Source organism: Sphingobacterium sp. MAE (assembly GCF_056711605.1).
Genome location: NZ_CM160044.1, coordinates 115,344 through 230,686, shown reverse-complemented (window position 1 = coordinate 230,686; position 115,343 = coordinate 115,344). Strand labels below are relative to the sequence as shown.

Here is a 115,343-nt window from a genome sequence, read left to right as displayed (position 1 = left end):
CAACAAGGCAAACTTTGGGTGCTCTTTATATTTTTCCCATATTTCCTTTTGCAACCTCGGCAATTCCTCTCTACATGGTGGGCACCAGGTAGCAAAAAAGTTAAGCAGGACAATCTTACCCTTTAGATCTGCACTAGAAACCAGTTCACCATTTTTATTAGGAACGGCAAATTCGGGCGCAGGTTCATGAAGGGCAACTTTCCATCCGCTTTCAGCTGTTTGTGCTTGTGATACACAAAACAAAAAAACACATACCAATCCTAAAATATACTTCATTACGTTTTCTTGTTTTACAAATGATCGACCCAATCCATAAATTGAGCTAACCATGCTACTGAACTTGTTTTATTAATCATTCCAAAACCGTGCCCGCCCTCTTCGTATGTTAATAGCTCATTCTTAACGTGGGCTTGATCTAATGCTGCCATCATGACGTAACTATTTTCTATAGGCACTGCTTTATCATCTTTTGCATGCACAAAAAATACAGGACAAAGTTTAGCTGTCACGTTATGTTCTGCAGAAAATTCGGCTTTCTTTTCTAAAGAAGGATTTTCTCCAAGCAGATTCGTTCGGGAACCTTTATGGGTAATGCTATCCTGCATGGAAATAACCGGATAGATTAGACCTGCAAAGTCAGGAGCTAAAGATAAATTTGTGGGATTGGCAATGAAAGCCTGATCTGATTTAGTGAGTAAAGTCGATGCTAAGTGTCCTCCTGCCGAAAATCCGATAACTCCAACTTTGGTCAATGAAGGGAAATCGTTTCGGATCCACTGCATCGCACGTTGCGCATCTTGAATAGGTCCAATACTTTTGTCGACCATAATATTGGGAGAAGGAAGTCTATATTTAAGTACAAATGCTGTAAACCCCGATTTTATCAATTCCTTGGCCACATCATGACCTTCATGATCCATCGCAATATGTGAATATCCTCCACCAGGTATAATCAAGATTCCCGTGTGCTTATCTACAGCTTGGGAAGGTTTGTACACAAATATTTCGGGGATATTTCGGTTAAACTTTGCCGTATCGGTACGAATAGCATTTGGAATCGCATCCTTGTACAAGGCAAACCTCTCTTGAGCAGAGGCTTGAAAAGCGATTGAAAAGAGTAAGATCATTAACGTAAATTTCATGTATTACAAATTGGTAACGATTATTAAATCCAGATCTTTTGCTGTCATTTCAAATTTAGAAGCAATGTCCTTATTGGTTAATATGCCTTGATAAAGGTATGTCGCACTCCTAATCCCGGCGCTTTTCCAGATGACATTTTTCAATCCACCTTGCTCTGCAATATCGAGTAATATTGGTGTAAAGATATTAGTCAGGGCATAGGTTGCAGATCGAGCTACCCTCGAAGCGATATTGGGTACACAATAGTGAATGACATCATATTTTCTGAATGTTGGTTCATCATGGGAAGTAATATTTGATGTTTCAAAACAGCCACCTTGATCAATACTAACATCGATGACAACGGCATTTGGTTTCATTTCAGATACTGTTTCTTCCGATATGACACAAGGAGTACGCCCCGTCTTTGAACGTAATGCACCGATAACAACATCGCAAGTTCTGACAGCCTTATTTAAAATAGCAGGTTGTATTATAGAGGTGTATACGGGACTTCCTAAATTATTCTGTAATCGCCTTAGCTTATAAATAGAATTGTCAAAAACTTTCACCTGAGCTCCCAAAGCGATCGCAGTACGGGCTGCATATTCGCCTACAGTACCAGCACCTATGATGACCATTTCTGTGGGCGGTACTCCAGTGATACCTCCTAACATCAATCCTTTTCCACCAAAACTATTACTTAAGTACTCCGAAGCGATTAATGTTGATGTAGCCCCTACGATTTCGCCCATAGCTCTAACGACAGCTAAACAACCTCCTTCATCACGTAAATACTCGAACGATAAAGCCGTAATTTTTTTTTGGATAAGTGCTCGAAGAACAGGCAGTTCCAATAGCGAAGGTTGTAGTGAGGACATCAAAATTTGATTGGGCTTCATCATCCCTACTTCTTTTAGGGTGGGAGCAGATATTTTGACGATACAGTCTGCTTGATACACTTCCTGTGCAGAAGATACAATTCGAGCTCCTTGTTCACTATAATGATGATCCAAAAAATTAGACCCCAATCCTGCACCTGTCTCCATGACAACCTCATGACCATTTTCTACCAAAAGACCGACAGATAATGGTGTTAAGCAAATCCTTCTTTCTTGAAATGCAATTTCCTTGGGCACACCAATAAACAATCTTTTTTCCCGTGAAGCCGTCGCCGATAAAGTCTCTTGAGGCTGTATCATTGCCTGACTTGCCAATTTACTTAACTCACTCATTTATTTTATGCATTACTTTTTAAATTTACTATTTTTATTTAAGCTAAGCAAAAGAAATTAAGTGGTTATGTAGTTAGTACATTAGAAAAAAAACTACATTTGTGAAACTAAAACACTAAAACAAACCTATGTTTAACAAACTTAATATTGTTCCTCGATGGATCATTTTTGTATTAGATATTTTCACGGCCATATTTGCTTTTACACTAGCAAACATTATCTATTACAGTTTTGACTTTGCGTTTATCAATACATCTGAATTTGCCATTAGGCTTATTTATGTAATAAGTGTGACGGCATCTTCGTTTTATTTATTCAAGATGCACACGGGTATCATCCGATATACAAGTGCAGTAGACTCCATTCGAATTTTAACGGCGATTGTTTTTGCAGTGTTTGTCTTTTTAGTGATTAAAACCGTGTTATTGGCCACTGGAGATCATCATACCATATCAGCCTCACTCGTTATTTTATATGCATTATTCTGTTTCTTGCTACTCACAACCTACCGAACGTTCATTAAAATATTTTTTGTCTATACCAAAAATATCAGAAGTGACAGACGTAACACGTTGATATATGGAGCTGGGGATTTGGGAATTGCCGTCAAAAGGACTTTAGATCATGATATCCGTTCGAAAAATGCAATTGTGGGTTATTTAGACGACAATGAGCAGAAAATTGGAAAAGTCATTGATGGTATCAAAATTTTTGATCCAAAGAAATTGGGTCAAGTCATCATCAATTTGAATATTGAAGAAGTGATTATCGCTTCTCACAACATACCTTTGGAATCAAAAACTGATGTTATTGATGTTTGTTTGGAAAAAAAGGTCGCTATATTGACCTTACCTTCTGTTAAAAAAATAATGAACGGGGAATTAAATCCAAACCAAATTCAAAAAATAAAAATTGAAGACTTATTGGAGCGCGCTCCCATTAAAATAAGCAATAGTAATATTTTAAGCCAATTAAAGGGCAAGCGCGTATTAGTAACGGGAGCTGCCGGATCTATCGGGAGTGAGATCGCAAGACAATTGGGCAAATTTGAACCACAGATGATCATCCTTTGTGATCAAGCTGAATCGCCACTTCACAATTTACAACTGGATTTGCAGGATGAATTTCCGCTCCAAGTGTATCATTCTTTTATTGGTGACGTTCGGAGTCTAGACCGTATGAAACTGATGTTTGAGACATTCAAACCACATTATGTCTATCACGCAGCAGCGTACAAGCATGTTCCCATGATGGAAAATCATCCTTTGGAAGCAGTGCATACCAATGTTGTCGGCACTAAAAATATTGCCAACCTTGCTGTGGAGTATAATGCGGATAAGTTTGTGTTTGTTTCCACGGATAAAGCGGTCAATCCAACTAATATCATGGGTGCGACAAAAAGAATTGCCGAAATCTACGTGCAGTCTTTCAATCATTTCTTACAAAACAATGGGCATCTAAATGCAAAGACTAAATTCATTACGACACGATTTGGCAACGTCCTAGGTTCTAACGGATCTGTGATCCCACGTTTTAGAGACCAGATCGAAAAGGGGGGGCCTGTAACGGTCACCCACCCCGAGATCACACGTTATTTTATGACCATACCCGAAGCTTGTCAATTGGTGCTTGAAGCGGGATCAATGGGCGAAGGGGGAGAAATATTCGTGTTTGATATGGGCAAATCTGTTAAAATCATCGAATTGGCCAATAAAATGATCAAGCTTTCTGGCTTTATTCCAAACGAGGATATTGAAATAAAGTTTACAGGACTGCGACCTGGGGAAAAACTGTATGAGGAACTACTCAACGATCTGGAAAATACGATGCCAACGCACCATAAAAAGATCATGATCGCAAAAGTGAGAGAAAATGATTTTCAACAGATAAATAATCATATTGAAGTTTTAATAGCTGGCATTAAGCATCAAAATAGACATGATGTCGTATTAGAGATGAAAAGAATTGTACCTGAGTTTAAAAGCCAAAACTCAATCTACGAACAAATAGATAAAGAAATTGAGGCTGAGCAAAATCCGATAAATCGAGTTTAACGTTTATTATCATTACAAAAGCTTGGATATTTACAGTAAAATTGTATTTTTGCAATCTATATTTTTTCATTGAATCATAATGTCTAAAAATCAAAACCAAAATAACGCTGGACAAGCGAATAAACCTTCACAAGGTTCATCTTTTCAGGACAATCAAAAAAGCATCACTTTTATTGTAGGTGGTATTTTTGTGTTAATTATATTGTATTTTGGATATCAAAAACTTTATTTACAACCAAGAGCTGAAAAAGCAGCGAATGAAATATTTAAAGCGGAAGAATATGCAACAATAGATTCATTACAAAATCGTGCTATTGAAGGTGATGGTTCTTTCTTAGGATTTAAAGAAATTGCTGATGAATATTCAAATACAAAATCAGCCAATATTGCTAATGCCTATTTAGGTGGATTATATTTACGTCAAGGTAAATACAATGAAGCTATTGAAGCATTGGAAAACTATTCTTCAACAGGTAGTACCATTCTAGATCCTTTGGTTATTGGATTAAAAGGTGATGTTTATTCAGAATTGAAAGATTATAAAAAAGCAGCTGGTTTTTATAAAGAAGCGGCTGACAAATCTTCAAACTCTTATACTACTCCATTATTTTTGAAAAAATTAGGATTAGTTTACGAGGCACAGAATGAATATAAACAAGCTGAAGAAACTTATAAGAAGATAAAATCAGACTTTCCTGAAAGTCAAGAAGCTGCTATGATAGACGGACCTATCGGTCGTGTACAGGCGCATTTATAGTATTTATGATGTTGCATCATATAGAAGGTCGCTCAAAAAGCGACCTTTTTTTTGTGCTGTATAACCCGGATAAAACCATCACTTTACAATGTCTGTCATCCATCGATGTCGAGGAGCTAAATCATCCGTGTGGCTGATAAACGATATTGATTTGAAAGAATAAATTTACTCTTAGATGAACGCTATTGTATTGTGTATCTAAGCAAATTTATCTAAGTTTGTTTCAATATGGCAAGTAGCATTAAAAATTTATCAGACTTCTCACACATAAAAGTCGCAAATGCAAATCCTTTTAAATTTGGGATTGTAGTAGCACAATGGAATGCTGAGATCACTGGGGCTCTTTTAAATGGTGCAATTTCTGGATTGGAAAAGCATGGAGCACAAGAAGAAAATATTAAAATCATCGAAGTTCCGGGCAGCTTCGAATTAATAACCGGCGCTGATATTTTATTACGTGATGATTCCCTTGATGCAATCATCTGTTTGGGATGTGTAATCCAAGGAGAGACTCGTCATTTTGATTTCATCTGTGACGCCGTAGCCAACGGAATCAGCAATGTGGCATTGAAGTACAATAAACCTGTTATTTTTGGTGTATTGACCACTGACAATCAACAACAAGCATTAGATAGGGCTGGTGGCCAACACGGAAACAAAGGTGAAGAGGCTGCGATTACAGCAATTCAAATGGCACAAATTAGTGCACAAAACTAATTTTACTTTTTTACCAAAAAAAGTATCAGTCATTGACTTTGTAGGTGCTTATGCTAAAATATGTGAAGGCTTGGCACACACATGCAAACAAGAATAAGATAATATTGTTATCTCTATAGTATTTGATCGACTTAGGTATCCTGTAAGAGATGTCTAAGTCGATTTTATCTTTTATAAAGATTCATATCATGAAAACTACAGTAAAAATTATTTTCTTTTACCTCATTGTGCAAGTTAATTTTGCCATAGCGGTAGCACAAGAGACGAGTGTCCCTGCGAAGCTTTGGTCTTCAATAGGCGGAAACGATATCTGGCAGGAAACAAAATTTTTATTATTTTCTTGTAACGGAAATGACAACGCCAATCTATTAAATAATGAGGCCGAACGTTCCTTATTGTGGAATCGGGAAACTGGTGAATGTCGATTTGAAGGGCAATCTAAAAAAAATGAAAAACTAGTCTACTTATTCAATTTCAAAACTAAGAAATCACTAAAATTTTTTGTTAATGCGGTTGATGTAAGCACCCAAGAGTCGGCATTGCAAGAGGACATCAGGCAACAGATCAATGGAGACTTACAACTACTCTTGCTGCCCACAATAGCAGAACTAAAAGGAATAAACTTTTCGAATACCACTGCGAAGCTTTTAAATAGTGAAAAGCTCTTGAGTACCTCTGTGACCTACAACGGAAATTTTTATAATAGCCCAATCAGAGGGAACCTCATGATTCATGAAAATAACGGCGAAATAAAAGTATTCGAAAATAGTATCAATTCAATAAGCTATCAAATTGATCAGTATAAAGATACGGGATCAGGTTTGAGACTACCGACTTCATTTGTTGCGATCAACAATAAAAAAGAAAAGCTGTACATTTACAACCGTTTCTACATTTGAACAGGTAGAAGCTTCAAAATTTACTGATTTATAATATGATTAACTGGATTCCTCTTAATAGTTTAGACCAACTACAAGAAATATTGAATAGCGATCAAGTATCTGCCATTTTCAAACACAGCACTACTTGTGGTATCAGCGGCATGGCCAAGAAAAACTTTGAGCGCTTTGCGAACCTGACGGATAAGTCTTATGATGTTTATTACTTAGATCTGCTGTCGTTCCGCGAAATTTCTAATCAGATCGCTTCCATCTGGAACGTGGAGCATCAATCACCACAACTCTTGATCATAAAAGGCAAAACTTGTATTTTCAATGCTTCACATGGCGATATTGATTTTGACGATGTCGTAAATCATATAAAATAGAAAAAGCTACTTCGGTAGCTTCTTTTATTTTATATTTTTTTATATAGATTAGTTTTTACCTTCATCTTCCCACCAGTCTTCTTTTAAATCATCGATCTCACGACGATCTCTTTTAGTCGGTCTACCCGTACCTCGATCTCTTTTAAGAATGGGAGCATGGAAAGCCGATTTGTAGGCTGAGGTTTCCTCTTCAGGAGTTAAATCTTCATAAAATTGTACCGCTGTTTTAGCATCTACCCTTCTTTCCAGAAGCCCTAAAACTTTGACTACCTTACGTTCAATACCTTTCTGGACCTGATAGATTTCTCCAACTTTCACCACATACGAAGCCTTTATATTCTGCCCGTTCAATTTTACCCGACCCGCTTTACAAGCTTCAGTTGCCAAACTACGTGTTTTGAAAAGACGTATTGACCACAAATATTTATCGATTCGAAGTTTTTCAGTTTCTGTTGCCATTTGTACAAAAATAGTCATAAAGACTTAAAATCTGCTTATTATGCATTATAAATTGAACAAATTTTAACATATTTGTCTTCAATAAAAAGAACTGATAATTTTGAATTATAAAAGATGGTTGATCAATTAAAAAAACTTATTGAAGATGCCTGGGAGGATAGACTACTTCTAGAATATAAAGAATATGCAGAGGCTATTCGTACAGTAATCTTAAAACTTGACGCTGGTGAATTGAGGGTTGCTGAACCTATTGGTACGAGATGGCATGTCAATGATTGGATTAAAAAAGCTGTTATTTTATATTTCCCTATTCGTGAAATGAGTGAATCAACTGCTGGTCCTTTTGTTTACTACGATAAAATGAAATTAAAAACGAACTACAAAGAAATTGGTGTTCGTGTTGTTCCTGGTGCTTCTGCTCGCTTAGGGGCTTATTTAGCAAAAGGTGTTATCTTAATGCCTTCGTATGTCAATATTGGTGCTTATGTAGGAGAAGGTACCATGGTGGATACATGGGCTACTGTTGGTTCTTGTGCACAAATTGGTAAAAACGTTCACTTAAGTGGTGGTGTTGGTATCGGTGGCGTATTGGAACCTGTACAAGCAGCTCCAGTAATCATCGAAGACAATGTATTTGTTGGTTCTAGAGCTATCGTTGTGGAAGGTATCCGCGTTGAAACTGAAGCAGTATTAGGTGCGAATGTTGTCTTAACAGCATCAACTAAAATCATTGATGTATCTGGTCCTGAACCTGTCGAATACAAAGGTTATGTGCCTGCTCGTTCTGTTGTGATCCCTGGTTCATACACGAAAAAATTTCCGGCTGGAGAGTACCAAGTTCCTTGCGCACTAATCATCGGTAAACGTAAAGAATCTACAGACAAGAAAACATCGTTAAACGATGCGCTACGTGATCATAATGTAGCGGTATAGTATTTTATATAATTAAAAAAATGAGTGAATTTGTAGATAGAAATGATATTAACCAGGCTCTAGAAGTACTCAAGAGTGGCGGTTTGATTTTATACCCAACAGATACGATCTGGGGTATAGGTTGTGACGCAACAAATCCTGAGGCTGTAGAAAAAGTTTTTCAGTTAAAAGGTCGGGGAAAAGAAAAGAGCCTTATTGTTTTACTACATAATGAAAATCAATTGGCAAGTTACGTGACTGAAATTCCAGAAGTAGCTTACCAATTGATTGAATATACCGAGAAGCCGCTTACGATCGTTTATTCCGCAGCTAAAAACTTAGCGCCTAATGTTATTGCAGAAGATGGTTCAATCGGAATTCGCATTGTAAACCATGATTTTTGTCAACAGCTCTTACAGCGCTTTAGAAAACCATTGGTCTCTACATCTGCTAATATCAGCGGACAATCTTCCCCGACATGCTTTGACGACATCGCTGAAGAAATAAAAGAGCAAGTAGACTATGTGGTCAAATATGGTCAACATGTCAAAAGTGATGGTAAGTCTTCAAGCGTAATGAAGTTGGATCCTAGCGGAAAGTTTGAATTTATCCGAAAATAAGGTGAACATGAAAAAATTAATATTATTCGTAGCGTTAGCATTTGGCTTTTCATGGAATAGTCAAGCGCAACAAAAAGAAATTACACCTGCGAAGGTTGGTGTACAATATGGCAAAAAGGTTGATAACTCTAATGCAATTACAGTTGACAAATTGGAAAAATCGTTGGAGACATCTGCCAAATTTACGGGTAAAGTCACTGGCAAAGTTGTTGAAGTTTGCAAAAAAAAGGGCTGTTATTTGACCCTTGAGAGAACAGGAGACAAAGAGCCTGTTATGGTTCGCTTTACCGACTATAGCTATTTTGTACCCACTGACCTCATCGGAAAAAATGTAGTTTTAGATGGCTACGCAAAAGTCAAAGAAGCGACAAATGAAATCACTTTTGTTGCAGACGGCGTATTGGTCGTAAAATAAACGTACTATAAAAACACTGAACAGGCTAATTCCGTTGGAAATAGCCTGTTTTTATTTGTAGCATTTATTAAATAAGCTTGATACCTTTGTAGACGATGAAAATGATCCATACTACAGCCGCTCAATCGATCAACTTAAAAGGTCAAATAATGACATTTGATCGTCCCATCATCATGGGAATATTAAATGTGACGCCAGACTCTTTTTTTGATGGGGGACAAAATAATACGATAGAACAAATACTTATCCAGACTAGAAAGTTACTTGAAGAGGGCGCTGACATCATCGACATTGGGGCTTATTCTTCAAGACCTGGAGCAGCATTGATCAGTTCTCAAGAAGAGCTGGACCGAGCACTACCCGCTATCGCTGCCATAGTAAGTACATTTCCAGATGCCATACTTTCTATAGATACTTTCCGAGCAGATGTGGCCGAGGCCTGTATACATGCTGGTGTACATCTCATAAACGATGTATCTGGAGGCACTATAGATCCTCTTATGTTCGAAACCGTAGCGAAATTGCAGGTCCCATATATTTTGATGCATATGCGCGGCATTCCTGAAAATATGCAACAATTAACCGCATATCAGGATATCGTCACTGATGTTGCTACCTATTTTGGACAAAAAATTGCAGCTTTACGAAAACTCGGGGTGAAAGACATCATCCTTGACCCTGGCTATGGTTTCGCAAAAACAATAGAACAAAATTATGAACTGCTACATCGCGTCGATGAGCTCCATTATTTTGGCCTTCCTTTACTTGGGGGAATCTCCCGAAAATCTATGATCTATAAAAAATTGGGAATAACTCCACAAGAGGCCCTAAATGGGACAACAGCCCTCCATACTTTACTCCTGAGCAAAGGCGTACAGCTGTTGCGTGTGCATGATGTTAAAGAGGCTAAACAGATCGTAGATCTGTTATGTAGTTAACCTTTTTTATACATGAAAGGCTTGAATAATCAAGCCTTTTATTATTTATACAATTTAATATCAATATATTACAACACTTCCATCAGCTTTTCAAAGGCCATTCCCCGGGATGCTTTCAACAGGATAGTTGCACCCGAGATGGGATGGATGGATAGGCTCGATTTCACATCATCGGTCGTTTCAAAAAACTCAGAATCGCCATCTTTGTGTTCATAAAATGCTTTGCCGACGAAAATCAAGCGTGCTCCTACAATTGTTTTGGCAAGATCTACCACTTTTTGATGTTCAAAAGAAGATTCATCTCCAAGCTCAAACATATCACCCAAGATAATGACTTTCTGCTCAGCTTCGATGATCCCCATATTAGTCAATGCGGCCTCCATACTCGTTGCATTCGCATTATAATAATCACAGATCACGGTATTGCGGTCTGTCTTTGTTATCTGAGACCGATTATTAGTAGGTGTATATTCTGAAATGGCTTCGTTGATAAGCCCAAGAGGAACATCAAAATAATGTCCCAGTGCGATCGCTGCTAAGAAATTTTCTGTATTGTAAGAACCCGTTAATTGGGTATCTGCTTGAAAGACTTGTTCCGATTGTTGAAGATGCCATTCGATTTGCAATAATGGATTTGCCTTGATCAAACGGCCAATGATGGCATTAGACTCGGAAAAACCATAGGTTACCACCTTATTGATATGTCGTTGTGCTGCCATTTCTTTCAAAAAAGGATTATCCCCCTGCAGAAACAATGTTCCCTGATTATCTTGTAGCCAATCATACAGTTCTCCTTTTGCTTTCTTCACCCCCTCAAAAGAACCAAATCCTTCCAAGTGCGCTTTACCTACATTGGAGATCAGCCCATGAGTAGGTGCTGCAATCTGGCATAAAAAATCAATTTCACCAATATGATTTGCTCCCATTTCGATGATAGCGATTTCGATTGTCTGATCAATCGCTAACAAGGTCAAGGGAACGCCTATATGGTTATTCAAATTTCCTTTGGTCGCATAGGTCTTATAGGTTTTGGATAGCACGGCATTCAACAACTCTTTAGTCGTGGTCTTACCATTGGTACCTGTGACACCAATAAAAGGAATCTCAAATTGTTGGCGATGATAATGTGCCAAAGCTTGTAAGGTTTTCAAAACATCATCAACGAGTATAAATCGATCATCTTTTTTGTATTGGACCTCATCAATGATCACGTATCGAGCACCAGAAACCAGCGCATGTTCTGCAAATTCATTTCCATTAAAATTGGCTCCTTTTAAAGCAAAAAAGAGTGAATCAGGTAAGATATGACGTGTATCAGTTGATACCGCAGGATATTGTTTGAATATGTTGTACAGTGCTTGCAGTTCCATTCTAAAAACTTTTATGTGATTGCATTTATAAGAGCAATCATAAAACAAACTTAGATAAATTTGCTTTTATACCCAATTATAATCTTACTAAAGATAGCGAGTACCTATACCCCATCCGGAAGAGCGCCATAACAGATTATAGGTTTTTATGGAGAAAGGTGATGATTTTATCGATCATGGGCTGAAACCAAGGATTAAAAAACCAAAAGGTATGCGGAGAGTCTTCAAATGCACAAACCTCTGTATAGATCCCTAAATCATGCATCTTACGTATCATATCATCTCTCCCTGCGTGAAAACGGGGTATGGAGCTATTCAAAAATAATGTCTTTGCCGTGGAGATATTGACTTGATACAAAGGTGAGGCTTTTTCCCATTGTGCAGGCTCCTGATCATATGTTCCTCCTAGCCAAAATGAAGCCATCTCCCCTTCTTCAGATTCTGGATGATTAAAAGCTACAATCCCGTCAATATTGACAACGGCCTGAACATATGCTTTTTTATTTGCATCACTATTTGTACCCAATAAACTTGCTAACTGACCTCCCGAAGAGGTACCGATTACCGCAATTCGAGCCGTATCGATCGGCAATTGCTTCTGATTTTTGGCCCATAAGACCGCATCTATTAAATCTGTATATGCTGCGGGAAATTTAGCTTCTAACGAAAGCCTATATTCCACACTCAGAACTACAAATTGATGTGCTAAGGCATTTGCCATCGTTGCCATCATCTCTTTATTGCCAGAACGCCATCCCCCTCCATGTACTAAAATGAGACAAGGATAACGGGTGTCAAAATTTTGAGGGAGGTAGGCATCTAAGGATAATATCCTATCATCTGTTTTTTTATATGGGATTTGACGGATGGTCAAAACTGTACTGTCTACTTTTTCTGCCAAAGTAATATAAGGTCTTTTCTTACTTTCTTTAGCAAAGGTACCTTGTAAAGTAAAAGAGCTGTCAACTTTCAAGATCTCCTGTGCATGGAGCAAGAAACACAAACTATTAAGAATAAGAAGTAAAATACGAACCTTCATGATTTTGAATTTTTTATTGCTTATCCGTTTCAACGGTAAAAAAGCTGATTAAAGACATCATTCTATGGATCAATTCAATTGCTATTTTCTGTTGGTTTCCAATCTGTAAATATCGATGAAAGACTGGGTTGCTTATAGTTATTATTTAGGATTTGCTTAGACCAAGGAACACGTTTGGACAACTGTTTAAACCCCTCTCCTCTGCAGTTAATTTCTAAAAAAACCGCTGTTTTATATTTATCCGGAAACATGGTATCTCCATTCCATGGATCCCAACCTTCAGCGACTATATGTGAGCCCAAGTTGCAGGCATAAAACATAGCTTTAGCATTAGAGCGCCATGGTCTACCCAAATAAACCTGATTTACCTGCTCATTTTTTGCGCGCAGATCACAATTTAAAAATACAAATCCATAAGGGTGACCATATGAGTTTGAAGGTGCCGTAATATAAGAGTTCTTTAAACTTTCAATCGTACATTTAGAAAAAACAGCTGTTGCTGCTCCAAATATAAAATCTGTACTTCCTGAAATAAAACATTGGTCGATAAAATTTCTTGATCCTGCTCGCGCCAAATAAAAAGTATCTTGCCACCCCAGGATCTTACAATTACGAACGATCGTACGATCAGCATCAATATGCAGTGCCACAGCTTGCCCCTTTTCTCCAGCAGTATTCTGTATCGTCAGATTTTCAATGACACAGTCATTGCCTGCTACAAGAACCGTGTAAGAGGTATAAGTATTAAAAGGAGTTAGAAACTCATTTTGTACATTTCTTTTACCTGAATAATCGTCATTTGTAATGATGGTCGAATCTCTATCTTCCCCTACTATATGTATAAAATGTTTCCATGAGGGTATATTCAGCTTTTCATGATAAATCCCTTTGTGTACGAATATCGTAACTGGAGACTCGTAAAAATCCCGCACCGCATGGACCGCTTCTTGAATTGTTGGATATCCCTCTCCGTGCTGCCCTACGATGAGCATTTTCTTCTGTTGGGCACAACAAAAGATTACTAAAAAAAAGCAAAAGATACTGATAAGAAGTCTTTTCATATTTATCCAACATCACATAAAAAAAGTAAGCCTATACCTATGGCAAAGGAAGCACTGGTTACAACAAGTTTACTGCTAATCGGACGCAATCACAAATCCTGATTATGCAATCGTTCCCGAAAACGTTTGCATATTTTATGATAGGTGAAATCTCTTGATTCGTCTTTTTATTCCTTATTTTAGAGCTATACCAATACCAGTAACCCGATCTCATGATGTCAAAACGTATCATTTTTATTTTACTGATTATATTGCAATTGATACCTGTGTCCTATGCTCAAGAATATGATTACATCGTATCCAAAGAAGGGAATGGCGATTTTAGTACAGTGCAAGAAGCAATAAATGCCACACCTGACTTTAGAAAAAAAGCTACCCGCATATTAATAAAAAAGGGCATCTATAAAGAAAAAATCATTATTGCGGGCTCGAAGCAACTTATTCAACTGATTGGCGAACCAAACCAACAAGTTGCCCTTACCTATGATGATTTCGCTCAGAAGAAAAACAGCTTTGGCGAAGAGATCGGTACTTCAGGCTCATCAAGCATATTGATCTACGGTGATGGTTTCTATGCTCAAAATATCACCTTTGAAAACTCTTCTGGCCCCGTAGGTCAAGCGGTAGCCGCATGGATAGCTGCCGATAAAGCTATTTTTCAAAATTGCATTTTCTTGGGTTTCCAAGATACGCTGTATACTTATGGCAAGGGTGCTCGACAGTTGTATGTAAACTGTCATATCGAAGGCACAGTCGACTTTATCTTTGGCTCGTCTACGGTATGGTTTGAAAAATGTATTTTAAAATGCAAGAATAGTGGTTATATCACAGCAGCATCAACACCGATAGACGTCAAAAACGGATATCTTTTCAATCAATGTCTGATCATCGGTGACCGATCTACAGGAAAATTTTATTTAGGAAGGCCGTGGCGCCCCCATGCTAAAGTTATTTTTCAACACACGACATTGCCAGACTTTATTGATGAAGGCGGGTGGGACAACTGGCGCAATATTGAAAATGAAAAAACAGCATACTTTGCCGAATATGGAAATAAAGGATCGGGTAGCCAAGTGGAGAAACGCGTGCACTGGAGTCACCAGTTAACAGATTCCGAAGCGGCAAAATATCAGATCAATACTTATTTTGATGACTGGGATCCCAGCGATATCATCAAAAACCCATGATTTACCGGTAACGATTGCATAGATTTCACTTCGATTTCATCGACAAAGATCGTACACTTGTGTTACATACAACCCAATTATAAACTTTAAGACTTCCTAATTATGAGGACTTCCCGTAATTATTTCAGTAGCATCAAAAAAGGTATCCTAGCAGTTATAGTACTGTCTGGTTCTTCTGTCTTTGCTCAAGCACCTCAACCTCCGGTTGTTCAAACAGTATCATTCCGCTCCGACACGATCAATATCGTCAATCACGGGGCAAAAGGAGATGGCCATTTTTTAAATACAACTGCTATTAATAAGGCGATTGAACAGAGTAGTCTTCAAGGTGGTGGTGTTGTGCTAATTCCATCAGGACTTTGGCTGACAGGTCCTATTATCTTAAAAAGTAATGTCAATCTTCATTTAAAAAGAGATGCAATCCTATTCTTTACGGATGATTTTGATCAATATAAATTGATAGCAGCAAATTGGGAAGGACAACCTGCTTGGCGCAATCAGAGTCCAATCTCCGGAACTGATCTAACTAATATTGCGATTACGGGTTCGGGCGTTATCGATGGCAATGGTGATGCATGGAGAATGGTCAAGAAAAGTAAACTCACAGATTCGCAATGGAAAAATCTTGTTAATTCGGGCGGCGTTGTAGACAAATCAAATCAGATCTGGTATCCTTCTGAAAAATCATTGGCCGGATCTAAAGATAAAAAAGCGGGTGTCATGACTGCTGGGACATCTTCCTCCGATTATGAACATATAAAAGATTTTCTACGTCCCAATCTATTGGTGTTGACCAATTGCAAAAAAGTGCTCCTAGAGGGTGTCACCATACAAAATTCTCCAGCATGGAATCTGCACCCCTTGTTGTGCGAAGACTTGACATTGCGCCGTCTATTGGTCCGCAATCCATGGTATGGACAGAATGGAGATGGTGTTGATATTGAGTCATGTAAAAATGTACTGATCGAAGATTGCACTTTTGATGTAGGCGATGATGGTATCTGTATCAAATCGGGACGTGACAAATCGGGAAGGGAACGAGGAAAACCTACGGAAAATGTATTAATCCGCAACAATGTGGTTTACCATGCCCACGGTGGATTTGTGATCGGCAGTGAGATGAGTGGCGGTGCCAAAAACATCTGGGTTCAAGACTGCAGTTTTATTGGAACGGATATCGGCTTAAGATTTAAAACAAAAAGAGGAAGAGGGGGTACCGTTGAAAATATTTTTATCGAGAACATCAATATGATCGATATACCTGGAGAGGCTATTCTATTTGACATGTACTATGAAGCCATTGATCCTGTTCCTATGGCTGGAGAGAAGCGAGAAAAAGTTAAAGCTGAAAAAATCCCTGTCACTGAGGAAACTCCTCAATTCAAAAATTTTCATATTAAAAATGTATTTGTCAACGGGGCTGAAAAAGGAATATTTTTCAGAGGTCTACCTGAAATGAATATCCAAGATATAACCATCGAAAAGGTAACGATACAGGCAAAAAAGGGTATTGATATCATCGAAGCGTGTAACATAAAACTCAAGGATATCACCATTTTTTCAAAAGAAACTGCACCGGTACTACATATTGAAAATGCACAAAATATTGTTTTTGAAAACTTAAAATATCAGGATGATGCTACCCTGCTGTTTGATCTGTACGGAGAAAATTCAAAAAATATCCAAGTCATCAAAACAGATGTAAACAAGGCTAAAACAATAAGCAAGATAGCATCTGGATTATCAAAATCTGTACTGAAAATCAAAAAATAACCTGTGATGAAACAAATAGTTGCTCTTATATTACTTGTCTGTAGTCTATATACACATGGCTTTGGTCAGATACCTTTATCTGAAAAAATGACGCAAACTGCCATTGATAAACTATTTAAGGATAGTGTTTTTGTGAATAACACCAAAGGACCAAAATGGACTTACGATATGGGCGTGGTGCTTGAAGGGGTTGCTGAAACATGGAAAAATACGGGAAATAGCTCGTACTTTAGTTATATCGAATCTTGGATGGATAAGTTTGTCGGACAAGATGGGACCATAAAAAATTATTCGGCGAAAGACTTTAATATTGATCATATCAAAAATGGACGTACACTGCTCTTACTTTACAAAGTCACAAAAAAAGAAAAATACTTAAAAGCTTGCCATGCTCTTTACAAACAGCTATTAAATCACCCTAGAACTCAAGAAGGTGGCTATTGGCATAAAAAAATCTATCCCAATCAAATGTGGTTGGATGGACTGTACATGGCTCAACCTTTCCGAGCAGAATATGCTGCGCTCATGAATCTGACAGATGAGTACAACGATATCGCCAATCAGTTCTTTTGGATGGAAAAGAATGCCAAAGATCAGAAGACGGGACTACTCTATCATGGCTGGGATGAGTCTCGGGCAGAAAAATGGGCAAACGCCAAGACGGGGCAATCTCCTAATTTTTGGGCAAGAGGGATGGGTTGGTATGTGATGGGATTAGTAGATGTACTTGATTATTTCCCTCTTGAAAATGCCAATCGGCAGCCTTTGATTGATCTTTTGAATAGGACGCTAAAGACTATCGTAAAATATCAAGATCCAAAAACAGGTGTCTGGTTTGATGTGATGGATCGCGGAGATATCAAGGAAAATTATGTTGAAGCATCGGCTTCAAGCATGTTTGTATATGCTTTAGCAAAAAGTATCCGATTGGGATATGTGTCTAAAGGATATGCTAAAAATACTCAAAAAGCATATGAAGGACTTCTCAAAGAATTTATATCAACTTCAACAAATGGACAGATCAATCTCAATCATGTGGTTGAAGTATCGGGATTAGGTGGAAAGAAAAAATATAGAGATGGAAGTTTTGAGTATTATATGAGTGAACCTGTTGTAAGCAACGACCCGAAGGGCGTAGGTCCATTTATACTCGCTGCCTCGGAAATGGAAATCTTTCAAGAACAGCCTAAAGGAAAGCAATTGACCGTTACATTGGATAATTATTTCAATAACGAATATAAAGCTGATCCAACAGGAAAATTAAAACCTTATCATTATTTATGGGATGGCGAAGACAACAATGGTTTTTCGTTTTGGGGGAGAATTTTCAACAGAAAGCATATCCAGACCAACACACTCAAAACAGCTCCTAACTTGAGCAATCTTAGCCGATCCAATATCTATATTATCGTTGATCCTGATACCGAAAAGGAAACCGAACAACCCCACATGATGACTGAGCAATCTGCTTCTGAGATCGCTAATTGGGTGAAAAAAGGAGGCGTACTTGTATTACTACTCAACGACGTTGGCAATTGCGAAATAAAAGAATTCAATACGTTAGCCACAAAATTTGGAATTACTTTTAACGAGGACAGTAAGAATCGGGTGAAAAATAATAATTATGAAGAGGGTGCTGTATATGTGCCAAAAGGAACGGGTATTTTTCATGATGTAAACAAAATATATGTCAAGGAAATTTCTACTTTATCTCTAAAATATCCTGCAAAAGAGCTTGTCAAGCATCATGATGACATCATTATGGCCACAGCTTCATTTGGGAAAGGAACTGTTTTCGCTATCGGAGATCCCTGGTTATATAACGAGTATGTGGATGGTCGAAAATTGCCTAAAGATTTTCAAAACTTTCAAGCAGCAGAAGAATTAACAACCTGGTTGATCTCAAAAATTAAAAACTAATGGCTATGCGGTACTCATTTTTAACAACAGTGATGTTATGGCTATTTTCCAACCTGCTGTGTTTTGCTCAGCCCAATGAGATCAAAGATCCTATGGCTGAAAAGATGCTGATTTATCAATTAAAAAATGGGGGGTGGCCTAAGCAACTAAAAGATAAAAGTGTGGTTAACTATGACTTGGAGATCAGCAAATCGCTTTTAACGAGGATAAAAAGCACGACTATCGAGTCTGCAACCATAGACAATAAAGCAACCACGAGGGAGATAACGACTTTAATCAAAGCCTACAAAAAAACAAAAAACATAACGTATTTACAGGCGGCAGAAAGAGGTATTGATTACCTATTAGAGGCACAATATAGCCATGGTGGTTTTCCTCAATACTATCCCAACACTTCTCTCTATAGAAGCCAAATCACCTTCAATGATGATGCGATGATCAATGCATTGCAGATACTACATGATATCGCGACGGCCAACAATGACTTTGAACTGGTTGATAGATCCTATATCCCAAAGGCACAGTCTGCAGTAGAAAGAGGCATTGCCATCATCCTACAACTACAAGTAAAACAAGACAGCCTGCTGACGATATGGTCTGCTCAATATGACCCCGAGTCTCTTTTACCCGCTCAGGCCAGAAGTTTTGAACCAGCAGCATTGAGTACCAGTGAATCTGTTGGTATAGTTCGATTTTTAATGGCACAAAAAAATCCATCTCCAGATATTATAACAGCAATCCATGCTGCTATTAAGTGGTTTGAACAACATCAGATTGCAGGTTATCGATTTGACCATGAGATTGACCCTAAAACAAAAAGATCCATACGTCATTTGATCGCAGATACATCTTCAACTGTTTGGGCAAGATTTTATGATCTTGAGTCAAATAAACCCATTTACGGTGATCGAGGCAATTTGATCACATCCAATTTTGAAGATTTATCAGAAGAAAGAAAAAATGGCTATGCATGGTTTGGAAACTGGCCGGAGAAGCTTCTCCAAAAAGATTATCCTAAATGGCTCAAAAGAAATAATGTAGTGAATCCAAATTAATTATTAAACACGGAATAAAAAATGATTTTAAATCGCCAAAATCTACCAGAAATTACCAATACCGAAGTGCTGAAACCAGTGGATTCAGTTTTTGATCTTCCAGAGAAAATTATACAATTTGGTACTGGTGTATTACTGAGAGGCCTTCCTGATTTCTATATCGACAAGGCAAATCGAGAAGGGGTTTTTAATGGCCGCATTGTTATTGTAAAATCGACAGATCAAGGAGATACTGTTGCTTTTGAGCAACAGGGCAATCTCTATACCACCTGTGTCCGCGGAATAGAAAATAAGGAAACGGTCAACCAGCAGATTGTCAACGCTTCTATCAGTCGTGTTTTGACTGCTACAAAAGACTGGGATCAAATCATAGAAGCAGCGATCAACCCTGCTATTAAAATCATCATATCCAATACAACAGAAGCTGGCATCACATCGAGCAGTGAAGATATTTCTGTTGGAGTACCGTCTTCATTCCCAGGGAAATTATTGGCGATATTATTTGCAAGATTTCAAGAGTGCAAAGGTGATCCCAATGCAGGATTCATTATTCTACCTACCGAATTAATCAGTAATAATGCAGATCAACTGAAAGAATACGTGCTTCAATTAGCTGCTATCAATCATATGAATCAGCTTTTTATCCGATGGATAAAAACAACAAATTCGTTCTGCAACACACTTGTTGACCGCATTGTTCCTGGAAAGCTGGCATCTGAAGATTATAAAGAGACAACATCAAAATTAGGATACGACGACGAACTCATGATCATGGTGGAACCTTTTAGCTTATGGGCAATTGAGTCTTCTGATCCTCAAGTTATCGAAAAGCTTTCCTTTGCACAAGTCAATAAAGGAGTGGCGATCGTTCCTGATATTCAAAAATTTAAAGAACTTAAATTGCGCTTATTAAATGGAACACATACCCTATCCTGTGCAATCGCGCTGTTAATGGGCTTTGATACCGTTAAAAAAGCAATGGAGAATGATGATTTTCTAGGGTATGTGTCCGATTTAATGGAAACAGAGATCGGTCCTTCAATTTTGGACGAGACCATTACAAATGAAGATGTACAGGTTTTTTCAAAATCCGTGATTGACAGATTCCGCAATCCATTTTTGGACCACCAGTGGAAAGCCATTTCATTAAATTATACCTCCAAAATTAAATTAAGGATACTGGGTCTATTGAACAAATGGTATCAATTGCATCGTCATGCACCTGATCATATCGCCTTAGGTTTTGCGGCATATGTAATCCTCATGGATACCAAAGAAATCAATGGCGCTTTTCAGACACAACATATCGCCTCCAATTTTAATATTCAGGATGAATATGCGTCGGCATTATACCAGCAATGGGCGAAAGGATCTCATCAGATCAGCGATATCTTAAAGTCGACTGCAGTATGGGAACAAGATCTATCGGCTTTTCCAGGATTTTATAACGCTGTAGCAAACTACATTCAACAAATCAGCAGTATAGGAATAGAGGCGGTCTTAAAAAAACAGGAGCAATTAAAGTATGAAAACTAAGTTTTTACAGATCCACCCATTAGATAATGTGCTGGTCGCACTGCAAGATCTGAAAAAGGGAGAGGTCATCTCATTTAAAGGTAGTGATATCACCCTTACCGCTGATATTCCGGCAAAACATAAATTCTTTATGGATGATATGCATGCCGGTGATGATATTTTGATGTATGGAGTATTGGTCGGTAAATCTCAATATGCGATCGCCAAAGGAAGTCGTATGGATACAGACAATACAAAACACGCAGTAGATACCTATTGTTTTCGTCCTTATGATTATCAGTGGACAGCTCCTCATATCGATTCTTTTAAAGGCAAAACATTTAATGGTTATGTACGATCAGATGGACGTGTGGGTACGGCAAATCATTGGTTATTCATTCCTCTCGTGTTTTGTGAGAATAGAAATCTCGATATTATTAAGGAAGCCTTATACAATGAACTGGGTTATAATGTTTCTGAAAAATATAAGTCATTTACAAAGGCACTAGTACATGCGCACAAAAACGGAAGGCCATTACAGCAGGTCAATATGGATGAATTCGTCCATTTTTCTCCAACCTCTGAACGTGTTTTTAAGAATATTGATGGTATTAAATTTTTAAATCACCAAGGAGGCTGCGGTGGCACTCGTCAAGATGCGGCAATATTAAGTAAGCTATTGGGCGCTTATGCAGATCATCCGAATGTATGCGGTATCACCATTCTGAGTTTAGGATGTCAAAATCTTCAAATAAATGATTTTTTAACCGATCTAAAGGATCGAAATCCAGACTTCGATAAACCTATTTTTATTTTCGAACAGCAGCAGTCCAAGAGTGAAGAAATCCTGATCAAAGAAGCTATCACCGCTACATTTGAAGGTCTAGTCCAAGCCAATGAGATAGAAAGGCAGCCCGCTCCATTAAGCAAATTGGTTTTGGGAGTCAAATGCGGCGGAAGCGATGGATTCAGTGGAATTTCAGCCAATCCTGCTGTGGGATACACTTCAGATTTATTAGTGGCTTTGGGTGGAACTGTTCTTTTGGCGGAGTTTCCAGAATTGTGCGGAGCCGAACAAAGTTTGATTGATCGTACTATAGACGAGCATGCCGCTAAAAAATTCATCTCCCTGATGCAAGCTTATAGCGCTTCTGCAGAACAGGCTGGATCGGGTTTTCATATGAATCCATCACCGGGTAATATTAAAGATGGCCTGATCACCGATGCCATAAAAAGTAATGGAGCGGCAAAGAAAGGGGGCAACTCTCCTATTGTAGATGTGCTGGACTATACCGAATCTTATTCAAAACCTGGGCTTAATTTGGTCTGTACACCGGGCAATGATGTGGAAGCCACAACGGGAAAAACAGCATCAGGCGCAACATTGATCTTATTTACCACGGGTCTTGGTACTCCGACAGGCAATCCCATCTGCCCTGTCATCAAAGTAGCAACCAACACAAAACTTGCAACGCAAATGGCAGATATCATCGATATCAATACAGGACCGATTATCGATGGTGAAAAGACCATTGAAGAAATGGGTGAAGATATACTGCATTATTGTATCCAAGCGGCGAGCGGTGCGATTATACCCAAAGCCGTCTTACTCAATCAAGATGATTTTATTCCTTGGAAACGAGGAGTGAGTTTATAAATCCATATAATTCCATTTGATATGAAATCTTTTTTAGACGAAAACTTCTTATTAACGACAAAAACAGCGCAAGATCTATATCACGGTTTTGCGAAACATCAACCCATTATTGATTATCATAATCACCTTATACCGCAGCAGATCGTCGAAAATAGATCTTTTGATAATATCTCTCAGCTCTGGTTATATGGCGATCATTATAAATGGAGAGCTATGCGTACCAATGGTGTAGATGAAAGGTATATCACTGGAGATGCTACGGATGAGGAAAAATTTATCAAATGGGCAGAGACAGTTCCGTATACTTTGAGAAATCCACTTTATCATTGGACACATCTCGAATTGAAACGATATTTTGGTATTGAAGAAATACTTTCTGGTAAAAATGCAAAAGCTATTTACGACCGTATCTCCGAACAACTGCAATCACCAGAATTTAATGTCCGTGGTCTGCTCAAAAAGATGAACGTGGAAGTGGTATGCACAACAGATGATCCGATCGATAGCTTAAATGATCATCAACAATTTGCTTCTGAAAAAGAAACATTTAAGATGCTACCCACATTTAGACCGGATAAGGCTATGAATTGCGACCGTGTGGATGAGCTTAATTCATACATAGATCAATTGGAAAAGTGTACAGATATGGATATCAGTTCATTCCAAGATTACTGTAAGGCCATTCGGTCACGTCATGATTTTTTCGCCTCCAATGGCTGTTGCCTATCAGATCATGGCATCAACCAGATCTATGCCGAAGATTATACCGAACAGGAGATCATCCAAATATTTGCCAAAATCAGAAATAAACAGGATCTCAGTCTGCAAGAAAATTTAAAATTCAAATCTGCCATGCTCATCTACTTTGCAGAACTGGATCATGAAAAGAACTGGGTACAACAGTATCACCTTGGCGCATTACGCAACAACAATAGTCGTATGCTCACTATACTGGGTCCAGATACGGGATGGGACTCTATCGGCGATTTCAGTCAAGCGACGGCTCTTTCAAAGTTTATGAATAAGTTGGATCGTACAGACCAACTTGCCAAAACGATTGTTTATAACCTCAACCCTGCAGATAATGAATTGATCGCCTCGATGATCGGAAATTTTAATGACGGTTCGATTGCAGGAAAAATACAATTTGGTTCTGCCTGGTGGTTTTTAGATCAAAAGGATGGTATGACCAAACAATTGAACGCTTTGTCCAACATGGGACTTCTTAGCAGGATGGTCGGTATGCTGACAGACTCAAGAAGCTTTCTTTCATTCCCAAGGCATGAATATTTTAGACGTATACTTTGTAATCTATTTGGAGACGATGTTGAAAATGGGGAATTGCCAGATGATCAGGAATGGATCGGCAAGATCATTGAGGATATTTGCTACAACAATGCCAAAGCATACTTTAGGTTTTAAATATTGCGGACAAAAAGAGCTGCTCCATATTCAGATGATCTCTGAAAACGTTTGCGTAAATATAAGCAGTTCTTTTTGTTCAGTTTTATTATAAGCCTTAACTTTAGAGTATAGAATCATTTATCAACCTAAGTTACCAGGATGGACTTGTCCGTAGCTATTGATATACTCTTATTGAAAGGAATACGAACAAACTTACATTTCTTTATATCAACCATGTAAAGAAAAAGTACCTAAAAATATGAACAATAATAAACCAACAAAGTATCGCTGGAGCGTTTGTGCCCTCCTATTTTTTGCCACTACTATCAATTATTTAGATCGTCAGGTGCTCTCCCTAACTTGGAAAGACTTCATCAGTCCAGAGTTTCATTGGACTAATAATGATTACGGAACAATAACAGCACTATTCTCCATTTTTTATGCGGTGAGTATGCTTTTTGCTGGTCGTTTTGTCGATTGGATGGACACAAAAAAAGGATTTCTTTGGGCAATAGGTATCTGGTCTATCGGTGCTATCCTACATGCTTTTTGTGGTATCGCAACAGCGGGGCAACTGACAGGCAATTGGTTTTTAAATTTTGAGGAGTCCAAAGAAGTAATAGGTACGATCAATGATGTGGGCTTGGTGATCAGCACGAGTGTCACCTTATTTATTTTTGCTCGTTTTGTATTGGCCATTGGCGAAGCTGGTAATTTTCCCGCAGCGATCAAGGCAACAGCAGAATATTTTCCAAAAAAAGACCGTGCATTGGCAACCAGTATTTTCAATGCAGGTGCTACCATTGGAGCATTAGTAGCCCCCATTACTATTCCTACAATAGCGAAGTACTACGGTTGGGAAATGTCCTTTATTATTATTGGTGCCTTGGGATTTGTCTGGATGGGATTTTGGATATTTATGTATAAGAAACCTGAAGAACACCCTCAGGTCAATGAAAGTGAATTAACTTATATCCTACAAGATTCGGCACATCATACAGAAGAACAAAAGCTAAATGAAAAGACAAAAGTCTCTTTTATAGATTGTTTTAAGCATAAACAAACATGGGCTTTTGCTTTTGGAAAATTTATGACTGATGGTGTTTGGTGGTTTTTCCTATTTTGGATGCCGGCTTATCTGAGTGCTGTATATGACATTAAATCGTCCGATACCGAAGGACAGTTGGCCATTTTTGTTCTATACATGATTACCCTATTTTCCATCTACGGTGGATACCTACCTACTCTTTTTGTCGAAAAGAAAGGTATGAATCCGTATGAAGGCAGAATGCGCGCGATGTTGATCTTTGCTTTTATTCCCTTGATTGTTTTATTTGCACAACCTCTAGGTTATGTGTCTTACTGGGTTCCTGTAGTTTTTATCGGTATTGCGGGTGCAGCTCATCAATCTTGGTCTGCCAATATCTTCTCAACTGTTGGTGACATGTTTCCAAAGAAAGCAATTGCTACAGTAACAGGTATCGGTGGTTTAGCCGGAGGACTTGGTGCATTTATTATCAACAAAATATCTGGTGTTCTATTTGATTATGCCAAAGAAACTCAAATGAAATTTATGGGATTCCATGGCGAGGCAGCAGGCTATTTCATCATTTTTTCATTTTGTGCTGTTGCATATTTAATTGCATGGATAGTCATGAAAGCTTTGGTTCCTAAAATGAAAATCGTAGATTTATAATTATAATATATTCAACAACCTAATCCATAATTAAACTAAACTCTAAATGAACTTAGAATTAGAAAGTATTTTCTACGAGGAGAGTAACATTCCTCCTGAATTTACGCTCGAACAACAAGTCGATCAACGCGAGTTCCTTTCTGATGGGAAAATGATTCCTTGGGAAGGACAAATCAATGAAGTTTTTTCACCTATATGTGTCAAGACCAAGGACGGTCTTCAACGAAAGCGTATCGGTAGTTTTCCAGTATGTACTGAAAAAGAATCTATGGCAGCGCTAGATGCTGCTGTCCAAGCTTTTGATAATGGTCGCGGTGAATGGCCAACAATGAGTGTGGCTGATCGCATCATCTGTGTCGAAAATTTCACCAAAAAAATGATCGAGAAAAAAGACATTGTTGTCAAATTGATCATGTGGGAAATCGGAAAATCATATACAGATTCCATCAAAGAATTTGATCGTACCGTAGAATACATCTATGCCACGATCGATGCTTTAAAAGATATTGACAGACAGTCTTCAAGATTTGAAATCGAACAAGGTATTATTGCTCAGATCAGACGCTCACCGCTCGGTGTAGTACTTTGTATGGGCCCCTTTAACTATCCTTTGAACGAGACCTTTACTACGCTTATACCGGCATTGATAATGGGCAATACCTTGTTATTTAAACCACCTAAGCATGGTACATTATTGCACTACCCTTTGTTAGAGGCATTCAGAACTAGTTTTCCAAAAGGTGTAGTCAATACCATCTACGGTAGAGGAAACAACATTGTACCGAGCTTGATGCAGTCTGGAAAAATTAACGTATTAACATTAATTGGTTCTAGTAAAGTCGCAGATGAATTAAAAAAACTGCACCCTAAAGTAAATCGCCTACGTGCCATTTTAGGATTGGATGCCAAAAATGCGGCGATTATCACAAAAGATGCTGATCTTAACTTAGCTGTATCGGAAACGGTATTGGGGTCACTTTCTTTCAATGGTCAACGCTGTACAGCCATAAAAATAGTGTACGTACACCGTAGTATTGCACAAGAATTCTTAAAACGCTTAACAGCAGAAGTGGAGAAATTGAAGTTTGGTATGCCTTGGGAAAAAGGGGTGTCGCTAACACCATTACCTGAATTAAACAAACCGGCATACTTAACCGAATGTATCCAAGATGCCATTGCCAATGGAGCGAAGGTCATCAATCCAAATGGTGGACAAGTAGAAGAATCATTTGTGTATCCGGCGATCATGTATCCGGTAAATGCCAATATGAAGCTTTATAGAGAAGAGCAGTTTGGTCCAGTGATTCCTGTTGTACCTTTTGATGACTTAGAAGAACCGATTGAATATTTAATTGAATCTTCGCATGGTCAGCAAGTTAGTATTTTCAGTAATAATGCTGCTGTGATCTCTTCTTTAATTGATCCATTGGTCAATCAGGTAAGCCGTGTAAATATTAATTGTCAATGCCAGAGAGGTCCTGATAATTTTCCATTTACTGGTCGTAAAGACAGTGCCGAAGGTACGTTATCGGTCGTGGATGCATTGCGTGCATTCTCTATCCGTTCTCTCGTTGCGGCCAAATTTACAGATGACAATAAAAAGATGCTTAATGATATTGTGAGCTCCAACAGTTCCAATTTCTTAAGTACCAAATACATTTTCTAAAATAAAAAGGGGCTTTGCCCCTTTTTATTTTATCTTTTGCGCTAATTTTATCGACTGCTCTTTGATCCCTTGTACGACCAATTGGGCAATTACAAGCGCTCCGCGCTCATTCAGGTGTGTATCATCAATCTTTCCGTTAGGATAATTGGGATGAGGAGGAGGTACATGTAAAAACAAGTTTTTAGAAGACTCTTCTCCATACTCCATCAATAATGTACGCGTTTTTTTTTCCATATCAATCATAGGAACTCCTAATGTACGCGCAACACTCCTTACCCGATCTGGATATTGCCCATGCGTATCGACCAACTGACCATCCTCAAATTTCCTTCTTACTATAGAAGTCAATAAAATGGGATGCGCTTTCTTTGCTCGTACTTCGGCCACATATTGCATCAGATTCTGTTCATATTCCTGCAAACTTGTACCCACTGTGGGCCGGTCCACTTTTTCATCATTATGACCAAATTGGATCAAAACATAATCTCCTGCTCGCAAATCATTCAGCACCTCCGACCAGCTAGTATGTCCTACTGAATCATTGGGCTTACGGAATGATTTTGTGCTCCTACCGTTAATGGCTAAATTAATGACTTCTACATCTGCGTTAAAAAACTGCTTAAAAGGTGTTCCCCATCCTGTTTCAGGAAAGACATTTGCTTTTTTATCCGCGGCGGTTGAATCACCTATGATATACACCCTCGTTTTATCAAGAGAAAACGAAGATGCGAGCGCTGTTAAAATCAATAACAAAAATATCTTGTTCATATCATATTTTATGATGGTGACTAAAAATAGCCTGCCCATTTATACTAGACAGGCTATAAACTAAACAACCAAAACTATTTAATCCATCTCATATCACCAATACCATTCTCTTTTAGCGTGCTATTCGAAATTGTAAAGTCTCCCTTTGAAACATCTTTAAATCCTGGGTTCAGGGTTGTTCCCGATGGGTCAATCTTTATACTGGCAGATGATGTTGCTGTAAAATTTACGGCATTAAAATAATTATTGTTCGCTACTGTTTTTAATGTCGTGGCTGCTTGATTCGCCAGCAAGCCGTCCGTATTTGCAACAATATTCTTCGTAAATGAAATTTCATTTTTTGTTGCTCGCACATAGAATAACCTTTTCGTATTCAAATTAACCACATTATAAAATGTATTGTTTGAAACTTTCAGGATAACATTTTCACTTGGAAAATTGGTAGAGCCATCTGCATCCATACGAAACAAATCTCTTGCAGCAACACAGTTGTAAACGGTATTGTTAACGAATGTCAAACCTTTGACCAAACCTTTTCTGATATCAATAAAATCACCGCCAGTCCCTTCGATATTGTGGAAAATGCCCTGTTCAAATTGCACCGCATTAATCAGTGATTTGTCAGCAACATTCAGTAAGCTATTTTTATAATTTCGGATCACAACATCTTGTACATGAAGATCTCCATATGTTCCATTGTCAAACTGTTTGTAAATAAATGTAGAAGCCACTTCTTTTTTACCGTCCAGAATCAGATCTTTTATGGAAAGTGCTGCCCCATCGCTCACTATAAATCCGGCATTAATCAAAACGGGCTTATTGACCGATTCAATTCCTTTGATACTGATTACTTTACTAATGAGCAGGTCTGTACTCAACAGATATTCTCCAGATTTTAAGGCAAATGTTTCACCACCAACGGCATTTTTAATTGCTGATTCCAATTCAACGGCGGTCGTAATTAAAATCGCACCCCCCAAATCAATTGCCGTTGTAAAGCTTAATGTCCCACGTACTTTTGATTCATTCATCAAAGTGGCAACATAATTGGTTTCACCAATTAGGCCACTTACTGTTGCCTGTCCTTTAGCGATTTCGTCAGCTGTCACTTGATGAATGATATTTCCTGGTGAAAGTACTATCGTTGTAGCCTTCTCTCCTGCAGTCCATTCCAAAAAGGCTGCATTTGCTTCAATTTTGGATACATCGACAGCCTTAAAGATTTGTTCAGTGCTCGTTTTAAACGTAGCCGAACTCCACTTTGAATCCTTGATATCTGCTCCAACTGCCTTCACCCGTACAGCATAATCGGTATCCCCAGAAAGTCCTGTAATGGTATAGGGTACCTGATCAAAAAGGATATCAGAAACCACACGTTCTGGCTCTCCAGAAAAACTTTCATCTTTGGAAGCATACACTTCTACGGTATAGGAGGTTGCTTTTGATACCGCTTTCCAAGTCAGTCTCACTCCTGTCTGGTTGACAACACGTGTTTCTAATGATGTGGGCGAAAATACACGGTCTACATCTAAGGTGGTTATTTCGGCAAATAGGTCATCCTTGCAGCCACTCGTTCCCAATGAAATAATAAGGATAAAAGGATATATGAAGTTGTTAAACTTGATCATAATTTATTGTTTTCATTTAAATAATTACTGAAAATTAAACCCATTATTATTCAGCTTGCCATTACTTCCGTCCAGAAACACTTGCCAAATGGGCCAAAACTGCTGTTGATCTGGATCTCTTAAAAACAAACCATCCCAATACTTCACAGCATCAGAGGCTGCATTCAATGTCCAGGCTTTGCTAGATTCATATGTGCTTCCGACTGCATCTGTATCTCCTTTTTTTTAGCCCATAGATTTCTACTGTCTCTTGATCCGCTGCGGTTCTAAAATAAATTTTGGACAATAAGCCTTCATATTTTCCAGTTCGCGCTTCCAACTGCTGTAATTTAATTTTGGATGCATTCAGCTTCTCACTCAATAAATTCCACCGAATAAGATCCGATTTACGCAGCATTTCACCCACAAACTCCAAGGCTCGTTCGTCGACTATAGCATTAAAAAATAAGGTTTTGCTTTGTGTAATTTGGTTCATGTACTGATCCACTTTTGCGGTGTTATTGGCAAAAGCACGAGCCCTTACTTGTTTAAAATATGGAGCTGCTGCTTGTGGACCGTCCAATTCATTAATCGCCTCGGCCGCAATCAATAAAACATCGGCGTAGCGCATATACATCCAGTTCAAACCGTCATCATTGGTAGAAGTCACCACGCGACTCATCCATTCATAGCGATATTTACCAAAGTACCATTTGTTTAGACTGGTCGGTACTTGCTTGCCCCCGGTCCATTCATACGGAACACAAGAAACATCTCTGCGCAAATCACCCTCCTCATAATCATAATACATCGTTGGATTAGGTCCATTAGTACCACCTTTGTTTTGTCCAGTGTATTTATCCACTGTCGTATGTTTGACTCCCAGATCAAAGATCACACGACCTCTACCCTCGCTAAATGGAATCTCCCACATCGACTCCAGCCCGGCAGCTCCAGACTCGCGGCATAATGTTTTGAATACCTCCTCAAAACCCAACAACCGTTGTGTACCGCTATTGATAATATCCAGACACTCTTGTTTAGCAATTGCATAGGTTCTCGCTACAGCTAAATCTGGATCATTGCTTCTTCTAATCGTTCCATCAGAACGTTGAGAAAATCCGCCAGCTGCCAAAGCTAGACGAGCACGAAGCCCTTTTGCAAAAGCTTTATTTACGCGTTCCACAGAAGAAGTTGTAGAGGTTGCATTAGCCCAAGGCAATAAAGTAGCGGCCTCTTCGAGATCTTGTAACAACTGTTTGTAAATCACATCGCGATCACTTTTCTCGATATAGGTGGTTTCACTTGTTAAAGGTTCGAAGCGAGCAGGGACATCTCCCCATCCTTTTAATAAATCGTTGTACAGTACTGCACGCAATGTCAATACCTCTCCTAAGATTTGAGCTAATTCAGGATTATTCGCGACATTTCCATACGTACGTAGACCACGAATCGCCATATTTGCACGCTCTATCCCCTCATAAAATTTTGCCCAAGCGTTATTATCCGTGTTCATCTGCCCATTATTCACATTGGTATTATAATTGGATAGTCGCGATTTATCATCAGCAATTGTTCTTAACGCATTGTTTACTTCTGTATCTGTATTGACACCATAGAACACCAGATACCGACCCCTATAGGAGTTTGTCTCACCAAAAGACTGTATAATCCCAGCTATAGCACCAGAGGCTAAACTTGGAGTAGAAAAAATAATCGATTCATCTAATGAAGATTTGGTAGGGGCATCCAACACCTTACTACAAGAAGCGGATAAACTCGCAGCAACAAGTAAGATTGAAATTTTACTATATATTCTTTTCATCTTCTTAAAAATTTAAATTAATACCAGCAACAAATAGCCGACTCTTAGGGTAAGCTGAATAATCAACTCCAGGTGTAAGGTTTGTTTTTCTACGCGTAGACACTTCGGGATCAAAACCACTATAATTGGTCCACGTAAATAGATTATATCCCGTTACATAGAGACGTAAATTTTTGACGCTCGCTTTTTTCAACCACTGATTAGGCAATGTATAGCCTACTGATAGCGTACTAAAGCGCAAGAAGGAACCATCTTCAACTGCCCAATCACTGAATACAAAGCTTTTCATATGTGGAGACCACATTGTAGTATTGCGGTTCATCTCTTCCAATTGATTGGGATCGTTTGATAGAGTTCCATCTGGCAATAAATTGGTCCAACGCTGTCCCTCAGCCATGGTCGAGATCATATTACGTGACGAATATTTACTTGTTGAGGTGTATTCGATCTTATTGGCATTGTAAATATCATTGCCGTAACTCCAGTTGAATAAGGCTGAGATATCAAAGTTATATATACGACTATAGATCGAAAAACCTCCTGTATGACTTGGATTGGCATCTCCTATAATCGTTCGATCTGTCGCATCAACACGATTTCCTTCTCCTGCAATATTTTTCAATTTTATCATACCTGGTCTCAGTGCTCCTACCACGACCGTAGCATCGGCAACACCATCTTTTAAGATCCATTTCTTTGTCGTTGCATCGTATCCCGAAAAATCTGATACTTCGTAGCGTCCATCATTTAAGTAACCATACATCTTACCTACCGACAGTCCTTGCTGAACGATATACTCGGGATCGATCTCACTAGATGCCCATTGAGTTTGGGCATAAAAACTTTCCATCAGACCTAAAGAATTAACTTTGTTTCTGTTGAAACTGATATTTGCAGAGAGATTTAAATCTATATTCTTTTTCTGTATGGCCTTCCATGCCAACGACAATTCCAACCCTTTATTTTGGGTTTCTCCCATATTGCGATATTGCCCATCATATCCCGATCCCGGAATTGAAAATAAGATGAGTAAATCTTTAGTATGATTTAAATAGGCATCTATGGTACCGGTGACCGCTCCACCAAATAAGGAGTAATCTAGACCCAGATTGCGCGTTACTGTGGTTTCCCATTTTAAGTCCGAATTGGCCATGATCTTTGATGCAGCCCAATAGCTTTCAAAACCATTGACCCAATTAGTAGGTTGTACGACAAATGTTTGTGTCATCTGACCAGAAGGAATATTATTGTTTCCTGCAGTACCGTAACTAGCTCTTAGCTTCAAATCGTCTAGCCAACGCTTGGAATTATCCATAAAGGGCTCTGCAGAAATGCGCCAGGCTCCAGAGGCTGACGGAAAATACCCCCATCTGTTGTTTTTAGAAAATTTGGATGAACCATCCGCTCTAAATGTGGCACTTAGCAGATATTTACCCTTAAAATCATAATTTGATCGACCGAAAAATGACAGGAGCTTATCATCAGGGAATAGGTAGTTTTCAATGGCATTTGCATCACCTTGTGCGGATAATTTTCGAGCATCGTCAAAACCGAATGTCTTGGCGAAACCATGTACCGTTGTCGTATGTGACTCCGATATACTTTTGAGATACTCCTGCCCTAATAAAAGATTTAAATTATGATGGGTACCCATCATATCTTTAAAGTCATAGGTCAATGTATTGGCATTTCGAAGCGATTGTTTATTTAATTTAGTAAAAACAATCGCGGGAAAACCTTGATTTTCCGCAGCGGGAATATTGGCGACATAATAAGTTGTTTTTCCATAGAAGCGTTCATCGGCATTCCGAAAATCATCATAACCAATTTCTGATTTTATTCTCAAGTTATCAACCAATTCCCAAGCAACACTTCCATTGAGGTTATAGGTCCTCCTCTTTTGTAATTGATCATTATCGGAAAGGGCTTCCAATGGGTTATATAGGTTAAATTCATCATCAGTCTCATCCGTATTGGTTAACCCCTGAATGGCAAAAGGAGGATAGAGCATCGCATATTTCAAGCGTGAATCTGCTGAAGATATTTCTTTCTGTTCATTAGTCCCTCCGCCTTCAATCTTGGTATCTGAAAAGCGCATGCCCAAATCAACAGTAACTCTTTTATGCGGTTTATGGTTTAATTTAAAATTTAGATTTTGGCGCTGATAACCGGACATCTCCATGATGGCTTTATCCTTGATAAAAGTGTGACTCAGTGTATACTTGGTATTATCACTGCCTCCACTTAGACTGATATTTTGATTGAAAACATTCCCCGTTCTACCAAATACCAGATCCTGCCAATCATTTGCTTTGACTTGATCATACAGATCAATATCTTGGTAATTGCCAAAGTACTTGGTGTAGCCCCCTAGGTCGTTATTCAGTAGTGCATTTTCATATTGCCATTTGACATAATCGGCAGGAGTAAGTACATCCAGTGTATTAGCTATATTTCTAAAACCACCGTACGCAGCATAGCTGACCGCTGTTTTACCGGACTTGGCTCCTTTGGTGGTGACTAGGATCACGCCATTCGCTCCTCTGGAACCATAGATTGCCGCAGAAGAAGCATCTTTTAAAACATCGATTGTTTCAATATCTGAAGGAGCAATATCAGCAATAGAAGCAACCGGAAATCCATCGACAATGTAAAGCGGAGCGTTGTCTCCTGTTATGGATCCTCCCCCACGAATCCGCACCTTCATCTCCGCATCAGGAGAGCCTTCTGTAGATGATATCTGGATCCCAGCCATCCTTCCAGCAATAGCTTCTAATGCGGAGGCAACAGGAGCTTTTTGAATTACATCAGCAGATACGGATGATATAGCCCCCGTCAAGTCTTTCCTTTTAACAGAACCATATCCAATATTCACGGACACTTCTTCCAATGCATTGGAAAGGCTCTCCATATCCAAATTGATGATGGAGCTTCCTGTAGGGACGACGACCGTAATGCTCTTGTATCCTACATAGGTCAACACAAGCTCTGTATCTTTGGTGGGAACTGACAGGATGAATTTTCCAGATTTATCTGTAATGGCTCCATTCACTGACCCTTTTACACTAACGCTAACGCCAATCAAAGGACTTTCATCTTTCGCGTCTTTAACGATACCGGATACTTGTCTACTTTGTGCAAATGCATCATTTGCAAAAAAGGCTGTACACAAAAGGGTAGAAAACAACACTCTACTCATAATGTTTATATTAAGTTTAAAAATTGCTTATCAAAAAGTAATCAAGAAGAAATTGCTCTTAAAAGGCTAAAGAAATCTCTTACAATTGGTTTAATTTATGTAACAAGTTTACTAACTAAATACCATTTCAAGGACTATTTTCCACCAAAATCTATGCAATCGTTGCCGGTATCGTTTGCAATTTTGAGTAGACTAAAATTTGATATTATCAAAAAAAAACCATAACATTATATTTAGCCCAAAAATTATGAGATTCAAACCGTCGACTATTAAAGATATTGCGCTTGCACTTAATTTATCTACCTCCACGGTATCAAGAGCTATGCGTGATAGTTATGAAATCAGTGCTGAAACGAAAAAATTAGTTTTAGATTATGCTAAAAAAATCAACTATACGGCCAATCCTATCGCGAGAAGCTTAAAGGAGAGAAGAAGCTATTCGATTGGAATCATCGTCAGTGAGATCGCTAATAATTTTTATTCGCAGGTGATCAATGGGGTGGAATCTGTGGCCCATAACAAAAACTACCAAGTGGTGATTTCACAAACACATGAGTCTGCTGAAAGAGAAAAAATGAATGTAGAATACCTGTCTTCGCGATCTGTTGATGGTTTATTGATTTCTTTATCTTCTGAAACCAATGATATTGAATACCTCAAAACCCTGCATAAGCAAGGCTATCCGATTGTTTTCTTTGACAGAATACCCGAAGATTTTGATACATTCAAGGTGACTTCAAATAATTTTAAAGGGGCTTTTGATGCAACAGAACATTTAATTTTAAATGGACACAGCAAAATAGCACACTTGACTAATAGTAAATCTTTATCCATCACAAAAGAAAGACTGGCGGGATACCAAGCAGCGCTAAAAAAGCACCATATCCGCTATGATGAAAATCTAGTGAAGTTTTCGGAGTACGGTGGTATGCATATGCAAGAAATTGATGAAGCTATTGATGCTCTATTTGAACAAAAATTTGATGCTATATTTATTTCTGGAGATAAATTGTCAACTGGTTATTTGATGTATTCAAAAAAGAAATATCCAAAATTGATAAGCAAAATAGCAATTGCTGGATTTACAAACTCCAATGTGGTCAGTATTTTCTCTCCCTCGCTAACGGTTGTCCGGCAGCCTGCATTTGAAATGGGAAAAGTAGCAACGGATCTCCTTATTCAGATGATAGAAGCAAAAAGACCTATTACCGAATATGAAACTATTACATTAGAAACAGAGCTCATCGACGAAAAAGACTTGAAAATTTAAATTGGACTTGTATCAAAACAGAGATTCAATTTTTAATCTCCTTAATCTGATAACAAGAAAAGCTTAATAAAAAACCGCAAGTACTTTCGTACTTACGGCCTACATATTAAATAAACATTAAAACTATTTACATTTGTGAAGCAAGATGCTTTTATAAAGCTCGTTGCTTTTCTTCATTATCGGTATTCTTTTTCTTTGCCGCATTTTTCAAATTCCCAAATTTGTAAGAATAGGTCAAACGAGCCACTCGACGATCTTGATTTTGTCGGATCTTCGTATTAAAAGATGAAAAATTGGTTGATAGATTTTGATTGCTTGTATTGAAGATATCTGATACAGCGAGCTTAAGCGAGCTTCTTTTATCTTTAAAGTTTTTAGTAAGACCGATCTGTGCATCCCAACGGCTCTCCAATTTATAAATATTGTATGTGAAAGGAGAGAAATAACGTAGGTTCATTTCTGCAGATAATGAAGGTGACAGCTTAAATGTGCTCATCGAATTGACCTGAAATAGAAAACTCGTACTATTTACTATATCTCCTGCGATGGCTCCATCAAAATTCATATATACTGCGGTGATATTATTATAAGAAGACCAGAATTTTGTCACCTGTACCGGCATGCTTAAATTTAAAAAAGCCGAATTGTTTTTCCCTAGATTTTCACGTGTCACCCAAGTCGTTTTTTTAACAGAATCTTGTCCCATACTTTCCACGATTGCATCTGTCTGCGCATTGTAGCCTAAGGAAATCGTGTATTTTTTATAAAGCGTATAGTTCAAATTTAACTCATTTGCATATTGCGGATTCAAATAAGGGTTACCACGTTCTGAAGTATACTTATCAATAAAATAATCAAAGGGATTGAGCTGGCGGTAATTTGGTCTTGTTACTTTTCTCGAATAACCCAAAGAAAATATATGATTTTCATGGGCATCATAACTCAAATTTGCCGATGGGAATAAATCAAAATAATTTCGTTTTACCTGTTTGCTTTCTGTAAGCGAGTGACCATCTGATAAGGTATACTCTCCACGTAATCCCGCTTTAATTCCCCATTTTCCTATTTGATTGTCATAATCAACATAACCTGCCGCAATTTGCTCTTTATAGATGAAATGATTTGATCTGTTGACAATATTGGTCCACTTGTCATCTAATTGTTCTTCAAACAAGAGGTTATTATCTGACTTCACATTTGAATATTTTACCCCTGTCTCCAGATTGGAAGTTTTACTTAAGGGTTGATTGTAATCCAGTTTTGCAACATAGATATCAATTCCTATTGGCATCTCACTTCTTAAGATCTCTGGATCATGTATCAATTGATTGTTTTTGTCAAACAATCTATTATCATAATCAGCCTTTTTGCTATTTTTAAATTGGCTCCAATCCAAATCCAAGATCAATTTTTTACCCGTTGAATCAATCTTAAACTCGTTATTGAAATTGAATGAATAACGGTTAAAGCCTTCTTTAAACTGGGTCATGGAAATCAATGTAGAATCGATTGTGGTCAATGGTCCTATCAAAGATTTGCTATCATTGTCATTGAGCTCGACATTATTACTTCCATTAAATTGCAAAGACATTACATTACGATCCGAGGTTTTCTGTTCAACTCCAAATTTGTAGGTATGTGTCCTATCTTTGATATGCAGATTTGATTGTTGATCAAATAATGTTTCCATTCCATTGTTGGAAATGATGCGCTCTATATTAAGTCGATTGATATATTTATCGTCACTGTAAGAGTAAGATCCAAAGTAAGTCGTATTATTCTTTTTGTAGTTGAGTGACAAAGCTGAATTACCTCTAAATTTTTCACCTAATCCAGCAGTTGCAGAAAAGTTTCCATTAAAACCTTCCATTCGATTTTTCTTCATCACAATATTGATCGTTCCGACAGCTCCCTCCGCGTCATCTTTGGCAGTACGTGATTTAATAACTTCAACAGACTTAATCTGGTTTCCATCTGTACTTTTTAGTAGGGTCGTCAGCTGCTCTCCCGTCATATACGTTTGGCGGCCATCGATGGTAACTTTTACTCCAGATTGTCCCATGAGCTGTAAGTTATTGTCATTATCCAAACTAACACCAGGTGCGCGCTGCACAATATCTAAACCATTATTTCCTGCGGCCAATGGTGAATTTTCAACATTTAAGATTAGCTTTCCTTGTTTATTTTCTACAAGAGGTTTCTTTCCTTCTACGGTTACTTCAGACAAGGTATTGCTGCTCGGTATAATCTGCAGATCGGGTATTTGCTGTGCTGTTTTATTAAAATTAATAATAGCGGAGCGTTTCACTTCATAACCAATCATTCTAGCTTCTACATAATATGATCCCGCTGCAACATTTTCGAAAGAATATTGTCCGTCCTCTTTGGTAAAGGCTGTTTTTAAAATTATATGATTAGTACTGTGGATCAAATAAGCAGTAACAGCACTCATTTGTTCATTTTTTTCATTCACCACCTTACCTGTTATGCCCACCGCTGCCCATAGCAGTTGTGCACTGATGGCAAATAAGATTGTTAGTAATAGTTTAGTTTTCATTGAGTATAGGTTGTTCTATCCGAAATAGAAATGTTGACTAGTTAGTATAGGTTTTGTATAGAATGTTACAATAAGATTGATTTATTTAAAAAAAAGGGGCTTAACAGGCTTAAAGCCCCTTTTTTGTTAGATTTAATGGTGCCTTTCATGAAAAGGGCTTTCGGAATGAAGGTCTTTGATGTTCTTCTATGAACAGCGTTATTTTTTCTTCCCTTTTGTTTCTACGACAACAGTGCCCGGTGAAATGCTGATGATCGTATCGCGTCTTTCGATTACTGTATCTACTACTCCGTTTTCCTCTGTATCGTATTCTGTTTCAGCAATTTCTGGAAGAGCGCATTTCAAACCTAAATTTGTCATCACCCATTCTGTTTCTTTGATATCCTCATTGCTGTAACGATCCAAGCATTCGTAATACGAGATATCAGCATAGTTATGGCTCAAATCTCTATTTAATAATACTTTTGCTCCAACTGGAAGGTAAATCGTAACATTGACCTTTTGATCTCTATATAATTCATTTTCAGCTAATCTAAAATGACTATCGAAAATAATGCTCGTACTATCCTGAACGGCTTTGTAATTAATGGCAGATGCTCTTTTCGTTGCTAAATTATAATTAGCCCCCTTAGCAGAATATTCGTATTTGATATATGGCATCTGAGCAGAGTCGATCCGCTCAAAACGAATTCGGATATCGTCCTGTAAATATTCAGATAAATTCGTTCCCCTTATTTTTAGATTCGTGCGGGCATCGTCACCATTTATTTTGATCACTCGCACATCACGTTCCTGAATGCGGTAAATAGATCTTAATGCTAATGGTTTTTCTTCGACAATCTTACTTTCCTCTTTGAAATCCTTAGCGACCGATCCAGAATAGTAAATGATACCTCCCAAAGAAATCATCCACACTAAAAATAATGAGGTAGTGAGGTAATTATTCATCGGTCTGCGATCAAACAATAGCCGAATGATCAGATAAAATAATCCCGCAAATGGAATCCCGATAGCTAAAAATGCAGCTGTCAGTGCCCAAGGTGCTTGTGTTGGGTCGATCAGGTTTAGGGGTTCAATAATACCTCGATCGGTCACACCTGCGATTCCCAAGCTAAAAAAGATAAGTGCAATAAGCAATGATATTAAGCTTAAACCTATTGAAAAGGCAACAATCAAACCGATTACTTTTGCAAAAATCTTGACAATCTCTCCAAATGCCGTTCCCGCAGATTCAACACCTCTATTGAATGTACTTCCAGCACCCGAAAAATTATCCTTGAGACCACTCAACTCTTCCTCAAAACTTCTTTTAAAATTTTGAATATTGGGTGATTCGCCGCGCATTTCCATACGATCTGCTCTGGTAATTGCAATTGGCATGACGATCCACAAAATGATATAGACCAAAAATCCGGAACCAAACACGACGACGAATAAAACAAACAAAAGCCTAACCCAACGTGCCTCTATGCCAAAGTAATGGCCCAGTCCACTACATACACCACTGATCACTTTATCTTCAGGGTCTCGCATCAGCTTTTTACCAGTTCGAAAGTTAGCATAAGCATTGTTCGTCTGCTGATCGCTATATTGTTGATCTGTGTCATTGATTTCAAAATCACTAACACTTCCCATCTGTGCAATTACGGCATTTACATCGTCCATATTCAGTACCTCTTTGATGCCGGTCTGAATCTTCTCTGTAAACATTTCTGCAATACGATTTTCGATATCCTCCAAAATCTCTTTGCTATCTTCTGAACTTCCGAAATGTTTTTTAATATCAATCATATAATTGCGCAACACATCATATGCGTCCTCTTCTATATGAAAAACGATACTATTTATATTGATAATTATAGTCTTGTTCATGGTATGTATAGGTTATATTGATTTGTCAATTTTATTAATTCGATCTGCTAGGGACGTCTCCACCGCAAAAACCAGTTCTTTCCAAGTGACATCTAAAATGTCAAGAACTTGAAGTCCTTCATTGGTGATTTCATAATACTTACGGGGAGGACCAGAAGTGGACTCTTTCCATATGTAACTCAGCAAACCGTTATTCTTAAGTCTTGTCAATAGCGGATATAATGTTCCCTCTACAACCAAGAGCTGTGCTTTCTTCAGTTCGCTGATGATATCCGATGCATATATTTCCCCTCGGGAAATAATAGAAAGAATACAATATTCAAGTATCCCTTTGCGCATCTGTATTTGTGTATTTTCAGCTATCATAACAATACAAAGATATATGTTTTATTATGTACTATGCAATACATAGTACTATATAAATATCAATATTTTTCTTAAATACCTGTAAATCAGGTTAATAATTTTACTATGTGTTTCATAACATTATTTCACTTTTCTTGTATTTATGATTATTTTAGCACGAAAATTGATTATAAGGAGAGCATGATTAGATTATTATTAGATTATAAATGGGTAATGCTTTGGGCAGTAATAGTAATCTTACTTTGCTGTATGCCGGGACAGAATTTTGAAAAAGTACCGTCTTATCCCGGAATGGACAAACTTGTTCACGCGGGTATGTTCTTCGTTTTCTGCACTTTGATTTACAATGGTGTACTGGTGCAATTCAAAGGCCGCCCCACAAAATGGGTCCCGGTATTGGTGGTTAGTATTTTAGGTCTTCTTTTCGCTTTGTTGACAGAAGCATTGCAACTTTATATATTTACCTACAGATCTGGCGACTGGTGGGATCTTTTTGCAGATAGTGTAGGAATAGGTATGGCGGGATTCGCGTACTTGCTTTTTTATGTACGGAGAAAATAAAATTTAGTACACTAGGATTTGGCAGGAGCCACATCTCAACACTAAGCCCGCGCTAAAGTTAATACCGATAGGATACAGCCTGCCGCAACAAGTTGTTCTGCGGCAGCCGTTAATGTGGCTCCGGTGGTCAAAACATCGTCCACCAATAACACATGTTTCCCTCTTAGACGATCTTGATCGGGACACATAAAGACATTCAAAACATTGTCATATCGCTCCAGTCTGGATTTTTTAGTTTGGCTGATGTTATCTTTTTCACGAATCAATCCATGTTCTAAAATTGGTTTTGACAACCCCATTCCAATACCTTTTGCCAGATAAAAAGATTGATTATACCCCCTTTTGTTTAGCTTGTTTTTGTGTAAGGGAATTGGAATAATAACATCAACATCTGTAAATACATCACTTTTAGCTAATGTTTCACCATACTGCTTACCCAGAAAATAAGCCAATTGGGGTCGATTTGCATATTTTATTTGATACAAAATCCGTTCTACGCGCGACTTTCTTCGCAACAAAAACATAGCAGCAGCATGTTCAAATGGAAATTTACCCCAGAGCTGACGTGCTACCTGATTATTGGAGTCTAGATGGAAATTTGTAATGGGCAAATGAAATAAACAAGATGTGCAGATATATTTTTCTTGACTAACCAAAATATGGCCACAACCAGCGCAGATCTTAGGAAAAAATAGGGCTGAAAAATCTGATAAGTAATGGAGTAACCGGTTCTTCATATCGACTGTACCTATACCAACTTGATAAATTTTGTTTTATTTACGATCAAAATAGTAAATAAAACAAAATTTATCAAAAGAATCTATGTTATAGGATATTAGAAATTGCTTTCCAACTTGCGTTAACTCCTCCCAAACGAAATGCTGAAAAGAAATATAGATCGTCTATGATGATGATTTGATTAAGCTTCTTGAGCTTCTTTATCTTTAATTGCTAACTGTCCACACGCAGCATCGATATCTTTTCCGCGGCTTCTACGAACATTGGTAATAATTCCTTGATTCTTTAAATAATTAGCAAATACTTCAATTTTATCAGCGTCGGCATTTACAAAACTAGCGAGTGAAATTGGGTTGTATTCAATGATATTGACCTTACAAGGTACATTTTTACAAAATCTCGCTAATTCTTTCGCATCTGCCAGATCATCATTGAAATTATCAAAAACAATATATTCGAATGTTATCGGGCTTTTTGTTTTTGCATAAAAATATTTCAGTGCATCTGCTAAAGCCTCTAAGGTATTTTGTTCGTTGATCGGCATAATCTCGTTACGCTTTTTATCATTAGCCGCATGTAAAGAAAGGGCTAAGTTAAAACGTACTTGGTCATCACCGAGCTTCTTGATCATCTTGGCAATACCTGCTGTGGATACTGTAATACGTTTCGCGGCCATATTAAGACCATCGGGAGAAGTGATACGTTCGACCGATTTCATCATATTCGCATAATTCAAAAGCGGCTCTCCCATGCCCATATAGACAATGTTCGTCAATGGTTGTTGGTACTTTTCTTCTGCTTGTCTAGCGATTAAAACAACTTGATCATAGATTTCGTCTGCATTGAGATTACGTTTACGATCCATGTATCCCGTGGCACAAAACTTACAAGTCAAGCTACAGCCTACTTGTGAACTCACACATGCTGTCATACGTTCTGGTGCAGGAATCAAAACTCCCTCAATAACGTTGCCATCATACAGTGCAAAACTGCTTTTGATAGTACGATCAGAACTAATCTGCGATTGTTTGACTGTAACAGCACGAATAACAAAATTTTCTTTCAGCTTTTCTCGCAAAGGTTTGCTGAGGTTGCTCATCAAATCAAAATCCACACAAGATTTTGCCCAAATCCATTCGTAAATTTGTTTTGCACGGAAACCCTGCTCACCCATTTCAGTAAGCTTCTCTTTAATCTGATCTATCGACAGACTACGAATATCAATTATTTTACTTTTATCAGTCACACGACAAAGGTAAGGTTATTTCTATAAAAATCTTATTTTTATAATGTCATAAAAAGCCGAACTATCTGAATCATAAATTATTACTCTTGTCGATGTTGCTGCAATTTAGTTTACGCATCGGTCGTTCATTTCTTTTGTCCTTGAGATAGATACCAAAGAAGATACCTTAACTAAATGAAAAACAAGTTTATAATTCTTTAAAATACAAGATTAGTTTAAAATGCATCCAAACTTTTCCTAGTTTTGAAATGTGAATCGAGCAACATGTATTCCATGATAAACAAAAAACGATCATAACGCTCCAGATGGAAATTAAACATTTAGAACAACAGCATTATAATGATGTTGCACGCATCTATCAACAGGCAATCGATGCAGGAAACATTACTTTAGCTACAAAAATAAGCCCTTGGGAATCGTGGGATTATGACCATTTAAAAAACATGCGATTTGTTGCTCTGGAAGACAACACTGTTATTGGTTGGGTTGCTTTATCTCCTGTTTTACAACGAACGGGCTATCATGGAGTCACTGAACTCAGCATCTACATTGATGAAAATCATCATGGAAAAGGAATCGGTAAGATTTTGATGCAACATATCATCGATAGTTCCGAACAGGCCGGTATATGGACAATCATGTCATTTATTTTTCCAGAAAATGAGAAAAGTATTGCATTGCACAAGAAGTTCGGTTTTAGTGTCTTGGGTACCCAACATAAATCGGCACAACTGAAAGGCGTCTGGATGGACAATTGTATTTTAGAACGTAGATCAACGATCATATTATAGTAAAAACCCCATTTTCTATAAATTGAAAATGGGGTTTTTACGTTATCGTAATATTTATCCGTGGATCGCTTCCTTGGTACCGTATGATTGTATGAGTTTGCCTTCAAAATCCAGCCATTCTTTCCAACGTTTGTCCACATCTACATCGGTAGAAAATTGACGCGCAAAATTCAGAAAGGTAGTATAGTGATTGGCTTCTGAAACCATTAGATCATGATAAAATTTGGCTAACTCTTCATCTTTTATATGTTGAGACAAGACTCGAAAACGTTCGCAACTTCTAGCCTCAATCATAGCAGCAAATAGTAAGCGATCGATAAAGGCCATATTACGGGAACCATCTTTTTTATTGAATTTCATCAACTGGCCTACATAATCATCTTTACGTTCTTTGCCCAGGGTATAACCTCTTGCTTTAATGATATCAATGACCATTTGGAAATGTTGCATTTCCTCAATAGCAATTGCCGTCAATTCGTGCACCAATTCTTCATGTTCCGAATTGTACATAATTAGAGAAATAGCATTTGAAGCAGCCTTCTGTTCACACCAAGCGTGATCGGTCAGAATTTCTTCTAAATTTCCTTCCGCAATATTAGCCCATCTTGGATCCGTTAACAATTTCAATCCTAACATTTTGTCCTCTCTATTTAAAAAAAACAAAGTTAATCATATCTCAGCGATATAAAAATGTTCCTGTAAAGTTTTGCACTCTCCCTATTCTCCTTTTTTAAGTGCTGCTCTTACCTGTGGAGCAATCTTAGTTCCAAATACCTCAATCGCTTTCATCATTTGAAGATGACTTGGTGCCCCTACATCCATATGTGCAGAAAAACGGGTCAGTCCTAGAGACTCCTGAATTTTCAAGATTTTATCTGTGGCATAATCTGCATCACCGATGATCAGATGCCCGTGTGAAGACCGACCAAAGTCATATTGAGTACGTTGATATGGAGGCCATCCGCGATCACCACCGATGCGATTCATCTGTGCAGAGTAAATTGGATAATAAGCATCTGCTACCTGCTGTGAATCGTCTCCAAAAAGAGCGTGCATATGCACACCTACCTGAAAATTATCCATATCATGGCCATTGTCCGCATATGCTTGTTGATACATCTCTACCAAAGGCTTGAAAGCCTCGTATGTACCGCCAATAATAGCAAACATGACAGGCAAACCTAATTTACCAGCACGAATCACAGAGGATGTAGTACCTCCTATGGCAACCCAGATCGGTAATTTTGGTTGCACCGGACGCGGATATATCTGTTGATTCACTAAGGTAGGTCGAAATTTACCTGTCCAATTGATGGTTTCATGACTATTCAATTTAGTCAGTAAATCTAGTTTTTCCTCAAACAAAGCACCATAATCATTCAAATTATAGCCAAATAATGGAAAGGACTCAATGAATGATCCTCTGCCTGCCATAAGCTCAGCACGACCATTGGACAACACATCTACTGTAGCAAAATCTTGGTAGAGCTTTACTGGATCTGCCGAACTTAATACAGAAACAGCACTTCCCAATTTTATATTTTTAGTAACAGATGCAGCAGCGGCTAAGATAATTTCAGGAGCAGAAACAGCATAATCCCGACGGTGATGTTCCCCCATTCCAAAAAAATCAAGCCCGACTTCATCCATCAGTTTTATTTGTTCAATAATTTGATGTAATTTTTCTTGTGAAGATTGTATTTGTCCAGTTTTGGGATCAATATGCAAATCGCCAAACATTCCTATTCCTAATTCCATATTTTTCTATTTTTTTAAGATTAAACAAACATATCAATTATACTTCTTTAAAAATTGACCTACAACAAGAAAATTAGATTTATTTTTTCTTGACTTGACATCTCCCTCCTATATCACACGTTCCATAGCATAGAAAAGACCATCACTTCAACAACACACAGGAATGAGACTAAATTGAGCCGAGGCCATACAACACATCGTAAACCAATGAACTATATTGTGTAGCTGTAGACATGGATGATCTTTTCACAGGGAGTAGCATGAAGCTCAATCAGGTGATTATTAAATCTGCCCCCATAATATCATTATTTCGATGCAAAATATTTCACTGTTGCCTTCACGAGCTCCAGTGCATTTCCATTAAAATGATGATTCCCTTTTAAAAAGATGGCTTGAAGATTTGCCAAACGGATATTTTTAATCGGGAAGTCACTTTCATCTTCACCTAATACGATCGCTGTTTTTATACCAATCATCTTATTGATTTCGGCAACCACATCCATGCTTCGTTTGATATTACTCCGACCGAGTAAATCTGATACGTGAATTTCCAGATCAGTAGAAGTTGACGGTTCAATAAGCGCAACAGCCTGCAATCTTTTTTTCCAATCTGCTGTCAATTTGTTAACAACAAATGGGATCACATCTGCACCAAACGAATATCCAACAAAATATACATGTTGATTTTTTCTTCCATCCAACAATTGCTCAACACTCTTTGTCAGTTGCTTTGCGATCTGATCGGCAGATTTTTTATCCCAGAAAAAGCTTTTAGAATTTACTGCCCCGACAGTATATCCCTCTTTTCCCAAAAGTTCACAATAGCTCGAAGAAAAACTGTTAAAACCTCCGTCTCCGCTTAGAAAAAGTATCACTGGGTTAGTGGGATTATTATTCCAAATTTTGAGCGACGATTCTTTCTGCTGGCCCATTACTGTTATTTTTATCAAAAACAAGAGTATCAATAATCCTAATTTTGTGCGTATCATCTGCATTCTATTCATGATCAGGCCTCATTACTTTAGACAAAGCTTGCGGCAGTTGTAACAAGTCAAAATCATTGCCAAAAATTAAGTACTTGTTTTCCCAGATCGTCGCATACTTCTCTTTAAAATCTCTCAAGCTCTGATAATGTTTAAAAGACCCCACTTTATCCGCAGCAAACTTCATGATCTGCTCTGCTGGATTATCAGGAGATTCAATGCCACTCATGGGTACCATACCCAAATTGATATATTTACTCCCTTTTTTTCGGGCATAGCTGACCAATTCAACAATCATAGCATCCATACATCCGCCTGGTGCTGTTTCCACTTTCCTAATGAGGTCATACGTACATTCCCCTTCGGTAAAATCAGGAATAATATTTAAAAATGAGACGACTTTAGCCTGATCGTCCTGTACGACGATCACATCTTGTTCAGCAATTGCTACAGCATCAAACTGCCCTTGTGAAAAAATCATCTCTTTCTTATCAAATACGGTCAACCACTCATCAGATACTCTTTTTAATTCCGCAATAAACTGATCATCATGAGGCGCTAACACTAAACGAGTTTTATATCCTTTTTTTTCTAAACTATTTAAGGCATTTCGAAGTGATTTGCGGCTTTTACCTTCCAAGGAAAACAGTGATACATCCATCAATGCCTCCTGTCCGATAACTATTTTTCTTTTCCGAAGCATATTAAAATAGGACAGGCTATTTTCATCTACGCGGTAATAAACAGATTTTAATCCCAAGGAAGCACAATACCGTTCAAATTCGGCAATGACATCATCTTTATCATCATAGGCACAGACGGGTTCATCTAAAACAATTGCAAAAGCTTGACTGATCCGATAGGCAACAAAGCCATCGGTTATTTTAGAAAAATAGAGTTGCTTATCTGCCGCAATTTTAAAATAATCCATAGGTGAACCGCCAAACTGCTTGAGTAATCCCTTTGCTCTATCCAAGTCCTGTTGTTCATTATCCTCCTCTTTAATTATTCGAGGACATAAAAACGTATAAATTAACAGCATCCAAGAAAAGAGTCCTAAAAAATGGGTGATATTCAAAAACTCTCGTCCAAATGTGGTTCGTGGGATCAACTCATCATTAAATAACAAAAAGCTTTGCATCGTATAATAAAGCGATTGCTGCCAAGTAAAATCAACACCAAAATGTTTTTTATCAATCACATAAAAACAAACAAAACCAAATAAACAGACACCGGCTAATGCAATGAAAAACGTTGCAAAACCAATTTGCATCCAATTTTTATTAATCTTGATCCGATATTGCTTTCGATTGGAAATCAATAAAATGATAATAAATAACGATACTAGTGCTTCTTCATAATCTAGTGCTTTACCAATATGACCCAACAACGATAAAAATGAAAAGATAAGAGCAATCCAGTAAGCGGACCGATATCCCTTAATGAGGTATGCCGCACTCACCATAAGACCTAATCCTAAAACCAAAACCATCAACTTCGATGCATGCATCGCTTCGATGGGTAAATAATACTTTTCCAGTCGCATGCGCTCAACCAAAGGTGGTGTAGCTACTGAAATCAAATTGATAATACCCAAGAAGAAAATAGCGATGGCTGGTAAAATACGGGCTATAATCTGTCGCCCTCTCCAGATAAAGGAGATAACACCAAAAAGCAAAGGCAACCAAAATTCAAAGGAACGATATATGATCGTAATACTCAAGCCTTGCTCTTTGCTATAACCATACGACGTTAGGATGTACAGCATGGTAAACTCTACGGCACCAAGTCCCCTCAAAAAAGGAGATACCATCATCAATACGACTGTGATGGTATAGGCTACGGCGGCCGCTTCAAAAGATACATGAGTTTGTAATGCGTGCATACTGATAAATGCGTGAGCAATACCACATAACTCAATAGCAATGGAGATCCCAATAGTCATCCACAAATATCCCTTATGAATATGAGCAGAAAACAGCTCATGCATGTTAACAATCAGTTTCGGAAATTTTATTTCCAACCAGCGGTATAGGCCATTTTTAACTCTGATCGACCAAAAGAATATAAAAGAAAAGCCGAGCAAAATACCCAGTACAACTAATGAAATCCAAGCATTATCAAAACTTTTATGATCAAAAATAGTATACAGAATAATGGGTACACCTATGATAAAAACGGTCAGTAAACCCACATAGCCATATATTGCTCCTGCTTGATGAATTTTTGTTGCATTGAGCTGTTTCTTTCTCAATTGTGAGGTGGTATACGCCAAAGAGCTCACACCGCCAGCGGGAAGAAAAACGCTCAAAAGATTTCTTTTTAAAAACAACTCAATGGCATCCCATAGATTCAATTTTAAACCAATTGATCGAAAGCTAAAGATGTACATGACACCTTGTAGTAATATGTACATGATGGTTATCACCAAACCGACCAACAACCAATTGAAGTCTGCTGCTGCCAACTGCGGACCGATAGATGCAATTTCTTTACGTTCGCTTCTGAAAAATACAAAAGCCAACAAGACAATAAAAACAGCCAATAACTCTTTCCAATAGGTCTTAGGAGATAGTTTTTGGATTCCGCTTAGCAATAATTTCTTCATATCTGTACTGACAAAGTTAGCTCCACTAAATATAAAAAGTATTTACTCACATTAAATAAACAAATTGTAATCCTTGTTTTAAAACAAGATACATTTATTTATGGACCGCAAATAATGCCTTGATATAAATGGAAATGAATTGATATATGATCGATCTATCACTCTGCAATCCCAATTTGGTCATACTTATTTTTTTAATCATTCTTGATTCTTAGCATGTACGATTTGATCATCAGACCTACGCGATGAATCCCTAGCACAATTATCTTCATTTGAAAAACAAGCATTTGAAAAAATAATGAATATGGTCTAACGCTTTTTGTGTAAATTTCCGTCGATGGAAAAACAAGAAATACTTTTTATCGGTCTAGTATGGCCAGAACCCAGCTCATCTGCTGCAGGATTTCGCATCATACAATTGCTAAAAAGCTTTCAGAATAATGATAATACAATCACCTTTGCTAGTGCTGCGTCTAAATCACCATACAGCGCAGATTTAAGTGCAATGGGTATCCATGAAGTTGAAATAAAGCTCAATGATGCGAGTTTCAATGAATTTGTTCAAGCGCTCAATCCTAATATTGTTGTTTTCGATCGCTTTATGACCGAGGAGCAATATAGTTGGCGAGTCGCTCAAGTGTCTCCCGATGCTGTACGCATATTGGATACAGAAGATTTACACTTCTTAAGGCACGCTCGCCAAACCAATACCAAGAGTGGAGAGCAATTTGACCAAGCCTTACTCTATTCAGATATTGCCAAACGCGAGATCGCAGCAATCCTACGTTCAGATATATCCATCATTATTTCTGAACTTGAGATGCAGTTATTGACCAATCAATTTGCCATCAACCCATCGATTCTTTATTATTTGCCATTTTTAGAGGAAGAGATTGATGAAGCGTGCGTAGCAAGCTGGAAGACATTTGAAAAGCGCGCAGACTTTATGTTTATCGGCAATTTTATTCATGAACCGAATTGGAACACCGTACAGTATTTAAAAACCAAAATTTGGCCGTTACTGAGCAGGCAGCTACCAAAAGTTAACTTAAATATCTATGGTGCTTATCCGAGTCAAAAAGTATTGCAGCTCCATAATCCCAAGGAAAGATTCTTCGTTCATGGAAGAGCTGACCATGCACAGGATACCCTATCCAATCACCGTGTACTCTTAGCCCCTATTCAATTTGGCGCAGGTGTAAAAGGGAAATTTATAGATGCTATGCAAACGGGTACGCCATCGGTGACTACAAGTATCGGAGCGGAAGCTATGTGTGGTGATTTTCCATGGAATGGTTTTATAGCCAATGAACCTGAGCTATTTGTCGCAAAGTCTATTGAATTATATACCGACAAATCTGCATGGTTAGATGCTCAGCGCCACGGGATAGCAATCATCAACCAGCGCTATGCAAGAGACAAATTTGAAGACGATTTTTTAATGACGATTCGATTTATTAAAGCACAGCTTCAGGCACACCGTCAACAAAATTTTATCGGACAGCTCTTATTACATCATTCAGTATTAAGCACCAAATATCTATCCCTTTGGATTGAAGAAAAAAACAAAAAATAGTCTTATTTTATTTTAGATCTTCCCACCATTTACCATACTGTTTATTCATATTTTTCAGATAGACAATTTCGCCCATTGTAGGCGTTAATACAGGAATCCGTTGCTGCTCTGCATATTGACTGATAAGCTCAAGTGGTTCTTTCCAATCGTGCAACGCTAATGCAAATTTGCCCGAATGCACAGGTAAAAAATGTTTTGCACCTAAATCTTTGACTTCCTTTAAGAGTTCATCGGGCATCGTGTGAATATAATGCCAAGCTTCATTATATTGACCATTTTCCAATATCGCCAAGTCAAACGGTCCGTATTTATCCCCAATTGTTTTAAAATGCCGACCATAACCACTATCTCCGCCCAAAAACAAATTATAGGCAGCCGTCTGCAATACAAAGGAGGTCCATAGCGTGGTATTGCGTTTGAATTTTCTTCCAGAGAAGTGACGTGCTGGCGTAGAAACAATTTTAAATTCATTACCAAGACGAGTCTCCTCATACCAGTCCAGCTCTGTGATTTTGCTTTCGGAATACCCCCATCGCTCAAAATGCGCTCCAACACCAAGCCCACAAATCACCTGTTCAGTCTGAGGTTCCAGTTCAAGAATGGTTTCATAATCCAAGTGATCGTAATGATCATGACTGATGAGCAAGAGATCTATCGGAGGAAAGTCACCTGCCTGATAAGTGTATGACATATGGAAAGGCTTGTTACTACCTGGTACCGGCGAAGCATTATGCGAAAATACTGGATCTACCAAAATAATCTTACCGTCTATCTGCAACAGATAAGACGAGTGGCCAAACCAGATCATCAGATCATCTGCGGGTAAGTTTTTAAGATCCTGCTTCATCACCGGAAGCGGTACCTGAGGACTTCTGATAGCACGATCTTTAAACAAAAAATCATACATCACTCCCACAAAACTCTGCCCTTCTTTTAATGAAGGAGTATTTTCAAGATTTTGAAATTGTCCATCCCTAAAATTAGACGACTTCTTTACACGCTCCAAACGAGCACCACTGATGTGACCGCCAAACAGAGGCAGCGTTAAATAAACATTACCCATTACAATTAGTATAATTACACTAGTAAGAACTATCTTTAAACCTTTACCGATCTTCATTTCAACCAAACTTAGATAAATTTGTATTATTTACGATTATAATTGCTTGATACTTTACAAATTCTTCTTCATTTGGAATTGATGATTATTATCCAATTATTGATCCATTTGCTACTATCCAAAATTATTTCATAACGAATAAAATAACGCAATCTTCGACGGCAGTTTATTCGTTTCTCTCATTCCTATGACAAACCAGCACAGGTGTCTGCTACTGGATGTATTCTGCCTGCAGACAATATTGGATTTACTACAATCAAGAAACCTCACAGCATAGTAGACGGATGACCATACGTTATACTTTAAATTAAATGAGTGGTTTATTTTTTTACAAAAAGCTGACAGTTAAAAAGTGTTAATATGGTGTAAGATATCATTCTTGATACTACTTTTACCGCCAATATGAGAGCGATATATTTACTGGTGCTAATTTTCAATCTTCTCCTTGTACAAGGGGATGGCCAGATATCGACTTCAAGTAACCTACACCGCAATTTAATTACATCAAATTCGTCTGTAAGTGGGTTAAACGCAACAAAAATAAAAGTATCGCATGTTAACAGTATCTTCAGTAAAGCGATCAATGAACGCACTTACGACCTGACAGAAGATGATGTTGAAGATGAAATCGTATTCGAATCCCATTCCATTACAATTTTTAAAAATATTGCCTTACTTAGCTATGCCCTAGCATTAATTTTTATTCTTAAAAATTTAGACAGTCGCATATCGATTTTTAGAAAGCAACCTTTTACCCCTACAGACAAATACATTGCACAGCGCGTGCTTCGCCTGTGAATCCCTACTCACTTCAGTATCTTAGATCAATCCTAAAATAAACCGCATCAGCGTGTTATATTTTTTGTGCTGTATATCTTATTTTTTGATATTGTGCAACTGAAGTGTCTCCCCCATTCTAGAAATATCAACCAACTTATTTAAATATTATTATTAAAATTTCATTCATGAAAAGAATTAGCACAGGCATGTTCGTGTGTTTGTATGTCTTATTGATCCAAACCAGCTGCTCTCCTAAAAAAGAAGAAAAGATCGAGAACATTGAGTACCAAGTGACGACTCCAATATTATTGGATACCACGATTTCCAAAAACTATGTCTCACAGATCCAGTCGATCCGTAACATCGAAATTCGAGGTTTAGAAAAAGGATATTTGCAACAAATCTATGTAGATGAAGGGCAGACCGTACAGGCAGGTCAGCTTCTGTTCAAGATAATGCCCAAGTTCTATGAAGCCGAATATTTAAAAACACAGGCACAGGTAAAAGCCGAAGAAATAGAGCTAGAAAACACAAAGGCATTGTCCGATAAAAATATTGTATCGAAAAACGAATTGGCGCTAGCACAAGCAAAAGTTGATCAAGCTAAAGCTGAGATGTCACTAGCAAAACTACATGTGACAGCTACGGAGATCCGAGCACCTTTTGCTGGTACAATCAATCGCATTCCTTTAAAATTAGGGAGCCTTGTGGATGAAGGACAACTGCTGACCACCTTATCTGACAATAGTCAAGTATATGCCTATTTCAATGTATCCGAATCGGAGTACTTAGACTATCAAACTCATATTCAAAATAGAGCCAACAACGAAGTAAATTTACTTCTTGCCAATAATGAAGTGCTAAAGTACAAAGGAAAGGTTGAAACAATAGAGAGTGAATTTAACAACGAAACAGGAAGTATTGCCTTTAGGGCACGATTTCCAAATCCAGACAAACTACTTAGAAATGGCGAGACTGGCCGTGTTCAAATGCTTGTCCCATTAAAAAAAGCTTTGATCATACCTCAAAAAGCTACTTACGAGATCCAAGATAAAATCTATGTATTTGTCGTAGATAAAAATGGTGTTGTAAAATCTAGAAATATCACCATCGGGAATGAACTGCCAGATCTATACCTCGTCTCTTCAGGATTGGCAGAGACAGATCGGATCCTCATCGATGGCGTTCAAAAAGTCAAAGACGATGATAAAATCAAAGTCGAATTTGTAGCACCACAGGAGGCGATGTCCCATTTGCAAATACACGCTCAATAGTTCCACCTTAAAAAATCAACGATGTTTAATAAATTTATTCATAGACCAGTCCTGTCCATCGTCATCTCCTTGATCATTGTATTTCTTGGTGTATTATCGATGCTCAAACTGCCCATTACGCAGTTTCCTTCCATTTCACCTCCTAAAGTAAATATTACTGCAGAGTACCCTGGGGCAAATGGTGAGTTGATGGTCAAATCAGTACTTATCCCCCTTGAGCGCGCGATCAATGGCGTACCAGGTATGAAGTACATTACATCAGATGCAGGTAATGATGGCGAAGCTTCTATCCAAGTTATTTTCAACTTAGGAACGGACCCCAATCTCGCTGCGGTCAATGTACAAAATAGAGTTTCTTCTGTGATCAATAAATTACCGCCTTTAGTCGTTCGCGAAGGTGTAAAGATCACGCGTGAAGAGTCCAACATGCTCGTCTACGTCAACTTATTCAGTAAAGACCCGAAAGCCGATCAAAACTTTCTCTTCAACTACGGTGATATCAATATCTTATCCGAGCTGAAACGTATTGACGGTGTTGGTGTTGCCGATATTCTAGGTAACAGAGAATATGCCATGCGTATTTGGTTAAAACCAGATCGCATGCTGGCTTACAAAATATCTGCTGATGAAGTGTTAAAAGCTCTTGATGAACAAAGTTTAGAAGCCTCTCCTGGTAAAACGGGCGAAAGTTCGGGCAAAAGATCACAAGCATTTGAATATGTCCTTAAATATCCAGGTCGATTCAATACCAAAGAGGGTTATGAAAACATCATACTGAAATCAAATCCTAGTGGTGAAGTACTGCGCGTAAAAGATGTAGCAGATGTCGAATTTGGAAGCTCCATGTATGATATCTACTCGACCCTTAACGGCAGACCATCTGCGGCCATCGTGATCAAGCAATCGTACGGCAGTAATGCCAGTGATGTCATTAAAAATATCAAAAGCAAATTGGCGGAGATCAAAGCGACCAGCTTTCCTAAAGGAATGGATTATGAGATCAGTTATGACGTGTCTAAGTTTCTGGATGCGTCGATCGAAAAAGTAATCCATACACTGCTCGAGGCCTTTGTACTGGTGGGTATTGTAGTATTTCTATTTTTAGGCGATTGGCGATCTACCCTGATTCCCGCTATGGCAGTGCCCGTATCATTGATCGGTACGTTTGCTTTTATGTCCGTGTTCGGGATTACACTCAACCTCATCACCCTCTTTGCATTAGTGATGGCCATCGGGGTCGTGGTGGATGACGCCATCGTGGTCATCGAAGCGGTCCATGCCAAGATGGAGGAAAAAAATCTTTCACCTTTAAAAGCGACCGAAGAGGCCATGCATGAGATTAGTGGCGCGATCATCGCCATTACACTGGTCATGGCAGCTGTGTTTATCCCAGTAGCATTTATGTCGGGGCCTGTCGGTATCTTTTACAAGCAGTTTTCCATCACTATGGCAACAGCCATTATTCTATCTGGCGTAGTCGCACTGACCCTCACTCCAGCATTATGCGCCATGATCCTGAAAAATGAGCATGGAAAACCGAAGAAAAAAACATTGCTCAATAAGTTCTTGACAAGCTTTAACAACCTCTTTACTACAGGAGCCAATCGCTATCAAAACTTATTGAGTAAAATCGTCAATAAAAGATTGGTCACCTTTGTGCTTTTAGCAGCCTTCTGTTCCGCCATCTTCTTTTTAAACAACAGCCTGCCATCGGGATTTATTCCCAATGAAGATCAAGGGATGTTTTATGCAATCATCCAAACGCCTCCTGGGTCAACACTAGAGCGGACAAATCAAATTGCAGAGAAACTCCAGTCCATCGCCATGAATATCGATGGTGTAAAGTCTGTATCGTCATTAGCCGGTTATGAAATTCTAACTGAAGGTACCGGAGCTAACACTGGAACCTGCTTGATCAACTTAAAAAGTTGGGAAGATCGCAAAAGCTCCGTTCAGGATGTGATGCACGAGTTAGAAGAAAAGTCAAAAGATATTACTGGTGCCACCATTGAATTTTTTGGGCCTCCGGCAGTTCCCGGATACGGTGCAGCTGGGGGATTTGAATTACGTCTTTTAGATAAAGCAGGATCAGGTGATTTCAAAAAAATGGAGACCGTAAGTAAAGATCTCGTCAAAGAGCTGAGCAAACGCCCAGAGCTAGCATCTGTATTTACCTTTTACAGCGCTAGTTTCCCACAATTTATGTTGCATATCGACAACGAAAAAGCCGAACAAAAAGGAGTGACGATTGACAATGCGATGAGTACTTTATCCACATTGGTAGGAAGTAACTACGAAACCAGTTTTATTAAATATGATCGGCAGTATAAAGTCATGGTACAGGCATTACCGCAATATCGTGCGCAACCAGACGATATACTCAAACTTTACGTGAAAAATAATAGGGATGAGATGGTACCATATGCGGCATTTATGACACTGGAAAAAGTATATGGTCTTTCCGAAATCACACGACACAATATGTATAACTCTTCGGAGATAAGTGGCTCCTCGGCTCCAGGATATAGCAGTGGCGAAGCGATTAAAGCGGTTACAGAGGTAGCCAAGGCAACATTGCCTAGAGGGTATGGTATTGAATGGGCAGGTATTTCTAAAGATGAAGTTTCCCGAGGTAATGAAGCCATCTACATCTTTTTGATCTGTTTGACCTTCGTATACATGATATTAGCCGCCCAATATGAAAGCTTTGTATTGCCACTAGCCGTAGTACTTTCGTTGCCTGCAGGTATTTTTGGAGCATTCCTACTGCTCAAAGTATTGGGTCTAGAAAATAATATTTATGCTCAGGTCGCCATGGTTATGCTTATCGGACTGCTCGGGAAGAATGCGGTATTGATTATCGAATTTGCGGTACAAAAACACCATGCCGGTAGCTCTGTACTTGCTGCTGCTATTGAAGGAGCGGGTGTACGATTCCGTCCTATCTTGATGACTTCTTTTGCCTTTATTGCTGGTCTAGTACCATTGGCATTTGCAACCGGGCCAGGTGCTATCGGCAACAGGACCATCGGAAGTGCGGCAGCTGGTGGTATGCTAATCGGTACCGTATTTGGATTACTGATTATACCGGGACTGTATTATATTTTTGGAAAGATAGCATCCAGAAGCAAATTGGCAAGTTACGAAAACGAGAATCCTTTATCAGAAGAAATCGATCATCATGAATAATATCAAGATAAAAAAATGGATTGGAATAGGCTTGATCTGCGTTTCAGTAGCAAGCTGTAAGGTGCCTTCCGTTCCAATCATTAAAGAAAACAAAATCGTGCCTGTCGCATATAATGACAGCACAACGACAGCTTTAAAAGACAGTACGAATATGGTCGTCACGCCCTGGCGTGATTTCTTCTCCGATCATTATCTCAGCAACTTGATCGATACCGCTTTGAAAAACAATCAAGAGCTCATGATCACCTTGCAGGAGATCGAGATTGCGAAAAGTGAAGTCCGTTTTAAACAAGGTCAGTTATTGCCGACAGTAGGAGCCAAAATTGGCGCCGGAGTTGAAAAAGTAGGACGCTATACCAGTCAAGGTGCTGGCGACGCAAGTACAGATATCGTTCCGGGCAAGAAATTTCCAGATCCACTGATGAATTACGAGGCTGCACTGACAGGTAACTGGGAGATCGATATTTTGGGCAAACTCCATGATCAAAAGAAAGCAGCCATAGCCCGCTATCTCTCCACGATGGAAGGCAAGAATTTTGTCTTGACCAATCTGGTTGCCGAGGTTGCTAACAGTTATTACGAACTATTAGCCTTAGATAACCAACTCGATGTGGTGCAAGAAACCATCAAATTGCAACAGAATGCGCTTGAGGTGATCAAAGCACAAAAAGAGGCAGCTCGATCTACGGAATTGGCGGTACAAAAATTCAAAGCTGAAATGCTCAATTCGCAAAGCTTGGCTTATGAGATTAAACAGGATATTCAAGAAACGGAGAATCGGATCAATCTTTTATTGGGTAGATACGCTCAAAAGATTCCACGGGACAAAAATAGCTTTTTGACCATGGTATCACCTGCAGTTCATAGTGGTATCCCTTCACAGTTATTGGCAAATAGAGCGGATATCAGAAAGGCTGAGCTAGATTTAGCTGCTGCAAAATTAGATGTCAAAGTAGCACGTGCCGAATTTTATCCTTCTTTCAACATCTCGGCAACTTTGGGTTTAGAAGCTTTCAAGCCCTCTTACTTTGTAAAGATGCCAGAGTCGATGTTATACTCGCTTGCGGGAGAACTTGCTACACCATTAATTAATAAAAATGGTATAAAAGCTGAATTTAGTAAAGCAAGCGCACTCCAGTTGCAAGCAATGTACAACTATCAGCAAACGATATTGAGTGCATATGCCGAGGTGTCAAACAACCTATCGAAGATAAGCAATCTGCAAAAAAGTTATGATCTCAAATCGCAGCAGGTAGAAGCTTTGACCAAGTCAAATGATATCTCCAATGATCTGTTCAAGTCTGCCCGAGTTGATTACTTTGAGGTACTCATGACACAGCGGGATGCTTTGGAAGCAAAATTAGAACTGATCAAAACAAAAAGAGATCAGTTGAATACCGTAGCCGTTACCTACCGTGACCTCGGAGGTGGTTGGAAGTAAAGGGGCTGAGTGATTAAAATGCGCTTACTGGATGGTAAGCGCATTTATATTATCTTGCCATTAAGCTTACCACTTCACTCCAATCACCAATGCCATGTTTATTTCGAGCGCGAACTCTCATGTAATAGGTAACACCGGCTGTAGTAGGCGAAAAAACATTACCATAACTTGTACTTGTCTGAAAGCTTTCTTGCCATAGCGGTTGTTCAAATCCATCCAACTGACTTGTGATCTCGTATTCATAGATCAACGCGTAGGGTTGTGATTTAAATTTTATTTGTAATTGATTTTGTTGTTTACCATCAATTAAAGCTACCTGCAATAAAACACCAGGAACTTCTGGGGTACGGGGATCACGCTCAAGCACCAGACCAGAACTCAATAAAATAGATCGAGAACCCTCTGCAACTGTATTGACATAAAATGAAAGACTTCGAAGGGTTTTTACTAAGATTTGTTTGCTATCATTTTTTTCCGATCGTTCCAATATACTTCCTCCTCGACTAGCTTTCTGCCACTTGATTTTAAAGTCTTGCATCTGCATCTTGATCTCTTCTAAACTGATCGGCAAATCGGTCAATAAATGGTGTCCCTCCAAGCAGTCTACGACTTTTCCAATCAATGTATTGAACTCGTGATCATTAATTCCTGAATAATCCATAATTACTTTTTTCTTTCTCATACTGGATGCTTTGATGAGCTTAAGCTCGTTGAAATAATATTTATGATGTAGTTTCCGGATACACATCACACAAACATAAATTGATGGCAGATATAAACAGAAATCTGGGACAAAATGGGACAACAAATGGAAATGTGGGACAGTAAATATGAAATGTGGGACACCCGAATGAAAATATCTGCCCGATAAATGTGGATCCAACTATCATTTCTGTTGCCCAAATTTATCTAGAGCAACCTCATTATAGAAGAAATTGAACTACCAAATTCGGTTAAGTAATTACTATTTTTAAAAAAGTGATTACTTTATATACTGAAGTGATTACTTTTTTCTACTGAAGTACTCACTTAAGAAAAGTAGTAAAGCATTAAAAAAAAATCATAATCCATATTATTTATAAAAAGGAACATTTTATTTAATATAGGATATACTGATTATGAATAACAAATTTATAAGTAAAGAAAAGATAACCATATCTGCTCATAAACGACCACAGTACAAATATGTATAATCACAATATGATATTAAGTCAATATTTTTCAGCAATAGTGCGATGCATATTTTTTATTTTTAAGCATCATTAAATGAAAAGCAACTATTTTTTTCTAAAATAGCTGCTACCAAAATCTAGAAGGCAGTCCATGATTCAGCTCCTTTTTATATAAAAAAAACGACAGCCTCAGGATTACAGCTCTTTTCATTTACTCTTAAAATTAAACAAGAGTTTATTGATCTCGTCCATACTAGTCAAAAGTCACAAACAATTTTTCAAACATTAAAAGTAAAAAACAGTTTATATTAAAAACTACCGATAGATTTTAAACAATAGTTGTTATGTGGAAAAAGTACAATATTAATGTGATCTTGTTTGTCTGTATACTAGCCGGTTGCAAAAATGTAAAAAATGATGCAGACACCCTCTATTATGGAGGTCCCATATTAACGATGGAAGACACTATTCCTCAAGTGGAAGCATTAGCAGTAAATGATGGAAAGATACTTTTTGCGGGAACGAAAAAAGAAGCTATGAAATACGTTGGCTCCAATACGAATGAGGTCAATTTGGAAAATAAAACGCTCATGCCTGGTTTTATTGATGTACATAGTCATATCACTTCGCGTGCCGGTATGTCACAAGCGGTAGATCTTTCTCCCAGCCCATATGGCAAGGTAAATCGTATAGCAGACTTACAAACGACATTGCGAGACTATATCAGTAAGCATCAATTGGATGCAACGACTCCTGTGCTGGGTAATGGTTATGATGATGCCATCATGACCGAGCATCGCCATCCTACGCGTGAAGAACTCGACGCTGTCAGCAGTTCCAATCCAATTATCGTTATCCATGCTTCCGGTCACGCGAGTGTGATCAACACGGCGATGTTCAAACTATTACAGATACCGGAAGATGTAAAAGATCCTCAAGGAGGCCATTATGGACGCAATCCAAAAACGAATCGATTAAATGGAAAACTGGAAGAAAATGCAAGTTTTACCGCATTGATGAAACTAACGGCATTACTTCCCAAACCTCCTGAAACAGATAGCCTCTCGCAATCAATGAAAGATTTTTTGGCTGCTCAAGATGAATGGTTTAGCTATGGGCAGACTACGGTTTGCGATGGAAGAACCATGGGGGTAGGACTTACTTTGCTCCGTGAAGCGGCTGCGAAAAAATTAATCAAAGCTGATGTTGTCTATTTCCCCGATTTTGAAGCAAATAAAAAGGAATGGCAATCGTTTTTACCACATTATATGAAATACGAAAACAGGCTCAAATTTGGTGGGTTCAAATTCTCGGATGACGGTTCGCCACAAGGAAAGACAGCTTGGTTGACACAACCCTATCTCGATCCTCCAGAGGGACAAAGCAAAGATTATAAAGGCTTTCCAATATTTACAGATGAAGTGCTCTACGTAGATTTAAAAACAATCTTTTCAAAAAATATCACGGCCCAACTCCATGTCAATGGAGATGCTGCGATTGATCAAGCATTGCGTGTCATCGAAAAATTAAAACAAGAAGGAATCTACAAACCTGAACTTCGAGCAACCCTCATTCATGTGCAAAATAGTAGACCAGACCATATTGCTAAAATTAAAGAAATTGGCGTAATACCATCTTATTTTTCGGCACATACCTATCTATGGGGTGATTGGCACTACAATAGTGTTTTTGGTCCAGAGCGAGCAGCATTTATAAGTCCTGCCAAAGCGGCTAAAGATGCTGGAATAACATTTACCATCCATCACGATGCTCCTGTGACACCGCCAGATTTGATCACCGGTGTATATGCTGCGGTGAATAGAATAACACGTTCGGGGAGGGTACTCGGTCCAGACCAACGCATACCCGTCATTGATGCGCTAAAAGCGATCACCATCAATGCGGCATATCAATACCAAGAGGAAGATACCAAAGGTTCTTTAAAAGTTGGCAAGATCGCTGACTTGGTGATACTCAATAAAGACCCATTAACTATAGATCCAAAAGAACTGAGGTCAATACAGGTACAAGAAACAATCAAGGATGGTAAAACAGTATTTAAAAGATAGCTACCATAACAACTAGCTATAGGATCATAAAGCGAAAGGGGGTGAAATAAAATAAACCCTCTTTTTGTAGCCCTAAGTCTATCATCTTTTATGTATACCCATATGAACCATCATGTTAAATATTCATGTAGAACTATATTTAAATTTCCATCTTAAGACCATCAAAATAAATTTATAGAGAAATAATTGCCAAATAATCATTATATTGAGTTCTTTGTTTTTCTCATAGCGAACAATATATAAACCAATTCATGATGGCGAACTTCAATCTAAACCGCAGAAAATTCATTCAAAGCACGAGCGCAGTTTTAACATTATCTGCATTGCATGCTAACGGACTAGCTTTTGCTCGTCAAAATAAAAACATGCGCGTAGGACTAATTGGCACAGGTTGGTATGGCAAAAGTGATCTTTTTAGGCTCATACAAGTCCATAATATTGATGTAGTTGCTCTGTGTGATGTCGACAGCAGACATCTACAAGAAGCAGGAAGATTGATCAGTGAGCGCCAAATATCACGAAAGGTTCCAAAGCTTTATAATGATTACAAGAAAATGCTTGCAGAAAATCAGTTGGATCTTGTGCTGATCGGCACGCCAGATCACTGGCATGCCAGACAAGCGATTGATGCCATGCGGTCGGGTGCCCACCTCTATCTCCAAAAACCGGTCAGCATCGATGTCCTAGAAGGTGAAGCGATCCTCCGTACAGCAAGAAAATATAACAAAAAGGTGCAGGTAGGTACACAGCGACGAAGCACTGCCCATCTCATTGATGCAAAAAATCGTATTATAGATCAGGGATTACTCGGTAAAATATCACATGTCGAGATGTGCTGCTACTACCATATGAGAAAAAATGGCAATCCACCATTGGAAGCTATTCCAGATTTCCTTGACTATGAGATGTGGACTGGTCCTGCTCCTTTACGTCCATATGACGGTTTGCCGCACGGTGGGTGGTGGCGAACATTCATGGAGTATGGAAATGGTATCACCGGTGATATGGGCATGCACATGTTTGATACTGTCCGCTGGCTATTGCAGCTCAAATGGCCTAAAAAGATCAGTGCAACTGGAGGAATTTACGTTCAGAAAGAAGGAAAATCCAATATCGCGGATACACAGACAGCAATATTTGAATATGATGATCTAGACTGTATATGGCAACATCGAACTTGGGGAACACCTGCAGATCCAGAATATCCGTGGGCATTTATTATCTATGGAGATAAAGGGACGCTAAAAGGAAGTGTCATGAAATATGAATTTATTCCAGTTGGTAAAGGAGAGCGCATTGGTATGGATGTCGTTTTTGAGAAAGAAAAATTTCCAGCAGATCTGAATGAGCCCGGAATCGAACTGCACACCGCTCCTGCTACACGCCAACATATGCTGAATCTTTTATCAGCGATTAAAAATGACCATCTCCCAGTGGCAGATATAGAAGAGGGACATATCTCAACGGCAAGTTGTATTCTCGCCAATCTATCCATGTTATTGAATAGACCATTAGTCTATGATCCTATTAAAAAAATATGTGTGGACGATCCAGAAGCGACCAAATTATTAAGAAGACCTTATCGGGCACCTTGGCAACATCCGTTTTTGGGATAACTAATTAAATCCTTGATAAGGATAAAATATAAGTTCGGCAATTTATATTAATTTTTGCCGAACTTATATTTAAAATTTATGAAATAGATTGAAACAACTGAGAATTTGTTCGGCACAATCCCGCTCACAAGACTATTCCATTAAATAATTCCAACTTCCATGAATATCTTTTATCTCCCAAGATTCTACTTTCGTTTTATAATTATTAAAATTAGTGGTATCCCATTTGGTGATGTGATATCCTCTGCAGAGCTTACAATAGTAAGCTCTCTTGCAAGCATATTTTCCCATCCGATGTTTGATACGCTTACCGTCCGTCTTGTTTCTAATCCGTGATTTGAATTTAAATTGGAGCATTGCCCCCTGTGCTTCGATCATTGATGGAAATCCAACTTTTCCAGTTGCACGGCATTTCCATCTTCTCCCCTTTAATGTTTCCATAATCCGTTAATTTAAAACGTTTATATTTCAGTAAATTATTCCTTTTCAATAGGCACCTGAAGCATGACCCAGCCCTTGATACGTCTAGCAATTTTTGCTGATACCTCAAAATCGACCTTCCCTTCGAAAGGAACTTTTAGTACAATCCGAAGCCTTCCCCCTTTCAAGAGATAGCAAGCGTCAATCATATCAGCAGCTACTGCATGATAGCGGCCTATCTTCTGTACAAATCCATTTGTGTCACGTACCACTTCATTTAAGCTCCGTTGCTCACAGGCAATACGCTCACCCATATCCGTCTTTAGGTAAAGCTGTACGATCGGCGTATTATTATTGTTTTCAAATGCAAATAGACCTAGTTCGGAATACATAATTTTTTGAGTGAAAAATCTGTTGTTGAGTAAAAATTCCTCCTGCTCTGGATCGATTGATTTTACCCGAATAAGATCTATTTCTTCCGTCAGATCCGTTTCCTTTTCAGCCGCCCCCTCTGCCACAGTAATTTCTTCGGCCTCATTTTCAATCGATGACATGCTTTGTAACTGTTCATTAAGAATTGAAATCTTTAGATCCCGATGCAGGACCGTCCGCTCTAATTCAAGAATAGAGCACCTCCTTTTATGTTCGAGAGCAACATAAAAACAGGTTGTATACAAGATATTCAAGAACAGGACACCGCCAAAAATCACCAATAGCGGAAGCCAGAGCCACTCATCCTTCGGTATAGCCACAGGTCTAATCACCCCAAATAAAAATAGTGTAGGCAGTAAACAGCAAGTGAAAAGTTGGGTAGCAAAACGTTTTTGTGGATTCAGTAACCAGTTCTGCTTTCTATCAAGTACGATGATCAATGCCCGGATATAAAAGAAAGCTAGGAATACGATCAATACATAAAACAGATAGCTGACAACGACCGATGTGTTTTCAAGCCATGCATCAGAAGCCCCAAGGTAACCCAGATACCAGCATACACCGCCAAAGGCAAAAGAAGCAATACATAACCAAATAAAATCTGGATAATGCACGTCTACTTCCGTACCCTTGGGATACATGATCAATTGGCTACTTTTCATAATTAACAGTTTTAATCGCACACTGCCCCATAGCTGATTAATTATTAAACAGCTATGATATCAGTGTATTATGAAATTTCTTGTTAGTAAGAATTTTTCGTTATCTAAATTTAGCCAATATTTCGATAAGCAGTATACTTAATTAGGAAAACGTAGCTTTCAGATTCATCATAAAGTGGCAATAAGTATCTTAAATCAAAAAAACAACTCCCTTCGCTGTTGCAATTCCGGTTCTTATTGGGAAAAGAAGACTCTTAATGTAAAAAATATGCTCTTATTGAAATATATATAACATTTAGACATAATAGCTGTGTTTATGGGTAATTTTAATTCACAATAAACAAATGATATAAATCGCTGCTTATGAGAATAATAAACAAAAATTTCAGCTTCTTCAGTCGCAATTATATACTTATCATACTAGCAGTCTTAGTCACATGGTATGGACTTTTTTTAGCATCAACACTCTATTTACAGGTTTACAGTATTGGCATCCTTGTTTTGCTGATTCCTTTTTTGGAGATTCGTAGTCATCAGGTCGTGATGCAGCTTTTCTTTATTTTTTTTATCTGCATGATGATCAGCAGTATTTCAGTTTTTGATCGCCTGCCCTATAAGTTGCTACTGGTTTCACAGCCGTTTTGGATCGCTTTAAAATATGGAATAGCTTTAGCTTTAGGTCTATGCAGCCTTGCATATTTCTTATTTTATAAAAATACAAACCTGATCAAGATCTGCTGTATTCAATTTCCGATCATGATTATTACTTGCACCTGGTATATACGTATGATCCTGATCTTGAATAACTGTCAACATATACCAAATGCAAAATCGGTACATATTCCAGCAGTCGTGATCCAAAAATGCCCAGCCTGTTGTGATATCCATGAACTATGGTTTTCATTTCATCTTGAAGGTAAAGATCACCATGTTTCTATGGATGTCAATCCCAGGTTGCATGAGCGTAGCAAAGAAGGTGATACACTTATACTGCAGTTGCACACAGGCGCATACGGCTGGCCCTGGTACCATAAAGATATCAAAAGGAGGTATAAATGATCGTAAGCCTACAGTCCCTTACATTACAGGTAGAAACCCTCGAACGTCTAGGCTCGAAGGAAATACCATCTCGGTTATATTCCATTTCAGTAGCTTGCTCCGATAATTTTTCTGAGTCCTTGCACGCCTACCGTCAGGCGGGTAGCATTGATACTGCCCGTCAGGCGGTACGCTTATACCACACGCAATTACTTCGTCTGCACCAGAAACTCAATAGCTTCTGTTTGGATAGAAATATAAAAGATCGCAGCGCTTTATCAGCCCTAGAAGAACTGCTCGAGCGGATTGAATTTCTGTTTAAAAACGATATCGATCCCAGTACAGCGCTTCCGAGTCATTATCGGAACAAGATCAGGACATATGTCGATCATCATATCCACAGCATATTTGAAAAATTAGAGAATAAGCAGATCCCTCAGGTATACCTGGACGAAATCCTTTCCGCGATTAACAGTCTTTTTGAAGAAGGTAAGATCCCTTATATCCAATATCGGCACCAAGATTATATCATCCAGTTTGTAGATGCACTCCACCAACTGGCCAAAGACGACCGCAGCAATAAAAACTGGCAATTTCGCTTTTTGGTATTGATGATCAACTTCAATTTTAACCATATGGGATTTTTCAATCGCTGGAAAGAAATGTATAAGGACGATCCATCCTTTATGGATGGCTTGTTGCGCTTTCCCAAACATTTCTCCTGTATTCGGGGCTTTGCTTACAATAACAATAGCACCAGTTTACTCAAACTGATGTGCGAATATGTCCAAACTAAAACCAATGGATCACACCACGCAGCCATTGATCAAGTCGAACAATACCTCCATAGCAACTTCAATGGCAAAGAACTTAAGATCTGGATGCATCTCTGTGTCAAAGCCAAAATCACACAATCACCAGAAAAAAAAGAAGTTGCCAACGAATTTTCTAAACTGGTTAAAACCAGAGAAGGAACATTATTATCTCCCCATAGCCTGACCAAAATGGATAAAAGTGCCGAATATGATGCAGCAGTCAGCGTACAACGAAGATTAAAAGCCATGCTGAAGGAATTGGACGATAGTTTTCCAGATTTGAATAGATAAGTATAAAAAAGTAGGGGTATACCCCCATTACCCCTACACCAACCGGTCAGCTAATCCTTAAAAACAAGTTCCAGCTGTCTGTAGAGCTGATTATATAAATCAGCTTAAAAAGTCCGGTTTCCTACACACTACCCCCCAACCCATTCAAAAGCCCTTTAAAGCGTACATCACCTTATAAAAACAAGCTTTCACTACCCCTACGGTCAGCATTTTTCCATATTATCTTTGTTTTGAAGCGTACGAATAAGCAGAAGCTGACGCTTAAACAGGTCGCCCCGTCACAACGGGGAGTAAAGGACAGTGGCGCCCTGTTTTTAAAAATAAATAGTAAAACGCCTGCTATAAATAGTAATGGGTAGGAAATAAATAGTAAAACAGCATAAATAAATAATTGACGCTATGGACACTAATAAAAACATCAATATAATATATGGGCTACTACGGATAGTGATGCTCCTTTTTTGGATTTATGTCGGTATAGACAAAGTATGGCAGCTCCATGCTTTTAAGATCGCTCTACAGCAACAACCTGTCATTAGTCCTTTAGCTCCAATACTATATTGGTTACTTCCTATAGTAGAAATCAGTTTAGGCTTACTGTTAGCATTTCCATCACAGAAAGTACAGTCTTGGGGCTGGAAAGCTTCAATCCTACTTATTTCAGTCTTTACAGTCTATATCGCGTTAGGTGTATTAAATGTATATGAGCAGAAACCATGCATGTGCAGCAGCTTTTTGAGCAACGTCACTTGGAACACCCATCTCGTGATCAACAGCGTTATCCTAGCCTTATCGATACTTGGATGGGTATTAAATAAATCTTCCATTAAACACACGCACAAGACAGGCTTAAATGGTAAAGCCAGCATTGCGCTACTACTCATCGGCTTTCTTGCCATTGGTTCCTATACCTACAATAGTACAACCCGTATCCGGGCAATAAATCATTGGCATACACCAGACAGCCTATATGATCAAGAGCATAATACCGTCATGAGCTCCTTAAAAGGCTTGATGGCGTCCACATACGATCGGTACTTAGAACCGTACCGACAATTTTTTACCAAAGGTTTGCAGGCCGGTACAATTACTAACCCGTTATTGGTCTGCAATACAGAAAGGAGGATAGCAGTATGCTAACCAAATTTTTAAACAATTATGGCTACATGATATTAGGAGGAGCCATGATTTTCGGTTTTTCAGCATTTAAAAGTGCTGAGGTTTATTCAGGGAAAAAATTAAGCCCTGCAACAGTTTATTTCCATGGTGATGCCACCGATCCTGCTCAAGTAGCAGATGAATCGCGCTGGACAACAACGCCAAATGGTGAAAGTTGTGATAACACAGACGAACTGGCATGTTCCATTGTGGTAGACAACACAGATCTTAGCGGTAACACGTTAAACACCAATAAGATCCAACTGGAGGCACAACCCATAAATTCGGGCTATGTTCCTCAGTTGATGTCGGGTTCAAATCCGACACAATTTCAACCCATTAATAAAAGTGAATAATCTTTTATAGTTGTTGAAAATTTTACGGCCCTCATTAGGGCCGTAATCTTTTATCTTGGATTTTGTGGTATACCTGTCAATCTAACAATATCTGCAGGTAATGGCAGGGCATATCGATCAGAGTTTGGTTCAAGCGTATACACAATACCATTCACCATTCTTTTCAAAATGATATTTCGACCTTCTATATTGAGCCGTTTAATATCAATCCATCTCAGCCCTCTAAACAGCAGCTCCTTTCTTCTTTCTTCCAGTATTAAATTCAACACCTCATCCGCTTTACGAGCAGTAAAAGGAACAAAACTTCCAGATTGATAACGAGTAAGCAAAAGTCCATTTAAATTGTCAAGAGATTTATCAAATCTCCCGGACCTAGCGTAACATTCAGCCCTTATCAAATACATTTCGTCGGTTGCTATACCACCAAAAAGGAAAGAGCTCCCAGAATAATTACCTTTGAAATTGACCACATTTTTGTTGCTCTTAAAGTAGGCATTTTTTCTAAGATCATTGATATGGTAAGAACGGTAAAGACCGGAGTCAATATTTGCATAAGCATTGGTCATGATGGAGCCTTTTAATTCAAAATAAATCCCGGTCTCCTTATTAAAAATTGTAAATGGAAAATTGGCAGTTGAATTCACTTCAGCAGGATTGTTGAAATTCAGCAGCTCTTTTTTTATGGACAAATATTGATCTGCAAATTCAAATGCTTTGTCATATAAGCGCATTGAAAGATATACTCTTGCCAACATTCCTTTTACAGCCAGTTTATTTGGACGAAGTGCATGAATCGATTCCTCGGGAAGTAAACTGAGTGCATTATTAAGGTCAGCTATAATTTGTCTATAGGCCTCCTCCACCGAAGACCTTGTAGAAACCACATTAAAATCAGAAGTTTCTCTCAAAATAATTCCGAGGTCCTGCTGGGAGCTCGATGCATCATAGGCTTTTGCATAGGTCCATACTAAACTTAAATAGGAAGTAGCCCTAAAAAACAATGCTGTCCCTTTTACTTGATCCCAATCTTTTGCATTTGACATGTTCCGGTCTATTTTATTCAACCTTTCTAATACCAAATTAGATGTGTAAACCGAGTTATACATGGATGCCCATTCATTTGGGAAATTATATTGAGAATCTTCCCAGATATATTCCAAGCGCTCGGTCTCAGATAGAGAATTATAATTGACCGTTGGAATGTAGTAATTATCTGAAGCCTTCTCTCCTTTGGCGCATAAATTTAAGTTCATGACGCCGCCATTGTCCAACAGCCCTTGAAGATCTTCCAAACTTTTCGGAACGACTAGCTTATCGTTGGACTGAACATTCAAATATTTTTCACATGATTGTATAGAAAGTGAAAAAACACTGAATAAGAAAAGATATAATTTAATCATTTTCATCTGTATATAATTATTTTAAGCATTGCTCATTATTGGTGTAAATAATGAGCAACACTCCGTTTGAAAAAATTATTATGTTATAGATCAAGTTGAAGACCTAAAGAAAAAACTTTGGGAGGAGAAAGCCGATAGGCAAACTCCGGATCAATATGAAGTTTATTTACACGCCATACGATCCCGAGGTTGGAAAGGTTAACATTAAATTTTGGAAATATATCCCTTTTGCCAAAATTCAATTTTGTCTGCCATGACAGGTTAATATATTCCAGCCTGATGTGATCACCTTTGAGAACATGTATATCTGATTTCGTATAGAAAGAATCTGCATTTGAAGCAAGCGGATAAACCATTTTCGGCATATCGGTATGCTTTTCGTCGCCCACTTTCTTCCAGCGCGACTCAAAATCAATGTAGGCAACTCCATTGCTATATAAGCTAAAATATGAAGTAGCAGGTTTCTGGAAATAATACCCCGTCTTATAACTAAGGTTTACAGAGATAGAAAAATTGTTCCAGGTAAACGTATTGATAAAATTTCCAAACTGCTGAGGTTTGGAAGAACCAACGAAAGCAACAGTTTCATTATCTTCAATATTGCCATTTGCTATAGCAACCATACTTCTGTAATCTGTTGATAACTCTCCGTCCAGATATCCCTGAGCCTCCCCTTGGTCATTGAGCCCGCCCCAGCGATATGCCGCTATGGCATTGAGCGGTTTTCCGACAATTGGCGTAATATTATTACCATTTCCAAAAAAACGTGATAATCCCTGGTTCGTGGTCAAATAATACGCTGTTGTTATGCTCTTATTTACACTAAAATTAAAGGTAGAGATCCAGTTCAGTTTCCCATTGGTGTTAACGGTATGGATTGCCCAGTCAAGACCTTGCCCTTTCATTGCACCAACATTTTTAACAATGGTCTGTTGAAGTCCCCAGGTTGAATAATCATATTCTGTATTACCATAAAGATCATTACCAATTTTACGGTAATAATCTAAGCTCCCGGTAATTCTCCCTTTCAAAAACGCATAGTCTATAGCCACATTTAAGGTGCTCACTTTTTCCCAGCGCAATGCGGGATCATTGAGCGTGCGGATGGTCAATGATGGAAGATTGCTGTATTTTCCAGTATTAATATTTGCGATGGGCTCCGAAGTTTTGGAAACATCAACATTGCCACTATAACCAAAGGTGGTTCTCAGTTTCAAGCGGTCTATCCAGGCCAATTTTATAAAATCTTCTTTCCCAAGATCCCAATATCCACCGATAGCCCATAATGGCGACCATCTGTCGTTGGTCTTAGCACCGAAAATATTTGCACCATCTTGCCGATAACTTATAGAAAGGGCATATTTTTCTTTCCAAATATTGGAGAAATTAGCATAAGTAGAAATAAATCTATTGATCGTTTTTGAAAAATCGGGAGCCCCTAAAACCGTTTGATATAGATTATCAGGATTGGTTCTGTACAGGGATACATGATCCACGGCGACTGAAGTCAAAGGTCGGTCCTTATAACCATATGCTGTAAAGCTTGACCCCTGCAATTCGTTTTCCCGTATTTCAGCACCTAATACGCCAACAAGATGATGCTCTCCCAAGTGCTTGTTCACTCCTATCTGGCTTCTGACCGTGTAGGACTGTCCATGATTCTGGCTGCTTGCCTTTAAGCCCGAACGGGGCACAGGATAACTTGCTGTCAACGTGTTTGGATCAACTTGGGTAAATTGATTAATTATTGATCTAGCTTTATAACTATCAATAGTACTCAGTTCATCCATTGCTGTAGACTGAAGCTGATACTGACCTGAAAACATCAAATTGATGAAAGGCAATAACTGGTATGAGGCGCTGGCCGTAGCATAGAGTTCTGACTGCCTGGAAGTCGTATTCGCAGACCTGTTCTCGGATACAGGAAAGTAAGACCAGTCCAAAAAATTATCACTGTAATTCTGATCTAAATAAAGCTGTCTAAAGTCTCTTTCAAAAGGCATTTCATATCCATCCGAGTCGTAAAATTGCATATAAGGAACAGCCTTACTTCCATAAGTCAAACTTGTATACTCGGGTTTTCCTGATAGATTACGGGTACTGCTATAGTTAATTTTTAGATCCACCCGTAACTTCTCAACAGGCCTAAAACTATTCGATATCAAAACATTTAACTTTTTAGTCTTATCGCTCAGCTGACTGCGGTCTTCCATATATCCCAGACCAATTCCGTAGCTATTTTTTAGACTACCACCCGAAACGCTAAGTGCATACTGTTGCGTAAAGGGATCATCGTAAAAAGCATCTGCATAATTCGTCAGACCATTTTGTTTCAATAAATTATTAATAACGGTGGCAGAATCCTGCTCAGAAATAAGTCCTCGCTTCCTTTTATCAAAAATGTCGACAGCAGGTGTCATCGGAACATAGGGAGCAAAATTCAAAAAAACATCGTAATATCCATTGTCAAACAGCATTTTTTCAATATCAATAAAGTCTTTATTCGATGTCCGGTATAATTTTGATAGATCTGATTTCCCCTTAAACAACAGCGTACTGCTAAATGAGATCTTACTTTTCTGACTGTTCAAATTTCCATTTTTTGTTGTCAGCACAATGACACCGTTCCCTGCTCTTGCACCCCAGATCGCGCTAGCTGCGGCATCTTTTAGTACGGTCACGGTTTCAATCATATTGGGATCGATATTGCCTATATTACCTTCATAAATAAATCCGTCCAATACGATAAGTGGATCAAGATTTCCATTGATGGTACTCAGACCTCTAACGGATATATTCAATTTCTGGTTAAATGGATTTTGGATAGGCTGGTTATCAAACCGAATGGCAGGAACAATATTATTCAGACGTTGCAAAATATTTGTTCCTGTTTGCTGATTTAACATTTTATTGGATATGACATCTGCAGCCCCCGTAACTTCATTGGATTTTAATGTCTGATAACCGGTATTAATTTCAACTTCTTCAAGATATTGATCTGATTTCACTAACAACAGATTGCTGTTACTGTCAAAATACCCGATCGGAACAATTTGATTGTTATATCCGACAGAAGAAACCAATAGCGAATCATTCTTTTGAAGACCAAGGATGGTAAAGTTTCCATTTTCGGTAGACTTAACAACATTAGTATTATTCAGTAACGAACGTACTGTTGCCCCGCGGACAGGACTCATATCCCCACTATCCAGTAGCACCCCCTTCACGTTGACTTTTTCCTTTTGCTGGCTATAGCCAGACATGATGCATGTCCAGCATAGCAACAGTATACATATAGTCCTCATATTAATTGGATTGCTTGAGTGAATAGACATATGGATAACTTCTCTTCTCTTTAGTTAAACTGAATACAATGCCCCTTTCTTTAAAAAAATTTAACTTACGGTCGGTCTCCCAAGAGCTAAAACCTGCTGGTATAGTAAGATCAACCAGTAACCTGCTACGGCCGTCAATCTCTATGGGGAACTCAAATGCGTAGTATAGGCCATTTATGATATTCTCAATCGGAACACGTTGATAAAAAATCTCTCGTTCGACGTCAGATCCGCGCATAATACGCATCTTTTCACGGCTCGCTATCTTTTGAACGGCATCTGTAAATGTGACCCGATAAACATTTATACTGTCCTGCTTAACTGCTACAGCTACTTGGAAGTTCTGCTGAAAATCCTTTTTAAATATCTCAGAAAATTCGTTTTGCAAAACAGAATCACGTGAATAAAACTCATACCAATACTGATTGGCAGTTAACGTTGCATTCCTTAAATTTATCTTAAACTGCTTTCCAAGCCTATCATCAAACACAAACTGATTCCAGCTAAAGCCATCCATTTCAGATTTAAATGCCTGTTTTAAAAGGAAACCAAGATTCTGGTTTCCCATTTTAAGGTATGTCGTCCCATCTCTGTAAATTAAATTGGGATAAACAGGAAGAAAATGATCTCTGAACCCAGAGAAAGAAGATAAATAATGGACACCAGCTGTATCAAACAAGGGTTTTTCTCCACCTCTATTTCCGGCATTTAGATAAGTACCTAAATTACCGATACCCACAGGTTTACCATCATATATCGATTTGATATTTTCATCAGTCAATACTTTTGAATTTACTGTCGCGATAAATTCTCCAGATCTATTTATAATGGAAATACTGGGTAAAGTATTATGCTCAAATAACTTGGTGAACAATGTATCATCCAATAGTGTAGCCAAGCTAGGCGTATAGTTAAAATCATCTTTATATTTCTTAAAACGGTTTTTTATCCTTTCGGGCGTATCCTTGTTTAGCTTACTATTGACCATGAGGATTTCGACCTTACCTTTAAATCGATCCTGTATCAGCTCCATTTTTGGGATACCTTCTATACAGGCACCACACCAGGTCGCCCAAAAATCCAATATGATCAGCTTTCCTTTCAGATCTGAAAACTTCATGGTTTTCTTTTTGCCGTCAAAATAGTTGAGCTCCAATGTTTGGTTCCAAACAGCATCGGGGATCTTGTCACCAGGTTTTAGCGCAATAAGATGAGATAACCCATCAGCCCCGCTGTCCTTGCGGGGCGTCTGAGCTGATAAACTAAACATAAAAAACATCAGGACTAATAGCGAGTAAGTCCTGATACTCTTCAATTCCGTTAAAACACAATCAAGAAGATTGAAAAACATAAGCACCCGTACAGAAAAAGCCCTTCCTGTTTTCATTATCTTACAATGGTTACGTTGAACAATAACATCAATACCACTGGCAAGCGACTGATTTAAGATTGATTTAAAGAGGTTTGGTGCATTATTAATGCAAAACCACCCATACACCTGGCTAAATAAATTAAACCGCTTACAAGCGCTTATTTGAGATAAAGCACTCTTCAGGCATCGATCAAGTATAGATGAAGCATAGATAGTGCGTTGATAGTGCATGGATAGTGTATCAATGGGTACCGTTTTACGCACTATCCATGCTTGACCATTACTTAGCATATGCACTACGCATGCTTGGGAGATACATGAACAACGGTGTTCCCATGCTGGTCTACGCTCCGACTTTAGATCCACAGCCAAGCTACTGGCTTGAGTAGCTCTTTGGTACCTTCTCAGTAGCTTCTCCGTACATTCTCGGTACAGGATTGGTACACTCCCCGTGAATAACCCGTACACTAACGGTACACTCGTAGCCAATTTGAAAACTACTTTTTGCATCAAAATCAACAAAAAAGACACTAATGCTACTTGGATCTGATTCGTACTTTGTTTTAACCTTGTTCGTACCTTGTTTTGAACTTTCCTGTCTCTGCACCGCAGTTGCAAAGTCCCTGCACCGTCCATTTCCCGGGTCAGGGACGGGAAATAGGCGGTGCAGAAGCGGTGTATAGACGGCTGGCGGTAAAACAGCGTCCGAATCTGGTTAAAAGCAGATATGGATCTGGTTGCTGCCAAAAACTGCTTCAAAACATCCATTTGGTGTTTTACTGCATTTCTTCGAGCTTTCTTCGCCCTTTCTTCTAGCCTTGTTCTACCTTCCCCTGAGTCTCCTTCGAGTGGGCTTCGACTCTCCCTGCACGTACGTCGAAGCGGACTCGAAGCCCACTGGGAGCCCACTCGAAGCGACCTAGAAGATGGGGCGAAGTTGGTTAGGAAAAAGTCTGAATACAGTGATCGATTATCTTTTAGCACTCGACCAGTACACTTGCCGTATAATTGGCAAGCATACTTGGTCAGTGCCCGGTAGATGGAGGGTAAATATATTTTGACTTGTGTCAATAAATTTATTGCTTTCATAATTTATTTGTTAATGGTTTTTGGAAACTGCTTAAAAACATCAAATATTTTTTTTCCCATTGCGAGTTCCTGTTGATTATTGGTGCTATTCGCCAATACGGAGTAGTCTATTTCTGCCAGATCCATATTTCTATTATAGACCATATGGTAAGCCATATACATACGTAGCAGTGCGATGATAAACTCATGCATTTGATCGGTATTGAAAAGCAGTTTAGCTTGATCAGGATTGCCATTATAGACGGTCAATAGCTCGAGCATATATTCTCGAAAGCTTTTGATATCATACTTAGTCCAAAAATCCGTGATGTTTTGTACGGGATCATGATTTTCATCGTGCACTTCGTAGAGCGTCATGTCAAAATCAACCAGTTGCGATAAAAATTTCTTCATGCTTTAGCATTTTAAAACTGTAACCTATAAGCATAGCATCCCCTGTCCGATAGAAATCAGATGCTTCAGGGTCTAGTATGACTCAACGGTCACATAGACTAGTTAATAGTTAATAAAAGATTCAGATCGCGTTTGAAAGAAGAAATCACAAGGTTATATATCGGCATCACGCAATCCGTAGTTGTAAGTGCCAAATCATATTTGGCGAAGCCGGCCGAGCTACTCGGGGGCTGTAATAATGTTTTTGGATTGTTGTTTTTGAGAATTCATAACTCGCTTTTTAATTTAAACGAGTCTCTTAAAAAACTATAGCTAGGCCCTATGCTATCGCCGTGCAGGCTTCCGAGGGCCTTAGAACCGATAAACAATAGGGCCCATAACGCTATAGTGTGCATCAAAAATACACAAAATATCATTACGGGCATTGAAGACCTACTGTCTCGTTCTTAGCAAAACTCGGAATTTGCACGAGAGACTCTTGTACTCAACACCTTTAATCAGACACTGATCTGATTATCAATAATCAAAAATAATAAAAATTAATTAATAAAAAGAAACTATTTGCGGATTATTAATTGATTTAGAGTATTCTTTTGTAGTTATGAAAGCCTACAATGCTAAAATAACGTCTGAAAACATTAAGAATCATTTTGAAAAAAGTGGATTAACTATCGAAGTATTTGCAAATATACTAGAAGTGTCAAAAAGATGGCTTGAATACATTTTAGCTGGAGAAAAGAATTATGAATTTGCTCCAAATACAATTCAAAAAGCATGTGACTTTTTTATTGCTGATTTTAGAAAATTTACTACCGAACTACAAATTGTACCAAAAAATTTTCGCGAGTTCTTAAAAATGAAACATTCTAAAAATAGTGAATACAGTAAAATACTATTTGATGCCCCTTCTGTTCCTTTCATTATAGATGAAATTTTGATAAAAGACCATGAATTCATTAGTAGTGCAGGATTAGAGTTGAAATTTGTAAAACAGATAATATGGAGATATTATCCTGAACTAAAACTAACTAATCTATCAAGTGACCTACAAAAATCTGCCTCTATTCATCAAAGTTTGCATCCAACTAAAAAAAAGAAAACAAATATTTATCGGACAAAGGAACAAGTGCAAAAACATTCTTAACTCATTTCTCCAAAAAAAACGAAGATTTTTGCCTTCCACATTTACATAACACATGCTTTAGGTAGCAACTTTCTATAAATACCTTTTTTTAAAAAAACTTTTAATAAAAAAATACATAGTCAATTTCGCGGTATGGCGCAAGCAATCACCGGACGCACTTGACCATTTCTCCACGTGGGGAAATCATACAGGCACCATTCCCTTGCATTTTCCCGAGTATCCATATTAATTTGTTATCTCGGTGAATCACTCAGTCCTTCCTCCTCCCCCTTTCATGAACAACAAAAAATCCTAGACATGTTGCGAAGCCACACAGTCAACAGTGTGCTGTATTTTCCCTAACGTCTGAGACACCTTGAAATGAGTGTAAAACCTTTTTTCCACCTTCAACACCTATACGCCATAGTGCGAAACCACGATCCCATTTCAAAGTAAACATAAAATCGGCATTTAAGATAATTTAATCAGATTATCCACCTATTAAAACTCGCTTAACATGTGGTAGAGCGGAGTATTATCTTTAATGTAACAAACTAAAGTTTTACATTAATGATATCTTCATTAGATAACATACAAATATTTTCTTTATTCCTATTTATCGGATAAAGCTATGGCTATTACAGTTTAAAGATAGATGTATTTATAATTTTTGTAAATACATCTATCTTTAACCAAACTAAAAGATCGGTGGCAAGCCTAACTCTCTCAAAAATGCGTTATGCTTATCTGTGGCCTCTTTTATTCGTTCATCTATTTTGCCTAATTTATCATTCACTTCCTTCAAGTCAATTTGCTTTTCCTCAACCGATGTGCTAACATAACGAGAGATATTGAGGTTATATCCATTTTTCTCTATCTCTTCCATTGGCACACGACGAGCATAGCGTTCTACGTTTTCAGGGCGATTAATATAGGTGTCCACTATAGTCTGTATATCATTAGGCTCACCGTTTTCACCTTCACGCAAGCGATTTTGACGCTTGTCCTTTGCAAAGTGTTCTTTGGCACTTGCGTTAATAAACAGAACATCATCGTATTTCTTACATTTCTTTAAAACAAGAATACATACAGGTATACCCGTCGAAAAAAATAAATTAGGTGGTAAACCAATCACTGTATCGATATGATTATCCTTCAAAAGCTTGGTACGGATACGTTCCTCGGCTCCTCCCCGGAATAAAACCCCATGCGGGAGGATAATAGCCATTGTCCCTTCTTTTGACAGGAAATGAAAACCATGTAGTAGAAACGCAAAATCAGCAGCTGACTTCGGTGCTAGACCATAACTTTTGAAACGGAAGTCATCGCCTAGGGTTTCATTCGGTTCCCAGCGTAAACTAAACGGTGGATTTGCGACTATCGCATCAAACTCCATTTTCTTGGCCGGATTCATCTCGTTCAATAGATCCCACTCGTTCAGTAAAGTATCCCCATGATAAATTTCAAACTCCGTATCCTTTACACCATGCAGAAGCATATTCATACGGGCAAGGTTGTAAGTGGTGATATTCTTTTCCTGTCCGTAAATTTTACCGATACTCCCTTCTTTCTTTGGTCCCTTGATCTTTTCCCGTACATTGAGCAGCAATGAACCTGATCCGCAGGCAAAATCCAACACATTATCTAGTTTTCTCTTCTTTCCCTTTGTAGGATCTTGGCTATCTAAAGCAACTATTTCAGACAGGATGGTAGAAATGGGCTGTGGAGTATAGAATTCTCCGGCCTTCTTGCCCGAGCCTGCGGCAAACTCACCAATCAGATATTCATACGCATCTCCCAACGTATCTGAATCACTAGAGAAATCAGTGATCCCCTCTGCTATTCGAGTAATAATTGTGCACAGACGTTTATTCCGGTCGGTAGCTGTTTTCCCAAGCTTCTCTGAATTCAGATTGATTTCTGAGAACAAACCTTGAAACGTGCTGTCAAACGATTCGTTTTCGATATACCGAAATCCCTTTTCGAGTGTTTGCAATAGGTCTTTATCCTGTGTCCGCGCCAGTTCGTAGATATTTCCCCAAAGGTGGTCTGGCTGAATCACATAATGCACTTTACGGCGCATCTGCTTTTCAAATTCCTCCACATCATTTCCATTCTGATCGTACCAGACAGATAATGGATGTCGAGTGTCATTTTCAACCATTTGTGGATAATCTCGGCCCAATTCCTTCTTTACTGCTGTCTCATAATTATCCGACAGATAACGCAGGAAAAGAAAAGAGAGCATATAATCGCGGAAATCATCCGCGTTCATGGAACCTCTTAATTGATCCGCTATATTCCAAAGGGTCTTACCCAGCTGTTGTTGTTCCTTGTGTGTCATCTTGACTTTGTACTGTTTTTTCAACTAACATTTCCGGTAATTCAAATTGATATTTGTCCAAAAATGCTTTTAATATCTTAATAAAAAGGTCCTTTGTATCGGGTCCCATCTCCTGTGGTTCGTATATAGAATACTTACCATGGCTAAGCAAATTCAGTGCGCGCGAATAGAGTACCTCATCCTCGATACCATGTATACATTTAGAGAAATCATCGTAGCCAAAAAAGGTTCCTGTTTTCTCTAGAATGCTACGGAGCATATTGAAATGATAGGTATTAATCTTTCCGCTTTCCATCACTTGCTTCAATTCGCTCAATATAGCGACATGATGAAAGAACGGAGTATCATCCGTAGCACGAAGGGTATGCCCATCTCTACCATTTTTGAGCAAAAAGTGTCTTTTGTATTTTTGCTGTTTCAGTTCATTGCACATCACATTGAAAAATAAGGCATGATGTGAAGAAATAACTACTTTAACTTTATCCTTCCCTTTTTTAAGTACCTGAGCTAGATCGCTTGCTACGGCAATAGCATTGTTATCGTCCAAAGAGGATATCGGGTCGTCGATATAGATGTATTTTACCCAGTCATAAGCTTCTGCCCCATCGATCGCCAGCTCACAGATCGAAAGAAATAAACACCAGATAAAGATGTTCTCCTCGCCACGCGAAATCTTAATATGCGTCGTCTCTTCCTTATTGAACGTTACCGTCCATTCGTCATAATCGATTTTAAAATCAAATTCGGCATAGCGCTCGAGATAAGCAAAAATTTTCTCTTCTAAGGCTAGATCACGGAGGCCATTAAAAAATTTAGACTTACTATTAATCCTCAGAACTCGTTCTGTGTTATTATCCAAATCGTTGTCCCAGGAAAACAGATCTTCTGTAAAGGCGTTGAAATAAAGCGTGTCCGGTCCTGTACTACCTTTAAGCCTTTTCCCTCGTTCTTTAAACTCCATCGACAGACGTGTCTTCCCTGTACCGTTATAGGCGTACAGCAGCACAAAATGATTGTCATTGAGATCGTCCCGCAATCGTATAGCGATTTTGTCCAGCGTTTTATACTTTGTTATTTTAGGTTTGGTACTCATTGTCTATTCATTAATAGCTGGAAATAGTTTCTGCATCAGTCCTCTTTTATGGAACTTGAGCTGATCGATTTTATCGTATTGTGCAGTAATTAAATTATCCAATAAAGATAGGGTCTCGGCGATTTTGTCCTGTTCTTCCAAAATTGGTGGGAAAATCATCTTTACAGTTGAGAATGTTGTTTTATTGATTATTGGAACTGCATGATTTCCTGCCATTGTAGCTATTTTTTTAGAATTACTATCAAGTAAGGAGTATAAAAAATCACTTGAATACCCCTTATAAGAAATCAATGAATTTATTTGTTGGTTGGTGGCGCACTGAGACTTATTCTGAGCAATTTTTCCAATCGTTGAACCAATACAGACAAATAAAACACTATTTGCTGGGATTTTCCTTGTCTTTGAAAACCCAACGTCACTTAAATTAGTTTTGGTTTCCGTAACATATCTTTTATTACTAATATCCGCTGGTGATACAAATGAATTAGAACCATTATAGTTTATAACATCTTTTGTACTTGGAGTATTGCCTGTAACTATTTCAGCAACTTCCCCTAAAGTTTTCTGTACCCACTCTTCACCATTCTCAAACTCCTTAAATCGACACATTGGCACCTTCTCTCCTTCCTGCGGAAAAAGAACTTGCATCAATCCCTTTTTATGATCTTTAAGTACTTTTAATTTATTGGAATGTGCTGTTATTACTTCATCGAAAGAGGATAAACAATCAGCAATTTTTTTTTGCTCCCCACCATTTTTCGGGAATGAAATTTTAACGTTTGATAGCCTTGTTGCTGAGATTCCTAAAACTTTGGCTCCTTGTGATTCTCTCTGGATTTGCTTCCGGACAGGTTCAGATTTAAACAGATAACCACCGAAACCAACAATAAGTTTTTTATCTTTCGGTCTTGCCAAAATAGTGTGCAAACCAGAAACTAACTTTTCATTATTTAAATTCAAGATTTCAATACTTTTGCCAATATCATCCATATCTTCTGATGCATCGGCAAAAATCATATCCCCTTCCTTACAATAACTATCTTCTTTTAATTTGTTTAGCACAATACTAGTAGCCTTGATATAAGGCACTTCCTCCTTTGCTAAATTAAATAATGTTTCAAATTTAGTATGTATATCTCCGTAATGAATATTTTTAATTATACCATCATCATAGCTTAAATTTTCTCTTGAAAGGGAGTTTGTCGTCTTAAATTCATAAATATCTCCAACAGATTCCTCTCCCCATTCCCCATCATCCTTAAATTCCGGAAAACGTAGTTCGGGTATATTTTTATGGTCGTTATGTTTAGTCATTATCCTCTCTTATTTCAATCAATTTATGATTGCGTATCGCAATAATTTCTGCCAGTTCCTCTTCGGTAGGCAACACCGTTTTGTACTTAGAAGCAAACAGCTGCTTATTTTCTTTTAAAACCGAATATTTGACAATGGTTTCATCTTTCTCAGCACAGAGTATAATACCCATAGTCGGATTGTCGTCCTCGCCTCTTTTCAATGCATCAAACATACGAACGTACATATCCATCTGCCCAATATCGCCATGACTGAGCTTGCTTGTTTTCAAATCAATTACTACAAAGCATTTTAATAGGTAGTTGTAAAAAACCAGATCCACATAAAAATGTGAGGTCTCTGTGCTGATGCGCATCTGACGCTCGACAAAAGAAAATCCTTTTCCAAGTTCAAGCAGAAACTTTTGTAGGTTGCTGATTAATGCTTTTTCTAAAATAGACTCTTTTCCACTCAAATCTTCGGGCACATCCAAAAACTCGGCAATATAGGGGTCTTTTATAAAGTCCGCCGGGTTATATTTCTCCAGATCAGAAAGCGTATGTACATGCTGGGTAGAAAGTAATCTACGGTAGTAACCGCTCTTGATATTCCGTTCCAATACGCGTGAGGTCCAATTTTGCTCTGTGGCCTCCTTGATATAATAGTCCCGTTCGCTGGTATCATCGATCCGCATAATCAAACGGATATTTGTCCAGCTAAGATTCGCTACGCGCTGCGTAACGGATTGATCAAATTCAGGGAACACTTGGTAGAACTGCCTCATGTTCCGCAAATTGGCTTCTGAAAAACCTTTACCAAATGTATCTGACAAATACTTAGAAAGACCCGCCACTATGAAATCCCCATAGCCCGCACGGCTATTGCCTTGCTGTTCTTGCTCCACAATACGCTTACCAATCTGCCAATAGGTTTGTACCATAATGGTATTGACCGCACGATAAGCTTCGCTCCGTGACTGTGTAAGCAAGTTTCTAATTTCGCTATAGAAGTTATGTTCGTTATTCGAAAGTTCCATATTCCGACGTGTTAAGTCTAGCCTTATAATGTCTATTTTTCGTAAGCAACTAATCCTGCAATTTCTCTGCCTTGTGCCTGCTTGCGAAGCAATGGCAACAGATCCTCCATTAATTCCAACTCCCTGACTCGACGCTCTTTCCAACCCAGTTCCAAAGGTTCTAATAAATCTGTCAGTTTCTCGCCATCAAATATCATCCGATCGAGTATATCGTCAACAAAGGTCTTCAGATCAGCTACCTCCAACCCATTCTTTTGGGCGACAACAGCTAGTTCTTTTTCCTTTTTCTCAGTCTTGAATACATCGTATCCTATACGGATCTCCTTTTCGGTCAGCCCCTGATCGGAACTCAAGGTCTTGATAAAGGCAATCATATCTTCTTGCTCTTCCATCAGATTGGTATGTGAACTGAGCAAATCAATAAGTTGCGCCTTAGTCATCTTCTGTCGTGCAGGTTTCTTCTGCGTGTAATCCGCAATCAAACCCATGATATAATCATAGTCAATAATGGCAGACGAAAATAGTACAAATTCAAAATCCAATTGTTGAATTTCCTCCGGTGCATCATCGCCCTCCTTTTCTTGTATTTCCTTGAGCTGCTTAGCTGTCTCGATATAGGAACTTCTAAAGGATCGCAATCTATCTTCAGGAAGAATAGCTTCAATCTTGATACGTTGCTCCTCGTCCAGATCTGTATACTGGTCGAGCTGCGTCTTAAGTCGCTGTATCTCTTTGAAATGTTTAATAAAATTAATACGCGCGGTATCACCTCGAAGATTGTACACTTCTTCGGGTTCTTGGGCCAGATTGCTCTGCGTCATAAAATCGCCTAAAGCAGCAACCGCTTTTTCAAATTTTTCGATGACTATAGGTGCTGGGTCAATCAACCATATTTCTCGGGCTTTACCAGAATCCTCACCTGAGAATAAAGCAATCGATTCATCTACAGCACCTTTTTGACCACGAAAATCCAAGATATTACCATAAGGTTTTGTATCGTTGAGCACACGGTTGGTACGTGAAAACGCCTGTATTAAACCATGATGCTTAAGATTCTTATCAACATAGAGTGTATTGAGAAACTTGGAATCGAAACCTGTAAGCAACATATCAACAACGATCACGATATCGATCTTATTTTCATGCGCATAATCACCATTGCTGTATTTCTGATATTTGATACGTTTCTGCACATCTTGATAGTAGAGATCGAACTCATTAATGGAATGGTTGGTACCGTACTGCTTATTATAATCAGCAATAATTGTCTTTAACGCTTTTTTCTTCTCGTTTGGATTGTGCTGGTTGTCTTCTTTTTCCTGCTCCAGATCTTCCTGTAGTTGCTTGATATCGGCTATATTTTTATTGCTCTTATCCAAAACCTGTACAGGAGGTGAGAAAACACAGGCTATATTTAATAGAATGTAGTCTTTATTTTGAGACAGCTTCTCCTTCTGTATCGCTTTGAATAATTGATAATACTCGATTGCATCATTGATCGAAGCCGTAGCAAATACCGCATTGAACTTCCGTGAATTCGTAGCTGCGTTATGCTTCTCCATTATAGCCTCCGCGATTGCCTGGCGGGTAATCGTCTCACCCGGTTTGGGATTACTATTTCCCTGGCCCTTATAATAATCAATATGAAAACGCAGGACATTCTTGTCGTCTATGGCATGCGTAATGGTATAAGCATGTAAACGTTTTTCGAAGATATCTTCCGTGGTTTTATAAGATCCTTGTTCACCGTCCTTTTTGATATAAGTTGCATTAGTATCGAAAATCGGCGTCCCTGTAAAACCAAAAAGCTGTGCTTTTGGAAAAAATTCCTTAATAGCTTGGTGGTTGTCGCCAAACTGTGAACGGTGGCACTCATCGAAAATAAACGCTATACGTTTGTTGCTTAAAGATTGTAAACGTTCCTTATAATTTTTCTTGTTATTTGGATCTAAGGCTAATCCTAACTTCTGGATCGTGGTTACGATCACTTTATCCGCGTAATCTGTAGATAATAAACGTCTCACCAATGTCTCTGTATTGGTATTTCCCTCAACGCTTCCTTCCTGAAATTTATTAAATTCTTCCCTCGTTTGGCGATCAAGATCTTTTCGGTCGACCACAAAAAGACACTTTTCTATGTCGGGATTATCTTTCATCAAAGTAGAAGTCTTGAAAGAGGTCAGCGTCTTACCGCTACCTGTTGTATGCCAGATATAACCATTGCCCCTATTTTGATGAATACAGTCCATAATCGCTTTGACAGCATAAATCTGATAAGGTCGCATCACCAACAGCTTTTGCTCGCTTTCGACCAATACCATGTATTTACTAATCATTTCGCCAAGGGTGCATTTGGAAAGAAACTTTTCAGCAAAGGTATCGAGGTGTGTTATCTTTTTGTTTTTTTCATCCGCAAGTTGATAAACAGGTAAAAACTGCTCGTCAGCATTAAAACTGAAGTGCTGATTCTTATTGTTTGCAAAGTAATACGTGTTTGTCTTATTGCTAACGATAAAAAGCTGCATAAAACAAAGCAAACTATTGGTATACCCATTGCCTGCATCACTTCTATAATCAACGATCTGTTGCATGGCTTTGCGCGGCGTAATCTCCAATGACTTCAATTCTAACTGCACCAATGGCAATCCATTGATCAATAAAATCACATCATAGCGGTGATTGCTATTTTCAGTATTGATTCGCAACTGACTGATGACCTCATAGTCATTCTTACACCAATCTTTAATATTGATCAAGGTATAATGTAGCGGCGTACCATCTTCCCGTTGTAAATAATTGACTTCACGCAAGCGTTTAGAAGCAACAAAGACATCAGGTGTTACAATTTCGTCCCGTATACGAGAAAACTCTGCATCAGTTAAACTGACGCGGTTAAGCGTCTCGAATTTTTGTCGAAAATTTTTTTCTAAACTGTCCCGATCACGAATGTCAGGGCGCAATGTATATTTTAAGTCTTCCAACTTATTAATAAGACCTTCTTCTATCTGTTTTTCTCTCGTCATTTTCAATTCCTAGTAAGAATCTATGTTGCAAATCAATAAACCAGCTTGTAAAAATCAGTTTATGCAGGTAAATATAGCAAGTTTAAACTACAATAGCCTGCTTGACCAAGCTCATAATATACTCCAAATTTTTGGTATCCCCCACAATAATCTCATAATCACCATTGCCCCAATGTCCTATGGATGACACATCTCTAGCAAGCCCCTTAGGATCGTCTAAAGCTCCTCTTTTTAGGTTAATCCAGATTTTCAAACTGGATTTAAGGATACAGATATCCGTAAAAATCTTACCTTCTTTGGTGAAACCAATCTCCATCTTTTTAGGCCTAACGTCTATGTTACTATCCAAATTAAAAATAGATTGTTTGAACGTATCATAAAGCTCTCTCGTATGGTCTGGTTTTCCTTCCAAATGGGTATCTTCTGTATAAACCTTCACCTCATTGGAAATCTTTTCCAATTCAGAATTCGAGGCAGTCTTAATGGTTTTGATTGTGGGAGCTGATTTGGACTTCTTAACAGGATTCACGACAATAATATCATCCCCGTATTGTTTGACCTCCCATAACTCAATCGGAAGATCTTTAAAGTTTGAAGCTTGTTTTTGAAAGTCTGTGAATGAGGGTGACACAAAGATAACTTTTGACTGTGACCAATCCACCTCCGATCGCTTAAGGTTTTCTTGTTGGGACTCATTATATTCAACAATAAACTCAGCTTTATTTTCCAGCATGAGATTCAGATATGATACACCTTGGTCTACAACCGAGAAGTTACGTTCTCGTTTGTATTCAATTATTACAAAAGAGTTGTTGTCTCGGTCATAAGCTAAGGAGTCAAAACGCTGTGCTTTAATGATAAATTCAGATTTAATCAGCTTCAATCCGGTTATCACCTCAAGATTGTTTTCAAAGAGTCTTTGTAGGTTCTTTTCTAACTTAAACGGCTTTTCTTTTAATTCAGATAGTTTATTCTTTACCTGGGTAAATAATTGCATAGACTAAGATACGAATATTCTAAGCTACATTCAATTTTACGAATACTCAAGTCCAGCCGGATACCAGATATTAATACTTTAAAAGATCTATTTTTTTTAATCCGCAATTTGTTAATTGAACGTTGAATGTGTCGTGATTGCCTCTTCTTCTTCAGTAAGATCTGTTTAAAGACTTTTTTCTATCACCTTTTTTATAGTCTCATAGTCTGCATCAGATTCGATAAAAATTGATGCGGCACGACCGAAGGAAATATCATCAACATACATTAAATCCTTTGAACCGAGTCCCTGTATAGCGGGGTGAGCCTTTGCTCTGGCAATAGCATTTTTAAAAAGCAAATTATAGATAAGATTGGTGAATATTGCGACATATAAAGGTTTGGTCTTTTTTAATTTGGGTTGACCGCCAGCATGACTTCCGCATTAATCTTTCTCCAGTTCCTTTCCCTAATCTTTCTCCGGTTTCTTTCCCTAATCCTTTCCCTAATCTTTCTCCGGTTTCTTTTCTAAATCCTTTCCCTAATCTTTCTCCGGTTTCTTTTCTTAGTCCTTTCCCTAATCTTTCTCCGGTCTCTTTTCTAAATCCTTTCCCTAATCTTTCTCCGGTTTCTTTTCTTAGTCCTTTCCCTAATCTTTCTCCGGTTTCTTTTCTTAGTCCTTTCCCTAATCTTTCTCCGGTTTCTTTTCTTAGTCCTTTCCCTAATCTTTCTCCGGTTTCTTTTCTAAATCCTTTCCCTAATCTTTCTCCGGTTTCATTTCTAAATCCTTTCCCTAATCTTTCTCCAGTTTCATTTCTTAGTCCTTCTCCTAATCTTACTCCGATTTCTTTCCCTAATCTTTCTCTTAGAATGAACTTAATAATTCCCAAGAGGAGTGTTTACGAGTTCCTTTGTTGATAATTTTATTAAATTTTCTAAGCTCCGTTAATAAGTTTTCTATTTTCTTCTTCCTCTGTATCTCTGTCATCCAATCCGGTAACTTATTCCATAGCAACTCATCAATATCTTTTCGGGACATAGTACTATGCTGTGATAAAGCTTTTAAAATAAGGTCAAGATAATACTGATTATCAAAGGCCTTATTTTTTGTATAGCCGGCTTTGTCTCCCGCTTTCTGAGCGACATGCAATGAAATAAAATAATTAGGTTTTCGGCCTTCAATTAGCTTCTTGCGCCTTAATTCCTTCTCATCTTGATTACTTAAGGGCTTTCTCTTCTGCACTTTATCCAATGCCATAATATCTTCTAGGGAGAGAGCTTTATTCTGTGCTAATAAGCGAGCATAGTCCAAATTCAATACTTTACCGGAGATAGTAACCTTAACTTTATTATCTGATAGATCATAGTCTGGCATCGGAAAAAATCGAGCTCGCTGATAATTAAAGATCTTCTTAATCCCTCCTCCCGCAGTTTCAACCATTTTCAAGTTGAACATAGCTGTCGCTAAAAATTTATTCCGATAGAATTCTTCAGGTGCATCTTCAATAACCACCTTCTCTACACTACCCGGGATAAAAGAACCATAGTTTGTAAAAACCAGCTGATCCTCCATTTCGACTATATTAATGCGCGCGCCCTTTGTATAATCTTGATGAGCTATACAGTTATTGATAGCCTCGCGAATGGAAAAGGGTTCATATTTTGAGGTTTCTTCTGGAAAAATAGTCCCCTCTTTCATATAACGATATTTGATATTTCTAATCTTGGCAAATACCTTTTCAACCGAAAGAATTAGAGGTATTCCATAAATCTCATGGTCTATATCGTTATTATCACCATCAACCAACTTCCAACGAATCTTTATTTCAGCAGGACTCAACAGATGATCGGCCTCCTCTTTACCAAGCAAAATTAATGCGGTACGAGTGATCTTTCCTTTTATCGTAAGTTTAGCTTTGTTGAGAAAAGTAATGGTATCCCATGTATCGATCTCTTCTGCTTTATCAGGAAATTTACTTTTAAAATTTTTTCTTGCAACTGCAATGGCTTCTTCGTCCAGATCGTCAATCGAAGCATCCTGAACAATTTTGATACTCCAGTCTCCTTGAGTAGCTTGAGCTCTGATACGTTCTATTTTCTCAAGATTAAGAGGAACAAGTTCTTCTCCATCCCGAGCATAATAATGTCCATCAAAACTTACTGGAATACCACTTGGTGCGGCAGGTATCTGGAACATCAACACACGAAGTCCTTCTTTAATCACCTCATGTATCTCAATAAAGGTAATTCTATTGGTTGTCTTATTTGCTATTTCTCCTTTAAGCTTATCGAGATCACCACGATTAGTACAGTAATTACTCCCAACAATAGTATGCTTCTTATCCTCGACACCAAAAATTAACCATCCATAGGACTTACCACATAGACTAGCTTCATTGCTGATTGCAGAGAAATATTTCCCCAGTTTTGAAAAGTCATAGTTATTCTTCGCTTCCTTAAACTCAACTACCTCATTTTCCGAGGATAACCTTAAAAGTGTTTCGAGTACTTCGGTATTCATTAAAAAATAATTTACAATTGGCACTAACTAATATCTATCCATCGCTTAGTCATTACAAAGCTAAGGAAATACTTCCAATTGTCATTGATTAGCGTTGCAACTCTACTTCAAAAGAAATCTTCGAAATCATGACTTATTCTTCCATCTTCTTCTTCTCTACCTTTCAAATCCTCAAGCTTACTAGCTATAAAATACGGAGATGTTAAAATTATCATATAATTTTACATCAGTTAAGGTTATGATTTATGCATGATCAAATCCTGCTGAATATCAGATGTTAATATTTTAATTTGCAATTCGCGAATTGCAAATTATTATAATCTGAAACTCCTTTCAGCACCTAAGATCTATAGTTTAAGCCCTGGAATACCCTTAAAATCTCACATAAACATCTAAGAAGTAGAACGATATCACCATCAAATAATTTAGCTTCTAAACACCATATTGGTCTTACGAAGTCTTCTTTTTTGATGGGAGCATTCATATAATCAAAAAACAATTCTAAATGGGTCTCCCTCAAAAGATCAATTTTTTGTATCCGTAATTTGGTAATGAACTGTTGAATGTGTCGTGATTGCCTCTTCCGGTAAACTTTCCTAAGAAGCAGAGATATGATTATATAGCATCAAATCTTTCATTAAAAAAGAACAGCTAAAGGAATTACCTTTAGCTGTTCTTTTAATGCGCCGATGAAAAATCTTCTCGTTTGATTAATCTGACCAACAAGTATGATCTACTTACTACCTTTTGCTATATAAAGTAATTTTGGTGCATCCTTAATAAATACATCCAATACTCCGTCTGCAATTTTAACTGGCCCTTCAAAGCGAGTCGCACCTGGTGTTGATGGAATAACCGCCGCCTTTTTAGCAAGTTCTTGAGCTTTATCAAAATAACCCATACTATTGCTTTTACCCAATTCTACCTCCTGCAAACCTGTGACAGCAGCTTCTAAAGCCTCTCCCCATATTGCCATCGCATTTAACCAAGGCCCAGCCTCACGGACAAAACCCTTATCAATGGTTCCTGAACGAATAATATTTGGAGCATTTCTAAATTCTTGAGCATGATTTAGTAGACTTTTAATAGCCTGCGCACGGTCATCTTTATTACCATACGAAAGGGCATCTCTAAACTGATCTAGAATTAACTTTAATGATGGTGCTTGCACTTGCCAAGGGTGAGTTCCAAATGTTGGGGCTAAGTGCTGGGTATCGAAAAACAGCAATAATGCTTGAGTAGTTTTTGGATTATTTCCAGCTAATTGACGAGCAGCAAATGTCCAAGTACGAGAAGCATCGTAATCTTGATCATTCCAGGCAAAAGCAGCCACTCCCGTTATGGCCACTCTACTAGCAGCTTCCTGATTCATTGGATTGGACAAAATGCCAGCAAGCTGTTTTGACAACCCCGCTTCCCTTCTATCGTATGGCGCTAAAAGAAGTCTTCCTTTAGATTCTGCATAGTCATTTACAGGATAATTATCCCAGAGCAATGTTGGTTTTCCAAAAACCTTAGACTACAAGCAAAAAAAGCAAACCGGTATCCAGTTCTACTTTCGACTTCGGGCATACTATATTGGAGGTATAAATATTTATCTTCTATCGTCCGCATGATAATAATTCCACTTATAATACTTTACAAGGTTAAGTATGTTGATCCTATTTTGTCTATATTAAATATGTTCGAATCGATTATCTTTACATAAAAAAACTAATGTTTGCAAAAGATATCTTGATTAAAAAAAGGATCATCAAAAATTTTATCATTGTATCAGTCATTGGCATAGCTCTGGTATCATGTGGAAAACATGATGACGATAAAGAAATTAACGACATTTCTTTTCATACCATATTTGATCAATTCTGGAGTGGCATGTCTTCCAAATATGTGTATTGGTATAAAGATTCTTTGGAATGGAATCGAATTTATTATGAATACTGCAATAAGTTCTCGAAACTGGACCACTCCAATAGCAATGACCGTGTTTTAGCGATTGACTACTTTCAGAAAATTATCTCGCCACTTATTGATGGTCATTTTTATCTGGAGTTCCATGAAAAAGAATTGTCTGGTCTAAGGTTATATCCTAAAAGAGCATATTTGAAAAGAACTAATGCCCATTTACTCAATTATCAGTATTTCTCAGGTAATTATTATTATGCTAAAAATATTGAATCAGATATTGACCAATCAGCTCAGATCTTGATCGGGAGTATTGAGGATAATTTATACTATGTAGGGATCAATAATTTCAATATTGGACGTACCCTGACAAGCAATATCAACTCTACGTTCAAGTTAACATGTAAGAAACTCATTGATGATTTAACAAGTGGTACTGTAAATACAAAAAAGCTAATTTTGGATTTACGCGATAATTCTGGCGGTGATCTAGCAGATTTAAATGTTATTATGCCATTACTGCTTGAGAGATCTCTAGTAATTGGTTCTACGAGAAGTAAAAGCTCCAAGGGGCCCTTTTCTTATACTCCATGGATTAAAACAACAATTAATCCAAGCCCAGTTCGAACGAAATCTGCGCCAGAGCATATAGCCGTATTAGTTAATAAAAATACATCATCACTTGCCGAAATTTTTGCCATTTCACTTTCGGGCTTATCTAATACTAATATTATTGGTGAGAAAACTGCTGGTATCACTGGTATTCAAGGAGATCCTAAGATTTTCTTATCAGGATCTTTTGATATTCCTAATTTTATGACTGTAAATATGACATCATTAGATTATAGATCAGCTGACAATTCTAATTATGAAGGCGTAGGGCTACAACCAAAAACATTAATACGTATTGATACTTCAGACACAGCATCCAATTCTGATCCTTACTTGGAAGCAGCAATAAAATTTTTGCATGAAGTAAAACGCTAAAGACCATATGAAAGTTTTAGATATGGATTTATTCTATTTGGAAGAGTAAAAACATTATTATTGGAATTATAATTGTGTTTTCCTGACATATTATGCATGTAGTTTAGACCCAAACCTAAAATTAACTTTTTATGAACTGATGATGATAAAGATATGTTTCCTATTGCTCCAAATTTATAATTTCTATTTAAAGGTTCTCGGTCTGAATATCTTATCATCGTTAATTTCTCAATATATTCTCCGTTTTCAAAGGAAATATCACTCGAAAACACGTCAGCTGTAGTTCCATATTGAACACTTTTATATAATTTAGAACACCATATCCCTAAACCAAATCCTACTGTTACAGGAGTTATTAACAGTGTTCTATTCAGAAGAATCGGCAAAGTTATATTTCTTGCTTCTTTCTTGTAATTTATACGAGAGTCTGTCTTAGATTGAATCATATTTACATTTTGCCAATGCGAAAGCGCAATTTGTATTTGCCATGAGGAATTTATTTCCAACTCTACATCAATAGATGGTGAAAATCCAATGGAGTTATGTTCAGAGAAATTATTATCTTTTGTCGTAGGATAGGAGATGGGAATCCCATAACTAGTTCCGATTCCGATTCGAAGCTGGCTATAGGATTCTCCAATTAAATAGAATTGAATTAAGATTAAAAATAGTTTTAAAAAGTTACTTACTATCATATTTTGCTACAACAGTCATATTTGCTGTACTACCAAATATTTTCATTTGTGTAGTCTCATTAATATTCTCTTCATAAGATCCATATCTTCCTATCAATGGGTTATTTAGTATCAAAGATTTTTGATGAGTATCACTTTTAATAAAAATCTCATAAATGAAATGTTTATTAATTGGAGCATCTGATGGTACAATAGTAAATTTTCTCGCCGGCAAAACAAAGGTCCTAATTTCTTGCCCCAAACCAATAACCGACTGAGCTTTGGATTCGTATACCATATCCAAAGAATCTAAATTTTTGTCGGTGTTATTCAAAGGACGGTAAATCCGCAAGAACACTTCCAATTCTTTTCCGTTAAAATCTTTTAAAGTCTTATCATCTTTAATATTATTGGCCTGCAATGTAACAAACTCAGCATATCGATCTACGACAATTACTTTTTTTTGTTTTGTCAAATTTTGGATCTCATTGGTATTAGATAGCGTTACATTATAAATGCCGGCATCGAAGTATTGTATTATAGGTGATTTATCACTAGAGCTTGTATTGTTCCCAAAGTTCCAAGTGTAATTAGCTGTAGCACCAGAACTCGTCGATCTATTGACAAATGTTATCCATGTGAAAGTTGGAACACGAATTTCATCATCAAAAGATAAGACGTTATCTACTGATTTAAATCCGAAATCAGTTATGGACTTCTCTAGATTAGCATCTTTCGAACACCCGCTAAGAAGCAGTATAAATACTAAAAATACTTTGGGGTAATTTGTCATAATCATATGTATTTTTATAAACCGTAATTGAAGTTGAATTGTTCGTTCTTCTAGACTCTGTCTTTTTAAGGGTGTTAATTTTATTGTGTAACTATACCATCCCAAATTAATGAAAAAGACTTTACAACTTTTGTAGATGGATCACCGTTATTTGGAACTACATCAAAAGATACCCTAATAAATTCATTCTGCATTTCTTTACCATACGTACCGTAACCATAACCTTTTCTCAAGTAATACTCGCCGTCGCCTGTTTCTGTGCCGGCATAATATCTATTTTCTTGCGGAAGAGGAGTTCCAGGAGGTACTATCGCTGCTTTTCGGCCTTCGAATTCAAAAACCTGATAACCGGAAGGTAGCGCATCTTCAATTTCATTATGCCATAAATCATTTTCCGCAATTACGTAAGTGAAGACTTCCATTTTATAGTTTGCAATATGTGCCCCGCTTGAACTTGCATTGATAATTGCGGGGTTCCAGACCGGAGAAATTTTGCTTTGGTCTATCGTAAAAGGCGCTCTATAAACTCTTACCTCGCTTGTACCATTTTTCCCTCTAAAAGTAGTAACAGAGTAGGCGCCTTTTACTAATGGTTTCTGCGAAAGATTAAAGACACCCATTACACTATTGTAATATGGTATTACTCCTTGAACATTCTGCATGTTTTTTGTCCCTGGTAATGCCAAAGATATGTTATGAATATTAAATGTTTCCTGAATGCTACCAGTGAATTTATGATCAGATTTAATGTTCAATTTAACTCTGTAAGTCGTACCGCTACTGCCTCCTCCTAAACCTAAGACTGCATTCATTAATCCATTTAAAGAACCTGATTGAGCTGATGTAAATGCGTTTTTTAGTGATGTTTGTAAAGCGCCTGTAAATCCAAACGAATTCAATGCTGCAAGACTTCCTATTGAGATCACCCCACTTTGCACTTTATTAAATAGCATAGAGCCTAAACTTGAGGATGCAGAATTTGAAATAGTACCATTCACTGTAGAACTAGATACACCATTTAATTCAACATTTTGGATATTGACCGAATTAGTTTCAAATTTAAATGCACTCAATGTCGCTTCTTTGTTTGCTATTTGTGGATCATAACCAATATCAAATTCAGCTCCATACCAATTACCTGTCGCAGCCGTTTTGTATGGTTGGATTTGGTTACTTCTAATATCCGAAGAATCTATATTTATCTTTCCTCTAGTAGAGAAATTCAGCATCTTTGAGTCTATGCCCATTGGCAACTCCAGAGCGTGTTGAGCATAAAAACTTGGTATACTGAGACCTGGGGGAATATAGGAATATATTCTAAGCGTTCCACGATATTTATTATAAAGCGCAAAAACAAAAGGACCACTATGTTGGGGTAAACCAAAAGTATTATAAACCAACTCCCAACCTTCAATTTTTCTGTGGTCTCCGATAAAATGGTCCGGATAAGATCTATTTGAACCGCTAGCCCATGGGACTAAAACTCGATTATTATTTACCATTCCGGGCATATAATCTTCAGTTTCCCAATTAAAGTTCACGCTAGGTATTGCAGCTGAACTTGCTTTCTTTGAGGTAATCTGATCATCTATTCCTTTTTTGCTACACCCCGAAATTAATATTAAGGTCGCAAATAAAAATGACTTTATGCATTTATTCATAATTTTTATATTTTTTATCGGATAAAGATAAATAATAAACATATTTTTTCTCAAATAATGCCAAATAATAACAATATATTAACAATAATATAACATTAAAAAACTATATTCTTTTGAATTAATTATAAATAATGATCGTTCAAAAAAAACAACAAATAATCCTTTTCCTAATCTTTCTCCGATTTCTTTCCCTAATCTTTCTCTTAGAATGAACTTAATAATTCCCAAGAGGAGTGTTTACGAGTTCCTTTGTTGGTAATTTTATTAAATTTTCTACGCTCCGTTAATAAGTTTTCTACTTTCTTCTTCCTCTGTATCTCTGTCATCCAATCCGGTAATTTATTCCATAACAACTCATCAATATCTTTTCGGGACATAGTACTATGCTGTGATAACGCTTTTAAAATGAGGTCTCGATAATACTGATTATCAAAAGCTTTATTTTTTTGTATAGCTTGCTTTGTCTCCTGCTTTCTGAGCGACATGCAATGAAATAAAATAAATAGGTTTTCGGCCTTCAATTAGCTTGTTGCTCATTATTCTCATCTTGATTACTTAAGAGCTTTCTCTTCTGCACTTTATCAAATGCCATAATATCTTCTTATAAATAAAGTAAAAAAAATCTAACATTTGATACATTAATTCATTGATCAAAAGTTATTTACCATACTTTTGAACGAGACATTTATTGTTTGAGAGAACAAATTCAGCACTATCCTTTATCTGCATTCCTAACATTGAATAAACTTTTAAATCTTGTTCGACAATTATTTTAGCAATATCAATAAGTTTATCGCACTCATTTTTTTCAATATATAAGTTCATTAAACAATATTTTGCATACAATTTGTGAGGTACCATATACCTAGCAATATTAAGGTATTTTTCGGCCTCTGAATACAATTTCGACTTTTGATAACACAAACCTATATAAATATACAGATCTGCATGCGATAGCATAGTTGTGCACTCTAAGAAAGTTTTCAGAGCTTTCTCTTCCTCACCTTTTTCCCATTGCTGAACACCGTAATTGTATAAAAAAACAGGATTGTGAAATACAAAAGGATATAAAGTAGAATATCCATCCACTTTAACACTCTTGGATCTAGAGTTTTGAAGATTTATCAACTGAAAGTATAAAAACGCATGAAAAACAAATAAAATTAGAAAAAATGAAATAATAAACCATAAGTATTTTTTAGAAATTTTTAAAAGAAACACAGCATTTTCTTTCCTACTAAGCGATATAAGTGTCAAAATAAGTAGAATCAAAGGTAAAGAGTGTAAGCAATAAGAAAATAAAAACAAAACACTTAAGATCGCAAAAAACAATTTATAGACAAAGTCCTCGTTGTCAACTTGAGCAGGTAATCGCTTTAATATCCTTAGAACAAAACAAAAATAAATCCCTACCAATATGAGCCCAACAATCCCTAATTCAACAATCAATTGGAGATATTCATTTATTGCAAAAAAAGTATTGTTTAAAAGTTGATCATTCATCACTGATTTATTCAATACGGCGTTAGCTTGATAAAGGTTATAATGAAGTTTAAAACTATCAAAACCTATACCGCTAAATGGATGATCAGTAATCATATCTAGCGATATTTTGTAGATTTCAAAACGTCCTAATGTCGAACTAAATTTTAAATTCGTAATGATAAAAGCGAATAATACGAAAACTATGATTATCGATGATACAAAGAGTCTTTTAAAATGCTCGTGTTCTCTATACACAATCAAAAAAACATAAAAAACTGAAATTAAACAACTTAAAACAAAAAGCCGAGATTCATTAATTTTTAAGAGATATACGAAGAGAAAAAAACATACAACCTTAAAAACATTATGAGAGTTGAAATAAAAATAAACAACGTTGGGCAACAATAGAGCGAGATAGATAAATGATAGCCCATTATTGTGAAAATATCCATCATTGTTTTGGAGAATTGCAAAACTAGCAAAAGAAAGAAAGGCAAGACTTGAGGAATCCTGAATTATTAATTTTGATGAGCTTACATATAATACTAGCACGATGAAATTGGAACATAAAAGCAACCTGAAAAAGTCGAAGCTTATGAAAAACATAATACTTAATGAGAGCAAAACCATACAAATAACTCCAATGAGACGGCTTATTTTGACTTCTGTGGTAACGATAGCAATGAACGGCACGGTATTCAAACCGCAGAATATTAATCCTAAACCAGATAAGACATCGTCAGAAAAAAAACGCTCGCAATAAGGTAGTACTATAAAGATCGAAAATATATAGAAGCGATCGAAGTAAAATCGAAATGCACTGCTGGGATTGAGCATTTTTTATAACTAATTATTGATAAACAAAATATATCAAAGCTAGTCTGATAACTATTTGTACAATTTTGTTTATACAAAAAAATTATCAGACTAAGTTCTTTACCGTCAATTCGTTCGCTAACTTGATCCCTATTTACATTTAATTCATGGGAGTGAATGTTGCTCGTCCTCCTCCAGCAGTGGTGGCATGCCCTTCTACAGTAATGGTTCCAGAACTGCCATAGTAATTACCCTGATAATGTATTCCACAATAAAGAATTCCACTAAACGAGAATAAAACACTATTGGTCTGTTGCGAGGAAGCCGTCGAACTATTTAAATTAAAACCACCTATTCCACTAGTTGCATTCACGGTAACCAAATGTCCGGTTACATTTCCATGTGCATTTTTGGTCATTGCTACTTCTACGTCTAGGTCGCACCATGGATAGGAGTAATTGGCAAAAAAGCTTACTCGGATGGGAATAACACCAAATGCTAAGCCAGGACCGAAAGAGCCTCCACCGCCGCCAGATTCTTCAGAAAGCGAAAATGCTTGCGAAAGTGTACTGTTTGGGGAGATTTTATAAGATTGATTAGATTTAGTATTTGCTTCAACACTTATTTTCTTCAATGTCGGAAAACTTTTATTTTCTAATTGGTCTAGTAATGTATTTAATTCATCGTCTGAAGCTATTTCATGGTAAGAAATTCCTTTCTGTAACTTACCTGGATCGATTTGATTGAAACCTAAACTACTTAACCTTCCTTTTAGGGTATGATTTTCTGAATTTTTTGTTGACATTTCGATATTCTCTCTCTTCTCACAGGAAGATAATATTAATAATAGAAACAGGAAATAATAATTGATTTTCATATTTTTTATTTATTTTTCAAGATTAGACACATAATAATAGCCAAAAAATGGAATAAAGGCGACTATTATTAATCTCTTCAATTTTGTTATCTCATCAAGATCTTCCTTAGGAAACAATTTTGACACACAGTATCTTGTTATTAAGTATACATGAGCGATAATAAGAATGGTTATTACAGTTTTCATAATAATTTTTATTAATTAAAATAATTTTCAACTACATAATTTGATATTAAGGCGGCTTAATCGAATAAAAATGAATAAATGCAAGTATTACAAACATTCAGTTAAAATTTAATCATCTTTGATTCTTTCTCTTTCTGTACTGCGACATCAAGCTTTTTAAGTATCTCTGGTTTCTGGTCCACTGCAATCTGTTGATCATAAAGTCTCTTTTGCGATGGATCAATTGTTGTCCAAGTGCCGGCACTACGTACCTTAAGATTATAAGCGTAAACAAGGTTTGCCACAGCATCGCGATTAGCTTGATCTAAAAGATTAAATTTTTCAAGTGAAGTGAGGTTTTTTTCAGAATCGCTTTTAGCATTCTCATGATTTCGAACGACTACATAAAGCTGGAACTGTTGGCCGTGTAAGACTTTAGAGATGGCTGCCCACTCAAACTTCACTAAATCAATAGTACTTTTTTCGTAACGTTGTTTATATTCTAATACATAATACTGCCTTAGCGATAAAGATAGACTGTTAATTTGATTTGTATTTAGGCCTAATTCCTTTCTTTTGAATAGGACATGGCTGATTCTTGGATTATATGATGAATTCTGAAAGCTTTCAAATTGAATCAATTCAGAAGGTTTATCAAGTGCCAGTTTTGCATACTCTTTATTGACATCAAGATTTTTCTCTTTGAGCTTTAACCATTCGAAGTTAATCGCCTTCTCTAACTCATAGTTATATATAATATTATATAAATCCTCAATTTTCAAATCTAATTCCTCGAGCAATAAGCTTAAATTAGATACGTTAAGAGCGTCCACTGTATTATTATGTGCAAACAGGTGAAGCTTACCTTTGAAAAACCGTTTAGCTTGATCTTCTGAAAGATTTTTGGACATTGTCAAGTTTTCCAAACTATCTCTCAATTTCTTTTGATAGAAGTACAAATTTTCTACCTCATCAATGGCCGACAGTAACTTCATTATTTGTAGGTCACTTAAATTAAGATTTTTTCTATCCTTCACAATCCATCTTAATTGGGAAACCTCAGAGGATAGCTTTACATCCACAAAAGCTGTAGAGGCTAGATAGTCACAAAATTCAATAGGAGACAATAAACTTTTAAGTATTGCCAATTTATCATCAAAAGAATTACCACTTTTGTTATGTATCTGTGATTTCTCTTCAACACTTTTTTTAGACAACCCAAGTTTCGTAAGCTCATCTGCCAAAAAGACTTGCTTTTCTTCGGATATTGGAACAATATTTACTATTTCGTAAACTTGTATCACAATACTATTATCAAATCCACGCAAATCACCTAGAACCTGCCCGTAAAGTGGAATACAAATAAAAAATCCCACTAAAAAAATAACTAGTTTATGTATCATAGCATTAAAACCAATGTCGTGCATTATCTTCTGTTATTATAAATGGTCTTTCTTTTCCTTGCGAGTACTCCGGAACTAGCACCATTAGCACATTCCTTGGTACATTTTCAAACGACATAGTTCTCGAGCCATCGTTATACATTTGTTTATTGACAAGTTTCCACTCCCTATCCCAAATGTATAGCGAGTACATATTATCAGTTCTAAATATCAAATAACCCTGTTTTTCCTCAATTATAATATTTCTTAAATTACCATAGTCTGGTTTAAGTTCTAACTCATTATTAAATCCATTAATCCTGACGTCACCGGCTGGTTCTAGGTTGCCACCTTTAAAAAAGGCCGGTAAAATCGCCGTGCCTTTCGGCATATCCTTGAACACTACATTTTTTCCAATTGATCTACCCCACCAAATTGGTTGCCACTTTGCATCACTAAACATGCATGCATAAACGACCTGATTGTCCATTTCAGTTTGATAAAGCTTACTATAAGCATCTCTGGTATCCCAATATTCAGCTGTAACGTCAATATAATTTTGCGTTTGCATAAAGCCAGGAGGGATATTAGCGATCGAATCTTGAAATGCAAGTGATGACTTCTGTTTCGAATAAGTAGTACGGATAACTTTTGCGGGTTCCCTGGGAAGCGTATGATCGACAGGTGAGCCCGGCAAAGTGATATCGAACTTAACCGCATTCATATCGGCATCAAATACGGTATTTAGAAAATGTTTTCCGGAAGAAGTACCCCACAAGGGGATGTAATCGTAAGCTGTAGGAATACCTTGAGATCTAAATATGAACGCCACCATAGCCGCGACATCCTCACATGCTCCCTTTTTCCTGAAAATTAAATGTTTTGCCCCCAATCTAGGCAAGGGTTCATCACGAGACTCCTTATTCCATGTAAAAAGAAAAGACGTTTTATAATCAATTTGAGCTAATCCCATAACTGTTTTTAAGTCTAAGCTAAAAAGGCTATCAGTAATCCATTTATATTCTTCTTGGTAATTTTCGCGCCATTTCTGAATAGGTTCAATTGTTACCCGATAAGGTAATATATATTCGCAAAATATTTGGAAGGGTATATTCTTGATTTTCGAGTTTTTCCAAGATTTTATCGCAACTTCAATATTATTTATCAAATATTTCGCATCGATGGTTTTAATGTCTTCAGAATTAAATGGAACAGGGGTCAATTGACCTTTTTTCTCAACAATTTGCCTAAATGAAGTAACTGATTCTTTAAAATTTTGATATGAAAATTCGTTAAAATCAATTTTACAGCCCGAAGAATCAACCCAGTAATAATTGACTGCCTGATGTATATCCATATTTGAAATCAAGAATTCCGCAGACTTTAAACCGACTGTATCATTCTTATTCTTAAAATAGTTCAGAACCTCCTCAAGTTCTGATTTGTTTTCACCTGCATTAAGAAGCACAGCATTGACATCCGAAACCGTTGAATTACGCTGAGCATGTGAATTAAAACAAGTGAGATTAATAAGCAAAAATACGAGAAATGAAGAGTATAAATTATTCATTAGTTTATAGAGAATCTTAATCATTTTTAGTTGGTTCGTATTTATAATTAGTAGTGCATACTGACTGATACAGTATTTAAATAGTTTACATCATCAAATATAGCCATTCATTAATAACAACTAGGGGGGGGGATTCGTCTAATTTAGGGGCTTAAATGGTCGACACCATCAAATATAGCCCTTCATTCATAACAACTATGAGAGGGCAGATTCTTCTAATTTAGAGGAATAATTAATTATAACGGACATTCGGTATGCGATAGACATTAATTAGCGGAGTATTATAAAGAATAACTTAAAACACAAATTAAGTAAAAAAATAAATATCTTAATTATGAATAAATAACCAAAACTTATCACAAATATAACCGTAAATTAAACGTTAGAGATTGGTTAAATTCTATTTGAATTTTAAGGTAAAATTATAAGAAGGGGGTAATTTAAAATCTATTCTTCCTGCGGATCTACAGCATTGTACATACCGATCTTCACGTCGTAAAGCTTAGCTCCATAAGATCGATATTTTATATATCAATCAAATATCCGTGCTACAAATGTTAATATTGCAATTGGCAAATCGCAGATCATTATAATTTGAAATACTTTTCCAAAACATAAGACTTATATATAAAGCCTTCGAATTTCCTTAAAATATCACCTAAATATCTAAAAAGTATGAACGATATCACCATCAAATAATTTAGCTCCTAAACACTATATTGGTCTGATGAAGTCTTCTTTTGTGATGGGAGCATTCATAAAGACAAAAAACAATTCTAAATGGTTCTCCCTCAAAAGATCATTTTTTTGTAACCGTAATTTGGTAATGAACTGTTGAATGTGTCGTGATTGCCACTTCTGGTAAACTTCCTAATGTAGCAGTGATATAATTATACATCATCAAACCTTTCATTAAAAAAGAGCAGCTAAAGGAATTGCCTTTAGCTGCTCTTTCAATGAAAGATGAAAAATCTTCTCGTTTGATTAATCTGACCAAAAAGTATGATCTACTTACTACCTTTTGCTATATAAAGTAATTTTGGTGCATCCTTAATAAATACATCCAATACTCCGTCTGCAATTTTAACTGGCCCCTCAAAGCGAGTTGCGCCCGGAGTTGATGGAATAACCGCCGCCTTTTTAGCGAGTTCTTGAGCTTGTTCAAAATAACCGATACTATTGCTTTTACCCATCTCTAGCTCCTGCAAACCTGTGACAGCAGATTCTAAAGCCTCTCCCCATATTGCCATCGCATCTAACCACGGTCCAGCTTCACGGACAAAACCCTTATCAATTGTTCCTGAACGAATAATATTTGGAGCATTTCTAAATTCTTGAGCATGAGTTAGTAGACTTTTAATAGCCTGCGCACGGTCATCTTTATTACCATACGAAAGGGCACCTCTAAACTGATCTAGAATTAACTTTAATGATGGTGCTTGCACTTGCCAAGGGTGAGTTCCAAATGTTGGGGCTAAGTGCTGGGTATCGAAAAACAGCAATAATGCTTGAGTAGTTTTTGGATTATTTCCAGCTAATTGACGAGCAGCAAATGTCCAAGTACGAGAAGCATCGTAATCTTGATCATTCCAGGCAAAAGCAGCCACTCCCGTTATGGCCACTCTACTAGCAGCTTCCTGATTCATGGGATTGGACAAAATGCCAGCAAGCTGTTTTGATAATCCTGCTTCCCTTCTATCGTATGGCGCTAAAAGAAGTCTTCCTTTAGATTCTGCATAGTCATTTACAGGATAATTATCCCAGAGCAATGTTGGTTTTCCAAAAACCTTAGTAGCTGCTTTTGCATCATTTATAGAAATTGATGGCGGAACGACATCAGTACCTGTCCATTGAACAACGATATCTTGATTTAAATTTTTACGCAATGCGGCTTTATACGGGGTTTCTTTAGCATCATAATACTCGGTGGGAACCATAATTAAATTTGGCGCCTCAGGATCTACTCCCTTGATATAGTCCTGCAATTTATTTAATAAGGATGATTGTGCCACAGCGGCAGCTTCGGGGCCGGATTTCCCAAAAGTGATCGAGTCTTGATTACAGTTCCATTTTTGATATTCAATATCATCTAATGCCAAATAAAAACTACGCACACCCACACTTCTTAAGGCATTTACCTTGTCTTTTAACAGATCAAAATCTGTTTTACATGAAAAACAAATCGTTGGACCAGGCGATATTGCATAAACAAAGTTGATATGATTATCGGTTGCAATCTTTGCTATACGACCAAGTTCTGATAAGGTGTCTGCTGGATAAGGTTCTCTCCATCTATCTCTAGCATAAGGATCATCTTTTGGCGTATATACGTAGGTATTGGCTTTAACAGAGGATAAAAAGAATAAATGTTGCTCGCGCTCTAGCATAGTCCAGGGTTTCCCGTAAAATCCTTCCACAGAACCTCGGATAGGCTGAGCTGGGTAATCTTGAATCAATAATGATGGAAAGAAAGCGTTTGTAATTAACTGTGCAAAGCTTTGTGTGGCATGAAATAGACCATGCGCATCATGACCTATTAGTGAAATTAAAAATCCTTGATCTTTCTTTCCACTAGAAATTACATAACCTTCTTTGTGATTATCTAAATTTCCTTTGTGATTGCTAATAAGAGATTTTCCTTCCCCATTTTTACTCTCCCCTAAAATCACTACTGTACCTCGAATTGACTTAGGAATCTTTTGGGTTGTATTTACATTCTTCACTCCTGCCTTGTTCAGCATCTTTACTACTGCAGTTTTAGTATACTCACCAACCTCTGGTAATGCGACTAAAGTAACGGACTGTCCAAGAGGAAAGCTCTCTCCTTGAAGCTCCATAAACACAGGTGAGGGAAATATAGAGGGAAGGCTTGCTACGGTAGTGGTTTCAAAATTCTTTTGTTGGGCATACCCAAATTTTAAACTTCCGCTGAAAATAACTACCCCTAATAAACCATATATAATTCTTTTATTCATCATTAAATTAAGTTTAATTTGTATGCTAATTAATAGCATAAATTCCAAAAATAATATAATTCACCCATATAAATTCCATGTATGTGATTTATTACATAATCAAACTCACCGTAAGCACATGTTAACTTAAAATTGATTAGTATGACAACGATACCATAGATAGAGAATGAAAAGATAATTCATGCGCTTCTTTTGAGAAAGATTAATTGACGGAAAAAATGGAATTAAAAAGGGTTTTAATTTATATAAATCACACAAAAATACTTTAGCATAAAAAAGGACATATCCCAAACACAGCGCATAAAAAAAGCGACTCTTTTGGAGTCGCTTTTTAGTAGCCCGTAGGGGAATCGAACCCCTGTTTCTAGAATGAAAATCTAACGTCCTAACCCCTAGACGAACGGGCCTTTTTGTGTTTCGGTGTGCAAATATAGAAAGTATATTTAATTTACCAAAATAAATATGATAAAATTATTTATTTCTCTAAAAATTGTATCTTTAGATACACAACAAACCAAACAACTTATTCATTGATGAACATTCAACCATATAAAAAGTCCATTTGGCTGTCCACCACAATGGCTTTGCTGACTGCAAATCTATTTGCACAGTCACCATCAAATATTGAAAATAAAATTTCAGTGCGCTGGGAAGTTCCGACAGGAAAAAGCCTAAAAAAGAATCCAACCTCTAAATTGATCATACAAAATAATGACAGCCAGCAACTGGCGCTCAAAGATTGGTCGCTATGGTTTAATTTTATCCGTGGAATAGATGCCAAATCTGTTGACTCCCGATTTAAATTGTCTCATCGTAATGGAGATCTTTTCCAGATCGAGTTTGCGAAAAGCAATCTCACCTTAAAACCGAAAGATACCATCGAGATCAATTTCACGACACTAGGTGGCTTGATCAATTATACGGATGGTCCTATTGGTCTTTACATTAGCTATGACGACAAAGGGACTTATGCGGACATCAAAAAATATGATGCACAAAAAAACACATTTACACAGGAACAACAAAGAACTTACTTAGAACAGAAGTTTGCCAGTAATGCACTCCTTGCAAACGGTAAACAACAAGATATCTTACCCTTACCTGCAAAAATTACTGTTGACAGAACAAAATCTTTAAAACTGACCAATACGATTTCCATCAGTAATGATCCCGAATTTAATAATGAAACCGCATTATTCATTCAATTCCTGCAAGAACAAACGGCTGTAAAAGGTCAAAAGTCTCCAAACAGAGAAGCACAAATTAAAATCGTCAAGGAAACAGGATTTGCTGATGAAGCTTATGCTTTGAACATCGATAGCAAAGGAATCGAGATTAAAGCAAGTACTGCAACAGGAGTATTCTATGGCTTGCAATCCTTAAAATCTTTGCTTCCTGCTGTAGATTGGAACAGCAAGAACAAAACATTAAATTTCCCGTATGCCCAGGTAAAAGATCAACCTCGTTTCCCATACCGTGGTTTTATGCTGGACGTCGCCCGTAATTTCCATAGCAAAGCGGAGGTACTCCGTATCCTGGATGCGATGGCCCAATACAAACTCAATAAATTTCACTTTCATTTTATCGATGATGAAGGCTGGCGTTTAGAAATACCGGGACTACCTGAATTGACTGAGATAGGGAGTGTACGATCTGCCAACTATAAAGATGGGAATGCGATACAACCTGCCTATGGATCGGGCGCTGCAACTAAAGAGAAACAATACCTCAGCACGCAAGACTATATGGATATTTTGAAATATGCGGCCGCTAGACATATTGATGTGATCCCTGAAATTGAAACTCCAGGTCATGCACGTGCTGCGATAAAATCAATGGAAGCGCGATACCATAAACTAAAGAAAGCTGGAGATTTAAAAGCTGCTGAAGAATATGTGTTACATGACCCAGAAGACAAGTCGATTTATAACTCAGCACAGAACTGGAATGACAATGTATTAAATCCGGCCTTACCTTCGTCATACCATTTTTTAAGTAAAGTCATCGATGAGATAAAAAAAATGCATGATCAAGCAGGTGTACCTTTAAAAGTGATCGATCTAGGTGGTGATGAAACTCCTGCTGGTGCATGGGAAAAGTCTCCTAAAATCGAAGCTTTTATGAGAGAAAATAATATCTCTTCTGTACATGATGTGTGGCCATATTACATCAACCGTATTAATGAATTGTGCCACTCCAAAGGTTTGATTATGTCGGGTTGGGAAGAAATGGGGATGAAAAATTTCGGAAAAGGAATGGATGTAAATCCTGCACTTGCAGATCATAGTATCAACTTAAATGTTTGGAACAACCTGATTGGTGGTGGACAGGAAGATTTGGCTTATCGCTTGGCAAATGCGGGCTACAAAGTTGTCTTTACTTCTGCTTATAACAACTATATGGATATGACCTGGGATCATAACTTTGCTGAACCTGGACACAGCTGGGTAGGCTTGGTTGACATCAATAAAACATACTCTTTTGCTCCGGAAAATTACTACATCAACCTTGTTAAAGACAATTCAGGAAATGATTTACCGAAAGATTTTGCAAAAAACAAAGTGCATCTGACTGAAAAAGGTAAAGCAAATTTCTTAGGTGTCAAAGCTGCTCTTTGGTCTGAAAAAATCAATAATGATATCCGTCTTGAGGAAATGATCTTTCCACGTTTATTGGCTGTTGCCGATCGTGGATGGGCTCCTGAACAAAGCTGGGAGAATGGCGAAAATTTTGACAGTCAGACTTATCAAAAAGGTTATGCTGCCTTTATGCAGAAGTTAGGAAACGATGAATTGAAGAAATTGGACAAATTAAATAAGGGATATCATTACCGAATTCCTGCTGTTGGAGTTAAACTGGAAAATGGAAAATTGGTAGCAAATACCGATTACCCCGGTTTCAAAATTTATTATACAGAAGATAATACTGAGCCGACTTTAAAATCAAAAGAATACAAAGGCGCGATTCCTCTTAACAATAAATCAACCTACAAGTTCAGAACAATCACACAAAACGGTGGTCTGGGTATTGTATCCACCTATTAAGAGTAGAGTTGATCTGATGCAAAAACAGGCATTAAGATGGTGGTCATTTACGTAGGATAATGCCAAACACAACTCTGAATTGTTAAATGTAAAACAAAGAGACCAGAAAGTTAAAAAATTCTGGTCTCTTTATTTTGAAAGGAATAACTTCAAAATGCCTATCCAATTTTATTCCGTTTTCATAATACTGCATTTGTTATGTTCATCGCTATTAACAGCTTATAGAGCGATATTTTTATTTTTTATCGACAGAGTATTTACCTGGACCGATAAATAAGAGTCCTAAAAACACACAGCATAATTCAATCGCATGGGACGCCCCTTTAATTCCATCTCCTTTACCAAGATGAAAAAGCGCGGCAACAATCATGGTAAATGCGAGAAAAAGTAAAGTCGGTCTCGTCCAAAGTCCTATCAATAGAAATAGTCCACCGACTCCTTCAGTGATGGCCGCCATAAATCCCCAGAAAACAGGTAAAAAATGGATGCCTAAAACTCCCATAGAACCGCCCAACTTCGTCCATGTCTCCACTCCCCCCATCATCTTTGGAAATCCATGAACAATCATCATCACGCCCAGTCCAACACGCATGATCAATAAACCGAAATCTTTGTATTTTCCTAAAGTTTGAAATATGGCCATAGTATTTAATCGATATATGTTAATGAAACCTTGTTTTTTGTTGTCTTTAATTTGACTTTCTTCCCAAAAACTAATGCATGATTGTCATCAATATGACCTGCAGGATAAGCAAATGCAATAGGAAAATCTGCTTCCCTTACTTTATCCATCACAATTTCAGATACAGATTGTCCAAATGAAGGATCAGCATCTTTCATCCCGGAAAAACCACCTACGATCAAACCCTTCAATTTTTTAAATTTACCAGCACGCTTCAGCGCCCATAACATCCGATCGACACTATAGAAAGTCTCACCTACATCTTCAATGAATAAGATCTTATCATCGTAATTGACATCTGACTCAGATGCTAACACAGATAGAAGAATAGCTAAATTTCCTCCAATAAGGATACCTTCAGCCTCTCCTGCTCGATTAGGGAATTCTTCTTGCTGATATGAATAGTCGACCGCATCTCCAAAAAGTGCAGCTTTCAGTGTTTGCAAAGAAGCGGCAGTACCAGCTTCAAAGGATTTGGGCATCTGTCCATGGATGGTCGGAATAGAAAATTGACCTTGGATATGACTGTGAAGTACCGTGATATCACTAAACCCAACAATCCATTTGGGCTGTTTTTTAAACCTCGAAAAGTCAAGCCGATCGATAATGCGCACACTACCATATCCACCGCGTGCTGCAAAAACAGCTTTGATCGATTGATCATCTAAAGCCCATTGCAGATCATCAGCCCTTTGACGGTCATCTCCAGCAAATTGATGGTACGCCGCGGTGACAGTCTTGCCCACAAGCACCTCCAGACCCCAAGATTCTAATATTTTAACAGCTACATCTATATTTCCTCGAATAAAACTTGCAGGACAGACAATTGCGACTTTATCGCCTGCTTTAAGAAATTCAGGTATTTTCGTCATAATCTTTATTTTAATACCGCAAATTGAATTATCTTTGTCAAAGAAACAAACATTTGCTTTGTTTTTTTATTTCGCTAACAATTAATTTACTGTATAGCATTGAGTAATATATCCAAAAAACGTTACACCATTACATCTGCATTGCCTTATGCTAATGGTCCTTTGCATATTGGCCATTTGGCCGGCGCATATATCCCTGGCGACATTTTCGTGCGTTATTTACGCCTAAACGATAAAGACGTCGTATATGTCTGTGGTTCTGATGAACATGGAGCTGCCATTACCATACGTGCAAAAAAAGAAGGTATCACACCACAAGAAATCATTGATAAATACAATACTCAGATCAAAGAAAGCTTTGAAGAATTTGGTATTTCGTTCGATATCTATCACCGCACTTCCGAGCCTATCCACCATGCGTTGTCTCAAGAGTTCTTTTTGAATTTATATGAAAAAGGGGAATTCATCGAGAAGTTCTCAGAGCAATATTATGATGAAGATTTTAATCAATTTTTAGCAGATCGCTATATCGTAGGGACATGTCCAAATTGTAAGTCCGAAGGAGCATATGGGGATCAGTGCGAGAAATGTGGTACTTCATTAAGTCCGACAGATTTGATAAACCCAATATCGACTTTGAGTGGAAAAACTCCAGTATTAAGAAAAACGAAGCACTGGTACTTACCATTGGATAAATACCAACCTTGGTTAGAGAAATGGTTGATCGAAGGTAAAAAAGATGTTTTAAAATCAAATGTTTTTGGACAGTGTCAATCTTGGTTGAAATCAGGATTACAACCCCGTTCTATGACACGTGACTTGGACTGGGGAGTAGATGTTCCACTGAAAGAAGCGGCGGGCAAAAAACTATATGTATGGTTAGATGCTCCTATTGGCTACATCTCAGCGACAAAACAATGGGCTATAGACAACGGTAAAAACTGGGAAAATTATTGGAAAAAACAAGAAAATCCAGAAGATGATTCTTGCTTAATCCATTTTATTGGAAAAGACAATATCGTATTCCACTGTATTATCTTTCCTGCGATCTTACATGCTCATGGGGAGTATATTCTTCCAGACAATGTACCAGCAAACGAATTCTTAAATCTGGAAGGTGATAAATTATCGACTTCTCGTAATCATGCGGTATGGCTGCACGAGTATTTAGAAGAATTTCCTGGAAAACAAGATGAATTACGCTATGTATTAACTTCTATTCTTCCAGAGACATCTGATAGTGAATTTACATGGAAAGATTTCCAAGCGCGGGTGAACAATGAACTGGTTGCCATCTTTGGTAACTTTGTCAACCGTGTCATGGTGCTATCGCATAAATATTTTGACGGAAAAGTATTAAGTGGATCTCCTTTAAATGAAGTAGATCAAAATGTTTTTGCTGAATTGGCAAAGTTCCCGGATGCGATCACAGGTTCAATCCAACAATATCGTTTTCGTGAAGCATTAGCACAATTTATGAATGTGGCTCGACTAGGAAATAAATATCTGGCAGATGAGGAACCGTGGAAAGTCATCAAAACTGATGAAGAGCGTGTAAAAACAGTTTTAAATGTAGCGACTCAGATCGTTGCCAATTTAGCTGTTTTAGCGCAACCGTTTCTTCCTAAAACAGCGACTAAGCTGTTCGAGATGCTTGATTTTTCTCAGGTGAATTGGGCTGATGCAGGTAGGGCTGATTTGATTGCAGATGGGCATCAACTGAGTGAAGTACAATTATTGTTTGAAAAAATAACTGACGAGCAAGTCGAGTTTCAATTAAACAAATTGGCTGAAGCGAAAATCGCAAATGCAGCTGCAAATGTCAAAACAGAACCCGCTAAAGCAAATATTGCTTTTGAGGACTTTACAAAACTTGATATCCGTGTGGGTACGATCTTGGAAGCAGAGAAAGTAGCCAAAACGAAAAAGTTATTGAAAATAAAAATAGATACAGGTATAGATCAACGTACAGTAGTCTCTGGAATTGCAGAATTCTTCGCTCCAGAAGATATCATTGGTAAACAGGTATCGATACTGGTTAATCTTGAACCTCGAGACATCAAAGGAATCACTTCACAAGGGATGATCTTAATGGCAGAGGATGCGGATGGACGTTTGGATTTTGTCAATCCAACAACAGCCATTAAACCAGGCAGTACCATTAGATAATACTTTTTAAACAAGAAAAGGGAACTTAGCGTTCCCTTTTCTTGTTTAAAATAAAATGGCATTCAGCTTTTTATTAAACTCTTTTTCACCAAGCCAATCGTAAACGGAAGTTTTTAATTTGGCAATCACTGCTGCTTTCGGCTCTGCTACCACTTTCTTTTTCTTGGTCAGCACCTTGGATACTGGAGTATTGTTGAGCTCTACCTTGGTGGCAAACATATTGATATTCATACTAGGTATAGAAACTCCTAATATCATACCTGGTAGACCATGGATAAGTTCTGGTCCTGTAGGAACAGGGATCTGATTAGCGAAGAACGCAACGACATAGATGGAATCTTGAATAATTCCGTTTGCCCGGCGACAATCATATCCTGCAATATTACGATACTCATCCGTATATTTCCACTTCACTGTGGGCAATGAATCTTTCATTAATAACTCTTCATCACCGAAAGGCAACAACTTGAGGAAACTGTTTTCCTTAACGTTGATATAGGTTTTCGAGTCACTAATAAATGGACTATACCAAGACACATTGCGATAATTGGCAGGATACTCTTCTTTTATCGTTTCAAAAAGAGTTTCTTCATCGAAGAACTTCAAGCTATGGTGCGTAATCATCTCTACAGGTCCCGATTTGACCGCCTGCTCTATACTGATCTTATCCCACGTACCCAAATCTGGCTTATTTAAAAAATTGCGCTTCAGGTAGTTTTGTAAGTGAAATTTCCGCTCATATGTAATCGTTCCACTGCTCGGGAAAAAGGCATACTGTGCAGAGGCACTTGCCATAAAACAGACTAATAACAGCAATACTACAATATATTTTCTCATCTTATTTTCCTCCTTTCATAGTTGTAAAATTATAAATCACTTTCAACATGCCATAGCGATGCAACACTTCATTGCTGGACTGAATAAAGGATGTCCCACTTTGATACCGATTGATACCACTATTCTTATTTAAGATATCGTTGACAAAAAGTTGTGCTTCTAATGATTTATCTTTAAAGAACTTTTTAGATATATAACCATTCATATTGACAATATTGATCGATTCCAAGGTTTGGGTTGCGCTCTTATAATTTTGACGCCCCTCCAATGATATTTTAAAATCCTTTGGTAGATAATATGTTGCTCTACCAAACGTATTCATTTTGAAAGATGTTCTACTTAATTCCGGCTGTAAAGAAGAGCTTAGATTTTCAACCCCTGGACTAATTGATATATAAAAATCCATTTTATTAGCTTTAGAACGATTAAGCCCTATGCTAGGAGAGAGATTCAAACTTTCATTTTGATTTAGCTGAGGCTCTGTTCTACCGATTGATAAATAGCTGTACTGACTATAATAATCAATGTTAGCCCCAAGATTCAAATTTAATCCCCATTTTTTATGCAGGACAAATCGATATCCTGTACCCCCGTATATATTCCAGCTCGCCTTATCAACATTAACATATTTGATATCCTGCCTACCATCTGCATAATAGGTCACCCGACTCGATATATTGTCGATCCCTTGTGAACCATTTAAATACACATAGATACTTTGATCTTTAAGCTGCTTATAAGAATTAAATTCTAAAGAGTAATTATTATTAAAGCCGGCTTTTAAATCAAAATTATCTAAATACTGTACCAATTGCTGTGAGTTTTGTTTTAATGGCTCAATCTGCGTAAGTGAGGGTTGTACCGTTCTACCCGAATACCGAAAATAAATGCTTTTGCTTTTGGTTATTTTATAATTTCCAGAAAAAACTTGGTCGAATAGACGTTTGATTACGTTGAAGTGTGGTCCCCAAATTATTATATGCTCGCTTCACATCCTCATAATCCAATTGATTACTCAAATTAACGGTCAGCTTACTATCCTTATAATTAAGAGAAGTATTCAATCCATTTTTTATACTCGTAAAATCAAAATCATTAAGGATGCGCTCATCTAATACCGTATATTCACCAGTGACGGGGTCTTGATCAAAAGATTGATTTAAGGTTTCTGATGTATTGTTAAGGAATGAATATCCGAGAGAAGCAGTTAACCTTTTAGACAAAGGTTCGGTAAACGTCATCGATGCCCCAAAGTTGGTATTTTTATTTTTATCACGCTTAAATTGATCAATTGTAGCCGTACTATCTTTCACCTTAAAATAGGTTCCTGAAAAATAATTTGTTTTACCATCGCTTTGATTAGTATTTGTATTTAGAGCTACAGTCAACGATCTTCTTTCTTTTTTAAAACGACGGGTGAGCAAAAGATCTATATTGAATCTCTCTTGATCGCTTTTTACTCTATTTCGAGCATTCGTTTGAGTGATTGTATCCCCCTCTATCGTCTGCTGTCCACCAAATGTCTCAGAAAAATTATCGCGTTGTGATTTATTAAACCCCATCTTCACAGTCATGTCGGTCAAGGAATCTAATTTATAATCATAGCGCAGATTAGCAGCATTTACCCGACTCTCATTATCAGAATTTGTTTTGGAATTGTCAATACGTGCTTGATCAGGAAGATTATTCTGTGCAAGGTAAGTACTCGTATTCGTGACATTTAGTTGATTGCGTTTGTAGTTAACATTGATCTTATGCTTATCATTGGCTGTTTTATCGGAATAACTAGCTCCAAAATTAAGTGCTTTTGGTACTCCACCTCCGTAATAATTACCATCAAATCCACCATCCGAACCATCGCCTCCCGAAATCATAATACCTCCGCCATCCATCATCTCGACATTACCAGATCCACCTACACCATATTTCTGACCATCTTCAAAGCCCAACCCCACCATACCGTCATTGGCTGAAATACCAAATACAGCAATCTTTTGATTACCACTAAATCTATTGGCCATCACTTTTCCACCATAATAATTATCGGTACCACCC

The 115,343-nt window shown here is 37.6% G+C and carries 87 protein-coding genes, 1 tRNA gene and 1 pseudogene (2 of these 89 cut by a window edge); 36 read left to right on the top strand and 53 right to left on the bottom strand.

Going from position 1 to position 115,343, the window contains the following annotated elements; all coding sequences use genetic code 11:
• The 3 genes in view from AC06G9_RS00950 to AC06G9_RS00940 are tightly spaced (at most 14 nt apart) and all read right to left on the bottom strand, a layout consistent with a single transcriptional unit that may run on beyond the window.
• A protein-coding gene (locus tag AC06G9_RS00950) for a TlpA family protein disulfide reductase (RefSeq protein WP_248754993.1) crosses the window boundary here: on the bottom strand, window positions 1–276 show its 5' portion. Its footprint begins 240 nt before the window's first position; the window shows 276 of its 516 coding nt (coding positions 1–276); its start codon is at window positions 274–276; its stop codon lies off the left edge, out of view.
• 14 nt (window positions 277–290) lie between these two features.
• On the bottom strand, window positions 291–1,142 hold the full coding sequence (locus AC06G9_RS00945; RefSeq protein WP_480957387.1) for an alpha/beta hydrolase: 852 nt from the start codon (window positions 1,140–1,142) through the stop codon (window positions 291–293).
• 3 nt (window positions 1,143–1,145) lie between these two features.
• The gene (locus AC06G9_RS00940; RefSeq protein WP_094771913.1) at window positions 1,146–2,357 is read right to left on the bottom strand and encodes an alanine dehydrogenase; all 1,212 of its coding nucleotides are present in this window, start codon (window positions 2,355–2,357) and stop codon (window positions 1,146–1,148) included.
• 128 nt (window positions 2,358–2,485) lie between these two features.
• Here AC06G9_RS00940 and AC06G9_RS00935 point away from each other — a divergent pair, with 128 nt between their 5' ends.
• The 5 genes from AC06G9_RS00935 to ytxJ all read left to right on the top strand — a co-directional run bounded on the left by AC06G9_RS00935 (window position 2,486) and on the right by ytxJ (window position 7,152).
• Window positions 2,486–4,411, top strand: a complete 1,926-nt coding sequence (locus tag AC06G9_RS00935; RefSeq protein WP_045752633.1) for a polysaccharide biosynthesis protein — start codon at window positions 2,486–2,488, stop codon at window positions 4,409–4,411.
• A gap of 79 nt (window positions 4,412–4,490) precedes the next feature.
• Entirely contained in the window at window positions 4,491–5,168 is a 678-nt protein-coding gene (locus tag AC06G9_RS00930) for a tetratricopeptide repeat protein (protein WP_045752634.1), read from the top strand.
• A gap of 228 nt (window positions 5,169–5,396) precedes the next feature.
• The gene (ribH, locus tag AC06G9_RS00925; RefSeq protein WP_045755963.1) at window positions 5,397–5,885 is read left to right on the top strand and encodes a 6,7-dimethyl-8-ribityllumazine synthase; all 489 of its coding nucleotides are present in this window, start codon (window positions 5,397–5,399) and stop codon (window positions 5,883–5,885) included.
• A 188-nt stretch (window positions 5,886–6,073) separates the two neighbouring features.
• The gene (locus AC06G9_RS00920; protein ID WP_480957386.1) at window positions 6,074–6,784 is read left to right on the top strand and encodes a hypothetical protein; all 711 of its coding nucleotides are present in this window, start codon (window positions 6,074–6,076) and stop codon (window positions 6,782–6,784) included.
• A gap of 35 nt (window positions 6,785–6,819) precedes the next feature.
• Entirely contained in the window at window positions 6,820–7,152 is a 333-nt protein-coding gene (gene ytxJ / locus AC06G9_RS00915) for a bacillithiol system redox-active protein YtxJ (RefSeq protein WP_052627779.1), read from the top strand.
• A 48-nt stretch (window positions 7,153–7,200) separates the two neighbouring features.
• Here the strand turns inward: ytxJ and AC06G9_RS00910 are convergent, their stop codons facing one another.
• Window positions 7,201–7,629 (bottom strand): RNA-binding S4 domain-containing protein, encoded by a 429-nt coding sequence (locus AC06G9_RS00910; RefSeq protein ID WP_248754996.1) that lies wholly within the window; start codon window positions 7,627–7,629, stop codon window positions 7,201–7,203.
• A 96-nt stretch (window positions 7,630–7,725) separates the two neighbouring features.
• Here AC06G9_RS00910 and AC06G9_RS00905 point away from each other — a divergent pair, with 96 nt between their 5' ends.
• From AC06G9_RS00905 to folP, 4 genes are all read left to right on the top strand, one after another.
• The gene (locus tag AC06G9_RS00905; RefSeq protein ID WP_108159274.1) at window positions 7,726–8,544 is read left to right on the top strand and encodes a 2,3,4,5-tetrahydropyridine-2,6-dicarboxylate N-succinyltransferase; all 819 of its coding nucleotides are present in this window, start codon (window positions 7,726–7,728) and stop codon (window positions 8,542–8,544) included.
• A gap of 20 nt (window positions 8,545–8,564) precedes the next feature.
• Window positions 8,565–9,143 carry an L-threonylcarbamoyladenylate synthase gene (locus AC06G9_RS00900; protein ID WP_094771912.1) on the top strand — a complete coding sequence of 193 codons (579 nt, stop codon included), beginning with the start codon at window positions 8,565–8,567 and terminating at the stop codon, window positions 9,141–9,143.
• A 7-nt stretch (window positions 9,144–9,150) separates the two neighbouring features.
• Window positions 9,151–9,558: a DUF4920 domain-containing protein gene (locus AC06G9_RS00895; RefSeq protein WP_052627500.1), complete on the top strand. Its 408-nt coding sequence runs from the start codon at window positions 9,151–9,153 to the stop codon at window positions 9,556–9,558.
• Between the two features lie 95 nt (window positions 9,559–9,653).
• Window positions 9,654–10,496, top strand: coding sequence for a dihydropteroate synthase (gene folP, locus AC06G9_RS00890; protein ID WP_045752960.1), 843 nt, complete (start codon window positions 9,654–9,656; stop codon window positions 10,494–10,496).
• A gap of 68 nt (window positions 10,497–10,564) precedes the next feature.
• Here folP and AC06G9_RS00885 read toward each other — a convergent pair whose 3' ends face one another.
• The 3 genes from AC06G9_RS00885 to AC06G9_RS00875 all read right to left on the bottom strand — a co-directional run bounded on the left by AC06G9_RS00885 (window position 10,565) and on the right by AC06G9_RS00875 (window position 13,966).
• Window positions 10,565–11,866, bottom strand: a complete 1,302-nt coding sequence (locus tag AC06G9_RS00885; RefSeq protein ID WP_480957385.1) for a UDP-N-acetylmuramoyl-tripeptide--D-alanyl-D-alanine ligase — start codon at window positions 11,864–11,866, stop codon at window positions 10,565–10,567.
• Window positions 11,867–12,002: 136 nt separating this feature from the next.
• Window positions 12,003–12,905: an alpha/beta hydrolase gene (locus AC06G9_RS00880; protein ID WP_480957384.1), complete on the bottom strand. Its 903-nt coding sequence runs from the start codon at window positions 12,903–12,905 to the stop codon at window positions 12,003–12,005.
• Between the two features lie 74 nt (window positions 12,906–12,979).
• Entirely contained in the window at window positions 12,980–13,966 is a 987-nt protein-coding gene (locus tag AC06G9_RS00875; protein ID WP_434439980.1) for a pectinesterase family protein, read from the bottom strand.
• A 212-nt stretch (window positions 13,967–14,178) separates the two neighbouring features.
• Between AC06G9_RS00875 and AC06G9_RS00870 the strand changes: the two genes are divergently transcribed.
• From AC06G9_RS00870 to AC06G9_RS00830, 9 genes are all read left to right on the top strand, one after another.
• Window positions 14,179–15,153 (top strand): pectinesterase family protein, encoded by a 975-nt coding sequence (locus tag AC06G9_RS00870; protein ID WP_480957383.1) that lies wholly within the window; start codon window positions 14,179–14,181, stop codon window positions 15,151–15,153.
• A 102-nt stretch (window positions 15,154–15,255) separates the two neighbouring features.
• Window positions 15,256–16,926 carry a glycoside hydrolase family 28 protein gene (locus AC06G9_RS00865; protein ID WP_480957382.1) on the top strand — a complete coding sequence of 557 codons (1,671 nt, stop codon included), beginning with the start codon at window positions 15,256–15,258 and terminating at the stop codon, window positions 16,924–16,926.
• A gap of 6 nt (window positions 16,927–16,932) precedes the next feature.
• Window positions 16,933–18,846 carry a glycoside hydrolase family 88/105 protein gene (locus AC06G9_RS00860; RefSeq protein ID WP_480957381.1) on the top strand — a complete coding sequence of 638 codons (1,914 nt, stop codon included), beginning with the start codon at window positions 16,933–16,935 and terminating at the stop codon, window positions 18,844–18,846.
• Window positions 18,847–18,851: 5 nt separating this feature from the next.
• Entirely contained in the window at window positions 18,852–19,901 is a 1,050-nt protein-coding gene (gene pelA, locus AC06G9_RS00855) for a pectate lyase (protein WP_480957380.1), read from the top strand.
• A gap of 21 nt (window positions 19,902–19,922) precedes the next feature.
• The gene (locus AC06G9_RS00850) at window positions 19,923–21,437 is read left to right on the top strand and encodes a tagaturonate reductase (protein ID WP_480957379.1); all 1,515 of its coding nucleotides are present in this window, start codon (window positions 19,923–19,925) and stop codon (window positions 21,435–21,437) included.
• Window positions 21,427–23,073: a UxaA family hydrolase gene (locus AC06G9_RS00845; RefSeq protein ID WP_480957378.1), complete on the top strand. Its 1,647-nt coding sequence runs from the start codon at window positions 21,427–21,429 to the stop codon at window positions 23,071–23,073. Before AC06G9_RS00850 ends, AC06G9_RS00845 begins: the two co-directional genes overlap by 11 nt.
• Before the next feature lie 21 nt (window positions 23,074–23,094).
• Window positions 23,095–24,495: a glucuronate isomerase gene (gene uxaC / locus AC06G9_RS00840; protein ID WP_480957377.1), complete on the top strand. Its 1,401-nt coding sequence runs from the start codon at window positions 23,095–23,097 to the stop codon at window positions 24,493–24,495.
• Between the two features lie 241 nt (window positions 24,496–24,736).
• Entirely contained in the window at window positions 24,737–26,173 is a 1,437-nt protein-coding gene (locus tag AC06G9_RS00835) for an MFS transporter (protein WP_045752970.1), read from the top strand.
• A gap of 46 nt (window positions 26,174–26,219) precedes the next feature.
• Window positions 26,220–27,839 (top strand): NADP-dependent glyceraldehyde-3-phosphate dehydrogenase, encoded by a 1,620-nt coding sequence (locus AC06G9_RS00830; RefSeq protein ID WP_045752971.1) that lies wholly within the window; start codon window positions 26,220–26,222, stop codon window positions 27,837–27,839.
• A 24-nt stretch (window positions 27,840–27,863) separates the two neighbouring features.
• Here AC06G9_RS00830 and AC06G9_RS00825 read toward each other — a convergent pair whose 3' ends face one another.
• From AC06G9_RS00825 to AC06G9_RS00805, 5 genes are all read right to left on the bottom strand, one after another.
• Entirely contained in the window at window positions 27,864–28,607 is a 744-nt protein-coding gene (locus tag AC06G9_RS00825; protein ID WP_480957376.1) for a rhamnogalacturonan acetylesterase, read from the bottom strand.
• Between the two features lie 74 nt (window positions 28,608–28,681).
• On the bottom strand, window positions 28,682–30,235 hold the full coding sequence (locus tag AC06G9_RS00820) for a DUF4957 domain-containing protein (RefSeq protein ID WP_480957375.1): 1,554 nt from the start codon (window positions 30,233–30,235) through the stop codon (window positions 28,682–28,684).
• Window positions 30,236–30,259: 24 nt separating this feature from the next.
• Complete coding sequence (locus tag AC06G9_RS00815; RefSeq protein ID WP_480957374.1) at window positions 30,260–30,403, bottom strand: hypothetical protein; 144 nt, start codon at window positions 30,401–30,403, stop codon at window positions 30,260–30,262.
• A 19-nt stretch (window positions 30,404–30,422) separates the two neighbouring features.
• Window positions 30,423–32,039 (bottom strand): RagB/SusD family nutrient uptake outer membrane protein, encoded by a 1,617-nt coding sequence (locus tag AC06G9_RS00810; RefSeq protein WP_480957373.1) that lies wholly within the window; start codon window positions 32,037–32,039, stop codon window positions 30,423–30,425.
• Window positions 32,040–32,043: 4 nt separating this feature from the next.
• A complete protein-coding gene (locus AC06G9_RS00805; RefSeq protein WP_480957372.1) occupies window positions 32,044–35,238 on the bottom strand; it encodes a SusC/RagA family TonB-linked outer membrane protein in 3,195 nt (1,064 codons plus the stop codon).
• A gap of 247 nt (window positions 35,239–35,485) precedes the next feature.
• On the opposite strand from AC06G9_RS00805, the gene AC06G9_RS00800 reads away from it, so the two are divergent.
• Window positions 35,486–36,508 (top strand): LacI family DNA-binding transcriptional regulator, encoded by a 1,023-nt coding sequence (locus AC06G9_RS00800; RefSeq protein ID WP_248755012.1) that lies wholly within the window; start codon window positions 35,486–35,488, stop codon window positions 36,506–36,508.
• Between the two features lie 151 nt (window positions 36,509–36,659).
• Here the strand turns inward: AC06G9_RS00800 and AC06G9_RS00795 are convergent, their stop codons facing one another.
• The 3 genes from AC06G9_RS00795 to AC06G9_RS00785 form a co-directional block, all read right to left on the bottom strand.
• On the bottom strand, window positions 36,660–39,065 hold the full coding sequence (locus tag AC06G9_RS00795) for a TonB-dependent receptor domain-containing protein (protein ID WP_480957371.1): 2,406 nt from the start codon (window positions 39,063–39,065) through the stop codon (window positions 36,660–36,662).
• A 198-nt stretch (window positions 39,066–39,263) separates the two neighbouring features.
• The gene (locus AC06G9_RS00790) at window positions 39,264–40,937 is read right to left on the bottom strand and encodes a PspC domain-containing protein (protein ID WP_480957370.1); all 1,674 of its coding nucleotides are present in this window, start codon (window positions 40,935–40,937) and stop codon (window positions 39,264–39,266) included.
• 12 nt (window positions 40,938–40,949) lie between these two features.
• Window positions 40,950–41,303 (bottom strand): PadR family transcriptional regulator, encoded by a 354-nt coding sequence (locus tag AC06G9_RS00785; RefSeq protein WP_045754597.1) that lies wholly within the window; start codon window positions 41,301–41,303, stop codon window positions 40,950–40,952.
• A gap of 180 nt (window positions 41,304–41,483) precedes the next feature.
• Between AC06G9_RS00785 and AC06G9_RS00780 the strand changes: the two genes are divergently transcribed.
• Complete coding sequence (locus AC06G9_RS00780) at window positions 41,484–41,864, top strand: VanZ family protein (RefSeq protein ID WP_248755015.1); 381 nt, start codon at window positions 41,484–41,486, stop codon at window positions 41,862–41,864.
• A 41-nt stretch (window positions 41,865–41,905) separates the two neighbouring features.
• On the opposite strand, the gene AC06G9_RS00775 is transcribed toward AC06G9_RS00780, so the two are convergent.
• Both AC06G9_RS00775 and rlmN read right to left on the bottom strand, forming a co-directional pair.
• Complete coding sequence (locus AC06G9_RS00775) at window positions 41,906–42,601, bottom strand: ComF family protein (protein ID WP_480957369.1); 696 nt, start codon at window positions 42,599–42,601, stop codon at window positions 41,906–41,908.
• A gap of 182 nt (window positions 42,602–42,783) precedes the next feature.
• Window positions 42,784–43,848: a dual-specificity RNA methyltransferase RlmN gene (gene rlmN, locus AC06G9_RS00770; protein WP_480957368.1), complete on the bottom strand. Its 1,065-nt coding sequence runs from the start codon at window positions 43,846–43,848 to the stop codon at window positions 42,784–42,786.
• A gap of 305 nt (window positions 43,849–44,153) precedes the next feature.
• On the opposite strand from rlmN, the gene AC06G9_RS00765 reads away from it, so the two are divergent.
• Complete coding sequence (locus tag AC06G9_RS00765) at window positions 44,154–44,639, top strand: N-acetyltransferase family protein (RefSeq protein WP_480957367.1); 486 nt, start codon at window positions 44,154–44,156, stop codon at window positions 44,637–44,639.
• 54 nt (window positions 44,640–44,693) lie between these two features.
• Here the strand turns inward: AC06G9_RS00765 and AC06G9_RS00760 are convergent, their stop codons facing one another.
• The 4 genes from AC06G9_RS00760 to AC06G9_RS00745 form a co-directional block, all read right to left on the bottom strand.
• A complete protein-coding gene (locus tag AC06G9_RS00760) occupies window positions 44,694–45,275 on the bottom strand; it encodes a MiaE family protein (RefSeq protein WP_045754601.1) in 582 nt (193 codons plus the stop codon).
• Window positions 45,276–45,356: 81 nt separating this feature from the next.
• Window positions 45,357–46,397 carry an LLM class flavin-dependent oxidoreductase gene (locus AC06G9_RS00755; RefSeq protein WP_480957366.1) on the bottom strand — a complete coding sequence of 347 codons (1,041 nt, stop codon included), beginning with the start codon at window positions 46,395–46,397 and terminating at the stop codon, window positions 45,357–45,359.
• 305 nt (window positions 46,398–46,702) lie between these two features.
• A complete protein-coding gene (locus AC06G9_RS00750) occupies window positions 46,703–47,386 on the bottom strand; it encodes an AcvB/VirJ family lysyl-phosphatidylglycerol hydrolase (RefSeq protein ID WP_480957365.1) in 684 nt (227 codons plus the stop codon).
• A 7-nt stretch (window positions 47,387–47,393) separates the two neighbouring features.
• Complete coding sequence (locus tag AC06G9_RS00745) at window positions 47,394–49,988, bottom strand: phosphatidylglycerol lysyltransferase domain-containing protein (protein ID WP_094771901.1); 2,595 nt, start codon at window positions 49,986–49,988, stop codon at window positions 47,394–47,396.
• Between the two features lie 337 nt (window positions 49,989–50,325).
• On the opposite strand from AC06G9_RS00745, the gene AC06G9_RS00740 reads away from it, so the two are divergent.
• On the top strand, window positions 50,326–51,564 hold the full coding sequence (locus AC06G9_RS00740; protein ID WP_480957364.1) for a glycosyltransferase: 1,239 nt from the start codon (window positions 50,326–50,328) through the stop codon (window positions 51,562–51,564).
• A 7-nt stretch (window positions 51,565–51,571) separates the two neighbouring features.
• On the opposite strand, the gene AC06G9_RS00735 is transcribed toward AC06G9_RS00740, so the two are convergent.
• Window positions 51,572–52,627 carry an MBL fold metallo-hydrolase gene (locus AC06G9_RS00735; protein ID WP_260947607.1) on the bottom strand — a complete coding sequence of 352 codons (1,056 nt, stop codon included), beginning with the start codon at window positions 52,625–52,627 and terminating at the stop codon, window positions 51,572–51,574.
• Window positions 52,628–53,086: 459 nt separating this feature from the next.
• Between AC06G9_RS00735 and AC06G9_RS00730 the strand changes: the two genes are divergently transcribed.
• The 4 genes from AC06G9_RS00730 to AC06G9_RS00715 all read left to right on the top strand — a co-directional run bounded on the left by AC06G9_RS00730 (window position 53,087) and on the right by AC06G9_RS00715 (window position 59,368).
• On the top strand, window positions 53,087–53,482 hold the full coding sequence (locus tag AC06G9_RS00730) for a hypothetical protein (protein WP_045754605.1): 396 nt from the start codon (window positions 53,087–53,089) through the stop codon (window positions 53,480–53,482).
• A 167-nt stretch (window positions 53,483–53,649) separates the two neighbouring features.
• Window positions 53,650–54,738, top strand: a complete 1,089-nt coding sequence (locus AC06G9_RS00725) for an efflux RND transporter periplasmic adaptor subunit (RefSeq protein WP_480957363.1) — start codon at window positions 53,650–53,652, stop codon at window positions 54,736–54,738.
• A gap of 21 nt (window positions 54,739–54,759) precedes the next feature.
• Window positions 54,760–57,927, top strand: coding sequence for an efflux RND transporter permease subunit (locus AC06G9_RS00720; protein ID WP_293928604.1), 3,168 nt, complete (start codon window positions 54,760–54,762; stop codon window positions 57,925–57,927).
• Window positions 57,920–59,368 (top strand): TolC family protein, encoded by a 1,449-nt coding sequence (locus tag AC06G9_RS00715; RefSeq protein ID WP_480957362.1) that lies wholly within the window; start codon window positions 57,920–57,922, stop codon window positions 59,366–59,368. Before AC06G9_RS00720 ends, AC06G9_RS00715 begins: the two co-directional genes overlap by 8 nt.
• Window positions 59,369–59,417: 49 nt before the next feature.
• Here the strand turns inward: AC06G9_RS00715 and AC06G9_RS00710 are convergent, their stop codons facing one another.
• Complete coding sequence (locus AC06G9_RS00710) at window positions 59,418–60,050, bottom strand: fibronectin type III domain-containing protein (protein WP_293928608.1); 633 nt, start codon at window positions 60,048–60,050, stop codon at window positions 59,418–59,420.
• 834 nt (window positions 60,051–60,884) lie between these two features.
• Here AC06G9_RS00710 and AC06G9_RS00705 point away from each other — a divergent pair.
• On the top strand, window positions 60,885–62,609 hold the full coding sequence (locus AC06G9_RS00705; RefSeq protein WP_480957361.1) for an amidohydrolase: 1,725 nt from the start codon (window positions 60,885–60,887) through the stop codon (window positions 62,607–62,609).
• Between the two features lie 251 nt (window positions 62,610–62,860).
• On the top strand, window positions 62,861–64,225 hold the full coding sequence (locus tag AC06G9_RS00700) for a Gfo/Idh/MocA family protein (protein WP_480957360.1): 1,365 nt from the start codon (window positions 62,861–62,863) through the stop codon (window positions 64,223–64,225).
• A gap of 132 nt (window positions 64,226–64,357) precedes the next feature.
• Here AC06G9_RS00700 and AC06G9_RS00695 read toward each other — a convergent pair whose 3' ends face one another.
• Both AC06G9_RS00695 and AC06G9_RS00690 read right to left on the bottom strand, forming a co-directional pair.
• Window positions 64,358–64,666, bottom strand: coding sequence for a hypothetical protein (locus AC06G9_RS00695; protein ID WP_480957359.1), 309 nt, complete (start codon window positions 64,664–64,666; stop codon window positions 64,358–64,360).
• A gap of 35 nt (window positions 64,667–64,701) precedes the next feature.
• Window positions 64,702–65,739 (bottom strand): hypothetical protein, encoded by a 1,038-nt coding sequence (locus tag AC06G9_RS00690; RefSeq protein WP_480957358.1) that lies wholly within the window; start codon window positions 65,737–65,739, stop codon window positions 64,702–64,704.
• A 363-nt stretch (window positions 65,740–66,102) separates the two neighbouring features.
• On the opposite strand from AC06G9_RS00690, the gene AC06G9_RS00685 reads away from it, so the two are divergent.
• The 4 genes from AC06G9_RS00685 to AC06G9_RS00670 all read left to right on the top strand — a co-directional run bounded on the left by AC06G9_RS00685 (window position 66,103) and on the right by AC06G9_RS00670 (window position 69,397).
• Window positions 66,103–66,798, top strand: a complete 696-nt coding sequence (locus AC06G9_RS00685; protein WP_480957357.1) for a hypothetical protein — start codon at window positions 66,103–66,105, stop codon at window positions 66,796–66,798.
• Window positions 66,795–67,883 carry a hypothetical protein gene (locus AC06G9_RS00680; RefSeq protein WP_480957356.1) on the top strand — a complete coding sequence of 363 codons (1,089 nt, stop codon included), beginning with the start codon at window positions 66,795–66,797 and terminating at the stop codon, window positions 67,881–67,883. Before AC06G9_RS00685 ends, AC06G9_RS00680 begins: the two co-directional genes overlap by 4 nt.
• Window positions 67,884–68,282: 399 nt before the next feature.
• Window positions 68,283–69,023, top strand: coding sequence for a MauE/DoxX family redox-associated membrane protein (locus AC06G9_RS00675; protein ID WP_480957355.1), 741 nt, complete (start codon window positions 68,283–68,285; stop codon window positions 69,021–69,023).
• A 26-nt stretch (window positions 69,024–69,049) separates the two neighbouring features.
• Window positions 69,050–69,397, top strand: coding sequence for a hypothetical protein (locus AC06G9_RS00670; protein ID WP_480957354.1), 348 nt, complete (start codon window positions 69,050–69,052; stop codon window positions 69,395–69,397).
• A gap of 50 nt (window positions 69,398–69,447) precedes the next feature.
• Here the strand turns inward: AC06G9_RS00670 and AC06G9_RS00665 are convergent, their stop codons facing one another.
• The 4 genes from AC06G9_RS00665 to AC06G9_RS00650 all read right to left on the bottom strand — a co-directional run bounded on the left by AC06G9_RS00665 (window position 69,448) and on the right by AC06G9_RS00650 (window position 76,986).
• Complete coding sequence (locus AC06G9_RS00665) at window positions 69,448–70,803, bottom strand: RagB/SusD family nutrient uptake outer membrane protein (RefSeq protein WP_480957353.1); 1,356 nt, start codon at window positions 70,801–70,803, stop codon at window positions 69,448–69,450.
• A gap of 77 nt (window positions 70,804–70,880) precedes the next feature.
• Window positions 70,881–74,060 (bottom strand): SusC/RagA family TonB-linked outer membrane protein, encoded by a 3,180-nt coding sequence (locus AC06G9_RS00660; protein WP_480957352.1) that lies wholly within the window; start codon window positions 74,058–74,060, stop codon window positions 70,881–70,883.
• 43 nt (window positions 74,061–74,103) lie between these two features.
• Window positions 74,104–76,593, bottom strand: a complete 2,490-nt coding sequence (locus tag AC06G9_RS00655; protein ID WP_480957351.1) for a TlpA family protein disulfide reductase — start codon at window positions 76,591–76,593, stop codon at window positions 74,104–74,106.
• 3 nt (window positions 76,594–76,596) lie between these two features.
• Window positions 76,597–76,986, bottom strand: a complete 390-nt coding sequence (locus AC06G9_RS00650) for a hypothetical protein (protein WP_480957350.1) — start codon at window positions 76,984–76,986, stop codon at window positions 76,597–76,599.
• Window positions 76,987–77,587: 601 nt separating this feature from the next.
• Between AC06G9_RS00650 and AC06G9_RS00645 the strand changes: the two genes are divergently transcribed.
• Window positions 77,588–78,130, top strand: a complete 543-nt coding sequence (locus tag AC06G9_RS00645; protein WP_480957349.1) for a hypothetical protein — start codon at window positions 77,588–77,590, stop codon at window positions 78,128–78,130.
• 676 nt (window positions 78,131–78,806) lie between these two features.
• Here AC06G9_RS00645 and AC06G9_RS00640 read toward each other — a convergent pair.
• The 9 genes and pseudogenes from AC06G9_RS00640 to AC06G9_RS00600 all read right to left on the bottom strand — a co-directional run.
• Entirely contained in the window at window positions 78,807–80,453 is a 1,647-nt protein-coding gene (locus AC06G9_RS00640; protein WP_480957348.1) for a type I restriction-modification system subunit M, read from the bottom strand.
• Window positions 80,422–81,546 (bottom strand): AAA family ATPase, encoded by a 1,125-nt coding sequence (locus AC06G9_RS00635; protein ID WP_480957347.1) that lies wholly within the window; start codon window positions 81,544–81,546, stop codon window positions 80,422–80,424. Before AC06G9_RS00635 ends, AC06G9_RS00640 begins: the two co-directional genes overlap by 32 nt.
• 3 nt (window positions 81,547–81,549) lie before the next feature.
• Window positions 81,550–82,860, bottom strand: coding sequence for a restriction endonuclease subunit S (locus AC06G9_RS00630; RefSeq protein ID WP_480957346.1), 1,311 nt, complete (start codon window positions 82,858–82,860; stop codon window positions 81,550–81,552).
• Complete coding sequence (locus tag AC06G9_RS00625) at window positions 82,853–83,875, bottom strand: PDDEXK nuclease domain-containing protein (RefSeq protein WP_480957345.1); 1,023 nt, start codon at window positions 83,873–83,875, stop codon at window positions 82,853–82,855. The genes AC06G9_RS00630 and AC06G9_RS00625 overlap by 8 nt, the downstream gene beginning before the upstream one ends.
• A gap of 32 nt (window positions 83,876–83,907) precedes the next feature.
• Window positions 83,908–86,898, bottom strand: coding sequence for a type I restriction endonuclease subunit R (locus AC06G9_RS00620; protein ID WP_480957344.1), 2,991 nt, complete (start codon window positions 86,896–86,898; stop codon window positions 83,908–83,910).
• An 82-nt stretch (window positions 86,899–86,980) separates the two neighbouring features.
• Window positions 86,981–87,895: a DUF5655 domain-containing protein gene (locus tag AC06G9_RS00615; protein WP_480957343.1), complete on the bottom strand. Its 915-nt coding sequence runs from the start codon at window positions 87,893–87,895 to the stop codon at window positions 86,981–86,983.
• A gap of 340 nt (window positions 87,896–88,235) precedes the next feature.
• On the bottom strand, window positions 88,236–88,763 hold the full coding sequence (locus tag AC06G9_RS00610; protein WP_480957342.1) for a hypothetical protein: 528 nt from the start codon (window positions 88,761–88,763) through the stop codon (window positions 88,236–88,238).
• Window positions 88,739–90,394: an RNA-binding domain-containing protein gene (locus AC06G9_RS00605; RefSeq protein WP_480957341.1), complete on the bottom strand. Its 1,656-nt coding sequence runs from the start codon at window positions 90,392–90,394 to the stop codon at window positions 88,739–88,741. Before AC06G9_RS00605 ends, AC06G9_RS00610 begins: the two co-directional genes overlap by 25 nt.
• 733 nt (window positions 90,395–91,127) lie before the next feature.
• Window positions 91,128–91,898 (bottom strand): annotated as a pseudogene (locus AC06G9_RS00600) (beta-N-acetylglucosaminidase domain-containing protein); the annotation flags it as partial.
• A 212-nt stretch (window positions 91,899–92,110) separates the two neighbouring features.
• Between AC06G9_RS00600 and AC06G9_RS00595 the strand changes: the two are divergent.
• Window positions 92,111–93,286, top strand: coding sequence for a S41 family peptidase (locus tag AC06G9_RS00595; protein ID WP_480957340.1), 1,176 nt, complete (start codon window positions 92,111–92,113; stop codon window positions 93,284–93,286).
• On the opposite strand, the gene AC06G9_RS00590 is transcribed toward AC06G9_RS00595, so the two are convergent.
• From AC06G9_RS00590 to AC06G9_RS00545, 10 genes are all read right to left on the bottom strand, one after another.
• Window positions 93,283–93,981: a hypothetical protein gene (locus AC06G9_RS00590; protein ID WP_480957339.1), complete on the bottom strand. Its 699-nt coding sequence runs from the start codon at window positions 93,979–93,981 to the stop codon at window positions 93,283–93,285. The genes AC06G9_RS00595 and AC06G9_RS00590 overlap by 4 nt on opposite strands.
• A complete protein-coding gene (locus AC06G9_RS00585; protein WP_480957338.1) occupies window positions 93,968–94,753 on the bottom strand; it encodes a PKD domain-containing protein in 786 nt (261 codons plus the stop codon). Before AC06G9_RS00585 ends, AC06G9_RS00590 begins: the two co-directional genes overlap by 14 nt.
• An 80-nt stretch (window positions 94,754–94,833) precedes the next feature.
• Window positions 94,834–96,456 (bottom strand): hypothetical protein, encoded by a 1,623-nt coding sequence (locus tag AC06G9_RS00580; protein ID WP_480957337.1) that lies wholly within the window; start codon window positions 96,454–96,456, stop codon window positions 94,834–94,836.
• Between the two features lie 161 nt (window positions 96,457–96,617).
• Window positions 96,618–96,899 carry a hypothetical protein gene (locus AC06G9_RS00575; protein ID WP_480957336.1) on the bottom strand — a complete coding sequence of 94 codons (282 nt, stop codon included), beginning with the start codon at window positions 96,897–96,899 and terminating at the stop codon, window positions 96,618–96,620.
• 172 nt (window positions 96,900–97,071) lie between these two features.
• Entirely contained in the window at window positions 97,072–98,505 is a 1,434-nt protein-coding gene (locus tag AC06G9_RS00570; protein WP_480958206.1) for an O-antigen ligase family protein, read from the bottom strand.
• Window positions 98,506–98,875: 370 nt separating this feature from the next.
• Entirely contained in the window at window positions 98,876–99,592 is a 717-nt protein-coding gene (locus AC06G9_RS00565; RefSeq protein WP_480957335.1) for a hypothetical protein, read from the bottom strand.
• 287 nt (window positions 99,593–99,879) lie between these two features.
• A complete protein-coding gene (locus tag AC06G9_RS00560) occupies window positions 99,880–101,184 on the bottom strand; it encodes a hypothetical protein (RefSeq protein ID WP_480957334.1) in 1,305 nt (434 codons plus the stop codon).
• Entirely contained in the window at window positions 101,165–102,709 is a 1,545-nt protein-coding gene (locus AC06G9_RS00555; protein WP_480957333.1) for a transglutaminase-like domain-containing protein, read from the bottom strand. Before AC06G9_RS00555 ends, AC06G9_RS00560 begins: the two co-directional genes overlap by 20 nt.
• 1,007 nt (window positions 102,710–103,716) lie before the next feature.
• Complete coding sequence (locus AC06G9_RS00550; RefSeq protein WP_480957332.1) at window positions 103,717–105,687, bottom strand: glycoside hydrolase family 84 protein; 1,971 nt, start codon at window positions 105,685–105,687, stop codon at window positions 103,717–103,719.
• Between the two features lie 332 nt (window positions 105,688–106,019).
• Window positions 106,020–106,091: transfer RNA gene (locus AC06G9_RS00545), tRNA-Glu, on the bottom strand.
• 126 nt (window positions 106,092–106,217) lie between these two features.
• Between AC06G9_RS00545 and AC06G9_RS00540 the strand changes: the two genes are divergently transcribed.
• Window positions 106,218–108,728, top strand: coding sequence for a family 20 glycosylhydrolase (locus AC06G9_RS00540; protein WP_480957331.1), 2,511 nt, complete (start codon window positions 106,218–106,220; stop codon window positions 108,726–108,728).
• Between the two features lie 235 nt (window positions 108,729–108,963).
• Here the strand turns inward: AC06G9_RS00540 and AC06G9_RS00535 are convergent, their stop codons facing one another.
• A complete protein-coding gene (locus tag AC06G9_RS00535) occupies window positions 108,964–109,371 on the bottom strand; it encodes a DoxX family protein (protein WP_248755065.1) in 408 nt (135 codons plus the stop codon).
• A gap of 5 nt (window positions 109,372–109,376) precedes the next feature.
• Window positions 109,377–110,282, bottom strand: coding sequence for a S66 peptidase family protein (locus AC06G9_RS00530; protein ID WP_480957330.1), 906 nt, complete (start codon window positions 110,280–110,282; stop codon window positions 109,377–109,379).
• A gap of 99 nt (window positions 110,283–110,381) precedes the next feature.
• Between AC06G9_RS00530 and metG the strand changes: the two genes are divergently transcribed.
• Window positions 110,382–112,451 carry a methionine--tRNA ligase gene (gene metG / locus AC06G9_RS00525; protein ID WP_248755067.1) on the top strand — a complete coding sequence of 690 codons (2,070 nt, stop codon included), beginning with the start codon at window positions 110,382–110,384 and terminating at the stop codon, window positions 112,449–112,451.
• Window positions 112,452–112,496: 45 nt separating this feature from the next.
• On the opposite strand, the gene AC06G9_RS00520 is transcribed toward metG, so the two are convergent.
• The 3 genes in view from AC06G9_RS00520 to AC06G9_RS00510 are tightly spaced (at most 19 nt apart) and all read right to left on the bottom strand, a layout consistent with a single transcriptional unit that may run on beyond the window.
• Window positions 112,497–113,288 carry a GLPGLI family protein gene (locus tag AC06G9_RS00520; protein ID WP_480957329.1) on the bottom strand — a complete coding sequence of 264 codons (792 nt, stop codon included), beginning with the start codon at window positions 113,286–113,288 and terminating at the stop codon, window positions 112,497–112,499.
• Window position 113,289: 1 nt separating this feature from the next.
• Window positions 113,290–114,177, bottom strand: coding sequence for an outer membrane beta-barrel protein (locus AC06G9_RS00515; RefSeq protein ID WP_480958205.1), 888 nt, complete (start codon window positions 114,175–114,177; stop codon window positions 113,290–113,292).
• Between the two features lie 19 nt (window positions 114,178–114,196).
• On the bottom strand, window positions 114,197–115,343 hold the 3' portion of the coding sequence (locus AC06G9_RS00510; RefSeq protein ID WP_480957328.1) for a carboxypeptidase regulatory-like domain-containing protein. It continues 731 nt past the right edge of the window; only the last 1,147 of its 1,878 coding nucleotides appear in the window; its start codon lies off the right edge, out of view; its stop codon occupies window positions 114,197–114,199.

What these genes read in the sequence shown, in the direction of transcription:
- AC06G9_RS00845 (WP_480957378.1), top strand. Translation starts at nt 21,427, where the DNA reads ATGAAAACTAAGTTTTTACAGATCCACCCATTAGATAATGTGCTGGTC.
- AC06G9_RS00940 (WP_094771913.1), bottom strand. Translation starts at nt 2,357, where the DNA reads ATGAGTGAGTTAAGTAAATTGGCAAGTCAGGCAATGATACAGCCTCAA.
- AC06G9_RS00680 (WP_480957356.1), top strand. Translation starts at nt 66,795, where the DNA reads ATGATCGTAAGCCTACAGTCCCTTACATTACAGGTAGAAACCCTCGAA.
- AC06G9_RS00590 (WP_480957339.1), bottom strand. Translation starts at nt 93,981, where the DNA reads ATGATAGTAAGTAACTTTTTAAAACTATTTTTAATCTTAATTCAATTC.
- AC06G9_RS00885 (WP_480957385.1), bottom strand. Translation starts at nt 11,866, where the DNA reads ATGGAACTGCAAGCACTGTACAACATATTCAAACAATATCCTGCGGTA.
- AC06G9_RS00535 (WP_248755065.1), bottom strand. Translation starts at nt 109,371, where the DNA reads ATGGCCATATTTCAAACTTTAGGAAAATACAAAGATTTCGGTTTATTG.
- AC06G9_RS00755 (WP_480957366.1), bottom strand. Translation starts at nt 46,397, where the DNA reads ATGGAATTAGGAATAGGAATGTTTGGCGATTTGCATATTGATCCCAAA.
- AC06G9_RS00820 (WP_480957375.1), bottom strand. Translation starts at nt 30,235, where the DNA reads ATGATCAAGTTTAACAACTTCATATATCCTTTTATCCTTATTATTTCA.
- AC06G9_RS00805 (WP_480957372.1), bottom strand. Translation starts at nt 35,238, where the DNA reads ATGAGTAGAGTGTTGTTTTCTACCCTTTTGTGTACAGCCTTTTTTGCA.
- AC06G9_RS00540 (WP_480957331.1), top strand. Translation starts at nt 106,218, where the DNA reads ATGAACATTCAACCATATAAAAAGTCCATTTGGCTGTCCACCACAATG.
- AC06G9_RS00555 (WP_480957333.1), bottom strand. Translation starts at nt 102,709, where the DNA reads ATGAATAATTTATACTCTTCATTTCTCGTATTTTTGCTTATTAATCTC.
- AC06G9_RS00665 (WP_480957353.1), bottom strand. Translation starts at nt 70,803, where the DNA reads ATGAAAATGATTAAATTATATCTTTTCTTATTCAGTGTTTTTTCACTT.
- AC06G9_RS00810 (WP_480957373.1), bottom strand. Translation starts at nt 32,039, where the DNA reads ATGAAAAGAATATATAGTAAAATTTCAATCTTACTTGTTGCTGCGAGT.
- AC06G9_RS00790 (WP_480957370.1), bottom strand. Translation starts at nt 40,937, where the DNA reads ATGAACAAGACTATAATTATCAATATAAATAGTATCGTTTTTCATATA.
- AC06G9_RS00605 (WP_480957341.1), bottom strand. Translation starts at nt 90,394, where the DNA reads ATGAATACCGAAGTACTCGAAACACTTTTAAGGTTATCCTCGGAAAAT.
- AC06G9_RS00825 (WP_480957376.1), bottom strand. Translation starts at nt 28,607, where the DNA reads ATGAACAAGATATTTTTGTTATTGATTTTAACAGCGCTCGCATCTTCG.
- AC06G9_RS00710 (WP_293928608.1), bottom strand. Translation starts at nt 60,050, where the DNA reads ATGAGAAAGAAAAAAGTAATTATGGATTATTCAGGAATTAATGATCAC.
- AC06G9_RS00650 (WP_480957350.1), bottom strand. Translation starts at nt 76,986, where the DNA reads ATGAAGAAATTTTTATCGCAACTGGTTGATTTTGACATGACGCTCTAC.
- AC06G9_RS00625 (WP_480957345.1), bottom strand. Translation starts at nt 83,875, where the DNA reads ATGGAACTTTCGAATAACGAACATAACTTCTATAGCGAAATTAGAAAC.
- AC06G9_RS00830 (WP_045752971.1), top strand. Translation starts at nt 26,220, where the DNA reads ATGAACTTAGAATTAGAAAGTATTTTCTACGAGGAGAGTAACATTCCT.
- AC06G9_RS00795 (WP_480957371.1), bottom strand. Translation starts at nt 39,065, where the DNA reads ATGAAAACTAAACTATTACTAACAATCTTATTTGCCATCAGTGCACAA.
- AC06G9_RS00580 (WP_480957337.1), bottom strand. Translation starts at nt 96,456, where the DNA reads ATGTTTATTATTTATCTTTATCCGATAAAAAATATAAAAATTATGAAT.
- AC06G9_RS00865 (WP_480957382.1), top strand. Translation starts at nt 15,256, where the DNA reads ATGAGGACTTCCCGTAATTATTTCAGTAGCATCAAAAAAGGTATCCTA.
- AC06G9_RS00745 (WP_094771901.1), bottom strand. Translation starts at nt 49,988, where the DNA reads ATGAAGAAATTATTGCTAAGCGGAATCCAAAAACTATCTCCTAAGACC.
- AC06G9_RS00725 (WP_480957363.1), top strand. Translation starts at nt 53,650, where the DNA reads ATGAAAAGAATTAGCACAGGCATGTTCGTGTGTTTGTATGTCTTATTG.
- AC06G9_RS00740 (WP_480957364.1), top strand. Translation starts at nt 50,326, where the DNA reads ATGGAAAAACAAGAAATACTTTTTATCGGTCTAGTATGGCCAGAACCC.
- AC06G9_RS00900 (WP_094771912.1), top strand. Translation starts at nt 8,565, where the DNA reads ATGAGTGAATTTGTAGATAGAAATGATATTAACCAGGCTCTAGAAGTA.
- AC06G9_RS00930 (WP_045752634.1), top strand. Translation starts at nt 4,491, where the DNA reads ATGTCTAAAAATCAAAACCAAAATAACGCTGGACAAGCGAATAAACCT.
- AC06G9_RS00565 (WP_480957335.1), bottom strand. Translation starts at nt 99,592, where the DNA reads ATGAAAATCAATTATTATTTCCTGTTTCTATTATTAATATTATCTTCC.
- AC06G9_RS00570 (WP_480958206.1), bottom strand. Translation starts at nt 98,505, where the DNA reads ATGTTTTTCATAAGCTTCGACTTTTTCAGGTTGCTTTTATGTTCCAAT.
- AC06G9_RS00595 (WP_480957340.1), top strand. Translation starts at nt 92,111, where the DNA reads ATGTTTGCAAAAGATATCTTGATTAAAAAAAGGATCATCAAAAATTTT.
- AC06G9_RS00895 (WP_052627500.1), top strand. Translation starts at nt 9,151, where the DNA reads ATGAAAAAATTAATATTATTCGTAGCGTTAGCATTTGGCTTTTCATGG.
- AC06G9_RS00520 (WP_480957329.1), bottom strand. Translation starts at nt 113,288, where the DNA reads ATGAGAAAATATATTGTAGTATTGCTGTTATTAGTCTGTTTTATGGCA.
- AC06G9_RS00700 (WP_480957360.1), top strand. Translation starts at nt 62,861, where the DNA reads ATGATGGCGAACTTCAATCTAAACCGCAGAAAATTCATTCAAAGCACG.
- AC06G9_RS00920 (WP_480957386.1), top strand. Translation starts at nt 6,074, where the DNA reads ATGAAAACTACAGTAAAAATTATTTTCTTTTACCTCATTGTGCAAGTT.
- AC06G9_RS00585 (WP_480957338.1), bottom strand. Translation starts at nt 94,753, where the DNA reads ATGACAAATTACCCCAAAGTATTTTTAGTATTTATACTGCTTCTTAGC.
- ribH (WP_045755963.1), top strand. Translation starts at nt 5,397, where the DNA reads ATGGCAAGTAGCATTAAAAATTTATCAGACTTCTCACACATAAAAGTC.
- AC06G9_RS00715 (WP_480957362.1), top strand. Translation starts at nt 57,920, where the DNA reads ATGAATAATATCAAGATAAAAAAATGGATTGGAATAGGCTTGATCTGC.
- AC06G9_RS00880 (WP_480957384.1), bottom strand. Translation starts at nt 12,905, where the DNA reads ATGAAGGTTCGTATTTTACTTCTTATTCTTAATAGTTTGTGTTTCTTG.
- AC06G9_RS00670 (WP_480957354.1), top strand. Translation starts at nt 69,050, where the DNA reads ATGATATTAGGAGGAGCCATGATTTTCGGTTTTTCAGCATTTAAAAGT.
- AC06G9_RS00705 (WP_480957361.1), top strand. Translation starts at nt 60,885, where the DNA reads ATGTGGAAAAAGTACAATATTAATGTGATCTTGTTTGTCTGTATACTA.
- AC06G9_RS00630 (WP_480957346.1), bottom strand. Translation starts at nt 82,860, where the DNA reads ATGACTAAACATAACGACCATAAAAATATACCCGAACTACGTTTTCCG.
- folP (WP_045752960.1), top strand. Translation starts at nt 9,654, where the DNA reads ATGAAAATGATCCATACTACAGCCGCTCAATCGATCAACTTAAAAGGT.
- AC06G9_RS00685 (WP_480957357.1), top strand. Translation starts at nt 66,103, where the DNA reads ATGAGAATAATAAACAAAAATTTCAGCTTCTTCAGTCGCAATTATATA.
- AC06G9_RS00905 (WP_108159274.1), top strand. Translation starts at nt 7,726, where the DNA reads ATGGTTGATCAATTAAAAAAACTTATTGAAGATGCCTGGGAGGATAGA.
- pelA (WP_480957380.1), top strand. Translation starts at nt 18,852, where the DNA reads ATGCGGTACTCATTTTTAACAACAGTGATGTTATGGCTATTTTCCAAC.
- AC06G9_RS00660 (WP_480957352.1), bottom strand. Translation starts at nt 74,060, where the DNA reads ATGTCTGGCTATAGCCAGCAAAAGGAAAAAGTCAACGTGAAGGGGGTG.
- AC06G9_RS00690 (WP_480957358.1), bottom strand. Translation starts at nt 65,739, where the DNA reads ATGAAAAGTAGCCAATTGATCATGTATCCCAAGGGTACGGAAGTAGAC.
- AC06G9_RS00620 (WP_480957344.1), bottom strand. Translation starts at nt 86,898, where the DNA reads ATGACGAGAGAAAAACAGATAGAAGAAGGTCTTATTAATAAGTTGGAA.
- AC06G9_RS00750 (WP_480957365.1), bottom strand. Translation starts at nt 47,386, where the DNA reads ATGATACGCACAAAATTAGGATTATTGATACTCTTGTTTTTGATAAAA.
- AC06G9_RS00635 (WP_480957347.1), bottom strand. Translation starts at nt 81,546, where the DNA reads ATGAGTACCAAACCTAAAATAACAAAGTATAAAACGCTGGACAAAATC.
- AC06G9_RS00550 (WP_480957332.1), bottom strand. Translation starts at nt 105,687, where the DNA reads ATGATGAATAAAAGAATTATATATGGTTTATTAGGGGTAGTTATTTTC.
- AC06G9_RS00720 (WP_293928604.1), top strand. Translation starts at nt 54,760, where the DNA reads ATGTTTAATAAATTTATTCATAGACCAGTCCTGTCCATCGTCATCTCC.
- AC06G9_RS00640 (WP_480957348.1), bottom strand. Translation starts at nt 80,453, where the DNA reads ATGACACACAAGGAACAACAACAGCTGGGTAAGACCCTTTGGAATATA.
- AC06G9_RS00835 (WP_045752970.1), top strand. Translation starts at nt 24,737, where the DNA reads ATGAACAATAATAAACCAACAAAGTATCGCTGGAGCGTTTGTGCCCTC.
- AC06G9_RS00935 (WP_045752633.1), top strand. Translation starts at nt 2,486, where the DNA reads ATGTTTAACAAACTTAATATTGTTCCTCGATGGATCATTTTTGTATTA.
- AC06G9_RS00560 (WP_480957334.1), bottom strand. Translation starts at nt 101,184, where the DNA reads ATGCACGACATTGGTTTTAATGCTATGATACATAAACTAGTTATTTTT.
- AC06G9_RS00575 (WP_480957336.1), bottom strand. Translation starts at nt 96,899, where the DNA reads ATGTCGCTCAGAAAGCAGGAGACAAAGCAAGCTATACAAAAAAATAAA.
- AC06G9_RS00910 (WP_248754996.1), bottom strand. Translation starts at nt 7,629, where the DNA reads ATGACTATTTTTGTACAAATGGCAACAGAAACTGAAAAACTTCGAATC.
- AC06G9_RS00850 (WP_480957379.1), top strand. Translation starts at nt 19,923, where the DNA reads ATGATTTTAAATCGCCAAAATCTACCAGAAATTACCAATACCGAAGTG.
- AC06G9_RS00765 (WP_480957367.1), top strand. Translation starts at nt 44,154, where the DNA reads ATGGAAATTAAACATTTAGAACAACAGCATTATAATGATGTTGCACGC.
- AC06G9_RS00800 (WP_248755012.1), top strand. Translation starts at nt 35,486, where the DNA reads ATGAGATTCAAACCGTCGACTATTAAAGATATTGCGCTTGCACTTAAT.
- AC06G9_RS00735 (WP_260947607.1), bottom strand. Translation starts at nt 52,627, where the DNA reads ATGGGTAATGTTTATTTAACGCTGCCTCTGTTTGGCGGTCACATCAGT.
- AC06G9_RS00730 (WP_045754605.1), top strand. Translation starts at nt 53,087, where the DNA reads ATGAGAGCGATATATTTACTGGTGCTAATTTTCAATCTTCTCCTTGTA.
- AC06G9_RS00785 (WP_045754597.1), bottom strand. Translation starts at nt 41,303, where the DNA reads ATGATAGCTGAAAATACACAAATACAGATGCGCAAAGGGATACTTGAA.
- AC06G9_RS00675 (WP_480957355.1), top strand. Translation starts at nt 68,283, where the DNA reads ATGGACACTAATAAAAACATCAATATAATATATGGGCTACTACGGATA.
- uxaC (WP_480957377.1), top strand. Translation starts at nt 23,095, where the DNA reads ATGAAATCTTTTTTAGACGAAAACTTCTTATTAACGACAAAAACAGCG.
- AC06G9_RS00760 (WP_045754601.1), bottom strand. Translation starts at nt 45,275, where the DNA reads ATGTTAGGATTGAAATTGTTAACGGATCCAAGATGGGCTAATATTGCG.
- AC06G9_RS00875 (WP_434439980.1), bottom strand. Translation starts at nt 13,966, where the DNA reads ATGAAAAGACTTCTTATCAGTATCTTTTGCTTTTTTTTAGTAATCTTT.
- AC06G9_RS00860 (WP_480957381.1), top strand. Translation starts at nt 16,933, where the DNA reads ATGAAACAAATAGTTGCTCTTATATTACTTGTCTGTAGTCTATATACA.
- AC06G9_RS00945 (WP_480957387.1), bottom strand. Translation starts at nt 1,142, where the DNA reads ATGAAATTTACGTTAATGATCTTACTCTTTTCAATCGCTTTTCAAGCC.
- AC06G9_RS00870 (WP_480957383.1), top strand. Translation starts at nt 14,179, where the DNA reads ATGATGTCAAAACGTATCATTTTTATTTTACTGATTATATTGCAATTG.
- AC06G9_RS00655 (WP_480957351.1), bottom strand. Translation starts at nt 76,593, where the DNA reads ATGAAAGCAATAAATTTATTGACACAAGTCAAAATATATTTACCCTCC.
- AC06G9_RS00645 (WP_480957349.1), top strand. Translation starts at nt 77,588, where the DNA reads ATGAAAGCCTACAATGCTAAAATAACGTCTGAAAACATTAAGAATCAT.
- AC06G9_RS00775 (WP_480957369.1), bottom strand. Translation starts at nt 42,601, where the DNA reads ATGAAGAACCGGTTACTCCATTACTTATCAGATTTTTCAGCCCTATTT.
- AC06G9_RS00530 (WP_480957330.1), bottom strand. Translation starts at nt 110,282, where the DNA reads ATGACGAAAATACCTGAATTTCTTAAAGCAGGCGATAAAGTCGCAATT.
- AC06G9_RS00695 (WP_480957359.1), bottom strand. Translation starts at nt 64,666, where the DNA reads ATGGAAACATTAAAGGGGAGAAGATGGAAATGCCGTGCAACTGGAAAA.
- AC06G9_RS00780 (WP_248755015.1), top strand. Translation starts at nt 41,484, where the DNA reads ATGATTAGATTATTATTAGATTATAAATGGGTAATGCTTTGGGCAGTA.
- ytxJ (WP_052627779.1), top strand. Translation starts at nt 6,820, where the DNA reads ATGATTAACTGGATTCCTCTTAATAGTTTAGACCAACTACAAGAAATA.
- AC06G9_RS00615 (WP_480957343.1), bottom strand. Translation starts at nt 87,895, where the DNA reads ATGCAATTATTTACCCAGGTAAAGAATAAACTATCTGAATTAAAAGAA.